The sequence below is a fragment of the Micromonospora sp. NPDC049559 genome (genome assembly GCF_040676675.1).
In the GTDB taxonomy this organism is placed as follows: domain Bacteria; phylum Actinomycetota; class Actinomycetes; order Mycobacteriales; family Micromonosporaceae; genus JBFAPK01.
This window is the reverse complement of the sequence record NZ_JBFAPK010000038.1, coordinates 1-88,768: the sequence shown is the minus strand read 5'-3', so window position 1 is coordinate 88,768 and position 88,768 is coordinate 1. Positions and strand designations below refer to the sequence as shown.

At 74.0% G+C, this 88,768-nt stretch carries 67 protein-coding genes; 39 read left to right on the top strand and 28 right to left on the bottom strand.

Annotated features, from left to right (window positions below; all coding sequences use genetic code 11):
- A partial coding sequence (locus AB0J86_RS31230) for a glycogen/starch synthase (RefSeq protein ID WP_363861246.1) occupies window positions 1-143 on the bottom strand: 143 nt, incomplete at its 3' end.
- A gap of 140 nt (window positions 144-283) precedes the next feature.
- Entirely contained in the window at window positions 284-2,221 is a 1,938-nt protein-coding gene (locus tag AB0J86_RS31225) for an amylo-alpha-1,6-glucosidase (RefSeq protein ID WP_363861242.1), read from the bottom strand.
- 91 nt (window positions 2,222-2,312) lie between these two features.
- On the opposite strand from AB0J86_RS31225, the gene AB0J86_RS31220 reads away from it, so the two are divergent.
- Window positions 2,313-5,000 carry a glucosidase gene (locus AB0J86_RS31220; protein WP_363861241.1) on the top strand — a complete coding sequence of 896 codons (2,688 nt, stop codon included), beginning with the start codon at window positions 2,313-2,315 and terminating at the stop codon, window positions 4,998-5,000.
- Window positions 5,001-5,152: 152 nt separating this feature from the next.
- Here AB0J86_RS31220 and AB0J86_RS31215 read toward each other — a convergent pair whose 3' ends face one another.
- Complete coding sequence (locus AB0J86_RS31215) at window positions 5,153-5,908, bottom strand: CHAP domain-containing protein (protein ID WP_363861240.1); 756 nt, start codon at window positions 5,906-5,908, stop codon at window positions 5,153-5,155.
- Between the two features lie 227 nt (window positions 5,909-6,135).
- Between AB0J86_RS31215 and AB0J86_RS31210 the strand changes: the two genes are divergently transcribed.
- Window positions 6,136-6,798, top strand: coding sequence for a response regulator transcription factor (locus tag AB0J86_RS31210; RefSeq protein WP_363861239.1), 663 nt, complete (start codon window positions 6,136-6,138; stop codon window positions 6,796-6,798).
- Window positions 6,795-8,129: an ATP-binding protein gene (locus AB0J86_RS31205; protein ID WP_363861238.1), complete on the top strand. Its 1,335-nt coding sequence runs from the start codon at window positions 6,795-6,797 to the stop codon at window positions 8,127-8,129. The genes AB0J86_RS31210 and AB0J86_RS31205 overlap by 4 nt, the downstream gene beginning before the upstream one ends.
- Before the next feature lie 54 nt (window positions 8,130-8,183).
- Here the strand turns inward: AB0J86_RS31205 and AB0J86_RS31200 are convergent, their stop codons facing one another.
- Window positions 8,184-8,930, bottom strand: a complete 747-nt coding sequence (locus AB0J86_RS31200) for a helix-turn-helix transcriptional regulator (protein ID WP_363861237.1) — start codon at window positions 8,928-8,930, stop codon at window positions 8,184-8,186.
- A 54-nt stretch (window positions 8,931-8,984) separates the two neighbouring features.
- Between AB0J86_RS31200 and AB0J86_RS31195 the strand changes: the two genes are divergently transcribed.
- The gene (locus AB0J86_RS31195) at window positions 8,985-10,175 is read left to right on the top strand and encodes an MFS transporter (RefSeq protein ID WP_363861236.1); all 1,191 of its coding nucleotides are present in this window, start codon (window positions 8,985-8,987) and stop codon (window positions 10,173-10,175) included.
- Between the two features lie 42 nt (window positions 10,176-10,217).
- Here AB0J86_RS31195 and AB0J86_RS31190 read toward each other — a convergent pair whose 3' ends face one another.
- Window positions 10,218-10,493 carry a hypothetical protein gene (locus AB0J86_RS31190; protein ID WP_363861235.1) on the bottom strand — a complete coding sequence of 92 codons (276 nt, stop codon included), beginning with the start codon at window positions 10,491-10,493 and terminating at the stop codon, window positions 10,218-10,220.
- Between the two features lie 47 nt (window positions 10,494-10,540).
- Window positions 10,541-10,972, bottom strand: a complete 432-nt coding sequence (locus tag AB0J86_RS31185; protein WP_363861234.1) for a hypothetical protein — start codon at window positions 10,970-10,972, stop codon at window positions 10,541-10,543.
- A 382-nt stretch (window positions 10,973-11,354) separates the two neighbouring features.
- Here AB0J86_RS31185 and AB0J86_RS31180 point away from each other — a divergent pair, with 382 nt between their 5' ends.
- The 6 genes from AB0J86_RS31180 to AB0J86_RS31155 all read left to right on the top strand — a co-directional run bounded on the left by AB0J86_RS31180 (window position 11,355) and on the right by AB0J86_RS31155 (window position 17,353).
- Entirely contained in the window at window positions 11,355-12,644 is a 1,290-nt protein-coding gene (locus AB0J86_RS31180) for an ABC transporter substrate-binding protein (RefSeq protein ID WP_363861233.1), read from the top strand.
- Between the two features lie 128 nt (window positions 12,645-12,772).
- On the top strand, window positions 12,773-13,675 hold the full coding sequence (locus AB0J86_RS31175) for a sugar ABC transporter permease (protein ID WP_363861245.1): 903 nt from the start codon (window positions 12,773-12,775) through the stop codon (window positions 13,673-13,675).
- A complete protein-coding gene (locus AB0J86_RS31170) occupies window positions 13,675-14,514 on the top strand; it encodes a carbohydrate ABC transporter permease (RefSeq protein ID WP_363861232.1) in 840 nt (279 codons plus the stop codon). Before AB0J86_RS31175 ends, AB0J86_RS31170 begins: the two co-directional genes overlap by 1 nt.
- A 12-nt stretch (window positions 14,515-14,526) precedes the next feature.
- Window positions 14,527-15,735 carry a sn-glycerol-3-phosphate ABC transporter ATP-binding protein UgpC gene (ugpC, locus tag AB0J86_RS31165; protein ID WP_363861231.1) on the top strand — a complete coding sequence of 403 codons (1,209 nt, stop codon included), beginning with the start codon at window positions 14,527-14,529 and terminating at the stop codon, window positions 15,733-15,735.
- 262 nt (window positions 15,736-15,997) lie between these two features.
- Window positions 15,998-16,516, top strand: a complete 519-nt coding sequence (locus AB0J86_RS31160; RefSeq protein WP_363861230.1) for a cupin domain-containing protein — start codon at window positions 15,998-16,000, stop codon at window positions 16,514-16,516.
- Between the two features lie 234 nt (window positions 16,517-16,750).
- Window positions 16,751-17,353: an alpha/beta fold hydrolase gene (locus AB0J86_RS31155; protein WP_363861229.1), complete on the top strand. Its 603-nt coding sequence runs from the start codon at window positions 16,751-16,753 to the stop codon at window positions 17,351-17,353.
- Here the strand turns inward: AB0J86_RS31155 and AB0J86_RS31150 are convergent.
- Together AB0J86_RS31150 and AB0J86_RS31145 are read right to left on the bottom strand one after the other, a co-directional pair.
- Entirely contained in the window at window positions 17,318-18,322 is a 1,005-nt protein-coding gene (locus tag AB0J86_RS31150; protein ID WP_363861228.1) for an RNA polymerase sigma-70 factor, read from the bottom strand. The two genes, AB0J86_RS31155 and AB0J86_RS31150, sit on opposite strands and share 36 nt — an antisense overlap.
- A complete protein-coding gene (locus AB0J86_RS31145) occupies window positions 18,316-18,462 on the bottom strand; it encodes a hypothetical protein (protein ID WP_363861227.1) in 147 nt (48 codons plus the stop codon). Before AB0J86_RS31145 ends, AB0J86_RS31150 begins: the two co-directional genes overlap by 7 nt.
- Before the next feature lie 179 nt (window positions 18,463-18,641).
- Between AB0J86_RS31145 and AB0J86_RS31140 the strand changes: the two genes are divergently transcribed.
- Complete coding sequence (locus AB0J86_RS31140; RefSeq protein WP_363861226.1) at window positions 18,642-19,409, top strand: SDR family oxidoreductase; 768 nt, start codon at window positions 18,642-18,644, stop codon at window positions 19,407-19,409.
- Window positions 19,410-19,428: 19 nt separating this feature from the next.
- Here AB0J86_RS31140 and AB0J86_RS31135 read toward each other — a convergent pair whose 3' ends face one another.
- Both AB0J86_RS31135 and AB0J86_RS31130 read right to left on the bottom strand, forming a co-directional pair.
- Window positions 19,429-19,740, bottom strand: coding sequence for a hypothetical protein (locus tag AB0J86_RS31135; protein WP_363861225.1), 312 nt, complete (start codon window positions 19,738-19,740; stop codon window positions 19,429-19,431).
- Window positions 19,741-19,749: 9 nt separating this feature from the next.
- Complete coding sequence (locus AB0J86_RS31130; RefSeq protein WP_363861224.1) at window positions 19,750-20,952, bottom strand: hypothetical protein; 1,203 nt, start codon at window positions 20,950-20,952, stop codon at window positions 19,750-19,752.
- Window positions 20,953-21,232: 280 nt separating this feature from the next.
- Here AB0J86_RS31130 and AB0J86_RS31125 point away from each other — a divergent pair, with 280 nt between their 5' ends.
- The 3 genes from AB0J86_RS31125 to wrbA all read left to right on the top strand — a co-directional run bounded on the left by AB0J86_RS31125 (window position 21,233) and on the right by wrbA (window position 22,921).
- The gene (locus AB0J86_RS31125; protein WP_363861223.1) at window positions 21,233-21,484 is read left to right on the top strand and encodes a hypothetical protein; all 252 of its coding nucleotides are present in this window, start codon (window positions 21,233-21,235) and stop codon (window positions 21,482-21,484) included.
- A gap of 63 nt (window positions 21,485-21,547) precedes the next feature.
- Window positions 21,548-22,207 carry a DsbA family oxidoreductase gene (locus tag AB0J86_RS31120; protein ID WP_363861222.1) on the top strand — a complete coding sequence of 220 codons (660 nt, stop codon included), beginning with the start codon at window positions 21,548-21,550 and terminating at the stop codon, window positions 22,205-22,207.
- Between the two features lie 96 nt (window positions 22,208-22,303).
- Window positions 22,304-22,921 (top strand): NAD(P)H:quinone oxidoreductase, encoded by a 618-nt coding sequence (gene wrbA, locus AB0J86_RS31115; RefSeq protein ID WP_363861221.1) that lies wholly within the window; start codon window positions 22,304-22,306, stop codon window positions 22,919-22,921.
- 143 nt (window positions 22,922-23,064) lie between these two features.
- Here the strand turns inward: wrbA and AB0J86_RS31110 are convergent, their stop codons facing one another.
- Window positions 23,065-25,023, bottom strand: a complete 1,959-nt coding sequence (locus tag AB0J86_RS31110; protein ID WP_363861220.1) for an anthranilate synthase family protein — start codon at window positions 25,021-25,023, stop codon at window positions 23,065-23,067.
- 313 nt (window positions 25,024-25,336) lie between these two features.
- Here AB0J86_RS31110 and AB0J86_RS31105 point away from each other — a divergent pair, with 313 nt between their 5' ends.
- The 3 genes from AB0J86_RS31105 to AB0J86_RS31095 all read left to right on the top strand — a co-directional run bounded on the left by AB0J86_RS31105 (window position 25,337) and on the right by AB0J86_RS31095 (window position 29,792).
- Complete coding sequence (locus tag AB0J86_RS31105) at window positions 25,337-26,707, top strand: FGGY family carbohydrate kinase (protein ID WP_363861219.1); 1,371 nt, start codon at window positions 25,337-25,339, stop codon at window positions 26,705-26,707.
- A gap of 110 nt (window positions 26,708-26,817) precedes the next feature.
- Entirely contained in the window at window positions 26,818-29,373 is a 2,556-nt protein-coding gene (locus AB0J86_RS31100; RefSeq protein ID WP_363861218.1) for a nitrate- and nitrite sensing domain-containing protein, read from the top strand.
- Window positions 29,370-29,792 carry a roadblock/LC7 domain-containing protein gene (locus tag AB0J86_RS31095; protein WP_363861217.1) on the top strand — a complete coding sequence of 141 codons (423 nt, stop codon included), beginning with the start codon at window positions 29,370-29,372 and terminating at the stop codon, window positions 29,790-29,792. The genes AB0J86_RS31100 and AB0J86_RS31095 overlap by 4 nt, the downstream gene beginning before the upstream one ends.
- Window positions 29,793-30,075: 283 nt before the next feature.
- Here AB0J86_RS31095 and AB0J86_RS31090 read toward each other — a convergent pair whose 3' ends face one another.
- A complete protein-coding gene (locus AB0J86_RS31090) occupies window positions 30,076-31,083 on the bottom strand; it encodes an aminoglycoside phosphotransferase family protein (protein ID WP_363861216.1) in 1,008 nt (335 codons plus the stop codon).
- Between the two features lie 242 nt (window positions 31,084-31,325).
- Here AB0J86_RS31090 and AB0J86_RS31085 point away from each other — a divergent pair, with 242 nt between their 5' ends.
- Window positions 31,326-33,380: a hypothetical protein gene (locus AB0J86_RS31085; RefSeq protein ID WP_363861215.1), complete on the top strand. Its 2,055-nt coding sequence runs from the start codon at window positions 31,326-31,328 to the stop codon at window positions 33,378-33,380.
- 39 nt (window positions 33,381-33,419) lie between these two features.
- On the opposite strand, the gene AB0J86_RS31080 is transcribed toward AB0J86_RS31085, so the two are convergent.
- Window positions 33,420-34,484, bottom strand: a complete 1,065-nt coding sequence (locus AB0J86_RS31080; protein WP_363861214.1) for a cobalamin biosynthesis protein CobQ — start codon at window positions 34,482-34,484, stop codon at window positions 33,420-33,422.
- A 268-nt stretch (window positions 34,485-34,752) separates the two neighbouring features.
- Here AB0J86_RS31080 and AB0J86_RS31075 point away from each other — a divergent pair, with 268 nt between their 5' ends.
- A complete protein-coding gene (locus AB0J86_RS31075) occupies window positions 34,753-35,949 on the top strand; it encodes a S8 family serine peptidase (protein WP_363861213.1) in 1,197 nt (398 codons plus the stop codon).
- Here the strand turns inward: AB0J86_RS31075 and eccCa are convergent.
- Window positions 35,915-39,877, bottom strand: a complete 3,963-nt coding sequence (gene eccCa, locus AB0J86_RS31070) for a type VII secretion protein EccCa (RefSeq protein ID WP_363861244.1) — start codon at window positions 39,875-39,877, stop codon at window positions 35,915-35,917. The genes AB0J86_RS31075 and eccCa overlap by 35 nt on opposite strands.
- Before the next feature lie 166 nt (window positions 39,878-40,043).
- Here eccCa and eccD point away from each other — a divergent pair, with 166 nt between their 5' ends.
- The 12 genes from eccD (at window position 40,044) to AB0J86_RS31010 (ending at window position 64,593) form a co-directional block, all read left to right on the top strand.
- Window positions 40,044-41,441 (top strand): type VII secretion integral membrane protein EccD, encoded by a 1,398-nt coding sequence (gene eccD / locus AB0J86_RS31065; protein WP_363861212.1) that lies wholly within the window; start codon window positions 40,044-40,046, stop codon window positions 41,439-41,441.
- 2 nt (window positions 41,442-41,443) lie between these two features.
- A complete protein-coding gene (eccB, locus tag AB0J86_RS31060) occupies window positions 41,444-42,847 on the top strand; it encodes a type VII secretion protein EccB (protein WP_363861211.1) in 1,404 nt (467 codons plus the stop codon).
- A 170-nt stretch (window positions 42,848-43,017) separates the two neighbouring features.
- Window positions 43,018-43,338 carry a WXG100 family type VII secretion target gene (locus tag AB0J86_RS31055; RefSeq protein ID WP_363861210.1) on the top strand — a complete coding sequence of 107 codons (321 nt, stop codon included), beginning with the start codon at window positions 43,018-43,020 and terminating at the stop codon, window positions 43,336-43,338.
- A gap of 14 nt (window positions 43,339-43,352) precedes the next feature.
- Window positions 43,353-43,643 carry a WXG100 family type VII secretion target gene (locus AB0J86_RS31050; RefSeq protein WP_363861209.1) on the top strand — a complete coding sequence of 97 codons (291 nt, stop codon included), beginning with the start codon at window positions 43,353-43,355 and terminating at the stop codon, window positions 43,641-43,643.
- Between the two features lie 82 nt (window positions 43,644-43,725).
- The gene (locus AB0J86_RS31045; protein WP_363861208.1) at window positions 43,726-44,133 is read left to right on the top strand and encodes a hypothetical protein; all 408 of its coding nucleotides are present in this window, start codon (window positions 43,726-43,728) and stop codon (window positions 44,131-44,133) included.
- Between the two features lie 57 nt (window positions 44,134-44,190).
- Entirely contained in the window at window positions 44,191-46,740 is a 2,550-nt protein-coding gene (locus AB0J86_RS31040) for a hypothetical protein (RefSeq protein ID WP_363861207.1), read from the top strand.
- 13 nt (window positions 46,741-46,753) lie between these two features.
- Window positions 46,754-47,188: a YbaB/EbfC family nucleoid-associated protein gene (locus AB0J86_RS31035; protein ID WP_363861206.1), complete on the top strand. Its 435-nt coding sequence runs from the start codon at window positions 46,754-46,756 to the stop codon at window positions 47,186-47,188.
- Window positions 47,185-47,517, top strand: a complete 333-nt coding sequence (locus AB0J86_RS31030) for a hypothetical protein (RefSeq protein WP_363861205.1) — start codon at window positions 47,185-47,187, stop codon at window positions 47,515-47,517. The genes AB0J86_RS31035 and AB0J86_RS31030 overlap by 4 nt, the downstream gene beginning before the upstream one ends.
- Before the next feature lie 49 nt (window positions 47,518-47,566).
- The gene (locus tag AB0J86_RS31025) at window positions 47,567-58,069 is read left to right on the top strand and encodes a toxin glutamine deamidase domain-containing protein (protein ID WP_363861204.1); all 10,503 of its coding nucleotides are present in this window, start codon (window positions 47,567-47,569) and stop codon (window positions 58,067-58,069) included.
- Window positions 58,070-58,079: 10 nt separating this feature from the next.
- Window positions 58,080-59,156: a hypothetical protein gene (locus tag AB0J86_RS31020; RefSeq protein ID WP_363861203.1), complete on the top strand. Its 1,077-nt coding sequence runs from the start codon at window positions 58,080-58,082 to the stop codon at window positions 59,154-59,156.
- 56 nt (window positions 59,157-59,212) lie between these two features.
- Window positions 59,213-61,270, top strand: coding sequence for a hypothetical protein (locus tag AB0J86_RS31015; protein WP_363861202.1), 2,058 nt, complete (start codon window positions 59,213-59,215; stop codon window positions 61,268-61,270).
- A complete protein-coding gene (locus AB0J86_RS31010) occupies window positions 61,267-64,593 on the top strand; it encodes a right-handed parallel beta-helix repeat-containing protein (RefSeq protein WP_363861201.1) in 3,327 nt (1,108 codons plus the stop codon). The genes AB0J86_RS31015 and AB0J86_RS31010 overlap by 4 nt, the downstream gene beginning before the upstream one ends.
- Before the next feature lie 73 nt (window positions 64,594-64,666).
- Here the strand turns inward: AB0J86_RS31010 and AB0J86_RS31005 are convergent, their stop codons facing one another.
- Entirely contained in the window at window positions 64,667-65,149 is a 483-nt protein-coding gene (locus tag AB0J86_RS31005) for a sigma-70 family RNA polymerase sigma factor (protein WP_363861200.1), read from the bottom strand.
- A 384-nt stretch (window positions 65,150-65,533) separates the two neighbouring features.
- Entirely contained in the window at window positions 65,534-67,018 is a 1,485-nt protein-coding gene (locus AB0J86_RS31000) for a GH1 family beta-glucosidase (RefSeq protein ID WP_363861199.1), read from the bottom strand.
- Between the two features lie 1,135 nt (window positions 67,019-68,153).
- Here AB0J86_RS31000 and AB0J86_RS30995 point away from each other — a divergent pair.
- Window positions 68,154-71,033, top strand: a complete 2,880-nt coding sequence (locus AB0J86_RS30995; RefSeq protein WP_363861243.1) for a glycoside hydrolase family 48 protein — start codon at window positions 68,154-68,156, stop codon at window positions 71,031-71,033.
- Window positions 71,034-71,690: 657 nt separating this feature from the next.
- Here the strand turns inward: AB0J86_RS30995 and AB0J86_RS30990 are convergent.
- On the bottom strand, window positions 71,691-72,362 hold the full coding sequence (locus tag AB0J86_RS30990) for a DUF3159 domain-containing protein (protein ID WP_363861198.1): 672 nt from the start codon (window positions 72,360-72,362) through the stop codon (window positions 71,691-71,693).
- 108 nt (window positions 72,363-72,470) lie between these two features.
- Window positions 72,471-73,268: an SAM-dependent methyltransferase gene (locus AB0J86_RS30985; protein WP_363861197.1), complete on the bottom strand. Its 798-nt coding sequence runs from the start codon at window positions 73,266-73,268 to the stop codon at window positions 72,471-72,473.
- A gap of 524 nt (window positions 73,269-73,792) precedes the next feature.
- Here AB0J86_RS30985 and AB0J86_RS30980 point away from each other — a divergent pair.
- Together AB0J86_RS30980 and AB0J86_RS30975 are read left to right on the top strand one after the other, a co-directional pair.
- Window positions 73,793-74,728 (top strand): phosphatase PAP2 family protein, encoded by a 936-nt coding sequence (locus tag AB0J86_RS30980; RefSeq protein WP_363861196.1) that lies wholly within the window; start codon window positions 73,793-73,795, stop codon window positions 74,726-74,728.
- 83 nt (window positions 74,729-74,811) lie between these two features.
- A complete protein-coding gene (locus tag AB0J86_RS30975; protein WP_363861195.1) occupies window positions 74,812-75,483 on the top strand; it encodes a maleylpyruvate isomerase N-terminal domain-containing protein in 672 nt (223 codons plus the stop codon).
- A 16-nt stretch (window positions 75,484-75,499) separates the two neighbouring features.
- Here the strand turns inward: AB0J86_RS30975 and AB0J86_RS30970 are convergent, their stop codons facing one another.
- The 3 genes from AB0J86_RS30970 to AB0J86_RS30960 all read right to left on the bottom strand — a co-directional run bounded on the left by AB0J86_RS30970 (window position 75,500) and on the right by AB0J86_RS30960 (window position 78,033).
- Window positions 75,500-76,063, bottom strand: coding sequence for a SigE family RNA polymerase sigma factor (locus AB0J86_RS30970; RefSeq protein ID WP_363861194.1), 564 nt, complete (start codon window positions 76,061-76,063; stop codon window positions 75,500-75,502).
- Window positions 76,060-77,193 (bottom strand): hypothetical protein, encoded by a 1,134-nt coding sequence (locus tag AB0J86_RS30965; RefSeq protein WP_363861193.1) that lies wholly within the window; start codon window positions 77,191-77,193, stop codon window positions 76,060-76,062. The genes AB0J86_RS30970 and AB0J86_RS30965 overlap by 4 nt, the downstream gene beginning before the upstream one ends.
- A 240-nt stretch (window positions 77,194-77,433) precedes the next feature.
- The gene (locus AB0J86_RS30960; RefSeq protein WP_363861192.1) at window positions 77,434-78,033 is read right to left on the bottom strand and encodes a DinB family protein; all 600 of its coding nucleotides are present in this window, start codon (window positions 78,031-78,033) and stop codon (window positions 77,434-77,436) included.
- 185 nt (window positions 78,034-78,218) lie between these two features.
- On the opposite strand from AB0J86_RS30960, the gene AB0J86_RS30955 reads away from it, so the two are divergent.
- Window positions 78,219-79,199 (top strand): WYL domain-containing protein, encoded by a 981-nt coding sequence (locus AB0J86_RS30955; RefSeq protein WP_363861191.1) that lies wholly within the window; start codon window positions 78,219-78,221, stop codon window positions 79,197-79,199.
- A 218-nt stretch (window positions 79,200-79,417) separates the two neighbouring features.
- The gene (locus AB0J86_RS30950) at window positions 79,418-80,383 is read left to right on the top strand and encodes a hypothetical protein (RefSeq protein ID WP_363861190.1); all 966 of its coding nucleotides are present in this window, start codon (window positions 79,418-79,420) and stop codon (window positions 80,381-80,383) included.
- A 49-nt stretch (window positions 80,384-80,432) separates the two neighbouring features.
- Here the strand turns inward: AB0J86_RS30950 and AB0J86_RS30945 are convergent, their stop codons facing one another.
- Both AB0J86_RS30945 and AB0J86_RS30940 read right to left on the bottom strand, forming a co-directional pair.
- Window positions 80,433-80,894: a hypothetical protein gene (locus tag AB0J86_RS30945; protein ID WP_363861189.1), complete on the bottom strand. Its 462-nt coding sequence runs from the start codon at window positions 80,892-80,894 to the stop codon at window positions 80,433-80,435.
- Between the two features lie 38 nt (window positions 80,895-80,932).
- Complete coding sequence (locus tag AB0J86_RS30940) at window positions 80,933-81,820, bottom strand: TauD/TfdA family dioxygenase (RefSeq protein WP_363861188.1); 888 nt, start codon at window positions 81,818-81,820, stop codon at window positions 80,933-80,935.
- 622 nt (window positions 81,821-82,442) lie between these two features.
- Between AB0J86_RS30940 and AB0J86_RS30935 the strand changes: the two genes are divergently transcribed.
- Both AB0J86_RS30935 and AB0J86_RS30930 read left to right on the top strand, forming a co-directional pair.
- Window positions 82,443-83,546 (top strand): nitric oxide synthase oxygenase, encoded by a 1,104-nt coding sequence (locus AB0J86_RS30935; protein ID WP_363861187.1) that lies wholly within the window; start codon window positions 82,443-82,445, stop codon window positions 83,544-83,546.
- A gap of 18 nt (window positions 83,547-83,564) precedes the next feature.
- Window positions 83,565-84,209, top strand: a complete 645-nt coding sequence (locus AB0J86_RS30930) for a GNAT family N-acetyltransferase (protein WP_363861186.1) — start codon at window positions 83,565-83,567, stop codon at window positions 84,207-84,209.
- An 8-nt stretch (window positions 84,210-84,217) separates the two neighbouring features.
- On the opposite strand, the gene AB0J86_RS30925 is transcribed toward AB0J86_RS30930, so the two are convergent.
- The 4 genes from AB0J86_RS30925 to AB0J86_RS30910 form a co-directional block, all read right to left on the bottom strand.
- On the bottom strand, window positions 84,218-84,823 hold the full coding sequence (locus AB0J86_RS30925) for a DUF4240 domain-containing protein (protein ID WP_363861185.1): 606 nt from the start codon (window positions 84,821-84,823) through the stop codon (window positions 84,218-84,220).
- A 282-nt stretch (window positions 84,824-85,105) separates the two neighbouring features.
- Window positions 85,106-85,360, bottom strand: a complete 255-nt coding sequence (locus AB0J86_RS30920) for a flavin reductase (protein WP_363861184.1) — start codon at window positions 85,358-85,360, stop codon at window positions 85,106-85,108.
- Entirely contained in the window at window positions 85,351-85,548 is a 198-nt protein-coding gene (locus AB0J86_RS30915) for a hypothetical protein (RefSeq protein ID WP_363861183.1), read from the bottom strand. Before AB0J86_RS30915 ends, AB0J86_RS30920 begins: the two co-directional genes overlap by 10 nt.
- Before the next feature lie 272 nt (window positions 85,549-85,820).
- Window positions 85,821-87,008, bottom strand: a complete 1,188-nt coding sequence (locus AB0J86_RS30910; RefSeq protein WP_363861182.1) for a helix-turn-helix transcriptional regulator — start codon at window positions 87,006-87,008, stop codon at window positions 85,821-85,823.
- A gap of 171 nt (window positions 87,009-87,179) precedes the next feature.
- Here AB0J86_RS30910 and AB0J86_RS30905 point away from each other — a divergent pair, with 171 nt between their 5' ends.
- Window positions 87,180-87,713: an SMI1/KNR4 family protein gene (locus tag AB0J86_RS30905; protein ID WP_363861181.1), complete on the top strand. Its 534-nt coding sequence runs from the start codon at window positions 87,180-87,182 to the stop codon at window positions 87,711-87,713.
- A 32-nt stretch (window positions 87,714-87,745) separates the two neighbouring features.
- Here AB0J86_RS30905 and AB0J86_RS30900 read toward each other — a convergent pair whose 3' ends face one another.
- Window positions 87,746-88,579, bottom strand: coding sequence for a DUF1028 domain-containing protein (locus tag AB0J86_RS30900; protein WP_363861180.1), 834 nt, complete (start codon window positions 88,577-88,579; stop codon window positions 87,746-87,748).
- Between the last annotated feature and the right edge of the window lie 189 nt (window positions 88,580-88,768).

Here is an 88,768-nt window from a genome sequence, read left to right as displayed (position 1 = left end):
CCGGCGGCGGCGAGGCTGGTGGCGAGGGCGTGTACGTGGCGTCCGAGTCCGCCGACGAGTACGGGCGGGTACTCCCAGGAGAGCATCAGCACCCGCTGCCGTCGGGACGCGCAGATATCGATGACCTCGGCCTCTGGCGACATGACCGGCCCCCTTCACCTCGTTGACCGCAGGCGTGAGCAGGCACCGACCGGGTGCCTCACGCGACATTGGGTTGGGGCCAATCCTGCAGGTGCCCGGAAAACCACCGAAGACACTGCCGTTGCAGCGGTGTAACAGACACCTATCGGGCTAGTCGGGCACGCAGCACCTCCCCGACCGACCATGCCTGGAAGGGGCAACCGGTGGCCGCGTGAGGCGGCAGAGCGTCGGCGGTCTCGCTCACCGATCCTAGGCCAAATTCCGGCATATGTGAATCAAGTCCCATGAACAACTCTTCTGTGATCAACCCGGCACGGCGGCAGGCGTCCGCGTACGGCCCGATCAGCCAGGGCCAGACCGTGCCCTGGTGGTACGCGCCGTCCCGCTCGGCCGGTCCGCCCCGGTGCCGGCCGGCGAAGCCCGGGGCGTCCGGGGCGAGGCTGCGCAGCCCGAGCGGGGTGAGCAACGCCGCGCCCACCAGGCGCAGCGCGGCCTCGTCCGGCTCCAGCGGGGCGTGCGGCAGCGACCAGGCGAGCAGCTGGTTCGGGCGGAGCAGGTCGTCGTCGTGGTGCGCCGCGCCGCCCAGCGGGTACGCCGGCGCCGGGGCGTCCACCACGTCGTGCAGCCAGCCGGCGGGGGAGGGGAAGCGCAGCCGGAAGGACGCCTTCGCCCGGTCGTGCGCCCGCGGCGCCGGGCCCGGGTCGGCGCCGACGAGCCCGGCCAGCTCCGCCACCCCGGCCAGCCCGTTGACCCAGAGCGCGTTCACCTCGACCGGCTTGCCCGCCCGGGGGGTCACCGGCACGCCGTACACCCGGGCGTCCATCCAGGTCAGGGCGGTGCCGGCGGCGCCGGAGGCGAGCAGCCCGTCGGCCGGGTCGACCCGGATGCCGTACCGGGTGCCGCGCAGGTGCCCCTCGACCACCTCGCGCAGCGCGGGCAGCAGCTCGGCGGCCAGGTCCGTGTCCCCGGCCGTCGTCACGTGCCGCTGCACCGCGTGCAGGAACCACAGGGTCGCGTCCACCGTGTTGTACTCGACCCGCCCGGTGTCGGCCGTGTTCGCCAGCATCCCCTCCGACAGCGTCGCCGCGTACGCCCGCAGCAGGTCACGCCCCTCGTCGGCCCGGTTGGTCCGGAGGAACAGCCCCTCGTAGGCGGTCATGGTGTCCCGGGACCAGGCGCCGAACCACGGGTACCCGGCCACCACGTCCGGCCCGCCGTCGGTACGTACCACGAAGGCGTCGGCGGCCAGGGCGAGCTGCGCGTCCACCTCGTCGGCGGGCTTGGCCGCCGCGACCACCTCCCGGTTGCGCCGCCGCGCGGCGGCCACCACCTCCGTCGCCGGCGGCGGCTGGTCGGTCAGGTCGCCGGCCCAGGCCAGCACCTCCACCACGTCTCCCGGGCGCTCCAGCGCCCCGGAGAAGTGGCCCGCGTACCAGAGGTCCTCGTCCGGGTCCAGGCCGCGCGCCGCCTCCTCCCGGTGGTGCACCCCGTGCCACCAGGTCCCCTCCGGGACCCAGGCGGGGCCGCTGAGCCGGAACGCGCTCTCCACCACCGCGCCGCCGGCGACCGGCTCGACCGCGGGCTCGGGCCCGTCGGCGCGCCGCTCGGCGTGCGCGTCCCGCCAGGTGCAGACCGCGGCCAGGTCGAGGTGGACCGGGCCGCCGCTGACCAGCCGGTGCACCACCGCGACGCACGGGCGGCCGTACACCATGGCCAGCTCGCGCTCGACGACCGTGTCACCGACGCGCCAGCGCCAGCGCGGTAGCCCGTCGGTCAGGTCGAAGCGCTCCAGCAGCTCGAAGCCGCGCGGGTCGACGTCGCCCGAGCGCCACTCGTGCGTGCCGAGCCGCACCCGGGCGCCGGACGGCAGGGTCACCGCCGGGTCGAGGCTGACCAGGCCCACCCGGCGGGCCGCCGGGGTCTCCTCCGCGATCACCAGCAGCCCGTGGTACCGGCGGGTACGCAGGCCGCTCACCGTGCCCATGGCGTACCCGCCCCGGCCGTCCGGGACCAGCCACTCGCGGCCGGCGCCCGACTCCAGGTGCCCGCAGACCTGCGGCCCGAAAACGATCTGGGTCAATGTTCCTCCCGGGCTGCGCGGCCGGCCGGTGGCCGTAACATGCCGCGAGAACAATGGGTAGTGTGGTCAACTCCCGTACCGAAGATCGAGGATGTGCATGATCACCGACCAGCCGCCCAGCGCCGCCACGGCGGGCGACGCCGAGCGGAGCCGGCTGGCCGAGGCGGACTCGGGCGAGCGCGACTGGCGGGCATGGGGCCCCTACCTCTCGGAACGGGCGTGGGGGACGGTTCGTGAGGATTACAGCGAGCACGGTACGGCCTGGGACTACTTTCCGCATGATCACGCGCGCAGCCGCACCTACCGGTGGAACGAGGACGGCATGGCGGGGGTCTGCGACGACCGGCAGACCTTCTGCTTCGCGCTGGCCCTCTGGAACGGCGAGGACCCGATCCTCAAGGAGCGGATGTTCGGCCTGGGCGGGGACGGCGGCAACCACGGCGAGGACGTGAAGGAGTACTGGTGGTACCAGGACTCCACCCCGACGCACTCCTGGATGCGCTGGCGCTACCACTACCCGCAGGCCGCCTACCCCTACGACGAGCTGGTCTCGGTCAACGGGCTGCGCGGCCGGGACGAGACCGAGTACGAGCTGGTCGACACCGGCATCTTCGACGACGACCGCTACTGGGCGGTCACGGTCGACTACGCCAAGGCGTCCCCGACCGACCTCTGCATCCTGATCACCGCGGCCAACCGGGGCGACCAGGCGGCCCGGCTGCACGTGCTGCCCACCCTGTGGTTCCGCAACACCTGGTCGTGGGGGCTGCCCGGCCGCGACCGGGTGCCCACGCTGACCGGGGACGGCAACCGGCTGGTCGGCGAGCACTGGATCCTCGGGCAGCTCGTGCTGGAGGGCGACGGCGAGCCGACCGCGCTGCTCTGCGACAACGAGACCAACACCGAGCGGCTCTGGGGCCTGCCCGGGCGCAGCCCGTACCCGAAGGACGGGATCAACGACCACGTGGTCGACGGCGCGGCCACCGTCAACCCCGCCGGTATCGGCACCAAGGGCGCCCTGCACTACGTGCTCGACGTGCCGGCCGGCGGGCAGGCGCAGATCCGGCTGCGGCTCACCCGCACGGCCCCGCCGCCCGGTACCGAGCCGGCGCCCCGGCTGGACCTCGGCCGCGACTACGCGCAGACCCTGGCCGCCCGGCACGCCGAGGCCGACGCGTTCTTCGCCGGGGTGATCCCGCCGGCCGCCACCCCCGACGAGGCGGCCGTCGCGCGGCAGGCCATCGCCGGGCTGATGTGGGGCAAGCAGTTCTACCACTTCGACGTGCGGCAGTGGCTCGACGGCGACCCGGCCTCCGTACCGCCGCCGCCGGGGCGCCGCCACGGGCGCAACAGCGCCTGGTGGCACATGAACAGCTTCGACGTGATCTCCATGCCCGACCCGTGGGAGTACCCCTGGTACGCGGCGTGGGACCTCGCCTTCCACTGCGTGACCATCGCCCGGGTCGACCCCGGCTTCGCCAAACAGCAGCTGCTCCTGCTGCTGCGCGAGTGGTACCTGCACCCCAACGGCCAGATCCCGGCGTACGAGTGGGCGTTCGGCGACGTCAACCCGCCGGTGCACGCCTGGGCGGCGCTGCGCGTCTTCGAGATCGACGGCCGGCGCGACCACGACTTCCTCGCCCGGGTCATGCACAAGCTGCTGCTCAACTTCACCTGGTGGGTCAACCGCAAGGACACCGGCGGCAACAACGTCTTCGAGGGCGGGTTCCTCGGGCTGGACAACGTGGGCCCCTTCGACCGCTCGGCCGCGCTGCCGGTCGCCGGGGTGCTGGAGCAGTCCGACGGTACCGGCTGGATGGCCATGTACGCGCTGAACCTGCTCGACATGGCGCTCGTGCTCACCGCCCACGACCCCACCTACTCCGACATCGCGACGAAGTTCTTCGAGCACTTCACATACATCGCCGCCGCCGCGTACGACCAGGGACTCTGGGACGACGAGGACTGCTTCTTCTACGACGTGCTCCGGCTGCCCGACGGGACCCGGGTGCCGCTGCGGGTGCGCTCGGTGGTGGGGCTGCTGCCGCTGGCGGCGACCACCCGGCTCACCTCCACCACGCTGCACCGGCTGCCGGAGCTGGGCGCGCGGCTGCGCTGGTTCCTGACCAACCGCCCCGAGTACGCCGACGTGCTCGGCGCCCGGCGGCTGGCCCCGGACGGGCGCCAGCAGCGCCTGCTCTCCATGGTCGGCCCCGACCAGATGGTGCGCCTGCTCGCCCGGATGCTCGACCCCGAGGAGTTCCTCTCCCCGTACGGGCTGCGCACGCTCTCGCGGCGGCACCTGGACAAGCCGTTCACGGTCTCGCTCGGCGGGCAGGACTTCACCGTCGGGTACGAGCCGGCCGAGTCGACCAGCGGCCTGTTCGGCGGCAACTCCAACTGGCGCGGGCCGATCTGGATGCCGACGAACTTCCTGCTGGTCTGCGCGCTGCGCGACTACGCCGCCTTCTTCGGCGACGACCTGCTGGTGGAGTACCCGACCCGGTCCGGGGTGAAGCGGACGCTCACCGAGGTCGCCGACGACCTCTCGGCCCGGTTGATCTCGCTCTTCACCCGGGACGGTTGGGGCCGGCGGCCGATCTACGGCGCGTGCGAGCTGTTCCAGAACCACCCGGACTGGCGCGACCTGGTCGCCTTCCCCGAGTACTTCCACGGCGACAACGGCGCCGGCCTGGGCGCCTGGCACCAGACCGGCTGGACCGCCCTGGTCGCCGACCTGATCCTCACCCTCCGCCGGCCGCGCCCCGGGCCCGAATGACGGCCGTAGCCCGGCTCGGAACGACGGCCCGGCCGCGCCCCGGCCCGGAATGACGGCCGCGCCCCGGTCCGGCCCGGGGTGGCGGTGCTGCCTCGGCCCCGTCCGGGGTGGCGGTCCCGGGCGGGGCGTCGAGCGGGGCTGCGCGCCGCCGGTCAGAAGCGCAGGTACCGGCTGGGGTTGCCGACCGCGATCCGGCGGGTGTTGTACCGGTGGAAGGTGCCCCAGTTGTACTCCTGGATCTGCACCGTCCCGTCGCCGTTGACGGCGCTGACGTACGCGACGTGCCCGGCGCTGCCGGCCTCGTTGCGGTACGGGTCCCACTGGGCGACGTCGCCGACGCGCGGGGTGCTGACCACGCTCACCGTGCCGCGGTCGTCGTCCCACATGTCGGCGTTGCCGCGCCAGTCGGGCGAACGGCTGGCGATGTTGTCGTTGCGCACGGCCCAGGCGGCGAAGGAGGTGCACTCGCCGGCGTAGTAGCCGGCGCCGTCGGCGACCCAGCCGTCCGTGGCGGGCCACGGGTACCGGCCAGGGTCGAGGCCGCCGCTGCCGCCGCAGGCGCCGGCGACCGGGTTCATCGTGCCGGTGTCGACCAGCGCGTCGGCGACCCAGCGGTTGTTGCCGATGTTGTCCCAGAGGTCCGTCCAGCCGTACGGGCCCTCGACGTTGGTGCCCCGGGCGGTGCACTGGATCGTGACCGTGGTGCCGTGTGCCAGCGAGCCGACGACCGAGTACCCGGTGCCGGGCCCGCTGCGCACGTTCACCGGGTCACCCCAGGAGTTGATCTTTCCGGTTCCGGCCGCCTGCGCCGGAGCGGCACCGAGCAGCGTGAGGGTCAGCGCGAGCAGCGCGCCGAAGAGCAGAGCCGGCCCGCGCCGGGGAGCGGATCTGGCGGTACCGATGGGCATGGTGGGGGTCCCTTCGCGAGGCGCGAGAAAATCGGATGCGGTCGATTTTGTTCACCGTCCCCGAGAACCCAGAAGGGTCTTTTCGCACCACGGCGACGTGTGGTGTGTTTACCGGACAGGCGAACGCCACCGGGCCGGCGCAGCATTGTCCGGGTGAGATCTGTCCGGCGGAACCGAAATGGCGCATCATGACCCGAGACAACGCGTCGATCGCCGGGGAAGCCGAAATGATCAAGGTTGCGGTCGTCGACGACCACCCGATCGCCCGCCGGGGCATCGCCCACGTGCTGGCCGACCTGTCCGAGCTGCACGTCCGGTACTCCGCCGGCTCGCTCGCCGAACTCGCCGAGCAGCTCGCCGCCGCGGGCGACGCCGAGCGCCCCGACGTCATCGTGATGGACCTCTATCTCGACGGGGCGACCGCCTCGACCGCCGCGATCAGGGACCTGGCCACCCTCGCCCGGGTCCTGGTGGTCTCCGCGAGCGGACGCGCCGAGGACGTGCTGGGCGCGATCGGCGCCGGGGCCAGCGGCTACCTGACCAAGCAGTCCAGCCCCGAGCTGCTGGTCTCGGCCGTCGAGACGCTCGCGGCCGGCGGCTTCTCGCTCTCGGCCGAGTTGGCCGACATCGTCCAGGCCGCGCTCGCCGAGGGAGGCGGTCGCGCCGGTGCCACCGAGGCCGGCCCGGCCCCGCCGCTGTCGCCTCGCGAGGAGCAGACGCTCAGCCTGATCGCCCGCGGGTTCACCCACGGCCAGATCGCCACCCGGCTCGGCGTACGGAAGGCGACCGTGGACACCTACGTCGAGCGGATCCGCGCGAAGCTCCAGGTCGGGAACAAGGCCGAGCTGACCCGGGCGGCGCTGTCCCGCCTCGACACCGCTCGCCCGTGAGCGCCGCGCCGGCGCCCGTGAGCGCCGCGCCGGCGACCGTGAGCGCGGCGCGGGCGACCGGGAGCGCCGCACCGGTGACCGGGAGCGCCGCGGCGGCCGGCACCGGCGCCCAGCGCGCCGAGCTGGTGCTGCTCCGGGCGTACGTGCTGTTCCGGCTGGCAGGGCTGCTGCAGGTGCTCGTCGCGCTGTCGGCGACCTACCCGCACTACCACCCGCTCGCCGGCGGCGTCGCCCTGGTCGGCGCGCTGGTGGTGGAGAGCCTGCTGCTCGTCGCGGTGGCGGTGCGCCGGCGCGGGGTACCCGGCCTGGCGCCCACCGTCCTCGACAGCGTGCTGCTCGCGGCGGGCATGTTCGGTTCGGCGGTGCTGGCCAGCCGCACCGTCCAGGGGCACACCTGGGTCTTCTTCATGTACCCGTTCGCGCTGCTCGCCGTGCTCGGGATCGCGCTGGCGGCCCGTACGCTGCCCGTGGTCGCCGCGCTGGTCGGGCTGATCGCCGTCGCGTACGCGGTCGCCGCGGTCACCATCGTCGGCGACCCGACCTGGAACGTCGTGCCGAACGCGGTGCCGTACCTCGCCAACGCGGGGGTCGCCTGGGCGGTGGCGGGTACCCTGCGCCGCAGCGGCGCCGACCTGGACCGGGCCACGGCCGCCACCGCGCGCCGGGAGGCCGAACTCGCCTCGGAGCGGGAGCGCAGCCGGCACGCCCGGCTGCTGCACGACCGGGTGTTGCAGACCATGGAGACGCTGGCCCGCGACCGCTGGGTGGCCGACGACGGGATGCGGGCCCTGGTCGCCGCGGACGCCGGCTGGCTGCGTTCGCTGGTCACCGCCGGCCGCCCGCCCGGCGGCGACGGCGACCTCGCCGGCGGTCTCGAACAGCTGGCGGCCCGGCAGGCGCTGGCCGGACTCCGGGTGCGGGTGCACGCCGCCCAACTGCGCTCCGCGTCGCGCGGCGCGCCGCCGCTCGCCGCCGAACTCGTCGACACGGTGGTGGGCGCCGTCGGCGAGGCGCTGACCAACGTCGCCAAGCACGCCGGCGTGCCGGAGGTGGTGGTCCGGGCGGAGTTGGCCGAGGGCGAACTGTTGATCAGTGTGCTCGACCGCGGGCGCGGCTTCGACCCGGCGCTGCCGCGCCCGGGGGTCGGGCTGGCCCGCTCGGTACGCGAACCGATCGAGGCGCTCGGCGGCCGGGTCGCCGTGGACAGCGCCCCGGGTGCCGGCACCTACGTCGAGCTGACCATCCCGGTCCGAGGTCCGGGCGGACGCGTCGACGGTGAGCACCCGGCCGGCGAGCCGCCGCGGACGTCGGGCGCCGGCCGGTCGCGTTGACCCGGGCCCTACGGGCGGCGGCCGGTCGCGTTGAGCCCGCCCGCAGCGCCGGCCCTACGGGCGGCGGTGGTACCGGCCGGGGGTGTAGCCGAACGAGCGGCGGAACACGTCGATGAAGGCGCTGGTGGAGGACCAGCCGCAGCGGTGGGCGACGGTGGTGACCGGGGTGTTCTCGGCGAGCATCCGCAGCGCGTGGTACAGGCGCGACTGGGTGCGCCACTGCGGGAAGGTCATGCCGAACTCGGCGTGGAGCAGCCGGCTGAGGGTACGGTCGCTGGTCCCGGTGGCGGCGGCGAGGGCCGCGAGGGTGCGGGTCTCCGCCGGGTTGTCGTGGACGATGGCGCAGACGGCGGCCAGCCGCGGGTCGGTCGGGGTGGGCAGCCGCACGGGCTGTTGGGGCGAGGCGCGCAACTGGTCGTGCAGGACCGCGCGCAGGCGCCGCCGTTCGGCGCCGGTGTCGTCGGGGGCGCGGGTGTAGGCGAGGATCAGCTCGCGGAGCAGCGGGGTGACGGTGAGGACGGTGGGCGCGTCCAGGCCGAGCGGGCTGTCGCCGGCGGGCAGCCCGACCAGGTGCAGGTCGAGGTGGCCGTGGGCGCGGTGGGCGTGCACCGTCCCGGCGGGTACCCAGATGGCGCGGGTGCCGGGGGCGAGCCAGGTGCCGGCGTCGGTGGTGACGGCCAGGACACCGGAGCCGGCGTACACGATCTGGTGTTCGTCGTGGCGGTGGGCGCTGATCCGTTCCCCGGCGGCCAGGGTCTGGGCGCGGGTCGGGGCCTGCGGCAGATGGCGGACGTTCGGCACAGGTTGGCAACTTATCGGAAGCGCGACCCACGCCGGCGACGCCAAGATCGCAAGGTGCCGACGATCCCGATCGCCCAGCGGCCGAGCAGGCCGGTCGCGCTGATGTCCCTCGGACACGCCTGCGTGGACGTCTACCAGGGCGCGGTGGCCGCCCTGGTGCCGTTCTTCGTCGCCGAGCGGGCCTACGGCTACGCCGCCGCCTCCGGCCTCGTGCTGGCCGCCTCCCTGCTGTCGTCGGTGGTGCAGCCGCTGTTCGGGGCGCTCACCGACCGGTGGGTGATGCCGTGGCTGCTGCCGGTCGCCACCGTGCTGGCCGGCGCGGGCGTCGCGCTGAGCGGGGTTGGCGGCGGCTACGCCGGTACGCTGCTGGCGGTCGCCCTCTCCGGGGCCGGCGTCGCCGCGTACCACCCGGAGGCCGCCCGGGTGGCCCGGCTCGCCAGCCGCGGCAGCCACACCGCGATGGGCTGGTTCTCCCTCGGTGGCAACCTCGGCTTCGTCGCCGCCCCGCCGCTGGTCTCCGCCGTCGTCGCCACCGGCGGGCTGCGCGCCGCGCCGCTGCTGGTCGTCCCCGCCCTCGCCGGCGCGCTCCTCTGCCTGGGCGCGTTGCGCGGCCTCGGCAACTCCGGCCCGGTGTCGGCGGTACGGCCTGGCGCGGCGCCCGGCCGGGACGACTGGCCCTCCTTCCGCCGGCTCTCGGGCGCGATCCTCTGCCGTTCGGTGGTCTTCGTCGGGCTGAGCGCGTTCGTCTCGCTGCACGTGCGGCAGCGCACCGGCGGCGGCGAACTCGCCGGCACCGTCGCCCTCTTCGTGCTCTACCTCGGCGGCGCGGTCGGCACGCTGGCCGGCGGGCGGCTCGCGCGACGTCACCGCCGGGTCGACGTCGTCCGGTGGTCCTACGCCCTCACCGTCGTCGCGGTCGCCGGAGTCGTTGTCGTCCCCGGTCCGCCGGTGTATCTCTTCGTCGCGCTCACCTCGGCCGGGCTGTACGTCCCCTTCTCGCTGCACGTCACGCTCGCGCAGGACTACCTGCCCGGGCGGGTGGGGACCGCCAGCGGGGTGACCCTGGGGCTGACCGTCAGCGTCGGCGGGATCGCCAGCCCGCTGATCGGGGCGCTCGCCGACGCGACCTCCCTGCGGGTCGCGCTCGCCCCGCTGGTCGCGCTGCCCGCCCTGGGCTGGCTCTGCCTGCGTACGCTGCGCGAGCCCGAGCCGCCCGGCGGGCCGGGCGTGGCCGCCGGGCGGTGAGGGGGTTCGCGGCCGGCGGCCACGCCCCGGTTTCCGGCCGCCTCACGCCACCTCGTGGCGGACGATCGCGACCGCGATCCGGCAGAACTCGTCCATGTCCGGCTGGAAGCCCGTGGCGATGTCGGGGTGCAGCCCCGAGCGGGTCTCGTCCAGCAGGCGCTGGCAGACCTCCTCCACGGGCTCGCCGGCGTACTCCTCGCGAACCCGGTCGGTGGCCGCCCGCAGCGCCGAGGTGAGCTGTTCCTCCAGCGGGCCCTGGAGCCTGCGCTCGGCGGGGCCCAGGCCGGCCGGGTCGAGCGTGACATGTGGTTCCGGCATCACCGCTCCCTTCCTCGACCCTCGCGGTACCCATTCCCGGGCGTGGATCAAACCGGCGGGGGGAGCTCGGCGACGCGCACGAGATACGAGGTCCGCTCGGCCGGCTCCTCCTGGAAACCGACCCGTCGCAGTTGGCGGTCGTCGAGGTAGAGGGCGACGTCGACGAGGACGCCAAGGTGCGCCAGGCCGATGTTGGCGACTCCCTTCTTGTCCGCGAGCACCGCGCAGACGCCGCCGAGCAGGGCGCTTGCGTCGACGGTACGGAGGCCGGGTGGGCAGCGCAGGACGAGGTCCAGCGCGACCGGCCCGGTCAGCGGCGTCCATCCGCTGTGCTGCGCGGCGCGGCAGGCGGCCTCGAGCAGGGCCCGGATGCGGCCGGCCTGCCGGTGACCGGCGGCGAAGATCGACAGTGCCTCGGTCTTGGCCGGCGGGGGACCGTCGACCTCGAACGACAGGGCGAGGGTGCGCGCTTCCGGCATGGCGGCGCCTCCTGGGTGCGGGCCGGTCGGCGTCGGTCGAGCGCGTCGGCACCGATGGCGACGCGGCGCAAATTACCGAACACGTTAACCCAACCTTCGGCCCGGTCATACACCGTTCTGGATTCACTTTCCCGGCGCCGACGCCGCCCCGTCCGGAACGCGATTCCGCGCCGACATTCGCATTCCCACCGCCGCTGTCCGCCGGATCGTCACCGGCGATTGCGGGCAGGTTTCGCGCGGGTGTCGGCTGGGCAGTGGAAGCGAGCGATTCCGCCCGGTACCCGGCGGACGGCCCGGCCGTCCTGGGGGCCGGGCCGGATCGGCGTGCGCCGGGGCACGCGTGTACTCCCCGGCGTGCCGTCGGCAGGAGGGGAGTGAAGTGATGAGGGAGGCCGAGGCGGGCCGACATCGGTGGCGGCCGCGCACCCGCGCGGTGGCCGCCGCCGGGCTGGCACTGGCGCTCGCCGCGCCGCTGGCCGCGTGCGGTTCCGGCGACCCGGGCGGGGCACCGACGATCAACCTTTACTACGGGCCGGAGCAGAACCTGCAGAAGGTGGTGGACGACTGCAACGCCCGGGCCGGCGGGCGGTACCGGATCGCGTACCAGGTGCTGCCGCGGCAGGCCGACGACCAGCGGGTACAGATGGCCCGGCGGCTCGCCGCCCGGGACAGCGCGATGGACCTGCTGGGCCTGGACGTGACCTGGACCCAGGAGTTCGCCAGCGCCAACTGGATCCGGGAGTGGACCGGCGCGCGAAAGGCGGAGGTGGAGCGCGGCACCCTGGCCGGGCCGCTGGCCACCGCGCAGTACCAGGGCAAGCTCTACGCCGCGCCGAAGAACACCAACGTGCAGCTGCTCTGGTACCGCAGCGACCTCGTACCCCGGCCGCCGCGCACCTGGGACGAGATGATCCAGATGTCGCAGCAGCTCAAGGCGGAGGGCAAGCCGTACCAGGTGATCACGATGGGCGCGCAGTACGAGGGCCTGGTGGTGCTCTACAACACGCTGACCGCCAGTGCCGGCGGCGCGATCGTGAGCGAGGACGGCAAGCAGGCCGTCTTCGACCCGGGCGCGGTCAAGGCGCTCGGGGTGCTGCAACGCTTCGCCTCCAGCGGCGTCACCGCGCCCGGCTTCACCAACAGCGTCGAGGACGACGCGCGGCTGGCCTTCCAGTCCGGCGACGCGGCGTTCCAGCTCAACTGGCCCTTCGTCTACCCGGCCATGCAGGAGGCCGCACCGGACCTGGCCAAGAAGGTGCGCTGGGCGCGCTACCCCGGCGTCGACGCCGGCACCCCGAGCCGGGTCACCATCGGCGGCTACAACCTCGCGGTCAGCGCCTACTCGCGGCACCCGGAGGAGTCCTTCGACGCGGCGCAGTGCCTGCGCGACGCCGAGCACCAGAAGTTCTCGGCGATCAACGACGGCGTGCCGCCGACGATCGAGAGCGTCTACGCCGAGCCGGAGATGGCGAAGGCGTACCCGATGCGGGACACGATCCTGGAGGAGCTGAAGGACCCGGCGGTACGGCCGCGCACGCCCGCGTACCAGAACATCTCGACCGTCCTCTCCGCGGCGCTCTCCCCGCCGTCGGCGATCAGGCCCGAGCGCACCGCCGCGCAGCTGCGCAAGGCGACCCGCGACGCGCTCGAATCCAAGGGGGTGCTCCCGTGACCACCCAGAACAGCCACCGGGCGGAGGACCGCGCCGGTACGACCACGCCGCGACCGCGACCGGCGAGCGAGCGGGGCGACGCGGCGGCCTCCTCCCCGCAGCGGCGCGTCGAACGCGGTTCGGGCGCGGTGCGGGGGAAGGACGCCGGCGCCGCGAAGCGGGTGAGCGCGGAGAAGAAGCTGGGGTGGCTGCTCTGCGCCCCGGCGGCGATCGTGATGCTGGCCGTCACCGCCTACCCGATCCTCTACTCGGTCTGGCTCTCGTTGCAGCGCTACGACCTGAAGTTCCCCGACGAGCGGAGGTTCGTCGGCCTCGCCAACTACGCGACCGTGCTGACCAACCAGTACTGGTGGACGGCGTTCGGCGTGACGCTCCTGATCACGGTGGTGACCGTGGCCGTCGAGCTGGTGCTCGGCATGGGGCTGGCGATCGTGATGCACCGTACGATCGTCGGCCGGGGCCTGGTCCGGACGGCGGCCCTGATCCCGTACGGGATCGTCACCGTGGTGGCCGCGTTCTCCTGGCGGTACGCCTGGACGCCGCAGACCGGCTACCTGGCCAACGTCTTCGGCGACGGGGCGCCGCTGACCGAGCGGGCCAGCGCCCTGGCGATCGTGATGCTCGCGGAGATCTGGAAGACCACCCCGTTCATGGCGCTGCTGCTGATGGCGGGCCTGGCGCTGGTGCCCGAGGACCTGCTGAAGGCCGCGTCGATGGACGGCGCGACGGCGTGGCAGCGGTTCGTCCGGGTGACGCTGCCGGTGATGAAGCCGGCGATCCTGGTGGCGCTGCTGTTCCGCACGCTGGACGCGTTCCGGGTCTTCGACAACATCTACGTGCTCACGGCCGGGGCGAACCAGACCTCGTCGGTGTCGATGCTCGCCTACAACAACCTGATGCGGGGGCTGAACCTCGGCATCGGCGCCACCATGTCGGTGCTGATCTTCCTCGCCGTGGCGCTGATCGCGTTCGTCTTCGTGAAGCTGTTCGGTACCGCCGCCCCGGGTGGCACGGATGAGGGGAGGCGCTGATGGCCGCCGCGGACACCACCGCGCGGGCGAAGTGGCGCTGGGGCCTGCTGGACGTCGTGGTGATCGTCTTCGCGCTGGTACCGGTGCTGTGGATCGCGTCGCTGTCGTTCAAGACCACGGCGACGCTCACCGACGGGAACTTCGTCCCCCGCGAGTGGACGCTCGACAACTACCGGACCATCTTCTCCACCGACCAGTTCGTGCGGGCGCTCGGCAACTCGATCGGCATCGCGCTGATCTCGACCGCCGTCGCGGTGGTGCTCGGCACGATGGCCGCGTACGCCATCGCCCGGCTCGACTTCCCGGGCAAGAAGCTGCTGGTCGGGATCTCGCTGCTGATCGCGATGTTCCCGCAGGTGTCGCTGGTCTCGCCGCTGTTCCAGATCGAGCGGTCGCTGGGGCTCTTCGACACCTGGCCGGGGCTGATCCTGCCGTACATCACCTTCGCGCTGCCGCTGGCGATCTACACGCTGTCGGCGTTCTTCCGGCAGATCCCGTGGGATCTGGAGAAGGCGGCGAAGATGGACGGCGCGACCCAGGGGCAGGCGTTCCGGCGGGTCATCGCGCCGCTGGCCGCGCCGGGCGTCTTCACCACGGCGATCCTGGTCTTCATCTTCTGCTGGAACGACTTCCTCTTCGCGATCTCGCTGACCTCCACCGAGCAGTCCCGCACGGTGCCGGTGGCGCTCTCGTTCTTCACGGGGGCGTCGCAGTTCGAGGATCCGACGGGCGCCATCTCGGCCGCCGCCGTCGTGATCACCATTCCGATCATTCTGTTCGTGCTGTTCTTCCAGCGTCGCATCGTCTCGGGCCTGACGTCCGGCGCGGTGAAGGGATAGGTGGGTTGGCTCGTGGCTGACATCGTGCTGGACAAGGTCACCAAGCGGTTCCCGGACGGGACCGTGGCGGTACACGAACTCGACCTGGAGATCGCCGACGGCGAGTTCGTCATCCTGGTCGGGCCCTCGGGCTGCGGCAAGTCGACGACCCTGAACATGATCGCAGGGCTGGAGGAGATCAGCTCCGGCGAGCTGCGGATCGCGGGCGAGCGGGTCAACGACAAGGAGCCCCGGGAGCGGGACATCGCGATGGTGTTCCAGTCGTACGCGCTCTACCCGAACATGACCGTACGGGAGAACATGGCCTTCCCGCTGCGGCTGGCGAAGCTGGACCGGGCGAGCATCGACCAGAAGGTCGACGAGGCGGCGAAGGTGCTGGAGCTGACCGCCCTGCTGGACCGCAAGCCGGCGAACCTCTCCGGTGGGCAGCGGCAGCGGGTGGCGATGGGCCGGGCGATCGTACGCAGCCCCAAGGCGTTCCTGATGGACGAGCCGCTCTCCAACCTGGACGCGAAGCTGCGGGTGCAGATGCGTACCGTGGTCTCCCGGCTGCAGAAGCGGCTCGGTACGACGACGGTCTACGTGACGCACGACCAGACCGAGGCGATGACCCTCGGCGACCGGGTGGTCATCATGCGGGGCGGCGCCGTGCAGCAGGTGGGACCGCCGCAGGAGCTGTACGACCACCCGGCCAACCTCTTCGTCGCCGGCTTCATCGGCTCGCCGTCGATGAACTTCCTCCAGGCCGCCGTGGTCGACGGCCGGCTGCGTACCGCGCTCGGCGAGCTGCCCCTCGGCGACCGGGTACGCCGCGAACTGGAGGCCGAGAACGCCCCGCGCGAGCTGATCATGGGTATCCGCCCGGAACACTTCGAGGACGCGGAGCTGGTGGAGGAGGGGACGCGCGCCAACGGGGTGGAGTTCGAGGCGCCGGTCGACATCGTCGAGTCGATGGGCTCGGACAAGTACGTCTACTTCACCGTCGAGGGCGAGCGCGCCACCGCGGCCGAGCTGGACGAGCTGGCGGCGGACTCCGGGGCGGACGACCTCTCCGCGATGGGCTCGAACCTGGTCACCCGGCTCTCGGCCGAGTCGTCCGTGACCGAGGGGGAGAGCCGTCGGGTCTGGTTCAACCTCGACAAGATCCACCTGTTCGACCCGGCGAACGGCCGGAACCTGACCCTGCACGAGGGACGCTCCACCGGCGCGCTCACCGCCTGACCGGGCCGGGTCCTGCCGATCATTGCCGGCCTGCGTCGGGCCTGGACGACGGGCCGGCTCCGTCCGGACCTCGCCGACGCGCCCTGTTCAGGGCGCGACCCGGCGGTCCGGACGGAGCCGGCGGTTCCGGTCCGCCGGTTCCGGGATCGGCCGGGACGGCGCCCGGCCGGCGCCGCGGTTTCGCGTGACCCCGTCGGGGTACCCGCCTCGTCGCGCACGAACTCGTCCGCCCGACGTCCGAGCCGACCGGAAGGAAATGTGCATGTCGAACTCGGCACTACCGCCCGACGATCCGGGGCGGGACCTCGTCCAGGTGCGGCCCGACGGTCCGGGACTGGTCCACCTGGCCATCGCCGGTGGCACCTACACCGTGCTCGTGAGCGGGGACCAGACGGCCGGCCGGTACTGCCTGATCGACATGCGCGTGCCACCGGGTGGTGGCCCACCGCCGCACCGCCACGACTTCGAGGAGATGTTCACCGTGCTCGACGGCGCGGTGGAATTCACCTTCCGCGGAACGCCGGTCGTCGCGCGGGCCGGCGAGACGGTCAACATACCGGCCAACGCGCCGCACTTCTTCCGCAACCGCTCCGACCAGCCCGCCCGCCTCCTGTGCATGTGCACCCCCGCCGGGCAGGACGAGTACTTCCGCAGGGTGGGCGACCAGGTCGACGGGCCCGATTCGCCGCCGCCTCCGCTGAGCGCGGAGGAACAGGACGAGCGCGGGCAGCGTGCGGCTCGTCTGGCCGGCGAGTACCGGACCGAGCTGCTGGTCCCGTGAAGTCGTGGTGGTCGGCGGCATCCGCGACCGTCCGCGCCGCGAAGGCCAGGTCGGACCGGAGCCCAACCGGCACAGCCTCGGCCACCACACCAACCGAAAGATCAAGTGACGTTTCCGTACTAGATTCGGTACGGCCGGGGACGCCCGACAGGTTGCCCCGAGCGTCGCCGGACCCAGGGGGCGGATGTCGGGCCGGATTGTCAGCCGGGCGCGAAGAAGGAGGTCGTGGCGGGGATGCGGCAGATCCTGTTCATTCAGGGAGGCGGCGCGGGCGCGCACGACGAGTGGGACGACAAGCTGTGCGACAGCCTCCGGCGGGAACTCGGGGACGGGTACGAGGTCCGCTACCCCCGCATGCCCGACGAGGACGACCCGAACTACGCGCGGTGGAGCGCGGCCATCCGGCGGGAGATGGCGGCCCTCGATGACGGCGCGGCCGTCGTAGGCCACTCGGTGGGCGGGACCATCCTCGTCAACGCCCTCGCCGAGCGCCCACCGGAGCGGAGGATCGGGGCGATCGTGCTGATCGCCGCCCCGTTCGTCGGTACGGGCGGCTGGCCCGGTGACGAGTTCGAACTGCCACACGACCTCGGTGCGAGGCTGCCCCGCGGCGTGCCGGTACACGTGTTCCACGGACTCCAGGACGCGATCGCCCCACCGGCGCATGCCGACCTCTACGCCCGCGCCATCCCGCAGGCACGGCTGCACCGGCTGCCCGGGCGCGATCACCAGCTGAACGACGACCTGCGCGAGGTGGCGGAGGCGATCGGTCCGGACGCCGCCACCGCCTCCTCGTCGCCGTCACGACCGGGCTCGACGCGTACCGTCGGCGCCTGAAGCGCCCTCGGGCAGGTCGGAGAGGCCGGCCGATCCTCGTGCTCGATCGATGAGCCGGCGGGCCCGGTTGGTCGCGCGGACGACCGCCCAGGCGTCCGCCACCGGACCGAGATGCCCGAGCTTGTCGGGGTTGAGCGTCGCGCGGATCGTCTGGACCTGCGCGTCGAGGATGTCGAGCGACAGCGTGTTGACCACCCTGCCGTCCCGGTCCCGGAAGATCGCGCCCGGCTCGCCGTTCACCTCGTGCGGCTCCACCACGCCGCCGATCCGGAGGAACGGCGGGGCGAAGCCGGCCAGCGTCCGGGCCACGTTCCCGGCGCCGAAGACGTCCCCGCCCCACAACGGGGCTTTGCCCCCGCTGTCGCCGACCATGCGGACGTCGGCGGCGAGCAGCCGTCGCAGCCCGTCGAGGTTGCCCTCCCGGAAGGCGGCGAAGAACCGGTCGGCGAGCTCGTCCCGCTCCCGGCGATCCGCCGCGAACCGGGCCCGTCCCGCGTCCATGTGCCGCCGCGCCCGCACCGCGAGCTGGCGGCACGCCGCCTCCGAACGCCCCACCGCGGCGGCGACCTCGCCGAAGCCGAACCCGAACACCTCCCGCAGCACGAAGACCGCCCGCTCCAGCGGGCTGAGCCGTTCGAGCAGCAACAGGGCCGCCATCGACACCGAGTCGGCCAGCTCCGCCGCCCGCTCCGGGTCCTCGTACGGGTCGGTCAGCAGCGGCTCGGGGAACCACTGCCCGGCGTACTCCTCCCGCCGGGCGCGGGCCGAGCGCAGTACGTCGATCGCGATCCGGGTGACCACGGCCGACAGGAACGCCCTGGTCGACGCGGGTCGTGTCGGGGAGGCCGCGTAGCGCAGCCAGGTCTCCTGGACCGCGTCCTCGGCCTCGCCCACGCTGCCGAGGAGGCGGTAGGCGATCGAGAAGAGCAGCGGTCGCAGCTCCTCGAACTCCTCGACCGGGGTCACCACGGGTCCTCCCCGAACCCCTCGGCGCCCAACTGCTCCGGCAGCGGCCTGGCCGCGCGCTTCGTCGTCGCCGTCACCTCGTGATCACGCGCGACCAGCCGCCGCCCGGGCACTCCGGCCCCGCCCGCCACGAACGCCCGCATGACCAGCACCTTTCCTCAAGAGTCGCCGCCTCCGTTACCCGGGACGAGACAGCCGGCCCGCCCGTGACATCTCGCCGACCCACGCGAGGCATGTCACAGAACGACCCGGGACGTGTCACGGAACGGCCGGGCCGTCTCGTCCCGGGGGAAGACGAACTCTCCCGGGGAGGAGCTTGACCATGAGCGAGTACAGCACCAACCGGACGGTGGCAATGATCACCGGAGCGAACAAGGGGATCGGCCGGGCGACCGCCGAGCGGCTCGCCGCGCTGGGCATGACGGTCCTGATCGGCGCCCGCGACCAGGGGCGCGGTGAGCAGGCCGCCGCGGCGGTCCGGGCGGCGGGCGGCGACGCGTACGCCGTCGTCCTGGACGTCACCGACCCGGCCACCGTCGGGGCGGCCGCGCGGTGGGTCGAGGAGCGCTTCGGTCGCCTCGACGTACTGATCAACAACGCCGGCATCAGCGGTTCCGGACAGGTCTCGCCCGAGGACGCCCATGACCAGGTCCCCAGCTCCGTCGACCTGGACATGGTCCGGGCGGTCTTCGAGACCAACGTCTTCGGCGTGATCAGGGTGACCAATGCCCTGCTCCCGCTGCTGCGGCGGTCGCCGGCGCCGCGCATCGTCAACGTCAGCAGCGCCGCCGGGTCGCTGACCCTCGCCAGCGACCCGGACGGTCCGCTCGCGGGACTGCTGGCGTCGGCCGCCTACTCGCCCTCGAAGACCGCGCTGAACGGGCTGACCGTGCAGTACGCCAACGAGCTGCGCAAGGACGGCATCCTGGTCAACGCCGCCGACCCCGGCTTCGTCGACACGGACATCAACCACCACACCGGGTACCTCACGACCGCGCAGGGCGCCGCCGTGGTGGTACGCCTGGCCACGCTCGGCGCGGACGGACCCACCGGCGGGTTCTTCGCCGAGGGTGGACCGGTGCCCTGGTAGGCGCCGGGCGGCCGGGCGGCTACCGGAGCTGTCGCGCCACCTCGTGGTGCGTCACCGTGGTCTCCCGGCCGACCAGGTACTCGTCGTCCTCCGGATAGAAGACGGCCCGTTCGATGTCGTCGCCGGCGAACCCACGGACATCGTCGAGCGATCTCCACCAGCTCACCGTCGTCACCTCGGACCGGCCGTCGCCCAGGTCCCGCGTCCACATCTCGGCACCGAGATTTCCCGGCGTCCGCCGGTATTCGGCCAGGCCGGTGCGGTCGATGTAGTCGACGTACTCGCCGACCCGCTCGGTACGGACCCAACCCCGCCACATCGGCGCGATCACGCGCCGAGTCTACGAAGCGGGAACGGTCCCCGCGCCCAGCCCCGGCCGTCGGCTCGGCGTCGGGCCGGCGTGTCGCCGTTGGCGCCGCAGCACGCCCGTGAGCCGGTCGTACCGGTAGACCCGGGCGTACGACTCGGCCGGATCGCGCAGCCCCGTGACCCGTACGGTCAGCGCGCCGTGCCGGACCCGGTCGTCGGTGGTGATCCGCAACCACGGCGCGCCGTCCCGCAGCGCCGTGACCTCCTCGACGAGGCCGCCGTCGCGCCCGGCCGCGATCGCGTAGCCCGGACCGTCGGCGGGCGCGATGTCGATTCCCCCGTCCGGCCGGAGCGTGAACGTCAGTACGAGGTTTCCCCGGCCGCCGTTCGCGTCGCCCACGAAGTCGTAGAGCGGGGCGGGCTCGCCGACGTAGTACTTCAGGCGGCCCAGCCCGGTGACGTCCATGCCGTTGTAGAAGTTGCGCCCCGCGGAGTCGAGCCAGAGGTGCGGGTTGTGCGTGGGCGAATTGAAGTCCGGGCCCGAGTTGTAGGAGATGTGCCAGTGCGGGGGATTGTCCGCGTGCAGGGTGTTGTTGGTCTCGAACCCCATCAGCACGAAGCGGTGCCCCTTGGCGGCCGCGATCTCGACCAGGCCCGAGTCGCGGCAGATGGCGTGCGCCGCGACCAACTGATGGATCACCGACCGCACCGGACCGGCCGGCCACGGCACGGTCGTCCAGGGGCCGGCGACGCGGTCCGGGTCGTTGTGCTCGACGCGGTAGTTCATCCCGGGGGAGATGTCCGGGAAGCTCCAGACCTGGATCGTGGGCTCGTTCGCGCCGGCCGTCGGCTGCGTCATGGGCAGCGTGAACGCGAAGGCGTGCCGGTCGGCCGGGTCGCGCCGCAGCTCCAGCCGCAGCTCCTGGTGGACGACCGCCTCCACCGGGGTGTCCGGCCACCGGACGAGCACCTCGATGCCGGCGGCGTCACGGGGGCCGCGTACGAAGGCGTAGTACTCGGCCCGGGACGCCACGGAGTAGGTGGCGCCCGGCACGATCTCGTAGCCCGCGGGCAGGGTGATCTCGGGCTGGCCGGGCACGTCGGGCCGGCGACGTACGACGCGGAACGCGCCGTAGGCCAGCTCCTCGGCGTACGCGACACCCGGGACCGCGGCGGCCAGGCCCACGGCCGGGACGGCGGTGAGCAGCGCTCGTCGGGTCAGCGCGCCAGGCATGGCAGGGCTCCTTCGGTCGGTACGCGTCGGTTCCCCTCGGGACGATTGTGCCGGAAGGATTCGACCGTTCTCGATGATTGCGGCGCGACTGATCCGCCGTCGTGCACCGGCGTCGAACGGGAGATGAACTCGCGGCCAACGCCGTCGCCGCCGCGGTGGCGCACGGAGCGACCGCGGTGATCCGTCCGGCATAATCCCCGCGACGCAGGCGGTCGATCGGGTTCCGCGAGATCCGCAGGAGTGCGACATGTGGTGGACCGGCGCAGGGATTCTCGCTCTCGTGTTTCCCGCCGCCGCGGTCGCGGCCGGCTACCAGCTCGTCGGCTATCCCGGCGTGCCCTGCGGCTTCCTCGTCGCCGGCGTCGCCACCTGGTACGTGGGGCGCCGCATCAACCGCGATCCCGAGGACGGGCACGGCTACCACAACGACCACACCTTCTTCTCGATCCCGATGCAGTACTGGGCCGTGCTCTGGCTGTTCTTCGCGCTGGCGCAGGTCGGCAACATGCTGCTGGGACGGGCCTGGCAGTAGGAGGCCACCGGTCCACCCCGGTGGTGGATCATCAGATCTGGACCCGAGGAAGGTGGAACGAGGATGACGGAAGCGACCGCACCGGGGCGCCGGCTCCAGATCGACGTCTGGGCCGACATCGGCTGCCCGTGGTGCTACCTCGGGGAGACGCGGCTGGAGAAGGCGATCGCCGAGTCGCCGCACGCCGACTCGATCGACCTCTTCCTGCACTCCTTCGAGCTGGACCCGAACCTGCCGGCGGAGCCCCGGCCGGTGCCGGAGTACCTGGCCGAGCGGCTCGGCGTCACGACCGAGCAGGTGCTCCGGATGGAGAGCCGGATGGCGGAGATGGCCGCCGAGGAGGGCTTGCCCTACCGGGCCGAACGCCCCCACGCGAACAGCTTCGACGTGCACCGGGTCGTCCAGTTCGCGGCCGGGTACGGGCTGGCGCCGAGGCTGTTCCACGCGCTGCAACTGACGCTCTTCGGCGGTGCCCCGGACGCCTACGACCACGGGCGGATCACCGAGGTGGCCGTCGAGGTCGGCCTCGACGCGGCGCGGGTGCGCGAGGTGCTCGCCGGCGACGAGTACGCCGACGCGGTCCGCGACGACGAGCGACAGGCGGCCGAACTCGGCGTGACCGGCGTGCCCTTCACCGTCTTCGACGGCCGGCTGGCGCTGCCCGGCGCCGCGAGCGCGCGGGACTACGCCGCCGTCGTCGCGCGGGCCTGGGCGGGCGACTGAGCCGCCCGCGCCGATTTTCCCGTGACCTCCGCGTTTGTCCGGCGTTCGACCGGGTAGGGGCAAGAGTTCGGGCAAACGGGTCGGAGGGGGATCCCGATGGACGGTAGTACCGCGGTAGCGGTGATCTACTACAGCGCGACCGGTACCACCTACAAGATGGCGCAGGCGGCGGCCAGCGCGGCCGAGGCGGCCGGCGCCGCCGTACGGCTGCGCAAGGTACGGGAGTTGGCGCCCATCGAGGCGATCCGCTCCAACGAGGGCTGGGCGGCGCACCATCTGGAGACCCAGGACGTGCCCGAGGCGGAGCTGGACGACCTCGAGTGGGCCGACGTCGTGATCTTCGGTACGCCCACCCGGTACGGCGTGATGGCCGCCCAGCTCAAGCAGTTCATCGACGCGAGCGGGCCGCTCTGGGCCCGGGGCGGCCTGGTCAACAAGGTCTTCGCCGCGTTCTGCTCCACCGCGACCGCGCACGGCGGGCAGGAGGCGACCCTGCTCTCCCTGTTCAACGTCTTCTACCACTGGGGCGGGCTGGTGGTGGTCCCCGGCTACGTCGAGCCGAGCCAGTTCGTCGCCGGCAACCCGTACGGCGCCTCGCACACCAGCAACAACGGCGAGGTGCCGCCCGACGAGACGGCGCTGGCCGCCACCGCGCTGACGACCCGCCGGGCGGTGGAGATCGCCACCGCGCTGCGGCGCGGGTTCGCCGCCTGAGCCGCGGCCACCCGATGCCGTCCCCGCCGGAGCCGCCGGCGGCTCGTGACCGGTGGCCCGGCCGGGGGCTCTCGACCCGTCCGGACCACCGGCATGCCTGCATCTACCCCGGGGGCCGCGAAGTATGCCCCCGGTGGTCCGCTTCAGCCGGCGACCGCCCGGGCCGGCAGCAACCCGGCGAGCAGTTCGGCGAGGACCGCCAGGCCGTCCTGGCTCAGCACCGACTCGGGGTGGAACTGCACGCCGGCGAAGCCGCTGCCGCGTACCGCGTGCACCGCGCCGTCGCCCGGGTCCCGCGCGAGGCGTACCGCGCCGTACCGGGTGAGCGCCTCGTCCGCCCCGGCGTAGGCGGTGTAGCTGGAGTAGAAGCCGACCCGCCGTACCGCGCCGAAGAGCTCGACGTCGCGCTGGAGCCCCTGGTACGGCGCGTCCCGGCGGCGCACGGGCAGCCCGAGCAGCCCGCAGAGCAACTGGTGCCCGAGGCAGACCGCCAGCGTGGGCCGGCCCATGGCGAGCGACTCGGCGACCAGCGCGCGCAGGGCGGCCATCTTCGGATCGGTGGTGCTGGTCGGATCGCCCGGCCCGGGACCGACCACCACCAGGTCGAAGCCGCCCGCACCAGCGGCCCCGGACCGGTGGTCGCCGACCGCGTCCCGGGGGTCGGCCGCGGCGGCCCGGAGGTCGCCGGGGGCGTGCCAGGGGCGCAGCTCGACCGCGAGGCCGAGCGCCCGCAGCTCGTGCGCGAGCATGCCGGTGAAGGTGTCCTCACCGTCGACGATCAGGGCCCGCCGGCCGGCGAACTCCGGCACCACCGTCGCCCCGGGCCGCCGCTGTTCGAGCCAGAACCGGGCGAGCCGGTCGTTGCGGGCGGCCAGCGCGGCCCGTACCGCCGGGTCGTCGCCGAGGCGTACCGCGCTCGCCGGCCGGGGCGCCGCGGGCGCCCGCAGCCCGAGCGCGGCCAGCACCCCCGCGGCCTTGGCGTGCGTCTCGGCCACCTCGCCCGCCACCGTCGAGTGCCGGACCAGCGTCGCGCCGACCGGGACCCGCAGGCGGCCGTCCGGGGAGATCTCGGCGGTACGGATCAGGATCGGCGCGTCGAGCGTCTGCCGGCCCGCCTCGTCCCGGCCGAGCAGCGCCAGCACCCCGGCGTAGTAGCCGCGGCCGGTGCGCTCGTGCCGGGCGATCACCCGGCAGGCGTTCTCGATCGGGCTGCCGGTCACCGTCGGGGCGAACATGGTCTCCCGCAGCACCTCGCGCACGTCCCGGGTACCGCGCCCGGCCAGCAGGTACTCGGTGTGCGCCAGGTGGGCCATCTCCTTGAGGTACGGCCCGACCACCTGGCCGCCGTGCTCGGCGACCGTGGCCATCATCTTCAGCTCCTCGTCGAGCACCATGTACAGCTCGTCGATCTCCTTCGGATCGGCCAGGAAGCGCAGCAGCGCCTCCCGGTCGACCGGCCCGTCCGGATGCCGGAAGGTGCCGCTGATCGGGTTCATCAGCACGAGCCCGTCGTCGACGCTCACGTGCCGCTCCGGCGTCGCGCCCACCAGCGTGCGCCCGCCGGTGTGCACCAGGAACGTCCAGTACGCGCCGCGCTCGGCGGTGAGCAGCCGCCGCAGCGCCGCGGCCGCGGCGGCCAGCGGCGGCCCGACCAGCCCCGCCCGGAAGGTGCGGTGGATGACGAAGTTGGCCCCCTCGCCCCGGCCGATCTCGTCGGCGAGCACCCGGCGGACGATCTCCGCGTACTCCTCGTCGGCGATGTCGAAGCCGCCGCCCTCGGTCCGTATCGCCGCCTCGGGCAGGGCCGCGAGCAGCTCCGCCAGCGGCACCCGCCGGTGCCCGGTGACGGACAGGTACTCCAGCGGGGCGCCGTCGTCGACGCAGGCGAAGCCGCGCTCGGTGATCTGCCGGTACGGCACCATCGCCAGCGTGTACGGCCCGGCCGGTCCGTCGGGCAGGGGCAGGTCGGCGAGCGATCCGGCGGTGCGGACCGGGCCGGTCAGGAACTCCACCTCGGTGGCGCCCTCGCGGTGGAGCAGGGCGAACGGGCCGGGATCGGCGCCGTCGCCGATCGTGGTGAGCAGTTGCCGCAGCAGGTTCATGGGTCGCTTCCTCGGGCCGGGGGCCGTTCGCCGGTGCGGCCGGGCTGCGCGGGAAGGGACGGCGGCCGCCTCGACGGGCGGCCGCGTGGGAGAACTACGCGCGGGGGAGGGCCGCCGGGATGGCGGGCCACCAGGAGTTGAGTCGCGCGTTCATGCCGGCCACCCTACGGCCCGTACCGGCCCCGGTCCAGCGTTTCCCCCGGAATGGACCACGGGTGTGGCCCGGCGCGCCGGACCGGCCCGGTACGGCGGCGGAGCGCGGCGCGGCGGACGCCCACGCGGACCGGCGCCCCGGCGGGTACGGTGTGCGGCGATGAACATTCTCGCGCTCGACCTGGGCACCTCCTCGGTACGCGGGCTGGTCCTCGACGGCGCCGCCGTGCCGCTGCCCGGCGCGCTCGCCCGCCGGCGCGTGACCATCGCCGTGGGTGCCGACGGCGCGGCGACGCTGGACGGCCCCGGTTACCTCGGCGCGCTGGTGGAGTGCCTGGACGAGCTGAACGCGGGTGGTCACCTCGACGGGGTCGAGCTGGTCGCCACCGCCGCGCAGTGGCACTCGATCCTGCCGCTGGACGTCGGGGGCGTACCGCTCGGGCCGGTGCTCACCTGGCTGGACACCCGTCCCGTGCCGGCCGGGGACGCCCGGGGACCGGTCGACGAGGCGGCCTTCCACGCGCGGACCGGGACCTGGTGGCACCGGTTCTACTGGACCGTACGGGTGCCGTGGCTGCGCGGCCGCACCGGCGCGCCACCGGCCCGCTTCGCCGGGCTGGCCGAGTACGTGCTCGGCCAGCTGCTCGACGAGGCGCCGATGTCGGTCTCCGAGGCGTCCGGCACCGGACTGCTCGACCTGCGCACCCTGGAATGGGACCCGGAGGCGCTGGAGCTGGCCGGGCTGCGCGCGGCCGAGCTGCCGAGGCTCGCCCCGCTGGGCTGGCAGGGCCGGCTGCGGTCCCAGTTCCGCCGCCGCTGGCCGGGGCTGGCCGACGCCCGCTGGGCGGCGCCCACCGGCGACGGCGCGGCCTCCAACATCGGCTCCGGCTGCGTCGACCCGAGCCGCGCCGCGATCACCGTCGGCACCTCGGCGGCGGTACGGCTGGTGCAGCGCGCGCCGGTCGGCACCGAGCTGCCGCCGCTGCCGGCCGGGCTGTGGCGGTACCGGGTGGACCAGGAGCACACCGTCACCGGTACGGCGTACTCGGCCGGCGGGAACCTCTTCGCCTGGGCCCGGCGGGAGCTGCGCCTGCCCAGCGGCCCGGCGCTCGACGCGGAGCTGGCCAAGCTGACGCCGGGCAACGTCCCGGCGGCCGACCCGCGGCTCGGCGGCGACCGGCCGCCCGGCATGGCGCCGGCCGGCTCGGGGTCGATCAGCGGCATCGGTTTCAGCACCACCGCCGTGCAGATCGTCGCCGGGCTGATGAACGCGCTCTGCCAGCAGGTCGCCCGCGACCTCGTCGAGATCGAGTCGATTGTGGAGCACCCGGTCGCGGTGGTGCTCGGCGGCGGCGCGGTGGAGGCGTCGGAGTGGTGGCGGGAGGCGTTCGTGGCGGCGCTCGCGCCCCGCGAGGTGTCGCACATGACCAATCCGGAAATTGGTGCCACCGGAGCGGCGCTAGTGGCGATCGGCCGGTTTGCCGAGGCGGCCGGACTCGAATCGATCAGCCGGACGGCTGATCAAGACTAGCCGGCAACGACAGGATGGCCTTCATCACAGTATCCTTCCTGAGTCGAGTCGCAGGTCGGCCCCTTCGCTGGAGTTACCGTGCCTGATCGGATGGACGCCAAGGAGGCACGGTGGCTGTTGGTGCGGACCCGTCGCGTGGTGCCGTGCCGACGCATCGGCGTCGCCGGCTGGACGTCCGGGTGGTTCCGCACCGTCGCCGTTCGGCCCTGCGGGTGCGGGACTGGCGGATGCGCACCAAGCTCGCCGCCGTACTGGTCATCCCGTCGGTGGCGTTCCTCGTCCTCGCCACCGTGCAGACCGGCGCGCTGGTCAGCCAGGCCACCGTCCTCAACGGCTTCGCCGCGCAGGTCGGCGCCGGCCGGGAGATCACCGCGCTGATCTTCGCGCTGGAGCAGGAGCGCGACCGCACCGGCGGCGAGCTGGCCGGGCTACGCGCCGCACCGGCCCAGCGGACCGAGCCCGAGGCGGCGCTGGCCGCGCTGCGTCCGCTCTACGACGAGGCGGACCGCGCCATGTCGCGGTTCCGCGCCGCGGCGGCCCCGCTCGGCGACTCGGACGCCTCCTGGCGGATCTCGTACGACAAGGCCGACGAGGCCCTGGACGCGCTCGCGGAGATACGCACCGTCGTACCGGCCGCCGTGCTCAGCACCGAGACCATCCTGGGCAACTACAACCGGGCCATCGACGCCCTGGTCTCGCTGCTCGCCGAGCCGTCCCCCGGTACCGACGCGCCCGCGCTGACCGAGGCGGTGCTGCGCTACGTCCAGCTCGCGCAGGTGGTGGAGCTGGAGTCGCGCATCCGCGAGCAGCTCTACAGCGCCGCCCGGGCCGGCCAGTACGGGCCCGAGGGCCAGGTCAGCCTCAACGACCTGCGGTCGCAGCAGCTCGCCGCGCTGGCCGACTTCCGGGTGGCGGCGACGACCGAGCAGATCCAGCGGTACGAGCGGGCGAGCCTGGACCCGGGCTTCGTGGCCGCCACGAACCTCAAGGAGAGCAGCATCACCACCGGGGCCAGCGCGCCCGCCCCGCTGGAGCCGGACGCCTGGTGGACCGCGAGCCAGCGGCAGCAGGAACTGCTCCACGAGGTCGAGGCGAGCGTGCTGGGCGACGCGGTCGCCGAGGCCGACAGCGCCAGCGCCGCTCAGCTGAGCCGTACCCTGGTGGTCGCCGGCGCCGTGCTCGCCGTGCTGCTCGTGGCGCTGCTCGCCTCGATCGTCATCGGCCGCTCGATCGCGCGCTCGCTGCGGATGCTGCGCCGGCAGGCGCTGCGCGTCGCCCAGGTCGAGCTGCCCGACGCGCTGGAGCGGCTGCGTACCGTCAGCTCCGGCATCTCCGACATCGAGGTCCCGCCGGCCGACCTGCGTTCCATGGACGAGATCGGTGACGTCGCCGAGGCGTTCGTGGCGGTGCACCGCAGCGCCGTCACGGTCGCCGTCGAGCAGGCCATCATGCGGCGCAACGTCAACGCGATGTTCGTCAACCTCGCCCGCCGCAGCCAGGTGCTGGTCGAACGGCAGCTCGAACTGCTCGACGAGCTGGAACGGGAGGAGGCCGACCCGGACCAGCTCGACAACCTGTTCAAACTCGACCATCTCGCGGCCCGCATGCGCCGTAACGACGAGAGCCTGCTGGTCCTCGCCGGCACCGAGTCCACCCGCCGGTGGAACCGCCCCGTGCCGCTGTCGACCGTGCTGCTCGCGGCGACCGCCGAGGTGGAGCAGTACCGGCGGATCCGGCACGGCGAGGTCGCGCGGCTGCACGTGGTCGGGCACGCCGTGGCCGACCTGGTCCACCTGCTCGCCGAGCTGCTGGAGAACGCCACGTCCTTCTCCCCGCCGGACACGTTCGTGCAGCTCTCGGCCCGCGCGCACGGAACCGACCAGGCGGTGATCGAGATCGCGGACGAGGGGCTGGGGATGAGCCTGGCCGCGCTGGAGGAGGCGAACGAGCTGCTCGCCGCCCCGCCGCCGGCCGACGTGGCCGCCTCCGAGCGGATGGGCCTCTTCGTCGTCGGGCACCTGGCGGTCCGGCAGCACATCCGGGTGCAGCTGCGTGGTGCCGAGCGGGGGCTGGTGGCCGTCGTCTGGCTGCCCGCCGCCCTGCTCGCCCCGGCGCCCCGCGAGGACGAGACGTCCTCCCCGTCCCGCCGGGTGCTGGCCGCGCTCACGCCCGACGACGGGGAGGCGGGCGGCGCCGCCGGGCCGGTCGGCCCCGTGCCGGCGCCGTCGCCCCGGACGGCCGCCGCCGACGACCCCGACCCCCAGTCCCGCCCGTCGAGGCCGGTGCCGGTACGCGCCGGCGACATCCTCGCCACCGCCGGGGGTACCGACGGGCCGGCCGTGAGCACCTGGTGGTCCCGCTCGGGCGGCCGTCCCGCCGCCCCGGTGCAGGGCGCGCTCGGCACCCCGGTACCGCCGCAGGTGCCGGTCACCGCCGGCACCAACGCCAGCGGGCTGCCGGTGCGGGTACCGATGGCGCAGCTGCCGGGCGTGAGCGGGGCGGCCCCGACCCCCGCCGTGCCGGCGCCACGGCACGAACCAGACCCCGAGGCCGTCGGCGGGATGTTGTCGCGGTACTACGGTGGGCTGCGTCGGGCGGAAGCCGAGGACACCACCGAGATAACCATGCCGCCGGCGGGCGCGCACAGTGAAGGGAAGTCACAGTGAAAACGCTCAGTCAAGAGGCACGGGACCTGAGCTGGCTGGTCAGCGGGTTCGCCGAGCGAGTTCCGGGGGTGGCGCACGCCATCGTGGTCTCGTCGGACGGGCTGCTGATCGCGATCTCCGACAACCTGCCGCGGGATCACGCCGACAAGCTCTCGGCCGTGACCTCGGGTCTGATGAGCATCACGGTGGGCGCGGCGCAGATGTTCGACGGCGACGTGGTCAAGCAGACGGTCGTCGAGATGGGGCGCGGGTACTTCCTGGTCATGCAGATCCGGGACGGCTCCATCCTGGCCACGCTGGCGGCGAGCGACGCCGACATCGGCGTGGTGGGCTACGAGATGGCCCGGCTCGCCAAGCAGGCGGGGGAGATGCTGACCCCGGCCCTGCGCGCGGAGCTGCAGCAGGCGCTGCCGCGCTGACGGGCGCGGTTCCGCCCGCCCGTCCGGGGCGGCGGGTGTGGCGTTTCCGGCGGCGTTCCGCCGCCGCGGCCGGTGGCCGCTCCGTGCCCGGATCCGTCCCGTGGGCGGGACCGTCCCCACGTCCCGTCCCCGGGACCGTGCCGGCCAGCCCGTCCCCGGGACCGTGCCGGCCAGCCCGCCCGGGGGATCCGGCCGGCCGCCGTTTCCGGCGCCGGCCCTGGTCGGTGCGGTCCGGCGTCCGGACGGACGTGGTCGGGCGGTCCGGCGTCCGCTGCGGCGATGGTCAGGCGAGGCGGTCCAGCAGGACGGCGAGCTGCTCGCTCAGCCACGCCTCGACCTGGTCGCGCTCCGGACCGGACCAGCCGCGGGTCGCCCCCTCCACCAACATGATCAGGTAGAGGTAGCAGGTGTAGAGGTCGAGCCGGCGGCGTACGGAGCGGGTCGGCTCGATCCGCCCGTGCCCGGCGCCGTTGTAGCCGTCGAGGATCTCCGGCTCGTCCTCCAGGTCACGCCGCAGCAGGAGCGAGACCAACTCCGCCACCGGATCGCCGTACAACGCCCGCTCGCCGTCGATGAATCCGGTGACCCGGGCACCGCCCGGCGCGTCGGTACGCACGAAGACGTTGCCGTCCCAGAGGTCGAAGTGGACCAGCGCCGGACGGTCGACCTCGTCGAGGAGGTCGGCGTGCCGGCGCACCAGGGCGAGGAACCGCTCGGGCGGGGCGGGCAGGCGCCGGCCGAGCCGGGCCGCGTCGTCGAGGATGTCCGCGAGCATCGCCCCGAACGCGGCCCGCCAGGAGTGCTGCCAGCTGCGGCTGCCGCGCAGCGGATAGCCGTACGCGGGGCCGGTGACCGTGTGCAGCCGGGCGGCCCGGGCGGCGGCCTGCCTGCGTACCGACGCCAGTTCCGCCGGCTCCAGCTGCTCGGCGACCGTGTTCAGCGCGACCCCGTCCACCCGGCTCAGGAAGATGAAGTCGGTGCCGATGGGGCCGCGGTCGAAGCCGGCGTGCAGCACCCGAGGTACCGCCACCCCGGCCGCGGCGGCCCGCCGGTAGAAGTCGGCCTCGGTGTGCATCAGGTCGACCTCGTGCGTGAGCAGCTTCAACTCGGGCGGAGGAGCGATTTTGAGGATCAGCTCGGTACCGTCGTCGAGCGTCACCGCGTAGGCGGCGTTGTAGGAGCCGTCGGCGAGTTCCCGCCAGCCCTTGACCTCGGCCCGCCCGGCGAACGCGTGCCGGACCAGGATGGCCAGCTCCGACTCGGTGATTCTCCGCTTGGTCAGACTCTCCACATCGTCCTCTCCACCAGTCGGGTGGCCCGTAGAGCGCTCCCAGTCACGGTAGTCGATCCATCGTCGGCCATGCCGCACCGGGGGTCGGCCCGCGACGGCGTACCGGCGGCTTGGCCGCCGCCCGCTCGCGGCCGGGTCCGGCCCGGACCCTCGGACGGCGGTGGCCCGCGCGCGGGCGGATGGGCGAAGATGGCACCGTGACGAGTCGGACCGCCGGTGTTCGTGTCCTCGGCTACTTTCGGGTGACTGTCATCCTGCGGGGCGTCGCCGCACCGCCCGAGGAGGTGCTGGGCGCGCTGCCCCGGGAACCGGACCGGCACATCGTCGTCGTCGCCGCGCGGCCACCGCTGCCGGTGGGTGAGCTGGCCGAGGTGCTCGGGGAGCGGCTGCCGGTGGGGTGCCGCTCGATCCGGCTGGTGCTCTCGCACGCGGGGCACCCGGAGGTGGCGCAGCCGCTCGCCGAGGCCCTGCGCATCGAGGTGGTGGCGCCGACCGGCGCGGTGATCCTGCTGCCGGGCGGGCAGGTCTTCGTGACCGACGGGAGCTGGGCGTCCTTCCGCCCGGGGCAGCCGGCCGTACGGTACGGCGCCCGGCATCCCGCCCCGGGCTGGGAGCCGCAGCTCGCCCCGTACGACCCGCCGCCGGGGCTGCGCCTCAGCCCGGCCCCGGCCGGGCTCTGGCTGCACGACGACGGAGCCACCGAGGACAGCGCCACCGAGGACAGGCCGGGTACCGCCCCGCCTGCCGCGGTCCTGTCCGTGCCGGTGGACCCCGAGCGACCGGCCGTCGTCATCGGCCGGCCCGAGGCTCCGCCGATCGACCCGGAGCTGGCGTGCCTCGCGCTGGAGCCGCTCACCCGGGCGGTGCGTCGGCGGTTGGTTCTGGTGCCGTACGGGCCGGACAGCGTCCGCGTCCACCGGATCGGACAGCGGTTGGCGGTGCGCACGGGCGGCGCGATCGAGGTGGTGGCGGGGGTGCCGGACACCGGTCCGGGCGGGGAGCCCGTCCTGACCACCACCGATCAGGACGGGCGGCGCGGCTGGCGGCCGTTCGGCGAGCGGTTCCTGTACCGGGCGGCGGCCGCGCCGCAACTCCTGCGCTCGCGTCCGCTGCCGGTCGCGGTGCCGGGGCTGGCGGTGGAGGTGGTCCGCGCGGGTCTCTGGCTGCACGGGGAGGGCGATCCCGACGCGGAGCGGGCGCGCCTGGTACCGGCCGACGCCCACCCGCTGATCGTGCTGGGCAGCACCGCCCTCGCCGATCTTCCGGCCCTGCCGGCGCGGCTCGACGCGCTGGTCCGGTCGCTGCCGGCCGGAGCGGTGCCCCGGCTGGTGGTGACCCGGCCGCCGGAGGACGGCCGCGCCGGCCACTGGCGTGAACTGACCGCCCGGTACGGCCCGCTGCTCGTCGTGGTCGGCGACGGCGAGCTGGCCGTCCTGCCGGACGCGGCCCGGCTCGGCACCGGCGAATACCCGGTGATCACGCCCCGGCAGCCCGAGCGGCCAGTCGAAACACCGCCGGAGACGCCAACCGAGGCACGGCCCGAGGCGCCGTCCGGAACACGTCCCGAGGCACGAGCCGCAACACCGCCGGAGGCGCGGGCCGCAACACCGCCGGAGGCGCGGGCCGCAACACCGCCGGAGGCGCGGGCCGCAACACCGCCGGAGGCGCGGGCCGTGCCGGTGCCGCCCGCCGTGCTGGTGCCGGCCGCGCAGGCGCCCGCCCCCTCCGCGCCCGAGGCCGGTGCCGACGACGCGGCGCGGCTGCGGGAACTGCTCGGCGACCGCTTCGCGGGCTACCTCGGTACGGTGGACGAGTCCGGGCTCGCCGACGCCGAGCGGGCCGCGCTCGCGGCGTACCTGGCCGGCGATCCGCTCCTCGCCGGTCCCGGATCGCCGCCCCCGGCCCGGTCCTGTCTGCTCGCCGGGGTGACCCGGCTGCGCGTGCGGCGCGGGCCGGTCTTCGCCGGCGGTTGGGTTCCGCCCTCCGGCTGGGAGCCGGGCCAGGAGGTCGCCGCCGCGGACCTGACCCGCGCCCTCGCCCCGCCGGGCGTACCGGACACCGCCGCGCCCGCGGTGCTGGCCTGGTCGGTGACCGGCCGCCGGATCCGCGACAGCGTGGTGTTCCTGCCCGGTACGCGGTTCCGGGTGCTGGTCGTCGAGGGCTCGGCGGAGCACCCGGAGCTGGTGCTGCTGCGGGAGCTGCCGTCGGGTCCGGACGGGACCTCCGACGACACGGTGCGCGAGTCGCTGCGCCGGCTGGCGGCGGCGCGGTCCCGGGCGGTGGAGGCGGTGGGCTGACCCGAACCCGGCGTCGAGCCGCGCGCGACGATTCGCGCGTCACCCGGCCGGCGGCTCCTCCTGGTCCCGGATGCCCAGCGAGTCGATGATGGACGTGCAGGCCATCAGCCAGGCCCGGCGGGTGGCGTCGGCCAGGGAGTCGTACTCGATGCGGCCGCCGGAGCGCACGTACGCGTCGAACGGGATGATCACCACGTCGCGCACCACCGCGCGGTAGCGCTCCACGATCTCGTCGAGCAGCCTGGCGTCGGTCTTCGGGTCCGCGCAGGAGACCACGGCGACCGCGTTGGCGGCCAGCTCGGCGAAGCCGCTGCGGCCGAGGTGGTCGAGCATCCACAGGCCGCTCTCCGCCACGTCCTGCTGCACGGTGGTCGGCACCACCAGGCAGTCGGCGAGGGCGGTGGCCGCGCGCCAGTTTGGCGCCCGGACGTTGTTGCCCGTGTCCACCACGAGCAGCCGGTAGTAGCGGCTCAGGGCCGTCCAGAGCTTGCCGAAGGCGGTGTCGTCGATGATGTCCATGCTGCCCGGTACGTCGTCGGAGGCCAGCACGTCGAACCGCGCGCTCTGCGGGCGCAGGTACCCGGAGAGCCGGCCCACGCTCGCCGACGTGGAGAGGAACTCGTCGATGTCGCCGAGCAGGTCGATGACGGTCTGGTGGTGGATCGCCGCCTCGGCGCGCATGCCGAGGGTGCCGCGGGTCTCGTTGTTGTCCCAGGCGAGCGTGTAGCCGCCGCGGTGGAAGCCGAGCGTCGCCGCGGCGATCAGCGCCGTCGGCGTCTTCGCCGCCCCGCCCTTGGGGTTGGCCACCACCACGGTCATCGTCCGGCTGAACGGTCGCAGCAGCCGCTTGCGCGCGGCCCGGTACAGCAACTCCTCCCGGCCCGCCGCGAGGGTGAGCATCCCGCCGGTGACCCGGTTCGCGCGACCGCGCCACCCCCACCGGGCGGGGTGTTCCGCCCGGGCGGCGACGACCGGAGCCGGGCCGCCGGTCGTGGCCGGGGCGGGATCGTCGGACGCGGCCGGGGCCGAACTCGGCGCCTGCCAGGTGCTCAGCACCGGCGGCTGTGCCTCGAAAAGGGGACGGGACCCGGATTGCACGTCCATGGAGCTTCTCTCCTCATCGGTCGGTCAGAGCGGAGCCGGGCGCGCGGGGACGCGTCCGGGCGTGGTCGGCCGATGGACGGGGCGAGGCGAGGTGGGGTCGGTCCTCGCGGCGCACTGTACGTCACGGCGCGCCGGTCCGGCACCGGTCGGGTCAGCAACCGGAAAACCAGGGCCCGGATTGAACTTCGGGCCGCCCCGCCCGTCGTACCCGTTGGGGTCCGGTCGGTGGACGGTGGGAACGCGAGGAGCACGGCAGGTCATCGGGAAAATGTCACGACGCTGGTACCGGACGGCCGCGCTCGCCCTGGCGGCCTCGGTCGGTCTCGGGCCGGGTCCGCTGCTCGCCGGCCTCGGGCCGGCCGCACCGCTGGTCGGCCTCGGGCCGAGTGTGGCGCTGGCCGCGCCCGCCGAGCCGCCGGCGCTGCCCGGCACCGGCAACGGCTGTGTCGGGCCGTCCGCCATCGTGGCCGACCGCCCGTCCTGGGCGTTCCGGCGGGTCGGTCCGGCCGACGTGTGGCCGCTGACCAAGGGCGCCGGGGTGACGGTCGCCGTGGTGGACACCGGCGTCAGCCCGGCCGGCGGCGGGCTGTCCGGGGGCGTGGTGGCCGCCGGTGCCGACGTCGTCCGGGGCGGGCGCGCCGACAGCGACTGCCTCGGGCGGGGCACCGCGCTCGCCGCGCTGGTCGCCGCCCGCCCGGTCGGCGGGAGCCTCTTCGTCGGGGTGGCCCCGGAGGCGCGGGTGCTGCCGGTACGCATCGTCGACGGCCGCGGCCACGTCCCGCCCGGGGCGATGGCCGCGGGCATCGCGGCGGCCACCACGGCCGGCGCCGACGTCATCCTGCTCGGGGTCGGCACCCCGACGCCGGACGCGGGACTGCGGGCGGCGGTGCGCGCCGCGATCCGCCGGGACGTGGTCGTGGTGGCCGCGGTCTCCGACCAGAAACCGCGGGACAACCGGCCGGTGCCGCCCTGGTATCCGGCGTCGGACCCGGACGTGCTCGCGGTGGGCGGGGTGGCCCAGTCGGGCGCCCCCACCGAGGCGGCCTCCCCCGACTCGGGGCTCGACCTGCTGGCCCCCGGCGAGCAGGCGTACACCGTCGGGCCGGTCGGCACCGGGAACTACCTGGTCGGCGGGCCGGCCGTGGCCGCGGCGCAGGTCGCGGCCGCCGCCGCGCTGGTCCGCGCCTACCACCCGGACCTGGATCAGGCGGAGGTGCGGCGGAGGCTGGTCGGCACCGGCGGGGGCGGCCTCGACGTCTACGCGGCCGTCGCGGACTCGGCGGCGCCGGAGACCAGCGTGCCGCCGCGCGCGGCGCCCCGGCTCGTCGTACCCGGACCGGAGCCCGTACCGGCGCGGCAGCGCATCGCCGCGACGGTGGCGGCGGGCACCGTCCTCGCCGCCGCCGTCGCGGCCCTCACCGTCGCGGCCGTCAGGCGGGGGCGTCGCCGCCGGTGGCGCCCGTGACCATCTGACCGTCGGCCTGCTCCACCGGTCGCCACGCCGTCTGGATCAGCCTCCCGCCGCGCCGGGTGCAGAGCAGGGCGCGGCCGGGCGGAAGCTGGCGCGGCTTCACGTTGCCGAGCAGCGGCCCCTCGTTCGGCGGGCAGGAGAGCGCCAGGTCCGGGGTGTTGGTCTCCTGCATCCGGCGGATCAGCGGGTCCATCGACATCCGCAGCACGTTCGCCGCGCCGCGCGTGACGACCAGGTGGAAGCCGATGTCCGCGCCCTGCGCGAGGTACGGGACCAGCGGCAGCAGCGGCGAGTCGTGCCCGGCCAGCAGGTCGTAGTCGTCGACCAGGACGAACAGCTGCGGACCGGTCCACCAGTCGCGGCGGCGCAGCTGTTCCGGCGTCACGTCGGAGCCCGGCATCCGGGGTCCGAGACCGGCGACCGCGTCGGCGACCGTCGCGGCCGTGGAGTCGGGCGAGACCGAGTAGCCGAGCCGGTACCCGGCGGGGACGCTGTCGAAGAGCTGCCGGCGGTAGTCGACGAACATGATCCGTGCCTGGGCCGGGGTGTAGCGGGCCGCCACCGACTGCGCGAGGTGCCGCAGCACGTTCGTCTTGCCGCTGCCGTCGTCGCCCAGCACCGTCAGGTGCGGCAGCTCGCCGAAGTCGTGCCAGACCGGCTGCATACGCTCCTCGTCGAGGCCGATCGGCACGCGGATGTCGCCCTCGGGCGCGGGCAGCGCGTCGGCCGGGAGCATCGCCGGCAGCGTCCGCACCCTCGGCGCCGGCTCGAAGTCCCAGAACTCGTCCACCATGGCGACCAGCCCGCGTACGCCGTCGGCCAGGCCCGCGGCGTCGGTGTCGCCGTCGATGCGCGGCAGGGCGGCGAGGAAGTGCAGCTTCTCCGGGGTGAGGCCGCGGCCGGGCACCTGCGGCACGGTGGCGGCGAGCCGCAGGTCGATCGCGGAGTCCACCGGGTCGCCCAGCCGCAGTTCGAGCCGGGTGCCGATCTGGTCGCGCATGCCGTGGTAGACCTCGGACCACCGGGCGGCGGTGAGCAGCAGGTGGACGCCGTAGTTGAGCCCCTGCGCCGCGATCTGCCGGACCGCGTTGTCCAGCGTCTCGAACTCCGACCGCAGCGTGAACCAGCCGTCGACGACGAGGAAGACGTCGCCGTACGGGTCGTCGGTGACCCGCCCGTCGGCGCGCATCCGCCGGTACGTCGCCATGCTGTCCACGCCGAGCGCGGCGAACCGCCGCTCCCGCTCGGTGATCAGCGCGGTCACCTCGGCGACCGTACGGGTGACCCGGTCGGCGTCCAGGCGGCCGGCGACGCTGCCGACGTGCGGCAGGCCGGCGATCGAACTCAGCGCGCCGCCGCCGAAGTCGAGGCAGTAGAACTGCACCTCGCGCGGGCTGTGGGTGAGGGCGAGGCTGCCGATCAGCGTGCGGACCAGGGTGCTCTTGCCGCTGCGCGGCCCGCCGGCGATGCCGACGTGGCCGCCGGTGCCCGCCAGGTCCGCCACCAGCAGGTCCCGGAGCTGCTCGAACGGCTTGTCGATGAAGCCGATCGGCGCCACCAGCTCGCCGTTGCCGGCCCAGCCGAGCGCGCGCAGGCCGAGTTCCGGGTCGGGCGCCAGCGTGGGGAGCAGCTGGTCGAGCGTGGGGGAGGCGCCCAGCGGCGGCAGCCAGACCTGGTGCGCCGGCGCGCCGCGTTCGCTGAGCTGGCCGACGACCAGCGAGAGGACGCTGTCACGCCCGGTCGGGTCGGCCGCCTCGACCGCCGGCTCGGCCGGCGCCGGCGGCAGCGCGGGCCGACGCAGCTCCACGGCCTCCAGGGTGTACGGCACCACCTGCTGCTGGACCACCTCCTGCGGGGCCCGGGCGGTGCGGGGACGGTAGGCGCCGGAGACGTACGCGGCCTTGAACCGGATCAGGGTGGAGACGTCCGTACGGAGGTAGCCGTTGCCGGGGGCGGGTGGCAGCTCGTACGCGTCCGGCACGCCGATCACCGACCGCGACTCCATCGCCGAGAAGGTGCGCAGGCCGATCCGGTACGACAGGTGCGACTCCAGCTGCCCGATCCGGCCGTCGTCCACGCGCTGGCTGGCCAGCAGCAGGTGCACGGCGAGCGACCGGCCCAGCCGGCCGATCATGACGAAGAGGTCGATGAAGTCGCGGTGCGCGGCGAGCAGCTCGCTGAACTCGTCCACCACGACGAAGAGGGTGGGCAGCGGGTCGAGCGGGGCGCCCTGGGCGCGGGCGCGCTCGTACTCCAGGGCCGAGCTGTAGCCGCCGGCCTGCCGCAGCAGCTCCTGCCGCCGGATCAGCTCACCGTGCAGGGCGTCCTGCATCCGGCCGACCAGGGCGGCCTCGTCGGCCAGGTTGGTGATCACCGCCGAGGTGTGCGGCAGCCGGTCCAGGCCGAGGAAGGTCGCGCCGCCCTTGAAGTCGACGAGCACGAAGTTGAGCGTCTCCGACGGGTGCGTGGTGGCCAGCCCGAGCACCAGCGTGCGCAGCAGCTCCGACTTGCCCGAGCCGGTGGCGCCGATGAGCATCCCGTGCGGGCCCATGCCGCCGAGCGCCGACTCCTTGATGTCCAGCTCGACCGGGTTGCCGTCGGCGTCGACGCCGATCGGCACCCGCAGCCGCTCGGCCTGCGGCCGGGGCGCCCAGAGCCGGTCCAGGTCCAGCCGGCTCAGGTCCGGGATGTGCAGGAGCGTACCCAGGTCGAAGTTGGTCTTGAGGGTGTCCTCGGCGGCCTCGGTGACGACCCCGAGGCGGTACGGCGACAGCAGCCGGGCCACCGCGCGGGCGCCGTGCGGGCCGAGCCGGTCCGGGCGCGCCATCCGGGTACGCACCTCCCCGCCCACCCGGTCCCGCCGCAGCATCAGCAGGTCGTCGCCCTCGACGTGCAGGCACAGCACACCCTTGCCGGCCGCCGGGCTGGGGTCGTCCAGGTCGACCAGGACGGCGTTGCGGCAGCCGGCGGTGGCGATCCGGGCGCTGTTGCCCATCCGGCCGCCGTCCCGGATCACCAGCACGTACGGCTCGTCCCGGCTCGGCGTCGCGCCCGGCTCGTACCGGGGGCGGGCGGTGAACCCCTCGCCGAGCAGCCGCTCCACGCCCTCGATGCTCTCGGCCGCGAGCCGCACCGCCCCGGCGCCGTCCTGCTCGGACGGATGCTGGGCGTGCGGCAGCCACTTCGCCCACTGCCACGCCTCGGCGCCGGCCTCGTCCACGCAGAAGGCCACCCGGACCTCCTCGGGCGCGTGGAAGGCGGCGAGCTGCATCAGCACGGCCCGCAGGAACGCCCGGTTCGCGTCCCGGTCCGGTCCGCCCAGGTGGATCTGCGCGAAGCCGCGGAAGAAGAGGGCCACCGGCTGGTCGGCCAGCGTGGTGTACGCCCGGATGAACCGGCGCAACGACTTGGCGGCCAGCGGCTCCAGGTCCTCGATCGGCTTGGTCTGCATCGGCACGATCCTGGTGGCGAGTCGCTGCTCGCCGGTGCCGATCCGCACCTCCAGGAAGTCGGGGTGCGTCGGGCGGCGCTCCCACCGCCGGGTCGTCATGACCAGCGACCAGAGCGACTCCGGTCCCGGGTGCTGCCAGGCGGCCGCCTCGCGCTGGCGGGTCACGCTCTGCCGGATCCGGCGCCGGTTCTGCGCCAGGTAGCGCAGGTAGTCGCGGCGGTCCCCGCCGATGCGCTGCCGGCGGTCGGCGCTGCCGAAGGCGACCTGGGCCACCACCATGCCACCCATCGCGAGGCTGATCATGCCGACCATCACCCAGGTCACCGCGCCCCGGGACGGGCCGACGAACATCAGCATCATCACGCCCGACATCAGCGCCATCGGCAGGATCAGCAGCGCCTGCCGCATCCCCGCGTTCTGGATCTCCGGCAGCGCCGGCGGTTCCTGCAACTGCAGCTCGCCGCTGGGCATCGCCGGTCCGGTACGCCGCGCCGGCCGCCTGAACAGCACCGTGGTCACTCACTGCCTCCGATCGGGTGTTCCCGTAGAGCAGACGGACGGCGGCGCCCCGCGAATCAAAGTGGCCACAATTTTCCGGCCGGATGAACCTGGACCGGTCCGGGCCGTCTGCTCGGGTATGACCGTCACCGCACCCGCGGAGATGTGCCGGCTCGTCGTGTGCGGGCCGGACAGTCAGCTTGAGATCGCCGTACCGGCCCGGGTCGTCGTCGCCGACCTGCTGCCGGTGCTGCTGCGACAGCTCGGTGACGGAATGGCCGACGCCGGCCTCGGCCACGACGGGTGGGTGCTGCAACGCCTCGGCGGCCCGCCGCTGGACGAGGAGGCGACGATCGGCTCGTGCGGGCTGACCGACGGCACGGTCGTGCACCTCCGGCCGCGCGCCGACCGGATCCCGCCGGTGCACTTCGACGACCTCGCCGACGGCCTGGCGACCGGGGTCCGCGACCGGCCGGGGCTGTGGCGGCCCGAGATGGTCCGCTGGGCCGCGGCCGGCACGCTCGCGCTGGCCCTCGGCGCCGGGCTCGTGGCGCTGGCCGGCACCGGGCCCACGCTGGCCCGGGCCGTGGTGGCCGGTGCGGTGGCGCTGCTGCTGGCCGCCGCCGGCCCGATCTTCACCCGCTCCTTCGGGGACCGGCTGTTCGGCCTGGTCGCGGCGGCGGGCGCGGCTGGGTACGGGGCACTGGCCGGCCTGGTCGCCCCGGACGCCGCGACCCCGACGTCCCGGCTGGTGCTCGGCGCGCCGCAGCTCTTCACCGCGGCCGTGATCGTGGCGGTGCTCGCGGTACCGGTGGGTGTGCTGGTCGGCCGCGCCGGTCCGGCCACCGCGGCGGTGGTCTCCGGCGCGCTCGTCACCGCGACCGGCGCGGCGCTGGCCACCTTCGCCGGCGTGGACGGCGCGGGCGCCGGCGGGGTGGTGGCGGTGTCGGCCACGGTCCTGACCGCCGCCGTGCCGGTGACGGCGTTCCGGCTGGCCCGGATCCGCCTGGCCCCGCTGCCGACCCGGCCGGAGCATCTCCAGGAGGACATCGACCCGGAGCCCAGCGAGGAACTGCTGGGCCGGGCCGCCGCCGCCGACCGGTACATGACCGGCCTGCACGTCGGGCTCGGCCTGGCCGCGGGCGTCGGGCTGGTGCTCTGCGCGCTCGGCGGCGGCTGGGCGGGGTACACCCTGGCCGGGCTGACCGCGCTCGTCCGGCTGCTGGCGGCGCGGCCGATGACCAGCGGCTGGCACCGACTGGCCGGGGCCGCGCCGGCCGCGGCCGGGCTCGTCGCCGTGGCGCTGCTGGCCCTGCGCGGGGCCGAGCCGCCGGTGCGGCTCGCCGCGGTACCGGCCGCCCTGGCGATCCTGGTGGTGCTGCTCTTCCTGGCCGCCCGGCACCTGCCCGGCCGCCGGCTGATGCCGGTCTGGGGCCGGATCGGCGACGTCACCCAACTGGTCGCCACGGTCGCGCTGCTGCCCGTCCTGGCGGCGGTGCTCGACCTGTACGGCGCGGCGCGGGCGCTGGGGGGCTGACCGTGCAGTCCCGCCGCGACCAGGTCCAGGCGCAGTCGTACGTCTGGAGCCGCCTGGTGACCGCGCTGGTCGTCGCCGACGCCGACGCCGCCGAGAACCCGAACCGCCGGACCGTCGTCGGTACCGTCTCCGGGCTGCTGGTCGCCGCGCTGGTGGTGGTCGGCTTTACGGTGTACGGGTTCCTCCGGCCGGGCGGCGCGAGCGCCTGGCAGAAGCCCGGCGTGCTGGTGGTGGAGAAGGAGACCGGCAGCCGGTACCTCTACGTCGGCAACCGGCTGCGGCCGGTCCTCAACTACAGCTCGGCGCGGCTGATGTTCCCGGCCGAGCCGAAGGTCGTGTCGGTGTCCCGCCGGTCGTTGGCGGCCGTACCGCACGGGCAGCCGGTCGGCATCGTCGGCGCCCCCGACGCGTTGCCGCCGCCCGGGCGGGTCGCCGGCCAGCTCTGGACCGTCTGCGCGGCGGCCGCCCCGGACCAGACGGGCCGGACCACCACCGCCACCACCCTCGCGATCACCGCGGCGGGCGCGGCGGGCGGGCGCGCGCTGGCGCCGGACGAGGCGGTGCTGGCCAGGGCCGGGGACCGGACGTACCTGCTGTGGCGCGGTTACCGGCTGCGGCTGGCCGCCGACTGGATGCCCCGGGTGCTCGGCGCCGACGGCGGTGCGGCACCGGTCGAGGAGAGCTGGCTGGAGACCGTACCGGCCGGGCCCGACCTGGCGCCGCCCGACGTGCCGGAGCGCGGCGCGCCCGGCCCGCTGGTCGACGGCCGGCCGACCCGGATCGGTCAGCTCTTCGTCGCCCGGACCGCGAACGGCGCGGAACGGCACTACCTGCTCCGGCGGGACGGGCTCAGCCCGCTCGGCTCGCTGGCGTACGCGATCGTGGCCGCCGACCCGGCCACCGCCCGGCTCTACGACGGCGGTCCGGTCCGGCCGGAAGAGCTCAGCCTGGCCGCCCTCGCGCAGGCACCCACCTCCGACCGGCCCGTCCTGCCGGCGGGCGTACCGGCGGAGCTGCCGCGCATCCTGCCCGCGCGGCCGCCGGGCGGCGCCTGGTGCGCCCGGCACCGGATGGCCGACGGCGGGGTGCAGATCGTCGCCGACGCGCCGGTGACCGTGGCCGGCATGGTCACCGACGGACTGGCGCTGCGGCGCGGCTCGCGGACCGCGGCGGCCGTGTCGGTGGCGCCCGGGCAGGGCGGCCTGGTCGTGGCCGGCCGCTTCGGGCAGGCGCTCGGTCCGGACCGGTACCTGGTGACCGACGCCGGCGTGAAGTACCCGGTGGCCGACGCGGACTCGGCCGCCCGGCTCGGTTTCCCCGCCTCCGACGCCCGACCGGTGCCCGCCCGGCTGCTCGACCTGCTGCCGACCGGGCCCGCGCTGGGGACGGCGATGGTGCTCGGATGACCGGGCCCGGCCCCGCCGACCAGGCCGGCGATGGTGCTCGGATGACCGGGCCCGGCCCCGCCGACCAGGCCGGCGGTGGTCGGCGGCGGGACCGGGCCCGGACCGCCCGCCGCAGCACGACACCGCGGACCGCGCTCACCCGGAGCCGGTGCGGGACAAGGGAGAGGTAGATGGCAGGCAATCTCAAGCAGATCGACGAGCCGACCACGGTCGCCCTCATCCAGGCCTTCAAGCAGGCCTCCGACGACCAGCAGAGCGCGCACAACGCGGTCAGCACCACCCAGGCCGCGCTGCTCGGCGGCTGGACCGGCGTCGCGTCCGGCCGCTTCAACGACGGCCTGGGCGAGTGGATGCAGGGCCTACTCAAGGTCCAGCGGGCGCTCAACATGATCGACGAAAGCATGGTGGCGTTCTCGAAGCTGACCGCCAACACCGAGGACGACGCGATCGCGCTGGCCGCCCAGGGCCAGGTCTCCGCGAGCTGGACCTGAGGGGAGAACCGACCATGGTCACCTATTCCGTCGACGTCACCGGCAACACCGACGGCGTCCAGTCGCTGCGCGGCGTGACGATGAAGCTCCAGGAGTCGCTGCGGGCGCTGGTGGCCAGCGCCGAGCGCTTCAAGGCGGCGAACGCCGGTTACGCGATCGACAGCTACGACGAGGCGCAGCGGCTCTGGAACGAGGGCATGCGCGAGATGCAGGACGCCCTGAACACCAAGGGCACCAACCTGGGCCGCATCACCGAGAACTACGTCCAGACCGACGCGCAGGGCGCGGCACTGTTCGGGCGCTGAGCCACACCGGTCCCGGGTACGGGTGGCCGCCCGGCCGCCCGTACCCCTCCCCGTCATCCACCGCCCGCAGCAGGGAGGCGCCATGGCCGACAACTCCGGCAGCCACATCAAGATCGACGAGCACTTCATCTCCACGGTCCGCGACCAGCTCATGACCGTCCGCAACCAGATCTCCGTCGTCCGGGGCGGGGTGAACCCCAACGACGAGGCGCACCCGCACGGCATGCCGCTGAGCAACCTGGCGATCGTGCCGGGTCACGCGAACTTCGCCAACGGGGTGGACCTGAAGTCCAAGGTGACCACGATCGCCGGGCAGGTCGACACGAAGCTGGGCGCGTTCGACCTGAAGCTCGACAAGTACTCGCAGACCCTCGACCACATCCTGGCCTCCGCGGACAACGTGGAGCTGACCAACATGTCGCTGACCGACTACGGCCGCTACACCGGCGAGAGCGGCGTCACGGGCCCGCCGCCGGTCACCGGCGTCTGAGCTACCGGCACCCGTCCCAGCCCTCGCCGGGCGATCCGCGACGCGTGGAGGAGAACGATGACTCAGCCCCTGGACACCACCAAGCCCTGGGAGTCCGGTCTGATCATGGTGCTGGGCGCCGAGCCCATGGACCGGCGCGCGTTTCTCGGCATGCCGTGGATCAGCATCACCGGGCACCGGGTGGAGTCGAAGCCACCGGAGGGGTCGCCCGGCGAGAACAAGTTCAACGTCTTCCGGAAGCTGGACGGCGGCACGCGGATCACGTACGTCTCGGGGTACATGGGCAATCCCGTACCGATCGAGACCAACAACCCGGACAACTACCTGATCCTGGACGGCGAGGTCAACTGGTACATGGGCGGCGAGGGGAAGTCGCCGCACGACCACTACGTCAACGAGTTCCTCGCCAGCACCAACAAGGCGCTGGACAGCGGCCCGAACGGCAACGTGCTGAACGCGCCCTCGCTGGACAGCGCGGCGGAGACCTACTACAACACGTGGACCTGGCTGGGGCAGGCGGTCCAGCGGCTGCAGACCGAGATCGGCAAGGTCGACGGCGCCGGTACCGGCTTCGAGGGTACGGCCGCGGCCGCGTTCATCCAGACCCTGGAGAACCTGCGCGACGAGCTGAAGATGCTCCAGGCGGACCTGAAGACCAACCAGGACTGGGTCCAGATGCTGCACGACAACGCGACGGCGGCGCGGACGTGGTGGAGCAAGGTGAAGGCCGCCTGGGACGACTTCTACTACCACAAGCCCGACCCGTCGAAGATGCTCTCGGACGTCCTGTCGCAGATCCAGACGCAGGCCCAGGCGCTCAACGGGCAGCCGGCCGCGACCGGAGAGGTCACCAGCTGGCAGTTCAAGCTGAACTTCGGCAACGGCGAGCACACGTACGACTTCCTCCAGGACGGGGTCAAGACCCTCAACACCGACCTGCAGAACTTCTGGAGCAGCAACGCGGCCAACCTGGACAGCACCATCACCACCCAGGTGACCGCCTTGCGGGACAGCTTCGACAAGACCCGGATGAACATGCACGACACCCGGACGTACCTGCCGCCGCCGTCGAAGGTGCAGCCGCCGCCCGGCACGAACGGGGACACCAACGGGGACGGCAAGTTCGACATCGACGACCTGATCGGCGACGGCGGGAACAACGGTGGTGGGAACAACGGCGGGCCCGGCGGTGGCGGCAACATCGACATCGACGACCTCTTCGGCGACGGTGACGGCACCGGCTCCGGCGGCGGGAACAACGGCGGCCCCGGGGGCGGCGGCAACGTCGACGTCGACGACCTCTTCGGCGGGAACAACGGCGGCGGGAACAACGGCGGGCCGGGCGGCGGCGGGTCCTTCGACACGACCGGCAACCCCGGCCCGGACGGGGTCTTCTCGGCCTCGACCGGCGGCGACGGCCTCGACGGCCTCAACGGGGGAGCGGGCACCGGCCCCGGCGGCGGGTTCGCCGGGGGACCGGGCGGGATCGGGGCCTTCGGCAGCCTTCCGGGAGGCCGCGGCCCCGCGACCGTGACGGCGCGCAACGGTTCGGGCGGGAACGGCCCGACGGTCGACGGTCTCACCGACTTCACCGGCGGGGACCTGCCGGACGGGCCCGGCACGCCGGGCGCGACCGTGCCCCCGTTCGGCGGGCAGGACGGGCCCGCCACCGTCGACCCCCAGGACCTGACCGGCGGGGTCGGCGGCGGCGCGAACCTCCCGCCGCTGGACTCGACCGGGCCCGGGCAGCCCGGGTTCGCCGGCGCGGGCGGCCAGGTCGGCAACCTGCCGGGCGGCGGGCAGGTCGGGAACGTCCCCGGCGGGGCCGGCGCGTCCGGCCTGCCGCCGGGCGCGGACCACGACGGGGGTACGCAGCTGCCGGGCGCCCTCGTACCGGACGACCTGCCCGGCGGCGGCACCGGCCCGGGCGGCGGCGCGGGGATCGGCGACCTCGGCGGGAGCGTGGGTTCCGGCGGCGGCCCGGGTGGCGGGAGCGGCATCGGCGACCTCGGCGGCGGTGGCCTGCCGGGCCTCGGCGGCGACGGCGCCTCCCTGCCGTGGGGCCCCAACAATCCGCCGCCGGACAACGGGTTCACCATCGGGCCGCTCGGGACCTTCCCGGACTCCGGCGGCATGGACTTCGGCAACGGCGCGTACGGCGGCAACGGCACCTGGGCCAGCGGCGGTCCCGGCGCCGGCGGCGCCTGGTCCGGTGGCGGATCCGGCTCGGGACTGGGCGGCGCGGGGGCTGCGCTCGGCGGACTTGCCGCGGGCGGCGGCCCGGCGGGCGCGGCCGGGGCGGCGGGTGCCACCGCGACCGGCAGCAGCGGTGCCCCGCCGATGATGCCGCCCATGATGCCCCCGCTGGGCGGCATGGGCGGCCTCGGCGGCAACCAGGAGAAGGAGCGGGAACGCACCACCTGGCTGGCCGAGGACGAGGAGGTCTGGGGCACCGACCCGGACGTGACCCCCGCGGTCATCGGCCGCGACGAGTTCGCCGACACCGACGACGCCGAGCGCGCGCCCTGGCAGCCCACCCCGCAGCACCCGAACGCACCGTACGGGCCCGCCCGGGGCGGCGGCCGGGCCACCAACCGCGGCTACTGACCGAGGAGACACGATGACCAGTCCCCTGGAGAACCGGATCGAACAGGCCATGGCCGAGTTCGAGCGGCACAAGGCGTCGGTGGCGGACTTCGAGGCGCGGGTCGCCGACAGCCGGACCACGGTGACCACGAAGAACCGGGCGCTGAGCGTCACGGTCAACGCGCAGGGCGAGCTCGTCGAGGTGAAGTTCCCGACCGGTGCGTACCGGACGATGGCGCCCGCCGAACTCGCGGGCCTGCTGGTGGACGCGGTACGCGACGCGCAGCTCCAGGCGCGGCAGCAGGCGGCGCAGCTGCTCCAGGCGCTGCTGCCGGCAGGGGTGCCGGTCCTCGACATGCTGACCGGCCCGGTCGACTTCGACGCGACCATGGACGAGATCACCCGCGTCTTCGCCGAGGCCCGCCAGCCCCGCGAGACGCGTACCGCCGGCGGGGAGCGGCGGCCGTGACGCCGCGGCTGGGCGCCGACACCGAGCGCATCACCAGTCCCGCCCTGCGGCAGGCCGAGGAGGAGATCGGCGACGCCATCGAGCGGTACACCGACGGTCTCGCCCGGGTGGGCAAGGTGGTCCTGCACGAGCGCAAGTCCGACCTGGACCAGTACGTCCGGCAGTTGGTCACGGAGTCGCCGGAGGCCACCACCGCCCTGTTGGAGCTGGTCCGGCGGGCCAGCCAGGGCGACCTGGGCGCCACCTCGCAGCTGGCCGAGTTCCTGGAGAAGGCCGAGGAGGAGAACACCCGGGCCGCCGCCGACGGCGACGCCAACCCGCACCGCTGAGCCGCCGGTACGCGCCAGGTCAGGGACGAGGAGGTGTCGGGTCATGGGCATGGACGTCTCCGATGAGCTGAACAACTTCCAGTTCTGGCTCTCCGGCGAGCAGTTCCCCGGCACGGACGAGGACAGGCTGCGCCAGTTCGCGCAGGTGCACAAGGAAGCGGCGGAGGCGATCGAGCGGATCGTGCCGCTCTTCGGCAAGGCGATCTCGGAGATCGACGCCGCCGTCGAGGGCCAGTCCGGTGACGCGGTGGTCGACGCCCTCCAGGAGTACGTCTCCGACCCCGGTTACCTGGGGCTGTCTGCCCGGTACGTGCAACGCCTCGGCGGCGACATGGAGAACGCCGCCACCGAGGTCGAGTACGCCAAGCTCATGATCATCGCGACGCTGATCGAGCTGATGATCGAGTTCCTGATCGCGGTGGCGATCGCCTGGCTCTTTCCCGGGTCGCTGGCCGCGATGGCCACCCGCTTCCTGATCGGACGCTTCAAGATCTGGGCGTGGCTCGCCCGGGCCATCGTCGCGGTGGCCGTGTCGCAGCTCGTCGGCATCGGCATGCAGGTCCTGATGGACCTGGTGGTGCAGGCGATCCAGATCCGCGAGGGGCACCGCGACCACATCGATCCCGACAAGGTGGGGCAGGCCGCCGCGATCGGTGCGCTGGGCGGGGCGGTCGGCCTGGGCCTGGGCGCCGCCGGCGGCGCCCTGGGCAACCTGCTCAAGAAGCTCCTCGGCAACGCGGGCGACGACATCACCGGTAACCTGCTGGACAACCTGCCGAAGGACACCAAGCCCGACGGACCCGCCGGCAAGCCCGGCCCGGACGGCCCGGTACCGATCGGCAAGGACGTTCCCGACCTCAACGCCAAGCCCGGCCCGGAGCCGGATGTAAAGCCCGGCCCGGACCCGGACGTGCGGCCAGGTCCGGACGGCGGGGCCAGGCCCGGACCCGACGGTCCCGGGGGCGGCGGGCCGTACTCGACCGCCGACCGCCCGCCCGGTGGTGCGCAAGGCGGCGCCGCCGGCATCGCACGGCAGGTCCGCGACGCGGTCGAGAACGCCGCCCGGGCGGCGTTGCGGGAGTACCGCGAGAGCACCGTGCACCGGCTGAGCAGCGCGGCGGCCAACGCCGTACAGAACCTGATCAGGACGTACGGCGCCGACGCCGCCCACCGCATCACGGACGCCGCCGTGCACTCGGCGGTCTCCAAGTTCCTCCGGGAGTACGGCGAGAACGCCGCGCACGAGATGAGCACCGAGGTCGTCACCGAGATCCTGTACGCCCTCATGCAGGGCGAGGAGATCGACTGGGGTGCCGGCGGCGCGATCCACGGGGCCGCCGCCTCCGGTCTCTTCTCCGGATCCGTCGAGTTCGCCGGCGAGAAGCTCGGCGCGGGCCTGCGCGGCGGCCCGGACGGCGGCTCCGCCGGAATTGGCGCGCCGTCCGGGTCCGCCGGGGACTCCGGCGCGCCGTCGGGGTCCGCCGGGGACTCCGGCGCGCCGTCCGGGTCCGCCGGGGACTCCGGGACGAAGACGCCGCCCCCGTCCGCCACGCCGCCAGGTACGAGCCCGCCGCCCGATCCGGCTGCCCCGCCTCCCGCCTACGCGCCCGCACCGGGCCCGCAGGAGCAGGTGCTCGACGCCGGCCCGCCGCCACCGGGGTACGCGGGGCAGGACGCGCCGCCGCCCGCCAACGCGGAGAATGATCCGCCGCCCAACGCGATCCGCGACGATGACCCGGGGGCGGGCACCTCCTCCCGCCCCCGGCCCGAGGCCAGCGGCGTCGGTGCCGGCGGTACCGGGGCGGCCGGCGGTACCGGGGCCGGCGGCACGGGGGCGACCAGTGGGATCGAGGCCGGCGGAACCGGGGGCGAGGCGCGCGATCCCCGCGCCGGCACCGGGGGTACCGGCCCGGGCAGCGGCAACACCGGCACCAGCGGCGGCGCCGATCGGCCCGGCGAGACCGGTGGCACTGATGGGCCCGCCGAGACCGGCGCCGACCGGCCCGGCGGCACTGATCGGCCCGGCGAGACCGGTGCGGACCGGCCCGGCGAGGTCGACCGGACTCGCGAAGACGGCGAGGTGAACCTCCCGACCGGTCCTCCCGGCGCGAACTCGCCCGATCACGCGACCTCTACCGGTCAGGAGTTGCCGGAGGACGGGCCCGCAGGGACGCCGGCAACCGGCCAGGGGGAACGGCCCGGAGGCAGCACGGGCGGCGACCCTCCGGCGGGTCCGGCACCGATCGTCGCCGGCGGGACGGCGAGCCCACCGGCCTCGGTGCCGCAGACGGGCGGGACGGCGAGCCCGCCGGTCACGGCGCCACCGATCGGCGGGACGGGCAGCGCACCGGCCACCGCTGCCGGGCAGGTCGAGGGGCGGGGACAGCCGTCCGCGCCGGCGCAACCGGGCCCGGGGCCGCGGCCGGTCGTACCGCAGGCGTCGCAGGGCATCGCCGACGTGCTCGACCGGTACGTGAACGGCCTCGGCGGGGCGCGGGAGACGCCGGCGGGCGCCACGGCCCCCGGCCGGGAGGCGGAGACCGGCGCGCCGGCGGAACCGCAGCCCGTCACCGCGATCCCCGGAACCTCGACCGGAACGGAGACGCCCCGGCACCCGGAGCGCGCCACCGCTACCCCCGAGACGTCCCCCGACCCGGTGACCCCGACGGAGACCGCCGACCCGGTCCAGCCGAGCCCGCCGCCGAACGCCCCGTCGGGCGGCGCGGCGGAGGTCACGCGTACCCCCGACGGCGGGTGGCTCGCGGACGGCGTACCCCTCGTGGTGCGCCCGGCCCCGGACGGCCGCGACGGCGTCACGCTGCTCTCCGACGACGACCTCGCCGCCCTCGGCGATCGCGGCGTGCTGCGCGCGGGCCGCGGCCCGGTCGTCCTCGTGCACGGCGCGACGGACGACGGGTCCGCCCTGGTCCGCGCCCCCGTCCGGCGCCCGGACGGCTCGCCCGGCACCGTCCTGCTCACCCCCGAGCAGGTGGCCCGGATCGTCGGCCCGGCCGGCACGGACGCCCCGCTGACCCTGCTCGCCTGCTACGGCGGCGAGGTCTCCGAGGGGTTCGTCCGGCGGCTGGCCGCCGCCTCGGGGCGGGACGTGCTGACCCCGTCCGGCGTCGTCCGGGTCGGCACCGCCAACCGGCCCGGACAGCCGGTCTCCGTCGAGGGCCGCCCCTGGCTGCTGTTCGGCGGCGACAGCGAGCCCTGGGACGTGGTCAACGACGACGTCGGGGACGGCGCCCGGCCGTTCGAGGGGATCACCGCCGAGGACGCGCCGGACGACGGGACCGGCCTGACGCTCACGTCGACGTCGGCGTCGACGCCGACGCCCGCGCCGGCACCGCCGCCGGCCACGGCCGAGCAGCTCGGCCTCTACGCGCGCCGGCCGGAGCTGCTGTACGAGGCCGACGGCGTGCCGGACCTCGACCAGCTCGTCACCGACATCACCAGCGCCGTACGCGCCCGGGTCCGCGCCCGGGTGCGCCCGACCCTGGCCCGACTGACCCCGGGCGGGCGCGACGGTGTCCGGGTCGACACGGCGGAGATCGAGCGCGCCCTCCGCGACGACCTGCAGTCGTTCTTCGCGACCGGCGGCCGCACCTTCGACGTCAAGGACGGCTGGGGCCGGGTGCACAGCGTCACCGTCGCGCCGACCCGGCTCACCGGCGGATCGCGCTGGTTGGACCAGTCCGACGACAGGGCCAAGTACGACACCCGCGTCGACGCCACCACCGCGGTACGGGAGACCGCGACCTCCGGCGACAGCCTGACCCTCGGTACGGGCATCATGATCGGCGGTCGTTACGGGCCGGGCGGCGGCGTCTCCGGCGAGGTGGCGCTGGCCCAGGCGACCCAGAGCACCGAGTCGGCCAGCACCCTCTTCGACTCGCACAACGTACGCGGCGGCGCGCCCTCGCACCTCGTGCTGTCGCCGGTGCGGTTCACGGTCACCGCCGGACGGCTCGGTACGGTGGCGACCCCGCCGCCCGTGCACGCCCCCGGTCCCGCCCAGCCCGGCGACCTCACCGCGAACGTGGCCTTCCGGGCGCTGGAGGAGATCGCCGGAGCCACCCCGCGCGACGACCACCGGACCGGTGCCTTCGACGTGTCCACGCTGGTAGAGAACGCCAGCCCGGTCCGGATCCTCGACGCCCGGATGTCGGGCACCGACGCTCCCGGTACCTGGAACGAGGCGGCCGAGCAGATCCTCGCCCGGCTGCGGCGTACCGGCGTGGTCGAGCCGGGCAGCATCAGCCGCGGCCAGGTCCGGTCGCTGCTCTCCGAGGCGAACGTGCTCGGCCAGCTGATGCCCGCGCTGGAGAGCCCGGCGCACTCGCCGCTGATCCTCAGCCCGTCCCGCCGGCAGGCGCTCGGGCTGGAGATGACCGCCGAGGTCACCGGCGTCCGCGCGGTCGGCGACATCAAGAAGTCGTCGTTCCGGTGGCAGCCCGGCATCACCGAGACGGGCCGGCAGCAGCACATCAGCAACGTCGGCATGGGCGGCAGCGTGGTGCCGATCCGGTGGGGGTTCGGGCTGGCCTGGGTGCAGGCGCGGTTCTCGGCCGGCTTCCGCCGCAACACCAGCACGTCGGTGCGGCAGAGCAGCACCACCCGTACGGGCACCGAGTTCAAGGACATCCCGAACACGCTCACCGAGCTGACCGTGCGGCTGCGGGTGGACCCGGCGGTCCGGCTCAACGCGTTCCGGCACCCGATGCCGCAGCTCTCCAGCGTCCGCCCGGTCGAGGTCGAGCTGACCGTACTGGCCCGCCTGCCGCAGAAGAAGCTGGCCGAACTGCTCAAACCGCCGCCCGCCCCGGCATCCACCCCGCCGGCCGACCCGGCGGGTCCGTCGACGAAGCCGCGCGATCCGGCCGGCCCGTCGACGAGGCCGCACGACCCGCCGCGCGAGCCCGCCGGATCGTCCACCGGGTCGGAGGCCCCGCCCGCGGACCCGAAGGGGAAGCGCAGGCAGGTCGGCGAGCCGGGGAAGCCGGCGCCGCCGTACCTACGGCACGGCGGCCACGCCATGCCGTACGGGATGAGCCGGTTCCGCGACGCGCTCCCCAACACCGAGACGCTGATCCGGCGCGTCGGCGGCGGCTTCCTGCCCCGTTTCCGCCTGGCCGGCGTGGTGAAGCGGATGGGGTTGGCCAGCTCCGCCAGCGAACGCGCCCGCAACCAGGCCGAACTCGACCGTGTCCTCTCCGCTCCCGCGCTGCGCCAGAACTACACCGCCCTGCTCAACGGCGGGATCTCCGCGGTGCTCACCCGCACCGGCGTGTTCCGGGACCGGCACGTCGTCGTGCACGTCACGGCGGTGCACCCGGAGGACCTCACCGACTCCGGTCGGCAGCAGGACGTGGCGGTCCGCAACTTCCAGGCCTCCGGCGAGCAGGACGGTACGGCGGCGGGCGGCCAGTGGCGGGCCTCGGCGGCGGTGGAGGGCGCCTACATCGAACGGTTCCCGGGCTCGGTGGTGAACACCGGGCTGACCGCGGGCGGCGGCGTCGAGCTGCACAAGCGCTGGGGGCTCGACGGCGGCGTGGAGACCAGCGGCCAGGACACCGCGCTGCACGGCGGCACCCCGCACTCGCAGGGCTACGACGGGCCGCTACAGCTCCAGGTGACCGTCTACACGTACCGCACGGGGATCGGCCGGGACCGTGGCTCCCGGGTCGGTCTCGGCCGGACCGCCAAGGGCATGCCGACGGTCGACGCGGAGGACATCGGCGCGGAGACCCGCCCCGGACCGGCGCCCGGGTTCGCCCGGGACGACGTCACGGTCCGTGGGCGGTCCGTGCCCCGGTACCGGATGACCCTGTCCAACCCGGTCCGGGTGCTCTACTCCGACAGCGCGATCCCCCGGGAGGCGCTGGACCACCCGCTGACGGTGGAGGGCCGGGAGAGCGGCACGCTGGCCCGGCGGACCGAGACCGACCTGACGACCCTGCGGGACTTCGTCGACCGGAGGACCGGCGGCACCCACGGCAACGGCACCCACGGCAACGGCACCCAGGGCAACGGCAACGACGGCGACGACGACACGACGGTCACCGAGTGGCAGTTCGTCGAGTCGATGCCGGGCAGCGCCGCCGTGCTGGACCTGGCGCGGCGGGCCGCGCGGGACACCCAGGACTACGGCGACCGCGCCTCCAACCGGCAGCTCGGCGGCCTGCGCGGCGCGGAGGCGCTCGCCGAGGGCATGCCGGTCTGGGCGGACCTCACCGACCGGCTCACCGTCACCCGGCAGGTCACCAACCTGTCGGCGATGACCGAGGCCCAGTGGGATCTGGAGCCGGTCACCACCACCGACGACGGCGGGCAGCTCGACGTGGCCGTGGTCACCCGGATCACCCGGCCCCGGCTCGTACCGGTGCAGGCCGAGATCACGACGGAGAACGCGCCCGGTGGCGGTACCCAGGTCTGGGGTTCGCGTACCCGGGAGAGCCAGCTCCAGGCCCGCGTGCAGGGCGGGGTCTCGCTACGCAAGCCCGGCACCCAGGAGGACAGGTACGGCGGCGGCGCCACCTCGCAGGCCGGCTACCAACGCCTGCTGCGCTACCGACTGCGGCGCAGCCGCGACAAGGTCAGCGGCTTCGTCGAGCGCAACGCGAACAACCGCAAGGGCAAGACCCGCTCGTACCTGGTCGTGGCCGACCTGCGGGTGACCGCCGCCGCCGAGGTCACCAACCCGGCGCGGTTCCCGAAGTCGCTCGTCCCCGACCCGCTGCAGCCGAACCGCTGGGAGCACCACAAGACCGTCCAGCACAGCGCGGTGATCCGCAACGGCGTGTACCTGCGGGTCAGCGAGGAGCAGGCGGTCCGGATGGGCCTGCTGGAGACGGACTCCGACGGCGGTACGGTGCCGGCGGGGCCGCGCACCACCACCCCGGTCACCCCGGCGGTCCGCGCGGCGGGGCTGACCCTGCCGCCGGGCCGCTCGCCCGGTCAGGGCCTCCAGCTCTTCCGGCGGGTACCGTCGCTCGTCGGCCCGGCGATCACGGCCCTGCGCGCGGCGGTGGCGCAGCCGGAGTCGCGGGCGTTGCTGCAACCGGTGCTGAACGCGCTGACCGGCACCGGCCTCGCCGATCCGATGCTCAACCGGCACCGGATGATGCAGCTGCTGTCGCGCGCCGGGGTACGCCGGTCGTGGGGCAACCTCTTCGACGGCGGGGTCTCGCTGATCCACGCCGACACCCGCTTCGTCACCCAGCGCCTGTACGACGTGCGGCTCGAGGCGACGCTGGCGGAGGAGATCGAGTTCGAGGGTTTCCAGGCCGACCACGACGACATCGACCTGCGGACCGTCGGCACCCGGGGATCCAGCAAGGTGTACCGCACCGCCCGGGGCGGGCAGGCGTTCGCCGGGGCGGCCGGCACCGGCATCCTGAACCCGCACGGCAGGCAGGCGGCGATCGGCGGCGGCCACCAGTACGCCTCGTCGCGGCTGGTGGGGCACACCTCGACCGTGGAGAACGAGAGCCGGGCCAACAACATCAGCTCCGGCCGGGGGGTGAAGGCGCGGATCGTGCTCCGGCCCACCTTCCAGATCAAGGTGTACTACCGCGGCAAGGCGCTGCCGGAGGGCACGGTCACGTTCGACGCGCCGGTCACCGTCGACCGCTGGGCCGGCGACCTGCGTACGACGGGCACCAGTCACCCGCCGGCGCGGCTGGACTCGCCCGGAGCGTACCGGCCGGGGGCGACGCCGGGTCCGGAGCCGGGCTGGCAGCTCCGCAACGGCCTGCTGGTGCCGCCCCGGTTCACCCCGGAGGACCTCGGCCCGGCGGAGGAGTTGCAGCAGCTGACGACGACGATGCTGGCCGGCGCGAGCCACCGGCTGGTCAAGGACGGCTATCCGGCGTCGTTCCAGATCCGGTCCGGGCTGACGCCGGACCTGCTGCTGCCGAACAGCGCGCAGCTGCTCTCCCCGGAGATGCTCGAACTGCCGGCCGTACCCAGTACCGACGTGCTGATGCGCAAGGCCATGCTGAAGCTGGGGCTGACGCCGGTGGCGGCCCGGCTCGCCGGGGTCGACTCGCTGGTGTACCGCGAGCACATCGGGCAGAACTCGACCACCGCCGGCAGCGGCTACCACGTCCTGGAGGTCTCCAACCACATGCCCCGCCTGCTGCTGGGCCGCGGCTACATGGGCGACCCGTACCAGGCGCTGGAGACCTCCGGCACCGGGCCGGGCAGCGGCGACACGGCGGCGGTGGCCAGCGGCGAGGACAGCGGGTCGACGTCGTTCGGCAACGTCAAACCCGAGGGCCCGTCGGCGCTGGTCGAGTACGTCACCCGCCCGACGCTGGAGGCCACGCTCACCGGTCACGCCTCCGGTTCCGACCGGCGGTCCAGCCCGGACGACACGGAGATCCGGGTGGTGGTCCGTACCGGGCTGGCCGAGGCCCGGCGGATCCTCGGCATCGACGACGGCGCCCCGGCCGAGGCCCGCACCGCGTTCGAGGAGATCGTGCGGGGCGAGGCGAAGCTGTCGGCGGCGGCGGACCGGTTCGTCAAGGCGGCGGAGCAGGAGGCGGCGATCCGGTACGCCGAGGCCGGCTCCGCCGACCCGGACGCGCGGACGCGGTGGGAGGAGGCCGCGCGGGCGCGCGACGCGGCCGAAGAGGAGTGGTGGCTGCTCGCGCAGGAGCACTACCGCCGGCTCGACGACTTCCAGTCCCGGTACGTCGCGATCGGCGACGGGACGCCGGAGCCCGCGACGGCCGAGGATCCGGAGGACCTGGCGCTGGTCCGGCAGCCACCGCCGCCGTCGCAGCCGCCCCCGCTCCCGCCGCCCCAGCGACCGCCACCGCCGCTCCGGCCCCCGCCCCCGCCGCCGCTCCAGCGCCCGCTGGCATCGGTGCCGGAGCTGCCCGAGCCGGTGGAGGAGCGGCGCGGGCCGGTGGAGGAGCGGCGCGGGCCGGTGGAGGAGCGGCGCGGGCCGGTCGAGGAACCGCCCGCGCCGGTGGAGGAGGCGACGTCCTCGTCCCGGCGCCGTGCGGCGGTACCGGCCGATGGCACCGCGCGGACCCGGCACACCGACGCGATCCTGCGGCCGTACCTGGCGACCCGACTGCCCGCCGGTCTGGACGCCGCGCCGAACCTGGCCCACCTCGTCGAGACCGCCGCGTCCACCGGCCGGCCCAGCATCGACGACGTGCTGCGGCGGGCCGAGCGGGAGTCCCGGCGGGCCGGCGCCCCGGTCGCGGACCCGCCCGCGCTCAGCGGCGGGAACGAGACGGCGCGGGAGGGTACGGCCGACGGCGGCACGGACGGGTTGGCCTGGTGGCGGCCGGACGGCGACCCGGAGGAGGCGTTCGAGCGCGACTACGGCTGGCTGCGCCAGGTCAACGACGGTGGGAAGCACCCGGCGGACGGCGGCTGGCTGGCCAACTGCGTGCTCACGGTCATCGCCACCCACCTGAGCAGCACCGAGCCCGGCACCGTCTTCCAGGCGCCGCCGCTGGAGGAGGGGGAGACCGGACTGCCGACCGCGGATCTCGTCCGGTACGCCAACGACTCGGGCGGTGCCGGCGACCGCGGCCTGACCGCCGTGGCCGGCTTCCCGGAGATCGTTGCGGCGATGACCGCCGCCGGCCCGGGGGCGCACGGCGTCGTGGTGACCCGGCAGGTGGGCAGCGAGCGGGGGCACGCGTTCAACGTCGTCCACGACGCGCACGGCGTGCTCTTCCTGGACGGGCAGACCGGGCGGCCGGCGCGGCTGCCGGACCGGCCGGCGCAGATCCTGTTCGTACCGGTCGGAGCGGTCGACGTCCCGATCGCGGGCACCCCGGTCACCACGCCGGGGCTCGACGCGCTCACCGACCCCGCCACCGACCCGGTCCGGCCCGACGCGCCGCCGCCCGGCGCCGACCTGGACCGCGAGTACGGCCCGCTGGTCCTGGCCAAGCAGGTGAAGCCGACCGAGCAGGACGCGGACGGCTTCCCCCGGGTCAACCCGCTCTGGTACCGGCTGGCCGACCTGCCGCCGGGGCTGCTGCTCTCGCACACCGGCGCGAACTGGCACTACGCGGTGGACGCCGAGGGCCACATCCGGGTGGGCAGCGAGGAGATGGGCAAGCTGCTCGGCGACGACGAGTGGACCGAGCTGTACGACGCGTACCACCCCGGCGGGCGTCCCGCCGATCCGGCCGAGTTCGAGCGCGCGCTGGCGGAGTTCCGGCAACGCCTGGACGGGCAGGGCCACCCCACCATCGCCGTCGAGTTCGACCCGGAGACCGGGGCGGTCGCCAACGACCGGCCGCGCTCGCGGGTCAGCGGCGAGATCGGCTGGAACGCCGAGGCCGGGCGCTGGGAGGTCAACGACAAGTCCGGCCGGTACATGAGCCAGAAGGTGCGGGTGCCCGCGCCGGAGACCGAGGAGGTCACCCGCTGGCTGCGCAACGTGGCCCGGCGGCTCACCGCGCACCTCGGCGTACCCGTGGCACCCGTCCTGGTCAAACACGGCGGCGCGGCGCCGCCGACCGCGCCGGCCCAGGTGGGCGCGGTTCCCGTACCCGTCGATTCCCGCCACTGAGGAGGCGTCCATGATCGAAACCGTCCGGGTCGAGCCGGCCCGGGTGGCCGCGTACCACCGGCTGCTGCTGCGTACGGCCGGTCGGCTGCCGGACGAGCTGACCGCCGAGGCGCGCCGCTGGCTCGCCGACGGCGACGTGCTGGGCGTCGCGCAGGCCGTCACCTTCGCGGCCCTGGCCGGCCGGATCGCGCTCACCCCCGCCGACGCCGACCTGCTCGCGGCGACCCTGGCCGAGGCGGGCGCGGACGCCGACGCGGTGGCGGCGCTGGAGCGCTCGGAGACGGAGGGGCAGGGCTGGTTCGGGCTCGCCCCGGTCGGGCCGGACGTCCTGGCGACTTACGGCGACGAGGTGCCGTACAGTCTGGACCTCACCGCCGGGTACGACGGCCCGGGCGGCGCCGACCCGACCGACGAGGCGGTACGGGCGGCCGTCTCCGGCGGCGAGGTGGCGGGCGTGGCGATCCTGGGCGTGTGGCGGTCCTTTCGCTTCCCCGCCCGCGACACCCGGTGGCCGGCGCCACGGCGGGTCTACCTCGTGCAGGCCGCCACGGCCGACGACGCGGTACTGGTCCCGGTGGCACCCGCCCTCCAGGACGCGCTGGCCGCCGCCGGGGAGGCCCACCCGCAGGTCGAGGTCTTCGCCGAGCCCGGCGCCCTGCCGGCGTTCCAGCGCACCGCACTCGGCTTCGGCGCGCTGCTGTGGGCGCCGGCGCCGGCCGAGCCGATCCGGGTCGCGCGGCTCTTCGACAGCGACGGTCCGGTCGTACCGGCCGGTCGTGACGGGCTCTCCGGCGAGGAGCGCGACCGCGTCCTCGGCTACCTCGACGCCGGTGCCCCGCTGCTGATCAGCCCGAACCACACCGAGGACGTGGCCGATCCGGCTCGCGGCGCCGTGGTGCCGGTGGCGTTCCACACCGACGGGCGCTGGATCTGGCCCGAGGCCAGCGCGTACTACCTGGCCGAGCACGGCATCGCGCCCGACGCCGACCTGCTCGCCGACATCCGCGCCGCCGGCTACCGGGCGCCCGAGGTGGACGCGGTCTCCGTGCACCGGGCCCTGACGCGGCTCTACCGGGACAGCCGTTGAACTTTGGCGCCGTCCGGCCGTCGAACATGTCATCGGGGGAGAGGGAAGGGGCGCCAATGGCATCGATGACCGGTACGGGTGCCGGCCCGGCGCTCGTACCCGTCGGCGGCGCCGTCACCCACCTGCCGACCGGACGCCCGCCGCTGTGCCGCCTGCCGGCCCGGCCGCGCCGCTCCGACCCGGACGCGCGGCCCGCCGGATCGCCCGCCCCACCGGCCGGCGCGCCGCTCGACGGTGGCGGCGGGCGGGAACCCGGGGCGGCGGCCGAGGCCGTGCCGCCCGGTACGCCGGGCCGGGCCACCCCGGCCGGTTGGAGCTTCCGCGACCGGCCGCCCACGCTCACCACCGCGTCGCCGGCCGGGTTCGTCGTCGAGATCGCGCTGGACGTCGCCGGATTCCGGGTGGACGGCCGGGCGGTGCCGCCCCGCGTCCTCGCCGGTCACCTCGCCGCCGTCTGCCCGGCCGCCCGCCCGCTGCTGGTGGTGCCCGCCGGCGAGGTCACCTCCGCCCCGGCGATGAGCCTGCTGATCGGCGCGCTCGCCGACGCCCTCGGCCGTCCGGTCGTGGCGGGGGATCCCGGCGTACGGTTCACCGGCACCGGGCTCGCGCTGGCGGCGGAGACGTTCCGGCGGTTCCACCCGCGCACCCCGGCCGGTCGCCGCGTCGACGTCCTCGGTCCCGTGCTGCCGGCGCCCCCGTCCGGTCTCGCCCGGTCCTTCCTGGCCGCCCCGACACCCACCACGCCCGCCCGGACACCCGCCCCCTCCGCCGGGATGCCCGCCGCCCCCGGCGCGGCATCGGCACCGGGACCGGCAGCCGCGTCCCCGCCCGAGGTCGCGCCCGAGGTCGCGGCGCCCGTGCCGGTGCCGGCCGACCCGGAGCCCGGAAGACCGCACGTTCGCGCCCGTACCGCGCCGGCGGCGGACCGGTCGCCGGCGGTCGCGTCCGGCGCGGACCCGGTCGCCGATCCCACCGCACCGAGCCCGCTCCCGGCGGAGCTGCGCGAACTGCTGTCCCCGGCGCGCCGGCACCGGGTCTTCGCCACGCTGGCCGCCCCGCCGCCGGCGACCCCGGACGAACGGTCGTACCCGGCAAGCCCGGACGGGTCCGCGCGCCCGCCGGCCGGGGATGACCCCACCCACCCGCCGACCGCGGGTGATCCCGTCCGGTCGGCGGTCGAGGCCGCGCGCCCGGCGGGCGGCGCCGGCGCGGGAGACCCCTCGGCCGGGGACACACCGGCGCCCCCGGGGCCCGCTCCGGCGCCCCGGCAGCCGCGCGGGCCGGCACCGCCCGGACCGGACGCCGCCGGGGCCGCGCTCTGGCTGCCCGAGCCGGAGCCGGACGCCGCCCCGGACCGGGCCGCCGTCCGGCAGGCCCTCAACGGCCGGTACGACGCGCACGCCCGCATCGTCGCCCGCCGCCTCTCCGAGGACCCCGGCCTGCGCGCGGTCGCCGGTTCGGCCGCCGACATCGTCGCCGGCCTGGTCGCCGTCCGGGCGTACCTGCTGGAGGAGCGCGACACGGTCAACCGGGTCCTGCGCGGGCACGGCGACGAGACCGAACGGGACCAGGTGGCCCTGCTCGCCCGGACCGCCGCGTACGGCCTGCAGCGCCTGCCGTCGGTGTTCGGGCCGGTCTTCCGGGCCACCGCGGCCGGCCACGACGTGCTGGCCGGCTACCGGCCTGGCGACGAGCTGGCCGAACCGGCCTTCCTGGACGTGGACCTCGCCGCCGCGCCGGTGGATCCCGAGGCCGCCGTGGAGATCGCGATCTGGTCGGTCAGCGCGCGTCGGGTCTCCGGGCTCGGCGTCGGCGACGCCGCCCTGTTCCCGCCCGGTGCCCGGTTCACCGTGCTCGCCGTCGACCGGCCGGACGGCCGGGGCGAGCCGGCCCGGGTGCTGCTCCGCGACCTGGCCGCGGCCCACCGTGGCCGGGGCGGTAGCGACGACCTCGAACGCGTCCTGGCCCGGCTGCGGGAGGCGCCACGGCGAACCCGCTCCCGGCCCGGGCTGCCCCGGTCGTCGTACGCGCCGGGCCTGGACGAGGCCGGCCGGCGGTACCGGCGACCCGACGTACCGGAAATGATGCCCGTCCCCGAAGGTGGCGCAGCGTGATCAAGAGCGTGGTGTCGGTGTCCCAGACGGACCCGGGATGCGAATCGAGCATCACGGCCGCCCTGGCGGTGGCCGAGCCTGGAGCGACGGTCGTGGTCCAGCCCGGCGTGTACCGGGAACAGCTGCACCTCTCCGGCGACGTCACCGTCGTGGCCGAGGACGGCCGGGGCACGGTGACCGTGGACGGCGGCGACGGCGTGGCGGTCTTCGCCGCCGGCGGGGCGCCCGCGCTGCGCGGCCTGGTGCTCGCCGGGGGCGGCCCGGACCTGCCGGCGGTGCAGGTCGGGCGCGGCGTCGCGACCCTCGCCGACTGCGAGGTGGTGGCGCGGGGCGTGGTGGCGGTGCACGTGCCGGGCGGCCGGCTGGAGATGACCGACTGCCTGGTCCGCAATCCCGCCGGCGCGGGGCTGCTCGTGGAGAAGGCCGGCGCCGGCACCATCACCGGTACGACGGTCCGGGACATCGGTACCTCCGGGCTGGTCACCACCGGCGGCGCGGACCCGGTGCTGCGCGCCTGCACGATCACCGGCGTACGCGGGTCGGCCGTGCTGAGCGTCCGCGGAGGTCGCGGCAGCCTGCAACGGTGCGACATCAGCGCTGTGGACGGGCCGGCGGTCGCCGTCGAGGACGACGGCGCGATCCGGCTGACCGGCACCACCGTGCACGACACCCCCGGCGTGGGGGTGGTGGTCGCGGGCGGGCGGCCGGTGTTGGAGGACTGCGAGCTGCGGGCGGTCGGCGGGCACGGCATCGTGGTCTCCGGCACCGCCCGGCCGGTGGTCACCCGCACCCGGATCCGCTCGGCGGGCGGGCACGGCATCCTGGTGATCGAGGAGGCGGGCGGCGAGTTCGCCGAGTGCCGCGTGGAGGGTGGCGCGTCGGCCGCGGTGGCGGTCGGCGACACGGCCGCGCCGACCTTCGGCGGCGGGCAGATCACCGGCGGCGACGGGGCGGGGATGCTCTTCACCGGCGCCTCGGGCGGGTCCGTCCGCGGTACGGCGATTCGGGGCGGTCGCACCGCGCTGGCGCTGAGCGGTACCGCCGCCCCACTGCTTGAGGACCTGGTTGCGAGCGACTGCGCCGAACACGGCATCCGGGTCACCGAGGGCGCGCGTCCGACGGTGCGCCGGGGCCGGATCGAACGGTGTCAGGTCGCCGGGGTCGAGGTCGGCGCCGGGGCGGCCCTGGAGGCGACCGAGCTGACCGTCCGCGACGGGCGCACCGGCGTGGCCGTGGGCAGGGACGCGACCGCGACGCTGACCGCGTGCGACATCGCCGGCGCCCGCGACGCCGGGGTGTTGGCCGGTCCGGGGGCCCGGGTGACCGCGATCCGCAGCCGGGTGCACGACGGCGAGGTGGGGGTACGGTTCGCCGCGGGGGCCACCGGCCGGCTCGACGACTGCGAGATCATCGACAACGCCCGGGACGGCGTGCTGGTGGAGACCACCGAGCCCGTACGCGTCGAGGGCGGTTCGCTCGCCGGCAACGGCGGCGACGGGGTGCGGTACCTGGTGCCCGTGTTCCCGGCGACGCCCCCGGTACCCGCGGCGCCCGCCCCGGCCCGGCCGGCCGCCTCCTCGCGACCGTCCGGGTCGGCCCGGCCGGACGCCGACCGGCCGGACCGGGACCCGGCGAGCCCGCTGCTGGCCGAGTTGGACGCCCTGGTCGGGCTCGCCGGCGTCAAACAGGAGGTGGCCACCCTGGTCGGCCTGCACCGGGTGGGGCTGCGCCGGGCCGCCGCGGGCCTGCCGGCGCCGCCGATGTCGCGGCACATGGTCTTCGCCGGCGCGCCGGGCACCGGCAAGACCACGGTGGCCCGCCTCTACGGCAGGATCCTCGCCGAGCTGGGCGTGCTGCGGACCGGTCAGCTGGTCGAGGTGTCCCGCGCCGACCTGGTCGCCGAGCACATCGGCGGTACCGCCGTGAAGACCGCGGAGAGGTTCACCGAGGCCCTCGGCGGCGTGCTCTTCGTCGACGAGGCGTACACCCTGTCGCCGGTGGAGGGCGGGTCCGGCCACGACTTCGGCCGCGAGGCGATCGACACCCTGGTCAAGCTCATGGAGGACCACCGCGACGAGGTGGTCGTCATCGTCGCCGGGTACTCGCCGCAGATGCGCGCGTTCCTCACCTCCAACCCGGGGCTGGCCTCCCGGTTCTCCAAGACCATCGAGTTCGAGAGCTACTCGACCGCCGAACTGGTCACCATCGTCGAGCGGATGTGCAGCACGCACCACTACTCGCTGGAGTACGACACCCGAATCGCCCTGGCCGGGCTCTTCGACGGGATGGTGCGGGACGCCAACTTCGGCAACGCGCGGGTGGCGCGCAAGGTCTTCGAGGAGATGGTCGGCCGCCAGGCGTTCCGGCTCTCGCAGGGCGGCTCGTCGTCCGGGGTCGAGCAGGGCGGCTCGTCGTCCGGGGTCGAACTCGCCCAACTGCTGCCGCAGGACCTCGGCGCGCCGCCCCGCGGCGGCGTGCGCGCCGGCGACTCCCGTACCGAGGAGGTCGACCGGCTGCTCGGCGAACTGCACAGCATGATCGGCCTCTCGGCGGTCAAGCGGGAGGTCTCCAACATGATCGACCTGCTGGCCACCACCCAGGCGCGGCTGGCGGCCGGGCTGCCGGCGCCGTCGCTCTCGCGGCACCTGGTCTTCTCGGGGCCGCCCGGCACGGGCAAGACCACGGTGGCCCGGCTCTACGGCGACCTGCTCACCGCGCTCGGCGTGCTGGCCGGCGGCCAGTTCGTCGAGGTGGCCCGGGCCGACCTGGTCGGCGAGTACATCGGGCACACCGCGCAGCGGACCCGGGAGGCGTTCGAGCGGGCCCGGGGCGGGGTGCTCTTCGTCGACGAGGCGTACACGCTGGCGCCGCCCGGGGTGCAGAACGACTTCGGCCGGGAGGCGATCGACACCCTGGTCAAGCTCATGGAGGACCACCGCGACGAGGTGGTGGTGATCGCCGCCGGCTACGAGCGGGAGATCGAGGCGTTCCTGTCGGCCAACGCCGGACTCGCCTCCCGGTTCTCCCGGCGCGTGCACTTCGCGAACTACAGCCCGGACGAGCTCGTCGCGATCTTCCAGCGGCTCGCGCTGACGAGCGGGTACGAGTGCCCGGGCGAGACGCTGGTGGCGCTCCGGGAGCACTTCGAGCGGGTACCCCGGACGCCGACCTTCGGCAACGGCCGGTACGCGCGGCAGGTGCTCGACGAGGCGGTGACCCGGCAGGCCGGCCGGCTGCGGACGCTCTCCTCGCCTACGGTCGACCAACTCCGCACGCTGCTCGTGGCGGACGTGACGGGCGCCGTGCCGGCGGCCGCCGGGTGACGCCCGTCCCCGCCGCCCGGCGCCCGCCGGGTAACGCGCCGGGCCGCCGCCCGGCGGGATGGCGGTGCGGCGGTCAGGCGGCGGGACCCATGGCGCTGCGCAGCGACCGCAGCGCGTAGTAGGCCCGGGACTTCACGGTCCCCACGGGCACGCCGAGGCGCTCGGCGGCCTCGTCGGCCGAGGATCCGCGCAGGTAGATCTCCCGCAGAATCGTCCGGTGCGCGTCGGTCAGCGAGGTGAACGCCTCGTGCACGGAGTGGACGGCCAGCGCGCTGCCCGTGGTGTGGTCCTCCATGGCCAGGTCCGTCGCTTCGAGCAGGCTCACCTCGGTCGGCCGGACCTGTCGCATCCGGGCCGCGTCGATGGCGATCCGCCGCGCCACCGTGAAGAGCCAGCGCCGGGCCTTGTCCTCCTCGGTCGGTACCGAGTCGAGGTGTTGCCAGGCCCGCAACATGGTCTCCTGGAGCAGGTCCTCGGCGGCGTGCCGCTCGTTGCGGGTCAACCCCATGAGGAACCGCAACAGCGGACGGGCGTGGGTCTGGTGGACTTTCGCCATGCGATGCTCCGCGTCCTGCCGTCGGGCACCGTCACAGGAGGTCAAGCCATCGTGGGGCGTCACAGTGGTCGTGCCTTTCCCGAGATCCACCACATCGACGCACGGAAGATTACATTGCGCAAAGTGTCCATTTGGTGACTCGTACGGAAAGAGCAGACCACCATTTCCACTTAGGAGCGTGCTGGTGGTGAACCCGGCCCGCCTCGCCCGCCCGGGGCGCCGGACCGGGGGCGTCCGCCCGGGGCGACCGCCGTGGGGGCGGACCGGCGGCGCACGCGCGGCGGCGGTGGGTGGGGTCCGTCGCGCCCGACGATTCCCGTCAGGCGTGTGCCGACCTGGCCGGGTACGACGGGCCCCACCCGAGCGGGACCGGGGGCCGGGAACCTACACGGCGTTCGCCGCGATCACCTTGCGGTACCAGTGCGCGCTGCGCTTGAACGTGCGCCGCTGCGTCGGGTAGTCCACGTAGATCATGCCCCAGCGCTGCTCGTACCCCTCGGCCCACTCGAAGTTGTCCATCAGGGACCAGACGTGGTAGCTCTTCAGCGGTACGCCCTCGGCGATGGCGCGGTGCGCGGCGGCGAAGTGGTCGCGCAGGAAACGGACCCGTCCGGCGTCGTCGACCGTACCGTCGGCGCCCATGGTGTCGGGGGTGGGCAGGCCGTTCTCGGTGATGGTGAGCGGGATCGGGCCGTAGTCGCGGTGCACCCGGACGAGGGTGTCGTAGAGCCCGTCGGGGTAGATCTGCTGCCAGTTCGCCTCGGAGGTGGGCCACTTCTGCACCGTGCCACCGCCGGCCGTCACGTAGATCGGTGTGTAGTACTGCACGGCGATCAGGTCGACCGGCGTCGAGATGATGTGCGCGTCGCCGTCGCGGATCCCACGCACCATCCGGCTGTCCGGGCCGAGGTCGTCGAGGACGTCGCTGGGGTAGCCGCCCTTCATGATCGAGTCCAGGTAGAGCCGGTTCTCGTACCCGTCGTAGAGGCGGGTCGCGGCGGCGGCCTCGGCGCTGTCGTCGGCGGGGTAACAGGGGTGCAGGTTCAGGGCCGGGCCGATCCGGCTCGCGCCGCCGGTGGCGCGCAACGCCTGCACCGCGAGTCCGTGCGCGAGCTGGAGGTGGTGGGCGACCAGGTAGGCGGCGGCCTCGTCGCGCTTGCCGGGCGCGTGGTGGCCGTGGATGTACCCGTTCTGCACCACGGTCTTCGGCTCGTTGATGGTCAGCCAGTCGCGCACGTCCGCGCCGAGGGCCTGGAAGACCGCGTCGGCGTAGTCGGCGAAGCGGTACGCCACCTCCCGGGACTCCCAGCCGCCCGCGTCCTGCAACGCCTGCGGCAGGTCCCAGTGGAAGAGCGTTGCCATGGGGGCGATGTCGCGCTCCCGCAGCCCTTCGACGAGCCGGCGGTAGAAGTCCAGGCCGCGCTGGTTGGGCTCGCCGGTGCCGTCGGCCTGGATGCGGGGCCAGGAGATGGAGAACCGGTACGTCCGCAGCCCCAGTTCCTTCATCAGGTCCAGGTCGGCGGCGTACCGGTGGTAGTGGTCGGCGGCGACGTCGCCGGTGTCCCCGCCGCGGGTGCGGCCGGGGGTGTGGCTGAACGTGTCCCAGACGGATTCGCCCCGGCCGTCGTCCTTGGCCGCGCCCTCGATCTGGTACGCCGAGGTGGCCGCGCCCCAGCTGAAGCCCTCGGGGAAGCGCAGGCCGAGGGGTGCCTCGGGATCGGCGTTCGGATCGGGGTCGTCGTCGCAGGCGGCCGTGGTCGCGAGCGCCCCGGCGGTCGCGGCGGTTCCCGCGCTCACCCGGGCCGCGGTGGCGGCGCTTGCGGACAGTGCGGCATGGCGTAGCAGATGCCGCCGAGTCAGTACGGACATGGGGTTGTCTCCTCGTGAGTGGGGCCCATCCGCGTCGGCGCCCGGGAGCGCTCCCAATCAGGGTAGCGGTACGCCGGCAAGACGCTATGGGTGATCGATCGGCGATGACGTCGGGTGGGGCCTCGTCCATCGCCCGCGCCCACGTACACGGTTGACCGCGGCGGCCGGCGGCCGTCCGCTGCCGGCGAGGCGGCCCGCCGTCCGGTGCTCATAACAGATTCGGCCGACCGGTTGGGCGCGGAGCGCCTGTCCTGTCGACCGATTTCCCCCTTGCCGGTGGGGGTTAGTGTGGGGACGGGGAGGGCAACCCCCGTCCCCACGGTGGTTACACACACGCACGAGCGGAATTGGCGTCCAGGTCGTGCGTGCCGCGCGGGAGCCGGGCCACGCGAGTGGCTCTGGTTCCACCTCCTCTCAGGGTGGTGCATCGGCTGGCGGCGGAGTCCGGGCTGGCCCGCCCCCAGCCCCTTCGGCTGAGCCTGGTGCCGCGCCCACTTGCGGCGCGGCGCCCGTGCTGGCATCACTTAGTGGACCTGTATCGATGGAAGCGCTCCCATCGATGGATGCGACTGTAGCCCGCGTCACGGCTTTGTGAAAGACCCAAAACAAGATCGAAACACCGCACCAACCTCGGTGAAACTCCGCCGTGCTTTCCCCGACTCCTCGTCGCGCAGGTCAGCCCGGCCGCAGCGCCGTCCCCAGTGGAGCCACACCCGCCGCCACTTGCTGCGGGAGCGCTCCCATGCAAGACTGTCGAAATATCGCGGTAGGGAGCCACACACCGCGCGACGCGGGCCGCCGAGGGCATCCGAGTTTCGGTACGGCGCCCCCTTGCACCGACCGGAGCCGCCGCCCCCTGGCGTACTCCGCGGTTCGGCCCGGCGTTGCCGTCGTGAAGCCGACCCCCGGTCCGGGACGGGTTGACCACCTTTCCGGGCGCCTTCGTCCCCCGCGCGGCCGCACCGCACCGCCGCGCAGGAGGCGCCCCGCCGAGGCCGCAGGGCCCCGGCCTGGTCCCGCGAGGAGACACTGAGCAATGAAACTCTGGGCAAGACGGGCCGCCACCGAGCTCAGCGTGGCGACGCCCGTGGTCGAGCGGCCCGCCACGGCGGGCCCGCGACGGCGCCGGGTGGCCATGCTCGCCGCCGGTCTGCTGGTCGTCGGCGGGGTGACCCTGCCCGCCGGCGCGGCCCACGCCGCCGTCGCCTGTGACGTCGTCTACGCGACCAACGAGTGGGGCGGCGGCTTCAGCGCCAACCTCACCCTGAAGAACCTCGGCGACCCGATCAACGGCTGGACCCTGCGGTTCACGTTCCCCGGCAACCAGCGGGTGACCCAGGGCTGGTCGGCGAACTGGACCCAGTCGGGCAACCAGGTGACCGCGACGAGCATGTCCTGGAACGGCAACCTGGCTACGGGTGCCTCCACCGGCATCGGCTTCAACGGCTCCTTCAGCGGCAGCAACCCGCGCCCCACCTCGTTCTCCATCAACGGGGTCACCTGCAACGGCGCGCCCACGCAGCAGCCCCCGACGGTGAGCCTGAGCGTGCCGGCGGGCCCGTTCGTGGCGCCGGCCGACGTGCCGCTGACCGCGACCGCGAGCGACCCCGACGGCACCATCGCCAAGGTCGAGTTCTACCGCAACGGCCTGCTGGTCAACACCGACACCACGGCGCCGTACAGCTACCTGCTGGAGGACCAGCCCGCCGGCAGCTACACCGTGCAGGCGCGGGCGTACGACAACGCGAATCTCACCGCCACCGACGAGAAGGCGTTCACCGTCACCGGCAGCTCCGGCCCGGTGCTGGTGGCGACCCCCTCCTCGGTCAGCGTCACCGAGGGCGGCAGCTCGTCGGTGAACCTCAAGCTCAGCGCAGCGCCCTCGGGCAACGTGGCGGTCAGCGTGGCCCGTACCGGTGACACCGACCTGAGCGTCACGCCCACGTCGGCGACGTTGACGACGGCCAACTGGAACACCGGGGTGAACCTCACCGTCAGCGCGGCCGAGGACACCGACACCGCCGGCGGTACCGCCACTTTCACGGCCTCGGCCACCGGGTACGCGCCGCTGGCGATCGTCGCCACCGAGATCGACAACGACACGCCGGGCGGCGGCGACAACGTCTACAAGGCGCGGTTCCTGGAGCAGTACGGCAAGATCAAGAACTCGGGCTACTTCAGCCCGGAGGGCGTGCCGTACCACTCGATCGAGACGCTGATCGTCGAGGCCCCGGACCACGGCCACGAGACCACCTCCGAGGCGTTCAGCTTCTGGATCTGGCTGGAGGCGCAGTACGGCCGGGCGACCCAGAACTGGGCGCCGTTCAACAACGCGTGGACGGTGATGGAGAAGTACATCATCCCGTCGCACAACGACCAGCCGACCGCGGGCGTCAACGGCACCCCGCAGTACGCGGCCGAGCACAACCTGCCCAGCCAGTACCCGTCGCAGCTGGAGCCCAACGTGCCGGTCGGGGTGGACCCGCTGCGCAGCGAGCTGCAGAGCGCGTACGGCACCGGCGACATCTACGGCATGCACTGGCTGCTCGACGTCGACAACACGTACGGCTTCGGCCGGTGCGGCGACGGCACGACCCGGCCCGCGTACATCAACACCTTCCAGCGGGGCCCGCAGGAGTCGGTCTGGGAGACCGTGCCGCAGCCGTCCTGCGAGACCTTCGCCTTCGGCGGCCCGAACGGCTTCCTCGACATCTCCATCAAGGAGGCGAACGCCCCGGCGAAGCAGTGGAAGTACACCAACGCGCCGGACGCGGACGCGCGCGCCATTCAGGCCGCCTACTGGGCCCTGACCTGGGCCAAGGAGCAGGGCAAGCAGGCCGACGTGGCGGCGACCGTGGCGAAGGCCGCCAAGATGGGCGACTACCTGCGCTACGCGATGTTCGACAAGTACTTCAAGAAGATCGGCAACTGCGTCGGGCCGACGACCTGCCCGGCCGGTACCGGCAAGGACTCCATGCACTACCTGCTCTCCTGGTACTACGCCTGGGGCGGCGCGACCGACACCTCCGCGGGCTGGTCGTGGCGGATCGGCTCCAGCCACAACCACTTCGGCTACCAGAACCCGTTCACGGCCTGGGCGCTGACCAACGTGGCGGAGCTGAAGCCCAAGTCGCCGACCGCGGTGACCGACTGGACCAACAGCCTCAACCGGCAGCTGGAGTTCTACCAGTGGTTGCAGTCCGCCGAGGGCGCCATCGCCGGCGGCGCGACCAACAGCTGGGACGGCGCGTACGCCCAGCCGCCGGCCGGCAAGCCGACCTTCTACGGGATGTTCTACGACGACCACCCCGTCTACGAGGACCCGGGCAGCAACCAGTGGTTCGGCATGCAGGTCTGGTCCCTGCAGCGGGTCGCCGAGCTGTACTACGTGACCGGCAACGCGAAGGCCAAGGCCATCCTGGACAAGTGGGTGCCGTGGGCGATCGCGAACACCACCATCGGTACCGGCGCGAACTTCGAGATCCCGTCCGACATGCAGTGGACCGGCGCCCCGGCCACCTGGAACCCGTCCAGCCCGGCGGCGAACACCAACCTGCACGTCACCGTCACGGCCAAGGGCAAGGACGTGGGCGTGGCCGCGGCGTACGCCCGGACCCTGATGTGGTACGCGGCGAAGTCCGGCAACACCTCGGCGAAGAACACCGCCAAGGGGCTGCTCGACGCGCTCTACGCCAACGCCGAGTCGAAGGGGATCTCGACCACCGAGACCCGGGCCGACTACAACCGGTTCGACGACGTCTACAACGCCTCGACCGGGCAGGGGCTCTACCTGCCGCCGGGCTGGTCCGGCGACATGCCCAACGGTGACCAGATCGCCCCGGGCAAGAGCTTCGTGGACATCCGCTCCTTCTACAAGAACGACCCGGAGTGGCCCAAGGTCCAGGCGTACCTGAACGGCGGCGCCGTACCGTCGTTCAACTACCACCGGTTCTGGGCCCAGTCGGACATCGCGATGGCCTTCGCCGACTTCGGGAACCTGTTCCCGAACGGCTGACGGCCACCGGGCCGGTCGGGTGTGGCGGCGTCGCCGCGACATCCGGCCGGACCCGGACCGGCGAGAGGCCGGGCGTCGGTCCCGGGGCGCGCGTCGCCACCGGCGCCGACCTCCGGGGCGCGTCAACACCGGGCCGCGCGGGTACTACCCGGGCGAGCCCCTGAGAGCACCGCACCATAGCGGACCGGTCGCACACCGGTCACCTGGACGGCCTGATTCCCACGGTCAGGCCACGCAGTGGTGGGCCGGCCGGAACTGGCCAACGCAGCGGATCCGGCCGGCTCACCACCCCCCGGCGCTCGACCGCCGGGCACCGACCCCCGGGCGGGTGGCACGTCACGTGTCGCTCGCCCGGTTCCAGTGTCGCGGGGGCGCCGGCGCTCCGAGCGGTCGACGGTTTTTCGATCTCCGGAGCGGCCCGTCTCGTGTCGAGGCCGGACAAGGAGTAAGGTACAGCCTGGGAGAGGCCACTTCCCCCGTGGTGGCCTCTCCTTCTATGCGTCCGGCGTGTCCTGCCACGCGTGCGATTCCGCGTCGGCCCCGCCCCGCCCCGGGTACTTTCACCCCGCTACCGGATCTTTCACACGGTCGCCGGCCCCGCGGCCCGCCGGCTTTCCGGCGGAGCGCCAGCTTTGTCGCCGCCGGCCCGAATTCCCGTCAGCCGGCGAAATTCCCGGCCGGGGCGGGCTCCTGCGGATGCCGCAGCCCGGGGTGCCCGGGCGGCAGCGCACGCCGGATCACCCACCAGCTCACCGCGAGGCAGGCCGTCACCAGCGGCCAGGTGAGCGCGGCCCGCGCGGCGGCCAGGGCGACCACCTGGTCGGCGTAGTAGAGCGGGACGAGGACGGCCAGCCGGACCACGTACTGGAGCACCCAGACGGCGCTGCCCCGACGGTACGCCCGCAGCAGCGCCGGGTCGCGCCGCCACCGCCCGCGCTGGCCGAGGACGGTACCGACCACCACGCCGAGCAGCGGCCAGCGGACCGCGATGCTGACCAGCCAGGCCAGCGCGCTGGCCGCGTTCGAGACGAGCTGCAGCAGGAAGAAGTCACTGGCCCGGCCGGTACGCAACGCGACGAGCGCGGCGACGAAGACCGCGAGCAGCCCGACCAGGATGGCCCGTGGCCGGTGGCCCCGCCGCCAGCGCCAGCCGGCAACCGCGGCGCTGACCAGCAGCGCGGCGATCACGCCACCCCAGATCGACCGCCCCGCGACCAGCCAGCCCACGCCGAAGGCGAGGGGCGGCAGGGACGCGTCGACCGCACCGCGACCGCCGCCGAGCAGTTCGGCGAGGGACTCCGGCTCGTCCCGCCCGGCCCTCGACCGCACCCGCCACCTCCCGCTCGATTCGACCGGATGCGCCGCGCTCCGGTGGCCCTTAGGCATGCCTAATCTAGTCGCCGGTCCGCCGCGCGGCCCAGCCCGAGTGGGGGGCGTTCAGCGTGGCGCGGCGGTACCGATCGTGGCGTGCACGTACCAGACGTGCCGGTGGTCGGTGAGCAGCCGGCGGGGCACCACGGGCAGCCAGGGGCAGCGACCCGCGGCCAGGTCGGCCGGCAGGTACGCCTCGGCCCGCCAGCCGTGCCCGGTCAGCCAGCCGGCCGGGTCGTCGAAACCCTCCGCGTACGGCGCGCCGTGCCCGCGCAGGAACCGCAGGTACCGCCGGTGCGCGGGGTCGTGGTGGAACAGGCTGCCGTGCACGTCGAAGAAGAGGCTCGAACCCGGGGCGGTGACCGTGGTGACGGTGGCGATCAGCAGGTCCGCGGCCGACCGGTCGAGGTAGTGCAGCAGACCCTCGGCGATCCACAGACACGGCTCGCCGGGACGGTAGCCGGCGGCGAGCAGCTCCGGCAGCCACTGGCCGCGCAGGTCGGTACCGACCGCCCGGCGGCGGCAGGACGGGACCAGTCCGGCCCCGTCGAGGACTCGCTGCTTGGCGGAGAGCTGCTCCGGCGACTCCAGCTCGAAGAGGGTGAGGTCGGCCGGGAGTGCGAGGCGGAACGCGCGGGTGTCGTACCCGGCGCCGAGGCAGACCACCTGACGGACACCGGAGCGGACGGCGGCGGCGAGGATCTCGTCGGCGAAGCGGGCCCGTACCACCCCGGAACCGCACGGCGCGCCCAGCGCGCGCAGGTACGCCACCTCGCCGCGCGCCTCGGCCGTGGCGAAGAGCGGGGACTGCGGGTCGTCGAGGAAGGAACCGTCGGGCTCGTCGCGCTCCTCCGCGCGGATCACCGCGCGCCAGGAACCGGGGTCGGTAACGGATCTATTTTGAATTCCAACCGGCATGTGAGTCCGTCTCTCGGGCGCGGAAACAGGTGGTACCGCCCGAGCGGGAACGGCCGGCGGCGCGGCCAGACTCGCGCGGAACGGCAATCCGTTCGCCGTCTCCAGGTGTGACAGCGCCGTCATCAGCTACGACAGCATCGGCACGATAACCGGTCAACGTACAAAGTTAATACAATACAAAATTGTGACCCGGCGACCGGTCCGCCCGAGGACGGCCCGCGACCACCCGGCCCGCAACCACCGGCCCGGGGGCGCCCGCCCGCCGCCGTCCCGGAACCCCGCCGCCACGTTGACGGCGCGGCGACACGCGCGACGAACAGGTACGCGTTTAGCCGCGCCGGGCTCGGGTGACCAAAGAGTCGGCTCGCCGCCCGGTACGGGGCAGGGCGGTCGCGGGCCGGGCAGCATTGGGCGGCGAACGTGATCGGGTGGTGGAAATGGTGCTGACCGTGGGCGAGGCATCCCCGGAAGTGGAAAAGGCTACGCGGGCGGAGGGGAGGAAAGGCGGCCTCGTCGCCACCTGGCTGGTATTCCTCGCCGCACTACAGGTGGCGGCCCTCGTCGTCGTCTGGAGATTCGCCGTACACACCCGACACGGTCAATGGCTGGACACCGCCGCCCTCACCGGCAACACGATCGGGCAGGACCGGGTCGACGGGATCGTCGACAACGTACTGAACGCGATGTCGGTGGTCTCCCTGCTCGCGGCGACCGCCGTGCTGGCGTTCATCGCGTTGATCCGCCGCCGGGTCGGCCTGGCGATCGTGGCGATGCTCCTGGTCGCCGGCGCGAACATCACGAACCAGGTGCTCAAGTACACCCTCGCCCGACCCGACTTCGGCGTGGACCCCGAACGCGCGGCGGCCGGCAACAGCTTCCCGAGCGGGCACACCTCGATCGCCGCCTCGGTCGCCGCCGCGCTCATCCTCGTGCTGCCGAGGCGGCTGCGGGCGGCCGGCGCGATCATCGGTGCCGCGTACACCGCGCTCGCGGGCGTCGCCACCCTCTCGGCGGGCTGGCACCGCCCCAGCGACGCCGTCGGGGCCGTGCTCGTCGTCGGCGCCTGGGCCGCCGTCGCCGGACTCCTGCTCCTGGCCACCCAGCACGAACGCGCCCAGGCCGACCGGGCGGACGCGCACCGGGGCGTGGTCGCCCTGCTGGTCCTGACCGGACTGGTCCTCGTGGTCGCGGCGGCGGTCGCGCTCGGCTTCACCGACGGCTCGATCGTGGCGATGCCGGAGGACCTCGGCCAGGGCCGGCTGCTCGCCGCGTACGCCGGCAGCGCCGCCGGGATCGCGGGCGCCGCCTGCCTGGCCATGGCGACGGTGCTGGCCACCGTGCACCGGGTGGTCCCGCGCCTGAGCCCGCGACCGACCACGGCCGGGTCCGCGGCCGAGCGCGGCTGAGCCGGCGGCCGAGCGCGGCCACGCCCGCGGTCCGGTCCGTCGCGGCCCGGCCGGTGCGCGGACGGGCTGTTACCGTCGGGCCCGTGACCGTACGGGAGGCCCTGTGGGCCGAGTGCGAGCGGCTCTCGACGGTGCTGGCCGGGCTGGTTGAGGCCGACTTCGACCGGCCCACCGGCTGCCCACCGTGGAACGTCGCGGAGTTGCTGGCGCACGTCCGCACCACGCTGGGGCGGCTGCCGGTGATGCTCGGCCAGCCGGCGCCGCCCCGCGCCGAGGTGGACGCCGCCGGCTACTACGGGCCGGCGAAGTTCACCCCGGCCGTCGACGCGGCCCGCGTCGACGGGGCGCGCCGCGAGGCCGGCGAGGTGGCGAGCGGACGCGAACTCGCCGAGGACTTCACGCGTACCTGGAGATCGGTGCGGGCCGCGCTCGCGACCGAGGCGCCGGACCGGGTGGTGCGTACCCGCCACGGCGATCCGATGCTGCTCGACGAGTTCCTGGTCACCCGGGTGGTCGAGGTCGGCGTGCACGGGCTGGACCTGGCGGCGGCGCTGGACCGGCCGCCGTGGCTGACCGAGCCCGCCGCCCGGGTCGTCGCCGACCTGCTGCTCGGCGGGAACCCGCTCGGCACGGACGCGCCGCTCGGCTGGGACCGGCTCACCTTCATCCGCAAGGCGACCGGCCGCCTGCCGCTCAGCGATGCCGAGCGGGCCGAGATCGACCGCGCCGGGCTCCGCTGGCTCTCCTTCGGCTGACCGTCGCGGCGCCCGCTCAGGGAACGGCCGTGCTCGCCGGTACTGGCACGGGTTCCGGTTCCGGTTCGGTGAAGGCGCCGGCGAGGGGGCCGTCCTCCGCGCGCAGGGCGCTGATCGCGCGACTGGCCCGGCTCTTGACCGTACCCGTGGAGCAGCCGAGCTGGTCGGCGATCTGCACCTCCGAGAGCCCGCCCCAGTACCGCAGCACCAGCACCACCCGCTGCTGGGCCGGCAGTCGGCGCAGGGCGGCGAGCACCAGCTGGGCGGTGTCGCGCTCGTCGTACGGCTCCTGTGGCGCAGGCTCGGGGAGCGTGGCGGACGGTACCTCCCGCCGCCACAACCGGCGGGCCGCGCGCCACGCCGCCCGGGTCATCACCCGCCGGGTGTACGCCTCGGCGTCGCCGTCCGGGTGCAGCTTGCGCCACGCCCGGTACGTCTTGACCAGCGCCTCCTGTGCGAGGTCCTCGCCGTGGCCCCGGTCGCCGGTGAGCAGCGCGCCGTACCGCACCAGGGTCGGGTAGCGGGCGGCGACGAACTCGGCGAACCCGGCCGGCCCGCGGTTGGGCTCCGCCCCGCTCACCGGGCGCCGATCCCCATGAGCGCGAGCAGCTCCCGGTAGGCGGCCTCGTCCAGCCGCACCCGACCGCCGCGCGAGGAGACCGCCTCCCGGCATCCGTCCCCGAGCGCGATGGTGATCATCGTCGCACTCCTGGCCGCCGCCGCCCGCTCGGCCGCCTGGGAGGCGTCAGGTGTCCCGGCCGTCGGGAAGGGCGGGAGCGTAGCCGTCCGGAGCAGGAGCCGGGCCGTCGGCTGCGACTGGCTCGCGCAGGCGTGCCGGTTATCGACGATCTGCGTCTGCCGGTTGAGCAACCGAAGTACCGCGCCGGTCGTCGCGGAATCCGTCGACCGGGCGTAGTCCCGATCGGCCTGCTTGAGCGGGGGCAGGCTCAACTCCGCCTCGGCCGCCGTCGCGGGCAGGGCGAGTCGGGTGGTCGGGCGCGGCGTGGTGCGGATGGAGTCGATGAACCGCTGCTGCGCCACGCCGTCGACGCGAAGCGTGATCGAGAGCTGCGACCAGGGCAGCACGAGGGTGTTGTCGTAGTTGGCCTTCCCGCGTTCGCTGGCGGTGTCGGTGACCAGCCAGCCTGGCTCGCCACCGGGCAGGGTGAGCATGTGCGGTGCCTCGACGGCCAGGATCGCGCGGACGAACGTTCGGTCCGAGCCCGGCGGGTGCGGGCCGCTCACGGACGGACTCGGCGGGGCCAGGGCGAAGGCGCGTCCGAATGGGATCACCGCGGAGGTGCTCTGTATCTCGATGGGCGCCAGGGTGCAGCCGCGCTGCCCGGGGCCGGAGATCAGCACGGCCTTTTCCTGCATCCCGCAGCGTGGCGGGCCGTCAGGGACAACCCGCCACCCCGGCGGTACCGGAATCGTCGCGTTGCCCGCGACGATCTTCCCGTCGACCACCCGGGGCGGCTCCGGCTCGCCGAGCACGCCCGCCACCGGTGGCGGGGGCACCGGATCCGCGCTCAGCCGCGCGGCCACGCCGACCCCGCCGCCGGCCACGGCGAGCACCGCCACCGCCGACGCGGTGACCGCCCGAAACCGCGCCACCCGGCCCCGGCGCACCACCGTCGCCGCCGGGTCCGCGATCCGCGGCGCCACGTCGGCGACCGCCTCTTCCAACAGTTGTTCCACCCGTTCACTCATCGCGACACTCCCGTTCGCCGAGGTACCCGTACATCCACACCAAGGCATCGGGAGGCGGCGGGGGTTCCACCGGTCCGGTGTGCCGCCCCCGACCGGGGGGACGGCGGCGCGGGGCGTACCGGTCAGCGGGGTCCGCACGCCCTATCCCTTCGGTCGGGTGAAGGTGGCCGGAGCATCCCACCCGGGGTGCTCCGGCCGCTCCGGTCGGGACGAGCGCCGGTCGGGCGGTCTCGGCTCCGCTCAGGTTGCCTGCTGCGCGTCGAGGGTCTCGCGCAGGATGTCGGCCTGCCCCGCGTGCTGGGCGGTCTCGATGACGACGTGCGTGAGCGCCCGACGGATGCTCCACACCGCCCCGGTCGCTTCCTCCCAGGGGGCATCCGGCAGTGGATGCGTCGCTGACAGGTCGGGCAGGGCGGCGACGATCTCCTCGGTGCGGGCGGCCACCTCCTCGTAGCGCGCGAGGATTCCCGCCAGCGTCTCGCCGGGCAGCATCCGGAAGCCGTTCTCGTGGTCGATCATCCACTGCGGGACCTCGCGCGCGGTACCGGCCATGATCTCGGCCCAGGTGACCCCCTCGGGCAGGTCGTACCGCATCGCCGAGGCGCCCTCGACGGCGAAGCGGAGCCACCCCTCCTCCATGGCCGTGACGTGCTTGACCACCCCGCCCAGGCAGAGCGCGCTGACGGTCGGGCGCTCGCCGAGCTGCTCGTCGGTGAGCCCGCGAACGGTCCTGGTCAGGGCGGATCGCGCCTCCGCGAGCGCGGCGAGCAGATCGCTCCGCTCGGCGTCGAGGGTCGCGGGGGAGTCAATGGTGGCGGGGGACGTGATCGTGTCCGGCACGGCGCTCGGGCCCTTTCGCTCGGTCTCGCTGGGTGGTCGGTGTCGCCCAGTAGTGGGTGTCGTGCAGTGGTCGGTTGGCTGAGTGTTCGGTGTAGCCGAGTGGCCGGTGTCGCTGGGTGGGACGCGACAACGGTCGCAGGGGAAGCGGTCAGGAAGTGTCCGCTTCTGGAGGCAGAATCAGAACCATGCCGAAGACGTCCGCACGACTGCTCTCGCTGCTCTCGCTGCTCCAGGCCCGCCGGGACTGGCCCGGGGCGCTGCTGGCCGAGCGGCTGCGGGTCAGTCCGCGTACGGTGCGCCGCGACGTCGACCGCCTGCGCGAACTCGGCTATCCCATCGCGGCGTCCAAGGGGCCCGACGGCGGGTACCGGCTCGCCGCCGGCTCCAACCTGCCCCCGCTGCTCTTCGACGACGAGCAGGCCGTCGCGCTGGCCATCGCGCTCCAGGTCGCCGTCACCGCCGGCGCCGGCATCGAGGAGGCCGCGGCGCGGGCGCTGCACACCGTACGGCAGGTCATGCCCGCGCGGCTGCGCGGGCGGATCGACACCCTCCAGATCACCGCCGTCGAACGCCCCACGACGCGACCGGACCCGCCGGTCGACCGCGGCGTGCTCATGGCGCTCAGCGCCGCCGTGCACGCCCGCGAGGTGCTGCGCTTCGACTACGTCCCGGCGGTCGCGCCGGGGGAGACCGACGACGCCGCGCAGTCCCCGCCGCGCCGGGTGCAGCCCCACCACCTCGTCACCTGGGGCGGGCGCTGGTACCTCGTCGCCTGGGACCTCGACCGCGAGGACTGGCGTACCTTCCGCGTCGACCGGATCACCCCTCGGGTGCCCACCGGTCCCCGCTTCGTCCCCCGGGAGCTGCCCGGTGGGGACGTGGCCGCCTTCGTGGCGAACCGGTTCCGGGGCGCCAGCAGGTCCGGTGACTGGCCCTGCCGGGGGGAGGTGATCCTCGACCTGCCCGCCGCCGTGGTCTCCCGCTACCTGCGGGACGGGGTCGTGGAGGCGCTCGGCCCGGACCGCTGCCGGCTCGTCCTGGGCTCGTGGTCATGGGCCGGGCTGGCCACCGCCATCGGCAGGTTCGAGGCCGATTTCACCGTCGTTGGCCCGGCCGAACTGAAGGACGCCTGCGCGCGGTTGGCCCGCCGGTACGCCGACGCGTAGTCGGAGCGAGCGCCGGTGGCGGAGCATGCGCCGCGCCACCGCTTCTTGATCAATTAATCCGGCCGTCGGACCGCGTTCGCGTGCCCGAACGCCGAGGCAGGGACGTTTCTCCCCGGGGCTGACGGCCGCCCAGGTCGGCTGCGCGGGTCATCGGCACGCTCGTACGGTCGCGGCGGCGACGCCGCCCCGTCGACAGAAACGTGCCGGTAGGAGGAACAGTGATCGCCCGTACCAAGATAGCCGTCGGACTCGCCGCCTCGCTGGGTGTCGGGGCCGTGGCCCTGAGCGCGGCCCTCGCGCCCGCCCACGCGCTCCCCGCGCCCGCCGACGCCATGGTGCCCGCGGCGCAGGCCGCCGCGGCCACGCCGCCGACGTTCGCCGCCACGCTCGTCCGGGCGTACCCGACGTTCGACGCCCGCCAGGCCGTCGCGGTCGACAAGAAGTACTTCTACGTGGTGGACAACCGCAAGATCACCAAGCACGACCGGGCCACCGGCGCGCCGGTGCTCCAGTTCGTCTCCGACGACGACGGCCCGATCATCCACATGGACAGCGCCGCCGTGGTCGGCGACAAGCTGTACGTCGCGCACTCCAACTACGACGAGTCGCCGATGGAAAGCTCGATCGAGGTCTTCGACACCAGGACGATGCGGCACGTCGACACGCACAGCTTCGGCATCTACCGGGGTTCGCTGACCTGGCTCGACCGGCACGACGGCGCGTGGTGGGCGGGCTTCGCCAACTACGACGAGGTCCCGGACGGCGAGACCGAGCCGTACGGCGGCACGTACAACACGCAGGTCGTCAAGCTGGACGACCACTTCCAGGTCGTCGAGGCGTGGAACATCCCGAAGGCGATCCTCGACCGGTTCAAGCCGATGAGCAACTCCGGCGGCTCGTGGGGCCCGGACGGTCGGCTCTGGCTGACCGGCCACGACCTCGGCGAGGCGTACGTCATGACGCTGCCGGACGCGGGCGCGGAGCTGCGCTGGGTCGCCACCGTCGACCTGCCCGGCGTCGAGGGCCAGGGCATCGCGTGGGACCGTTCGGGCGGCCAGCCGACCCTCTGGGCGATCAAGCGGTCGACCTCGCAGGCGATGAGCTTCACCGCCCCGTACCGCTCGATCGCCGACCCGCGCACCCCGGTCTGGCAGGTCTTCGGCCCGGGCCACTTCCAGGAGTGACCCCGCCGTACGGCCCGGCACCGGCAGGTCCGGTGCCGGGCCGTACGGTCTATTCGAAGCCGCGGAAGACGCCGTCGTCGTCGACGCCGTCCGCGAACTCCTCCCAGTCCATGTTCGCCAGCGCCAGGTTGGCCTCCACGGAGTGCACCTCAGCCGGGACCACCCGGAACGTGTCTCCGTAGCGTGGTCCCTTGCCCTGGTCTTCGAGGCCCTCGACCCAGTCGTACAGGTTCAGCACGAGGACCGGCCGATCGGGGTGCGTGAGCGTCTCCGTGTCCACGAGGAAGACGAACCGTTCGCTCGAATCGGCCGGTACGAGGCGCAGCAGCCGCTCCGGGGTCACCCCCTCGTACGCCCGGTCGTCGACGAACTCGACGTGCGCCTCGAACTCGTCCTCGGTCTGCGGCTCGACGATCGCCGCCCGCAACCGGGTCCACTCGTCCTCGTGCGCGAAGTCGGTACGGATCACCAGGCTCGCCTCGGAGGCCCTTCGCCATATCGTGTCGTCCACACCAGGAGGACGGATGCGGCCGGCGCGGATTCACCGGCTCAAGGGTGATCCGGGGCACATTGCTCGGACCGCGAGATGGCGTCCGGGTAGACCGGATCCTGGTGGTAGCCGTGCTCCCGTCGTTCGGGCTCCGGGCGCGTACGCGGCAGTCGGACCAGCACCCGCTTGAGCCATCGATCGCCGCCGTCGTACCGGGCGCGGAAGGGGGCGCGCCCGTGCACCATCGTGTCGTTGTCCAGGATGAGCAGGTCGCCCGGCGCGAGAGCCACGGCGCGGCCGCACGCCTCGAAGGCGCCCTCCAGCCGCCGGAACGCCGCCACGAACCGCGCGTCGTCGGTCATCAGCCGGGTGTACGAGGGGTCGTACCGGACGCATCGACCCGTGGGACCGTTCCAGACCGTGGACATGCCCACCGGTACGGCCCCGGCCGACGCCCCGGCACCGTAGCTGTCGTCCGGCTCGATGGCCAGGAGCGGTCGGCCGAGCTGGGCCAGGTCCGCGTCGGTGACCGCCGCGTCGCGTATCCCGGCGAGCCGGGTGCCGATCAGATCCGGGTTGCGGACGCAGGCCAGTATCACCAGGTCGGCCCGCTCCGGGTGGAACGCGTCCTCGGTGTGCCAGACGAGCGGCACGGTACTGCTCGCGCCGACCTGCTCGTGGCTGTGTTCCGGACTGGGCAGTATGTTGTGGACGCTCCGCCCGGCCTGCTGGTTGGTCCAGCCGAAGACGCGCCCCAGGGCGGCGGCGACCAGGGCCAGCGCCACGTCGAGGGGGGCGCTCCGCTCCGGGTCGACCTCCTTCCAGTGCCGGGGCGTCGGACCCGGATCGGGCAGGTCGGCGAAGAGCCCGGGCACCAGTACGAAGCCCCGCGCCAGTACCGGCGGAGTGAGCGTCCGGCGAAGTGCCTCGGCGAGGGGCTGGGCCAACCGCCAATCGGGCTGCTGGAGGACTGTCTCGCCGAGCGCTCCGGCGCGGACCCGATCGTGCGCGGCCCGGATGACGGCCGCTCTGGCGGACTCCGGCAGAGTGATTTCGGAGCCTGGCGCTGCTGGGCTGGTCAGCATAAATGCCCCTTGGCGTCGGATGGGTCGTCCTGAATTTGTTGGTGATCGCCCGAATCGACCCGGTCGGCGGGACTGTAACGTCTGCACCAACCGGACGGATTACGGCACAAAGAATTCCCTGAAATCGGACCAAAGGCGGCGTGTCGGTGGGGTGGCCCGCTCCGGATCGCGAGTTGGTAATCGACGCTCCCGGCGGTTGAGGCCTGCATTACAGCACGTCGGTATAGCCGATCAAAGAGCCGTGTGATCTACGTCTCAGGCGGAATTCAGCCTTGTTGGCCGTCCACTGTGTCATTACACTCCGCAGACAACACGCGACATCTGACGCATCGGGGAAGGGAAGCAATTAGGGCGGGGCTCCATTGCTTTTCCGACGCGATTCCTTGCACATAATAGCGCCTGACTGGGGAGATCATTGTCTACTTCCGCCGAGCGGGCCGCCCGTACGTCGCCGTCGACCGCCCCCCGGGATCGGATCGAGCAGGTGCGCCGAGGCGCGGAGCACTTCTTCGCCCTTCCCGAGCTTTCGCACATACCGCCGGAGCGCCGGGCGCAGGTGTTGCGCGACATCGAGGAGACGGGTACGTACACGCACACCGCCGAGGAGCTGCTCATCGGTGCGCGCCTCGCCTGGCGGAACCACGCACGCTGCGTGGGGCGCATGCACTGGAAGTCGCTCAAGCTGCTCGACTTCCGGGACCGGACGAGCGCGGACAGCATCGCCGAAGCCTGCTGGGAGCACGTCCGCACCTCGACCAACGCGGGGAAGATCGAAGCCGTCATATCCGTGTTTCCGCCCCGCGCCCCGGACGGGGGAGCCATCCGGATATCCAATCCGCACCTGCTCCGCTATGCCGGGTACCGACAGCCCGACGGCAGCGTGGTCGGTGACCCGGCGACCGCCGACCTCACCGACCACGTCCAGCGCCTCGGCTGGCGCGGTGCGGGTACGCCGTACGATTTTCTGCCACTTGTCGTCACGACGCCCGACGACGGGGTGAAATGGTACGACGTGCCGGCCGGAACCGCGCTGGAAGTTCCGATCCGCCATCCGGACCTGCCCTGGTTCGAGGAACTGGGGCTGAAATGGTACGCCAATCCCGCGCTCTCCGAGATGGCGCTGGAACTGGGCGGTCTCACCTACACCTGCGCACCATTCACCGGCTGGTACCTGAACACCGAAATAGGCGCGCGGAATTTCAGCGACGAAGACCGGTACAACAAGCTGCCGATCGTCGCGGAGAAGATGGGCCTGGACACCTCCAACGATCGCACGATGTGGAAGGATCGGGCTCTGGTCGAACTCACCTACGCCGTTCTGCACAGCTTCAACGCCGCCGGCGTGCGCATGTACGACCACCACACCGCGGCCCGGCACTTCGTGCAGTACGTCGAGCGGGAGGAACGGCAGGGGCGTACCGTGCCGACCGACTGGTCCTGGGTGAACCCGCCGCTGTCGAGCAGCACGACACCGGCGTTCCACCGCACCTTCGACCCGCCGGACTTCGATGTTCGGCCCAATTTCGTCCGACAGCAGGCGGCGGACGCGTGCCCGCACGCGATGCGCTCCGGCGCGGCCGATATCTGACGACGTCGGGAGGCTTCGATGAGGCTTGAGTGGCCGAAGGCGCTGTCCGCCAGGGACATGCGCGAAATGCTCGACCTGATGAACGGGGTGGCCGTCCAGGAGCGGAACCTCGGCTTCAACGAACCGCTCAACGACGAGGACGGACTCGCGTTGATGCGGGCCTTCGACGAGGAACTGCGTCGGGGCGCGGTCAGGCTGCTGCTCGTGCGCGGCGAGGGGGAGCGGGTCATCGGTATGGTCACCCTCGCCCGGGCGCCGCAGCCCGGTCGCCGGCACGTCGTGGACCTGCGCCGTTGCGTGATCCACCCGGACCACCGTGGCCGGTTTCTCGACACGGGCTTCGCGGAGGCCCTCCGGGCGACGGCCGAGATGGGTTGCGACATCCTCACGCTCGAAGTGCGTGACGACGGCCCGATGCGGCTCTGGCAGCGCCTGGGCTTCCAGGAGTACGGGCGGCTGCACGACTACGCCCGCAAGGACGGGCGTTCGGTCACCGGCTATTTCATGTACGCCCGGCGGGCCGACCTCGAAGACCACTTCCGGCGCACGGGCCGGTGGTCGCACCGGATCGACCCGGCCGGAGAACCCGCAGCCGGACGCGTCACCGGAAGCGGCTCCGCGGCGACCGGCGCGGCGAACGGGTCGGTGGTGCCGGGCGTCTAGGACGCGGCCTAGCCGAGCCGGTGGGCGAGGAAGCGCGCGGCGAGCCGGGGTAGCCTCCTTCGCCACTCCTCCTCGTCACGAAGATCCCAGCGCTCGTCGGAAGGTTCCGGGCCACCGGCGGGTCGGGCCGGGTCCCCGTCAGCGGCGGCGGCGTCCCAGAACGCGTCGGGATCGCCGGTGAGTTGCTCGTACGCCCGATGCGCCGCGTACAGGAACTGCTCGTCGCCGATCCAGAGGCCGTGCCCGGCCGACGCGCCGATCTCCCGTACGGCGGGATGCGCGGCGAGCGCGTCCGGCTCGGCCACGACGGCCTCGAACCCGCTGCGGCCGAAGCCGACGAGCCCCGCCCGGAAGTCGGAGAATCCGTCGTCGGAGAGGAAGCCGTGCTCGATGACCCAGCACGCCGCCGCGAGATCCCAGGTGTCGGCCCGGTCGAGGACGTCGTCGAGCCGCCGGTCGAACGCCACGATCTCCGGCAGCGGCAGCCGGGCCAACTCCACCACCAGGGCGTCGGTCACCGCGCTCGGTCGGCCGTCCCGGCGGGCCAGGTCCGCCGCCGGACCGGCCGCCGCTCGGGCCCGCTCCACCACCTGCCAGAACCCATCCTCGTCCACGCCGAGGAGTCTCCGGCACCGCTGTGACAATCTCGGCGAGCCCTCGTACCCAGGAAGGGCGGTGACCTGCCGTCGAGCGCGCGTGAAGGGGCGTGTCGCGGGTCAGCGCCGGTAGCCGCCGGGCGCCGGCCGCGCCGTTCCTGCCGAGCACGTACCCCTCCAGCCAGATCCAGCCGTGGTAGGTCTCCCAGGTCGGCAGCCGGATCACGCGGAACAGGAACGGGTCGACGAACTGCACGCTGACGGTCCGGTCGACCCGCACCACGTCGCCAGAGCCGGGGATCACCGCGGTCTCTCCGGCCGGGTCCACCCGATGAAGCGCTCGTGCAGCTGACTCGGGTTGAGCCTCGGATCGAGATCGGCCAGGTCCTTTGCGGCAAGGTCCAGCATGTACCGCATGTGCATCGCCAGGCCGAGGCTGTCGCGGTACCGCTCACCCAGTCTGACCTTCGCCGGCGAGCATGGCCATTCGGTGGCGGGCGGGCAGGTGTCGCACATCCACTCCGGCCGCTTCGGGTCGTGTCCGGTCACGGCCACGGCAGCACCATCAGCAGGCAGAGGCCGCCGAGGACCCAGGCGGTTTCGCGCAGCAGCACCACGACGTACGAGGCCGTCTCCGGTTTGGGTTTCTCCTCGGGCTTCGGATCAGGCGGTTTCGGTATTGGTTTCGGTCTCGGCCGCGTTCTCTCCTCGCCGGGCAGCCGCTTCGGGAACCACAGTCCCATTGATCGCATCACCTCGGGTCGTCAGGGGGGGCGCGACGGCCGGAGGAATGGTGACCGAGATCGACCGCCGCGCCCCGTGGACGGGCGCGGCACCTCGGGGGAAACCGGCGGCAGCGCCCGACTGGGAGGGGACGCGGCGAACATGCCGGCACCGGTGGGAACTGCCTGTTCACCACGTCCCGCTACGCACCGTAAAGACGCGGTCGGCATCTGTAGTGATACGTGACGCCCTAGTCGGGCAGAGCCTCCCTGACCTGCGCGGACGTGATGTCCTACCCGCTGACGCCCATCCGGTCGGCGAGAGCCACCAGGCCAGGCAGTCGCTGGCGGTTGCGGCGCGGCAGTAGCTCTCCGACGATCGACCGCGCGATGGTCTGGTGTTGCATCATCTCCGGCGCCAGCGCCTCCACCCGTCGCAGCACGTCCACCGCGTCCTGACTGCGCCAATCCGCCGCGTACGCCCACGCCACATTGAGCAGGTACCGGGCGTGCATCGCCGTGGGCAGCACCTCGGGGTGCTCCACCCGCTCGGCAAGCTTGATCGCCTGCCGAGGGCGGTCGGCGGCGATGGCCACGTCGACGGCCTTCATGGCGGCCACCGTCGGTCCGAACGCCAGTCCCAGGTACTTCGTGGGCACGTCGCCACCCATGCGAGCCGCGGCAGCCGTCACCATTCCCAGAAGCGTCTGCGCCTCCGACTGTCGGCCCGACCGTGCCACTGCCGTCGTCCCATACCGCAGCAGCTCGCCCCAGACCGCCACCTGATCCGGTGCCGCCCGAGACAGGGTGGGCTCGATCGTGGCGGCAGTCTCCACCGCGACCTGCTCCGCCTCCGCCCACAGGCCCTGCCTGGAGAGCACCCACGACCGGGTCGCCTGGTGGGCGGCGTGCAGCAACTCGTCGCCGGACGCCTCGGCCGCCCGCATCGCCTCGGCGAGGGCGAGATGGGCCAAGTCCTCGTGTGCGAGGTGGGCGAGCAGGCTCGCGGTCATCTGCAACAGCTCGGCGAGCAGCGCGTACGCGGCCGAGGATTCGTTCGCCTCGCGGGCAAGCGCCCGTGCCTGCGTGATCCGCTCGGGCAGGGAGCGCGCGAGCTGGGCGTACCGGCCGGCCCAGTAGAGCTGCCAGAGTTCGGCGGTCGCTCGCCGGAGCACGGGCAGGGCGGGTGGCTCCTCGGCGGCTGCCCGGACGCCCAGGACCGCACGGCGGATGGCGCCGACCTCGCCGTCCTCCGCGCCCGTCACCAGCCCGCGATGCGGTCGCAGCAGCTCTGCGGGGCTCACGTCCAGGGCGTGAGCGAGGGCGGCGACCGTCTCAAGCCGGGCGGTCGTACGCTGTCCCTGCTCCAGCTTTCTGATGATGTCGACCGATACGCCTGCCGCCTCGGCAAGCTCCCGCTGCGACATGCGGCGCCGACGGCGCAGGGCCGAGATCCGAGTGCCGATGGCGGTACTGGCCATGATGGGATCTCCCAGGTAGAGGTCTGGGTGGGCGGCCAACCGTCACCCGGCACACCGCCTACTTCGGACGGTACACCGCGACGATTGCGGAGTGTGGTCGAAAGCTGACCCGTTCGCCGCTCGTGCTGATCAGGCCGCCCCGCATCGCGGTAGCCCGCCCTCGTCAGTCGAATGATGGGCTACCGGACGCCAACCGACTACCGTCGACCCGTGCTCGATCCAGCAGCTGTCTTCGACAAGTCCGGCCCGTTGGAGGACCCGCTAACCGACGACGTTTTGCGAGCGGTGGAAGCGCAGCTCGGATACCAGTTGCCCAGCGCGTACGTCGACCTGGCCCGGCGACACAACGGCGGCCTGTTCGCCCGTGACGCCCACCCCGCACGGGGTAGGACCTCCTGGGCTGAGGACCATGTTGGCGTCCACACGCTGGCGGCGATCGGTCGAACTGCTCGGTTCAGCCTTTGCGGCGAGTTCGGCAGCACGTTCTGGGTAGCGGAATGGGGCTACCCCGACATCGGCATCTACATCGCCGACTGTCCGTCGGCGGGTCACGACATGGTCGCCCTCGACTACCGATCGCCCGGTGAGCCGGCCGTCGTACACGTCGACCAGGAGCGGAACTACCAAATCACGGTCCTCGCCCCCGACTTCGAGACCTTCGTGTCGGGCCTCGTCGACGAATCCGAGTACGACATCGACGACTGATCGGCGGGTCCGCAAGGACCTTTCACGCGGTCTCAGGTGCGGGCGCGCAGGTGGGCCAGGACCAGCGGGTCGATCCGGCCCGGCACGATCCGCTCCTCCAGGTTCTCCACCCCGGCCCAGGACGCGAGCGCGCCGTCGACACCGCCCGCGCCGACCGGGTACCCGGCCTCGGCCAGCAACCGCGACACCTCGCCGGCCAACTCCCCGTCCAGGTCGAGCAGGGTCGCCGGGTCGGGGCGCTCGAACAGCATGGTGTGGATGTCCAGCAGCCGGCGCAGCTCGCGTACCGGATCGGGGTGGTCGTCCACGCGCAGGTCGACCAGGACGTCGCTGGTGCCCGCGTACCCGGCTCCCTTGGCGACCACCAGCAGCCCGGCGCTCTGCCGACCACGCCGGTCGCCCCCGGCCTCGTCACCGGCGAGCAGCGCGGCCACCAGCCGTTCGGCGAAGCGCGGCTGGGTGGCGCCGAGCCAGGCGTCGCGGATCGCGTCGACGACGTGCGGGCCGGCGAGGATGTTGCCCTGGACCGCCCAGCCGTCGCCGGCCTGGCCACCCGCCCAGTCGTGGCACTCGGCACCGGTGTACGTGGCGCCGTCGCCGCTCGCCCCGACCACGCCGAGCTGTCGCTGCGCGCGGCCCGGGTCGGCGGCCGTCAGGCCGGCCACCACGTCGGCCGCCGCCACCCCGGTACGCAGCAGCGCCAGGCCCTGCGGCCGGTAGGCGAGGTTGACGTGCGCCTGGGTGGCGAGCGCGCCCACCTCGGCCTCGGCGGCCGGCACCAGCGCCCCGGCGGCGAGGAATTTACTGGCGACGGCGACGCCGTGCAGCCGGCCGTCCGCGGAACGCGCCACGATCGAGAAGGTCACGTCGAGAGGCTACAAGCCGAGGCGACCTTCGGGTACGCCCGACGACGCCCCGCCCGCCCGGGGACGATCCCGCGCACCACGAGCCCGGGCCGCCCCCGCCCCCCAGCCGTCACCTGAACACTAGAGGCGCGGGGGACGTGATCGTGTCCGGCACGGCGCTCGGGCCCTTTCGCTCGGTCTCGCTGGGTG

Coding starts and splice junctions, on each gene's coding strand:
- AB0J86_RS31185 (WP_363861234.1), bottom strand. CDS start 10,972: ATGCCGGAAGCGCGCACCCTCGCCCTGTCGTTCGAGGTCGACGGTCCC.
- AB0J86_RS31180 (WP_363861233.1), top strand. CDS start 11,355: ATGAGGGAGGCCGAGGCGGGCCGACATCGGTGGCGGCCGCGCACCCGC.
- AB0J86_RS31130 (WP_363861224.1), bottom strand. CDS start 20,952: ATGCCTGGCGCGCTGACCCGACGAGCGCTGCTCACCGCCGTCCCGGCC.
- AB0J86_RS31120 (WP_363861222.1), top strand. CDS start 21,548: ATGACGGAAGCGACCGCACCGGGGCGCCGGCTCCAGATCGACGTCTGG.
- AB0J86_RS31160 (WP_363861230.1), top strand. CDS start 15,998: ATGTCGAACTCGGCACTACCGCCCGACGATCCGGGGCGGGACCTCGTC.
- AB0J86_RS31045 (WP_363861208.1), top strand. CDS start 43,726: ATGGCCGACAACTCCGGCAGCCACATCAAGATCGACGAGCACTTCATC.
- AB0J86_RS31105 (WP_363861219.1), top strand. CDS start 25,337: ATGAACATTCTCGCGCTCGACCTGGGCACCTCCTCGGTACGCGGGCTG.
- AB0J86_RS31080 (WP_363861214.1), bottom strand. CDS start 34,484: ATGGACGTGCAATCCGGGTCCCGTCCCCTTTTCGAGGCACAGCCGCCG.
- AB0J86_RS31015 (WP_363861202.1), top strand. CDS start 59,213: ATGGCATCGATGACCGGTACGGGTGCCGGCCCGGCGCTCGTACCCGTC.
- AB0J86_RS30965 (WP_363861193.1), bottom strand. CDS start 77,193: ATGAGTGAACGGGTGGAACAACTGTTGGAAGAGGCGGTCGCCGACGTG.
- AB0J86_RS31055 (WP_363861210.1), top strand. CDS start 43,018: ATGGCAGGCAATCTCAAGCAGATCGACGAGCCGACCACGGTCGCCCTC.
- AB0J86_RS31215 (WP_363861240.1), bottom strand. CDS start 5,908: ATGCCCATCGGTACCGCCAGATCCGCTCCCCGGCGCGGGCCGGCTCTG.
- AB0J86_RS31020 (WP_363861203.1), top strand. CDS start 58,080: ATGATCGAAACCGTCCGGGTCGAGCCGGCCCGGGTGGCCGCGTACCAC.
- AB0J86_RS30910 (WP_363861182.1), bottom strand. CDS start 87,008: ATGGCCAGTACCGCCATCGGCACTCGGATCTCGGCCCTGCGCCGTCGG.
- AB0J86_RS31155 (WP_363861229.1), top strand. CDS start 16,751: ATGCGGCAGATCCTGTTCATTCAGGGAGGCGGCGCGGGCGCGCACGAC.
- AB0J86_RS30905 (WP_363861181.1), top strand. CDS start 87,180: ATGATGGGCTACCGGACGCCAACCGACTACCGTCGACCCGTGCTCGAT.
- AB0J86_RS31075 (WP_363861213.1), top strand. CDS start 34,753: ATGTCACGACGCTGGTACCGGACGGCCGCGCTCGCCCTGGCGGCCTCG.
- AB0J86_RS31025 (WP_363861204.1), top strand. CDS start 47,567: ATGGACGTCTCCGATGAGCTGAACAACTTCCAGTTCTGGCTCTCCGGC.
- AB0J86_RS31220 (WP_363861241.1), top strand. CDS start 2,313: ATGTGCATGATCACCGACCAGCCGCCCAGCGCCGCCACGGCGGGCGAC.
- AB0J86_RS31110 (WP_363861220.1), bottom strand. CDS start 25,023: ATGAACCTGCTGCGGCAACTGCTCACCACGATCGGCGACGGCGCCGAT.
- AB0J86_RS31040 (WP_363861207.1), top strand. CDS start 44,191: ATGACTCAGCCCCTGGACACCACCAAGCCCTGGGAGTCCGGTCTGATC.
- AB0J86_RS31210 (WP_363861239.1), top strand. CDS start 6,136: ATGATCAAGGTTGCGGTCGTCGACGACCACCCGATCGCCCGCCGGGGC.
- AB0J86_RS31170 (WP_363861232.1), top strand. CDS start 13,675: ATGGCCGCCGCGGACACCACCGCGCGGGCGAAGTGGCGCTGGGGCCTG.
- AB0J86_RS31000 (WP_363861199.1), bottom strand. CDS start 67,018: ATGTCCGTACTGACTCGGCGGCATCTGCTACGCCATGCCGCACTGTCC.
- AB0J86_RS30930 (WP_363861186.1), top strand. CDS start 83,565: ATGAGGCTTGAGTGGCCGAAGGCGCTGTCCGCCAGGGACATGCGCGAA.
- AB0J86_RS31050 (WP_363861209.1), top strand. CDS start 43,353: ATGGTCACCTATTCCGTCGACGTCACCGGCAACACCGACGGCGTCCAG.
- AB0J86_RS31145 (WP_363861227.1), bottom strand. CDS start 18,462: ATGCGGGCGTTCGTGGCGGGCGGGGCCGGAGTGCCCGGGCGGCGGCTG.
- AB0J86_RS31005 (WP_363861200.1), bottom strand. CDS start 65,149: ATGGCGAAAGTCCACCAGACCCACGCCCGTCCGCTGTTGCGGTTCCTC.
- AB0J86_RS30955 (WP_363861191.1), top strand. CDS start 78,219: ATGCCGAAGACGTCCGCACGACTGCTCTCGCTGCTCTCGCTGCTCCAG.
- wrbA (WP_363861221.1), top strand. CDS start 22,304: ATGGACGGTAGTACCGCGGTAGCGGTGATCTACTACAGCGCGACCGGT.
- AB0J86_RS31190 (WP_363861235.1), bottom strand. CDS start 10,493: ATGCCGGAACCACATGTCACGCTCGACCCGGCCGGCCTGGGCCCCGCC.
- AB0J86_RS30995 (WP_363861243.1), top strand. CDS start 68,154: ATGCTCGCCGCCGGTCTGCTGGTCGTCGGCGGGGTGACCCTGCCCGCC.
- AB0J86_RS31035 (WP_363861206.1), top strand. CDS start 46,754: ATGACCAGTCCCCTGGAGAACCGGATCGAACAGGCCATGGCCGAGTTC.
- AB0J86_RS30915 (WP_363861183.1), bottom strand. CDS start 85,548: ATGGGACTGTGGTTCCCGAAGCGGCTGCCCGGCGAGGAGAGAACGCGG.
- eccCa (WP_363861244.1), bottom strand. CDS start 39,877: ATGCCCAGCGGCGAGCTGCAGTTGCAGGAACCGCCGGCGCTGCCGGAG.
- eccD (WP_363861212.1), top strand. CDS start 40,044: ATGACCGTCACCGCACCCGCGGAGATGTGCCGGCTCGTCGTGTGCGGG.
- AB0J86_RS31140 (WP_363861226.1), top strand. CDS start 18,642: ATGAGCGAGTACAGCACCAACCGGACGGTGGCAATGATCACCGGAGCG.